Genomic DNA, 87094 nt, shown 5'->3' with positions numbered 1-87094 from the left:
ACGCCCTCGACGAGTAAATACAGGATGGCGTTGAGAATCTCCCATAAATCCACGCTTCGCGGACGGCCACCGGGCTTGGCGGCGGGCAGTAAATCACTCAGAAGTTCGTACTGGGCTCGGGTTAAGTTGCTGGGGTAGTCTTTACTCATAGCCTCACTCCGGCGTTGCTGACATTCATCTGCAACCTACACGGAGTGAGCTTTTTTACTCAAGCCCTAACTTTTCAAACACCCTCTTAGCCGGATTACAGAGGTGGCAAGGGAAGTAGTGAAGGGGAAAGCACTATCTGAGAGTGCAATCACGGCCATGCAGCGGAACCTGGAGTCCGTTGCAAATCCATTGACCTCAAAGAGCAAAATTCTCACTCCACCCCGAACACAACGAGCGTCTACCTTAGACTTAGACAGATAAGGTCTACAAGCTAGCCTTTAAGGTTGACTGCCAAGGCCACTAAATCATTCTGGTTATAGGAGCCTTCACGGAAAACGATATGCCAATTGGCGCTCGCCGAGTCCTTCCGTTGTAACGACTTTTCAACCCTGCTGTATTCAACTTCTCAAGGATGGCTTTGGAAGAGCTAATATAGTGAGTAGCAATGCTCTACTCATTTATCAGGTCAGATACTTCATCCATCGAGAACTACTGTAAAAGACTACAATTCTACACTCCTGATTACATTAATTTGGTGCTGCAACAGACATCAGCTTATAGCACGGGATACAGCCATTTACGAAATAGTTGAGTTAGGTGCGGCATGATGAAGTAAGTGAGCAGGACAACACTGAACCCAGTGCTGACCAGTTGCTTGAGCAATATGGGAAATTCGGACAGCAGTGGTACTAGCAAACGGTTTGGGATAGGAAGCATAAGAAATACGCCTAGCCATGTCACTAACACCATTTTGTAGCGAGGAGGTGGAACCATTAGCTTATTTGAAAGCGTAAACCATGTTTCCAGCCCCGTCAGAGTTTGAACATCTTCAGGTTTTTCAAGTAGTGGCTGCAATCGCCCAATCCATTCTTTCCGGATATCAGATTCCATCCAAATTTTAAGGTTGCTGTACTGATCAAATTTGACAATTGCTACATACTCAGGGTGGGCATGATCCCAAGGGCGAATCACACTGACTCCTAAATGTCCTTGAAATTTATGAGCATCTGTAGCAATACCGTGCAACCACTCTTCATACCCCTGCTCGCGTCCTGAGCGCACTGTATGAGAAATGATGGCAGTTACTTGATGAGTGTCTGCATCTGAACCATTCGCTATGGATTCCAACATAGAACGCAACTTCAGTAAGTGATTTTTGCTCTCAGAGCAGGTTGTACCTAAGCGTATTTTTTTTGAGGGTGCGAGAAATCGATCGCGCATCATACGGACTGTCTCAATGGTTTTTTCGACGCGAGTTCTCAGACTGCAGCAGCGAATGCGGTGGGAGCTTTCTGAGGCAGGTTATGTCCAATGCTTGGAACAACACGATGCTGGCGATCGCCGACGAACTCTGCTGCTACCGATTTCCCATCTGTTGCCGGGACAACACCATTTGCGTTTCCATCCAGGTAGTATGGGAGCGCCTACTTTCATCTCCTATGATGGTGTCATGCCATTGCTTCTACAACTTCGTTCGTAGACAGAACTGCATTGGCGATATACCCAAAAGTTGATCAGTGCTGCCTTGTAGTCGTCCCCTAACTCTGAATGCCGAGGCGCAGCCGTTGCATCTTTGACGACAAGCATCCCAAATCCTTGCTCGATTAAGCCGTGCAGGCGAGCTTCAACACAGATGTTGGCTAGCATTCCAATCAGAAGGACTTTGCTGATATTGCGTTTACGCAGTTGCAAAACGAGGTCGTTGCTTTGTGGCCCATAAGCTTTATAGGGACTGACCACGATCGTTTTGCCATCCTCAATGAAGGGCTTATAGAGATCGATCCAGTCAGCACCAGACCCTAAAATCCATCAAGGTTTAACGCACCGTTGCGCTCGAACTCTCTCGACGAAACACCTGTTTCGCTCAAAACATTATTCTGTGGAGCGATAACGACCACTGCGGTGTCAGCGTTGTTAATGTTCATCGTTTTTTCTTATCCGTTAATGTTTATACTTCGGACTGTTAAAAACCACCATCTGAGCGGCATTTCTCCAGTGATCCAGTTTTAGTTGGAGGACGCAAAGAAGATAGCCGCTCTCTAATGGAGTTCAAAACAGTTGCGAAAAGACGAGTTGCATACATCCGCAATGTGTTTATGCTTCTCTAGCTATCAGCCGCAGCGTGCTCAATAAGCTCGGCAACGGCATCTGGATGGGAAACCATCACCACATGGGACGCACCGCTCACAGCGACTGTCTCCTTTGAGTTAGCACGCTCTGCCATGAAAGCCTGCGCTGCTGCGGGAATATTTAAGTCGCGATCGCCGTAGATAAACCAGGACGGGATAGACTTCCATGCAGGCGCACCCGAGGCTTCGTTCAGTGCAGCTTCTGTGACTGGACGCTGGGTGCTAGCCATCAACTGCGCGTCACTGGCGGGCACATCGGCGGCAAACTGGGCGTGAAACTTGTCCTGCTGAATGTAGAGATCCTTGCCACCATCAGGCAACTCGACGGGAGGCGCGAGGGTTGGTCCGAGTGTGCCTCCGGGATAACGCCCTGAAAGTTCAGCGGCTGTCTCACCTGTATCAGGGGCAAAACCGGCAACGTAAACCAGTGCCTTCACGTTGCTGTTGCCATTGACCGCATTAGTAATCACCGCACCTCCATAGGAGTGCCCGACCAGCACAATGGAACCTTCGATACCCTTGAGGACGCTGGCAACATAATCTGCATCACTTCTGACTCCGCGAAGGGGATTCGCGACGGCAACCGTTGGATACCCTTTCGGAATCAGTTGAGATAATACACCGTTCCAACTGGAAGACTCAGCAAAGGCACCGTGGACGAGGACGATGGTGGGCTTGCTATCTTGTGCGCTTGCAGGATTCATGGTAGCTCCTAAAGAAGTGATAATAGTAGTTCCTAAAAAGAGTGTGACGAGCAGAAGCAGGCGTATCCCGTTTTTGAGGGTAAATTGGTTCATAAAGTACTCTCCTTGGTGTTTGTTGATTTCATTGAATATCGAAGAGATAGTTTTCTCACTGATGCGATCGAATACAATGCCCTTTGCAAAGCAATCCGTTAGTTTGTCAAGGGCTGTATAGCTCTAACTCCCTCGATTAAAAGCGAAAAAAGATCTCCCTACTTGAGGTGTAACTTGAAAAAATCAGCGGTTCTACCGTTAGCTAGGGTGGCTGCATCCTTGTCGTAGTTGATGCCACGGTGTCGAGTAAAAGCGTGCTTACAACCTGGATAGGTAAATACCTGAGCAGACGTATTGTCCTTCAGGGCTTCGATGATGTCTTTTTGAGCCTCTTTGGAGATGTATTCATCTTCTTCTCCTAAATGAACCAGCAGTGGATTTCTGATATTTTTGGCTTCGTCCAGGTGCTTTTCCATGCTGCCACCGTAGTACACAATAGAAGCATCGGCACCCTTGTGTGCTGTTGTGATAAAGGTCATCAAACCGCCAAGGCAGTAGCCCATTAATCCAACTTTTCCGTTGGCACCAGGCAGCGATCGCGCCAGCTCCATTGTTAAAGCAATGTCTGTGACACCAGCGTCATAATCAAAAGCTGTATAGAGAGCAAAGCCCTTTTTCCATTCAGCCTCGGATTGGTCTGTCATATCAACGCCAGGTTCCATTCGCCAGAACAAGTCTGGACTCACGGCGATATATCCTTGCGAAGCAAGTTCGTGACAGGTGTCTCGGATGTCAGCATTGACACCAAAGATCTCCTGAATGACAACAATCGCTGGTGCTGGCAGAACATCTGGGCGAACCATATAGGATTGAAAACTGCCGTCAGGGGTATCCAGGGTGACGTATTGGTTCATGGGTTTCTTCTGGAGAGCGTTATGTGATTAAAGACCATCCTCTACTCAGTTCTCGATTCATTAGCAAGAATTGAATGTGTTGGCTAGGTTTGAGCTACGCCATCGCTTTTACAGCTTCATTCGTAGACAAGACAGCATTGGCAAGATATCCAAAATTGATCAGTGCTGCCTTGTAGCCATCGCCCAGATCTGGATGTTGCGGGGCAGCCGTAGCATCCTTAACGATGAGCACTTCAAATCCCTGTTCGATTAAGTCACGCAGGTGAGCTTCCACACAAATATTGGCTAACATCCCCAGCAGAATAACTTTGCTGATGTTGCGCTTCCGCAGTTGCAAAACGAGGTCATTGCTTTGCGGTCCATACGCTTTATGGGGACTAACCACAATCGTCTTGCCGTCCTCAATGAAAGGCTTGTAGCGATCGAGCCAGTCTGCGCCCGATCCTAAGAAACCATCCAGGCTCAATGCACCCTTGCGATCGAACTCTCTGGACTCCAACATCATTTGCTCTACGGTTCCGGCAAAGTTCCAACCATAGTCGGTGGGGTAGTAATAGTGGGGGGAGATAAAAACCTCAAATCCATGCTGCTTTGCGGCTTTGAAGATATGCTCAATGTTCTCAACGGTTCTATTCTCCTTAACACTGTTACCCACTAAGTGCCACGAAACTCCCTTTTCATTCAGGACATCATTCTGCGGATCGATAATGACAACTGCGGTGTCATTCCTGTTGATATCCATGTCTCTCCTTGTTGATATTGATGTTTGTTTCGTTAAAAACCACCTGAAATGATCAGGGTTTCTCCCGTGATCCAGGCTGAATCTGAAGACGCAAAAAAGACAGCGGCAAGGGCAATATCCTGAGGTTGTCCAATTGCGAATCCTATGGTGGTTGGGTTTAAAGCAGTCAGCCGTAATAGGTGCGATTAGACGAAGATGACAATTTGGATCGCTAACAGCGGTGTTTTACCTCAACGCCTCAGCATCAGGACTTGAGAAATGCCAACAGGTCAGCATTGAGTTCATCCCTACTTGTGTCGCCGAGGCTATGTGAGCCACCGGGATAAATTTTCAAAGTCGAATCTTTGACGAGCTTTGCAGATAGGAGGGCAGAAGCACCGATCGGCACAATCTGATCATCATCGCCATGAAGAATCAGCGTCGGCACGTCAAACTTCATCAAATCCTCAGTGAAATCTGTTTCTGAAAACGCTTTGATGCAGTCATATCCATTCTTATGACCCGACATCATGCCCTGCATCCACCAAGCGTTGATCAGCCCTTGAGAGACTTTAGCACCTGGTCGATTGAAGCCGAAGAACGGACCACTCGCCACATCTAGAAAGAACTGCGATCGATCTGCCAAAAACGCCTCCCGAAAACCGTCAAAGACTTCAATGGATAGTCCACCTGGATTTGCCTCTGTTTTGAGCATAATCGGCGGCACTGCGCCCATCAGCACTGCTTTAGCGACACGCGCTGTCCCGTGCCGTCCAATGAAGCGCGCCACCTCGCCACCTCCCGTAGAGTGACCGATCATCACTGCATTCGTTAAGTCCAGTGCCTCAAAAAGCTCTACCAGATCGTCGGCGTAGGTGTCCATGTCGTTGCCATTCCATGGTTGGCTTGAGCGACCATGACCGCGGCGATCGTGCGCGATACAGCGGTAGCCGTGCGAGGCAAGAAAAAACATCTGTGATTCCCAAGCATCAGCACTGAGAGGCCAACCGTGACTGAAGACAACAGGTTGTCCTGTACCCCAGTCTTTGTAATAAATTTGCGTACCATCTTTGGTCGTTATTGTGCTCATGTGGCTCCTAAGCTAAATGGATTGAACGTTGACTTGATGACTTGCCTTGCTTGGGACGATTGATTCACTTATCGAACAACAGCCCGTTTGGAAAGTTGCCAACCACGTTCGGAACCGCTCTAAATTTGCGCCATACCGCCATCGACAAACAATTCAATGCCGTTCACAAAGCTGCTGTCGTCTGATGCGAGAAAAACAACGGCTTTGGCAATTTCATCCGGTGTGCCGACTCTTCCTAGAGGAATGTTGACAACTTGGCTGTCCACGAATTCCTGCACCTGTTCACCGCTCAACCCCAAGTGATTATAGGCAGGAGTCGGAACTACACCAGGACTAATAGCATTTACCCGAATCTTGCGATCCTTGAGGTCAAGTGTCCAATTGCGGGCAAACGATCGCACAGCGGCTTTAGTGGCACTGTAAACGCTAAAGGCTGAGGTGCCTACGGTAGAAGCCGTCGAGGCATTCAGAATAATAGAAGCACCCTCTGGCAATAGTGGCAGTGCCTTCTGCACGGTGAACAGCAGACCTTTAACATTGGTGTTGAAGGTTGTGTCAAAGTGTTCTTCGGTGATGGCTCCCAGTGGGGAGATTCCGCCACCACCCGCATTGGCGAAGAGCACATCCAGGTGTCCTTGCTCTTGCTCGATCGTGGCAAACAGGCGATCGAGGTCTGCCAGATTGGAGACATCACTCTGAATCCCTGTGACGTTTTTCTCAATCGCATTCACCGCAGCATCCAGTTCAGCCTGACGACGACCAGTGATAAAAACATGGGCACCTTCGGCAACAAAGCGTTTGGCAGTGGCAAGACCGATGCCACTGGTGCCGCCAGTGACAAGAGCGACTTTCCCTTCTAGTTTGTTCATGATGAATCCTGTAATTGTTTGTGATGTTTGCCAATTCACAACACCGTTTAAGCATGGGTATGGTGAGGGCGAGCCTTTGGATGTTGGGAATAGCTCATCCTTCTACTTGTCAGGCAGGAATGGGTTGCAGTCGCGATGTGAGAAATTGACTAATGTGGCTTGCGATCGCCTCTCCCTCTTCCTCTAGCGCGAAATGTCCGGTATCGAGTAAATGGAACTCAACGTCCTTCAGGTCGTGCTGGTAGGGATAAGCGCCCTCAGCAGGAAAGATATAGTCGTTCTTGCCCCACACAATCAGGGTTGGTGGTTGGTATTGGCGGAAATACTCCTGCCATTGGGGATAGAGCGGTGGATTAGTGCCATAGCTATAGAACAGCGCCAGTTGGATCTCTTCGTTGCCGGGGCGATCGAGGAAATGTTGATCGATCGTCCAAGTATCGGGACTGATCGCTTCCAGATTGCGAACGCCGTTGGTATATTGCCACTTCGTTGCTTCCAGGGTGACAAGGTATTTGAGCTTGTCAGCATTTTCAGGCGATTTGTCCTGCCAGTATGCCTTGATCGGCTCCCAGAATTCGCGCAGACCTTCCTCGTAGGCGTTTCCGTTTTGGACGATAAGCGATTGCACTCGCTCTGGATATTTCGCTGCAAGGCGATAGCCAATGGGCGCACCATAGTCCATCACGTAAAGGCTATATTTTTTGAGATCGATCGCGGTAATGAATTTCTCTACAATGTCAGCCAGATGATCAAAGGTATAGTCAAACTCATTCACCGTTGGCGCAGAACTGTTGCCATAGCCTGGGTAATCGGGAGCAACGAGATGGAATTTATCAGCAAGCGCTGGGATTAAATTGCGAAACATGTGGGATGAAGTCGGGAAGCCATGCAGCAGCAGGATTGTTGGATTGTCACGAGAACCTGCTTCACGGTAGAAGATGTCTAAACCATCGATAGAAACGGTGCGATAAGTAGTCATAGTTTTGCTCCTTGCCATTTAATAAAGGTGAAATGGTGACGTTTTTCGGCGGATTAATCTATTTCTTACCCTGATGACGGCTTTGCTCCTGGAAGTAGTCGCGCCAACTTTCGGGCAATGGTTCTAATTGAGCAGCCCGATGAAGTAGCTCTGGATCGGTCTTCTCACGGGTATAGAGTTGCGTAATGTCAGCAACCGTGATGTTGTTAGCATCTCGGCTGACCAACTCTAAAGTGTCTCCAGCTCCCACTTCGCCCTCTTGCAAAACGGAGAAGTAAAGGCCAGTGCGACGGCTGGCAAGAAAGCGTTTCACCATATCCGGTCGCCCAAACCGAATGCCTAGCTTGTAGCAGGGCATACGTGGCTGTGTCACCATCAGTTGAACCGTACCGATTTGGAAGCGATCGCCAATGTTTAAGTCCTCTTCTTTCAGCCCAGTAGTGGTGAAATTTTCACCAAAATTGCCCATTGTTAAGTCTGTGTCGGGTAATTCAGTGCGCCAGTAGTCGTAATGCTCAAACGGATAGACATATACGGCTTTTTCTAAACCACCATGAACGGTGAGATCTGCTTGTCCATCTCCATCCAAGTTGAGCGATCGCACCATGACTCGATCCATGACTGGCTCTTTGAAAATTCCAGTGCTAACGGTTCTCCCTTTCCAGTTCACTTCTCGTGGTAGGCCAACATTGACAGAAATTATTTTCATGTTCAGCTCCAAAGTTTTGGACAGCTTTAAATCTGTGCTAGATCTGCTTACTGCTGCTGCTTGAGACCTGCAACGAGGTCAGTCACTTGACATTGAGCTTCTGCGCTCAGTGAGTCAAAATCGTCTAAGAAGAATTGACGTTCTAGCGTTAACTTCCGGGTATTGAGTAACCCTTCGATCTGCCAGCCTTTGTCACCTTTCGTTAGGACGTAGAGCGGTAGCGAATCTCGTGACGGTGAAGTTTCAGTTTGTCCGGCTAGTATTACCCTGATCACGACGTGCATGAGCGCAAGTTGCGAGTTCACAAAGCGGACAAAATTCACCTCACCCTCCAGACGTGTTCCCTTAACGACCGTGTCGAAGGCCTGCTGATGAAAAGCAGCGATTTCTTTTCGACCTTTAAGGTGCGTACCCTCAAACGTGAGAAAATCGGCAGTTTCGCTGAACGGGGCAGCAAAGCCTTCGCCGCTACCTCGATTCCAAGCATCAATCATCTGGCGAAGGAAATCACGGATTGCCCACTCGTCAGCGGAAGTGATGGTTTGAGCTATTTGTGAGGTCATAATTTTGATTCCTTTTAAGTGATAGCCTCGGTTTCAAGGGGCGTTGTGAAATCTGAAAATATTTTCTGTGAGCCATCCCAGAGGCGATCGGCGTTGTCTGAATTCAAGGCGTAAGGGGCAACGCCACTCATATAGCCGCTCCCGCTGGTAACGATCACAGCTTCGTTGCAATCCTCGAAATAGCGTCCACCAATGCCCTCCAGTAGCGGAGAGGTTGCCAACAAAACAGACGTTGCCGCACCTTGCGCGGGTGTCTTTTGCTGCTCAGGCGGCATTTTAAGACTGCCTGTATGACGTTGGAGGTTCGTGGCGATCGCTCCAGGCATCAGAGCATTAGCCGTAATGCCATCCTGGAACCAACGGGCAGTAGCACCCACGGCAAAGAGAATATTTGCAGTTTTAGATTGTCCATACGCCAACCACGGATCATACGGACGGAACATAAAGTGAATATCATCGAACACAATGGGTGACATCAGATGCGCACTAGAACTCACCGACACGATACGGGCAGCACCATCGGCAGCGAGAGCGTCGTGGAGTCCGAGTGCCAGGGCAAAGTGCCCCAGATAGTTGGTGGCAAACTGCATCTCCCAACCTTCAGGTGTGCGCTGTTCGGGCAGTGCCATGACGCCTGCATTGTTAACGAGAATGTGCAGCGGCTCATTCCACTGGGTGACGAACTTGGCAATTGAGTCGCGATCGCTTAAATCAAGCAGAGCAACATGAATGTTCTGGTTTCCGGTGGTAGCCGTAATGTCAGCCGCGACTTGTGCTCCAGCATCGGTATTACGCACCGCTAGTATGACGATCGCTCCAGTTTGAGCCAGTGCCCGCACCGTTTCTATGCCGATACCTGATGCGGCTCCTGTGACGATCGCCCGCTTGCTGGAAAGATCAATTCCTTTTACTATCTCAGCAGCGGTGGAATGCCGTCCGAATGGTGTTGTAATGAGTGCCATTGTGTATTCCTTACAGAGGACGAGTGTTCTGTTTGGCTGATATCGACCGACACCCCTTCGATGGGCATGATGACCTGCGCTTGGTTAAAGACGATTGCCATTCTAAATAGCTGAATATGCCGGATTTTGGGCATTGCTGAGAACCGTTTGCGCTGTGCGACCTGCTTTAATGAAATCTGCTGCCTTCTCACCGATCATGATGGTCGGTGCGTTCGTATTTCCTGTAGTAATCGTTGGCATGATGGAGGCATCCACAACACGCAACCCCTCAATTCCATGCACCCGTAGTTCGGGGTCTACAACTGCCATTGGGTCAGTGCCCATTTTGCAAGTACCGACCGGATGCCACACGGTACTGCAAGTCTCCCGGACGTAAGCAATGAGTGCTGCATTACTCTGTTTGTCGGCACCCGGAGCGATTTCCTTGCCACGAAACTCATCTAAAGGCCTTGCACTGAACAAAGTACGGAGTAATTTAATCCCGACAACGAGCTTTTGCACATCCGCTTCACTTTGGAGAAAGTTCATTTGAATCATCGGTGTGTCTTTGGGGTCAGAGGAACGCAAACTGACACTGCCAATATTGTGGGGATGAGTCAAACAAACGAAACTTGTGAATCCTAAACCAGAGTGGATATAACCAGGCGGCACCAACACAACAGAGCCGAAGAGAAATTGTAAATCTGGTGCAGCATCCAGATTTCCTTCAGTATGCAAAAACAAGTTGGCTTCACCGATACTACTGGTACTTGCCATGTGTAAATCCTGAGTTGCCTCGTGTGCTACAGACACAACAGGGTGATCTTGGAGGTTTTGACCCACACCCGGCAAATCAGCCACGACCGGAATTCCCATCGCTTTCAGATGTTCTGCACTCCCAATACCAGAAAGCATAAGCAGTTTGGGCGAATCGAACGTGCCCGCACTTAAAATTACTTCCTGATTGACCCTAACCTGATGCAGCGTACCTTCGTGCAAGTATTCCACCCCAACAGTGCGAGTACCTTCAAACAACAAGCGAGTCACCAATGCTCCTGTCGTTACCGTTAAATTGGGGCGATCGAGAATTGGTACGAGAAAAGCGGCCGCAGCACTGTGTCGCTTACCATCCTTGACCGTCAACTGATAAAGTCCTGCCCCTTCCTGCTGCGCGCCATTGACATCAAGATTGTGGTCATATCCGAGTGCGATCGCTGCGTCTACGAAGCGTTGAGATACCATAGTAGGCGAGATTGGATCGGTGACACTTAACTCCCCATCAACTCCATGAAATTCAGATGCGCCGCGCTGCTGGTGTTCCGATTTCTTGAAGTAGGGCAACACATCTTGGTAACTCCAACCGGGATTTCCCAATGACTGCCAGTGGTCATAATCATGAAGATTTCCCCGCATATAAACCATGATATTAATCGAACTGCTGCCCCCCAAGACTTTGCCGCGTGGACAAAAGATTTTGCGGTTGTCCAGGTAGGGTTCTGGTTCAGAGAAATAACCCCAGTCCACCTCAGAGCCTAGTAGACTGAGGCATTCTGCTGGAATGTGAATCTCTGGCTTTGTATCGGGGCTACCGGCTTCGAGGAGTAAAACAGTTGTGTCATTACCTTCTGTCAGACGGTTGGCGACAACGCAGCCTGCCGAACCCGCACCAATCACAATGTAGTCATAGTGAGTCATAAAGTTTTCCTTCGTTATCTGCAATAGGTGAACGTAGCCAGGAGTGAAAGATAAAAGAATAATTCAAAAGCCGGTTTCTAAAATTCTGCTGTGTTATCTCTCTGGTTTAGATGAGAGTAGAGACACTATTTTGAACCCAATAAATGACTGAATGCTAGTAAGCACTAGACCTCAACACGTAGCCAACACTTCGCACTGTATGAATCAATTGTTTTGCATCTTGCATCTCTAACTTGATTCGCAAATACCGAATATAGACCTCGATTACATTTGATTTGCCATAGTTTTTGTAACCCCAGACATCATCTAGAATTTGATCACGGGTCAGCACCTGGTTAGGATGCCGCATTAAATATTCCAACAAATCGAACTCTTTAGCAGTCAGTTCAACTTCCTGATTGCCATAGTGGACCTGTCTCGATTTTCGGTTGAGAACAAGCTGCTCAAACTGTAAAAGATGAGTTTCTTGTGGTTCTTTTCTCAAGTGTGCTCGAACTCTGGCAAGCAATTCTTCTACAGCGAAGGGTTGGCCAAGACAATCACTCGCACCTGCATCCAAACCCATAATGCGTTCAGAAACTTGTCCCTCATGAGTTAAAACAATGATGGGCACATAATTGCAGGTTGAGCGCAGCCGACGACAGAACTCTAGGCAAGAAACGCCAGAAAGAGTCCAGCCTACAATAATCAACTGCGGATTAATTTGGCGAGCTGCTATTAATCCACTGACACCATTCTCCGCTAAGCTGACCTGATACCCTTCGCTACCCAGTTCCTGCGCGATTAGCTGGGTAAGTTGGTTGTCGTTCTCGACCAATAGAACGTGTGATGTGACTGCTTGCGCTACAGTTCTGTTAGCACTACCTTGAAGACCGAATTGAGGAATAGTTTGCAGCATCTTAAAGTCCTGCCTAAATTGCAGTGTGGCAATGGAGGTATTTGTGTGTGTACCTAAAAAATGAGATGAGGCAACGTTAAGTGCTTCTGTCGCAAACAGCGTTTTGACTATATAATTGAAAGTCAAGGCGCTGAGTTAGCAGCGGCAATAATAACTGCCATCAAATCTTCAAAATTCCACCGATCCTGATACCGAATCCCATTGACAAATAAAGCTGGGGCTGTCGTCACTCCACTTTCTAATCCACCTTCAATATCTTGATTAATGCGATCGACATGTACTTGTTGAGATAGATCTTGTAAAAACTGGCAAATGTCAAGTTCTAGGCGATTGGCATATTCAACAAGATAGCCATTGCCCAAGGCTTCCTGATGAGTGAACAACATATTGTGCATCTGCCAAAATTGGCCCTGTGCTGCTGCTGCTTCTACTGTCTCCGCTGCTTTTTGAGCTTGAGGATAGACTGAGTGCTCATCAATAAAGTGACGAAACACGAAACTGATCCAGTTCTCATCAGGAAACCTAGCACTAAAATTCTGATGAACTTCCTGAATTAGCTGATGGACTTCCTTACATTGAGGGCATTGGTAGTGTCCATACTCTACAAGGACAACTGATGCATTGAGAAATCCCTGGTAGTGGTCACGTTGTGAAGGTAAAATTAAGAGTCGATTAAAATGACTATTTTCATTCGTTAGATCATCGGACATACTGGCAAAAGGGGTTTTCACGCCATCGAAGGATTGCCATGATTTATATCTTTGGCTCTCGCCGCCTCCGCTATTGGTATGTCTTTAGCCTATGAGACTAATGCAGATTTGTCGCCAACTCAAAGTTGAGTGAACGAAGGCATAAAACAACAGTTGCTTACTATCTCTGCAACGAGCCCTCAACCGAACTTAAGTTCAGTGCTTATCCCTATCACAACTTAGCGAGTCCCCGTTTCAGTGCAGTAATCACCGCTTGTGTGCGATCGCCCACGCCCAACTTGCTCAGAATTCGGTTGATGTGGAACTTGACCGTGCTTTCGGTAATATTCAAAGCCGCACCGATATCATGGTTACTCAAGCCAAGCGCCATCTGACGAATAACCTGCTGCTCGCGATCGCTCAATTCTGGAACGTTCATCCGTTCCACTAACTTGGCAGCAACTTCAGAAGGGATATATTGTTGCCCGCTGTGAACAATTTGAATAGCGCTAAGCAGGGCATCTGGTTCGGCATCCTTGAGCAAATAGCCTTTAGCTCCGGCACGTAATGCTCGATAAATATCCTCGTCGCCATCATAGGTGGTCAGTATGATGATGTGAGCATGGGCAAATTCAGTGCAGAGTGCTAAAGTCGCATCAGCACCACTCATTTGCGGCATTTGCAAGTCCATTAAGGTGACGTCAGGGCTTAGTTGTTGATATAGGGCGATCGCTTCTATCCCATTGCCGGCCTGTCCCACTACGGTCATATCCGGCTCGTTTTCAATCATCGCGGCTAGCCCTTGCCGGACAATGGTGTGATCATCAACAATCAAAACGCGGATCGCCGTAGGCTGACTCATGCTGATACTTCCCGATGTACGGATATAATTACTTCGGTTCCCTGCCCTAGTCGGCTCTCGATCGAGAGTTGTGCCCCAATGCGCTCTGCTCGTTCGGTCATCCCCAGCAAACCAAACCCCCGATTTAGGATTGTAGAATTAAGCTCAAATCCTTGCCCGTTGTCCTTAATTTGCAGAAAGCATTGCGTCAACTCATAAACTAACTCAATCCGAATTTCGGTTGCGTTTGCGTACCTAACAGCATTTGTAAAAGCTTCCTGGGCAATTCTTAAAAGATTGTTTTCAGTTTCAGCAGATAGTTCATAGGGCGTGCCGACAGTCTCACAAATCAAGTCGGTTTCGGTTGAAGGCTGAAAAACAGCCACAAATCGTTCTAATGCTGTCCAGAGATTGCTATCTTCTAGTAATTGGGGACGTAGTGCCGCAACCGATCGGCGAGCTTCTGTCAGTCCACTACGAGCCAAATCTCGCACCGTATTGATATGAGTTTGAATTGCATCGGGGTTAGTGATCACCAATCTAGAAACGGTTCCCATATGAACCAAAATCCCCGTAAAGGCTTGCGCCAGAGTATCATGAATTTCTCGCGCCATACGGTTACGTTCCTCTAAAATTGAGGTTACTTCTGCACGTTTGCGATCAGTAATATCTCTTGCCAGCCAAATGACAGAATGTTCTGAGATGGGTGAAATGCGAGTTGCAAACCAGGTTTTCCGCTCTGCCATCATCAAACTATACTCAACTGTTAAAGGTTGTTGAGTACTCAATGCTTGCCGAATATAGCCAAGAAACGTATCGGCTTGCGATCGCTCAAAAATTTCGTGTAATGTTCGTCCCACCTGCTCATCAACCGGTTTATATAATTTCTCTGACTCGATCAGGTTTGCTCTCAAAACACGCCCTTCTGCATCTACCTCAAAGAGAGGATCGGGCATGGCTGAAAAGAGTGCACGAAGTTCTGCTTCAGAGGCTTGCAACGCTGCTTCTGCCTGTTTTCGTCTAATTCCCAACGCAATCTCGCGAGCCGCAAACTCCAAGGCCTCAAAGTTCGACAACGGGATAGGGTTTCGACTAAACATCGCTATCACTCCAACAAGCTGATCATCCAGGAGGATGGGATAGCCCGCAAAAGCTACCATACCTTCTCGTTCTGCCCATTCTTGATCAATGGATGACTCATCAAACACATTGTTGGTCAACAGAGGTCGGCGATCCTGAGCAATTCGTCCAACTTTGAAGCTACCGATGAGAACTCGACTGTAGGTACCGTCAAGACGGGTGTACATCCCCGCACTGGCTTGTAACTCCAAAACATTCTCGTCTTTATTTAGCGTCCAAATGCGAGTGAATGCAGCATTAAAGTGCTTAACAACGGCTTCCGCACAGCGATGCAGCATTAAGGACAAACTATCGCTTTGAGCAAGGGCGCTATCCACATCGGCGCGAAAAGCGGAGAGAATTGCCTGTTCCCGAAACTGAGCCTCGGACTGGCGCAACACTTCTTCTGCTTTTTTGTGATGGCTAATGTCCATATTTAGAGCATAGAATCCTCTGACTTGAGCGTTGCCATCTAAATCGGGGATCAAGGTAGCACTAATATATCTTTTGCCAGATTTCAAAGGCATTTCTATTTCCAAGGTTGCAGTTTTTCCTTCAAACACCTGATTGATATACGGTTCAACTACTTGATAAGCCCTTTCACCTAAGATCTCACGTACATGCCTACCTAGAATCTGATCTCGATTACGGCTAAACCAGTCCTCATAGGTGCGGTTAACAAAGCAATAGAGTTGATTAGCATCCACATGACTGATGCAAACGGGGAGAGCATCAGTGATCAAGCGTAACTCCTGCTCTCGGTGACGCAGTGCAGCTTCACTTTCCTGTAACGCTGCTGTTCGTTCTGCAACCTGTTGCTCTAGGGTGCGGTTGTAGTCAGCTAGTAGGTGCTCTGCTTGTCTACGCTCGGTGATGTCTTGAAAGGCTGCGATCGCATATATTACCTTACCCTGTTCGTCAAAGATAGGAGTTCCCCATACCTCAACTGGGATGGTTATGTTGTTTTGGCGGATGTCTATATCGTTAACCGAGGTGTGCTCGCCGCTCAATGCCCGCATAATCGGCATTTTCTCAGTTGGATATTTTTGATCCGATCCCGCCAGATAAGTTTGGTAAACTTCTGAAAGTTGATTGGGTGTCAGAGAAGGATCAATTCCTTTACCCAATAGCTGAGTTGCTCGCTGGTTGAAGTAGTAAGGGCAACCCGCCGCATCCACTATGCTAATCCCCACCGGAATTGCTTCGAGGAATTGAGCCATCCGACTTTCGCTAGCGCGGAGCTTTGAGTAGAGTTTGGCATTTTCGATCGCGATCGCTGCTTGAGTTGATAGCAGATGTAGAACATGCGATCTCTCTGGTGTAAATGCTCCAGTGGCTAATTGATTTTCTAGATATAACACACCAACGAGCTTACTCTGATTCAATAATGGCAAGCATAGGATAGATTGAGTTTGGTTGTGCTGAATATATGACTCATGGATGAAATTACCTTCACGAGTTGCATCATTGAGGATGACCGATTCATGAGATCGAATCACATACTGAATAATTGATTCGGGTAAGCGATTTGCCATTGGGAACGATCGCAGCACTCGTGTAGCACAAGAACTTTTACTATCATTGAGTCCACAAGCCGCTTCGATTGCCCATTCTCCTGAGCTTTCCAAAATCAAATATCCAGTTTGTGCGCCAGCATTCTCGATTAATATCTGCATCAAGGAATGGAGCAACCGATCCAGTTCAATTTCACTTGATATTGCTTGCGATGCCTTCATAACTGCCGTTAAATCGAAAGCAATAGGTGAGGGGCTAGAAGTAGGAGAAATTGACGTATAGGTTACATCTAATGATTGAGGAAAGAACTTTGGATAGCGAGTCTCCAAATCGTTGACCTTTGCTATTGCTCCCCATCGTTCATAACAATAGCGAGCTTCTTTCATGTAAACCTGAGCAAATTTTTCTCTGCCACGAGCTAAGTAATGTTTAGCAGCTAATTCATAGGCTAGAGCTTCCTCTTGAAGATATTCGTTATCTCTCGCTCCCCAGATTGCTTGTTCATACAATTCTTCTGCTTCAAACAACTGCCCCAAAACTCGTGCTTTTTCTGCCTCAACTAGATGATATTTATGCAAATAATTCATTGGCGCATAATACGCCCAGCGTTTCATTTCCTCTTGTTTAACTGTAACTGTTTTTAGGATTTCTGATTGTACTTTAGTGTTGCTTTCGGAGTATATTGCGAGTCTCGCTAGAGAGTCATAGAAATAGTACACAGCTTTAGCAAACGTGGCTGACATCTGAATCAAATAGTTTTCTGCCATGTTTGAGTTTTCAACCGCCTGATCATATTCACAAAATAAATAGCATAGGAAAAGCTTGTTAAAATAGGTGTTAAAGATTGCGAATCCATTATTTACTATTTTATGTTGCGGCAGCTCAATCTCCTCATCGTAGATCTCTCCAATTAAGCGAGATCTATTAGCTGAGCGTCCAATCAAATTCAAGACAGACTGCTGATATAACTGATTCCAGGTAAGTGGCAGTTCTTGTTTAATTTGACGAATTGCTTCACCATAGGTTGTCATCTGACGTTCAAGTTCTACGAGCTCTTTCCCGACAACATAGGAGTGATAGCAGTAACAATGAGCACAATAGCCAGCAAACTCTAAATCCCCAGTCTCAAGTCCACTTTGATATCCTTCCAAGAATTGCTGCAATGTTTCCTTTACATGTTCCTTCCAGGGGGTAATAAAGTTACTTATGATTGTTATAGTCCGAGCTTTAGTTGCATAGGTATGTGGATGTGACAAAAGTCTTAGAGCAAGCTGCCCATACTCGTAGCCAGACTCAATATCTCCAATCATCCCACACAGAATTAACCCAAAGTTGGCATAGACAACTGGAGACGTAGACGCATTTCCATGCTGAATTGACAAGCTGACTTGCTTGGATGCAAGTAGAGGCATCAAACTAGGATCCGCAATTTGAGCAACAGTCGTTATCCTTGATAAGATTCTCATCGCCTCCAGCTTGTCTGGTTCAACCATTTCCGGTAAATGACTTAAGCTCTCAATTGATCGCTCACCCAGAAGTGATGCGATCGCGTCTAGTTCAAGCTGAATGTCGGACTGGCTTGGCTGTTCGGGAAAAACGATTCCCAATTGCTGCAAAACTTGCAATGCTGTATTGATCGCTTCTAATAGCTGGTTCTGCGCGATGTCGGTTTGAATTTTGATATCATAAATTTTGACGCTATCGAGAACTGCTTTAACTTCTTGTAGAACGATCGCTGCCCATCTTTCTACATCTTCAAAATCACCACATAGATACGCGACTTCTGTCGTATGCACATACAACTCTAATGTCAAGTCGTAATCTATTTGCCAGCTAAACCTTTCCAACCATTTTCTGCCTGTCGCTAAATAGTTTTTTGCTGTACTGTAGGCGATCGCCCCTTTTGCTTTCTGACCTGCCAGCAAATTCAATCTGGCAATTTCATTTCGCTCAGATTGTTCAGGGACAAACTCAATTCCATGGTTGAGATGATCGACAATTTCAAATAATCGCTCTGATGCCCGCTTTGGCGAAGTGTTTTCAAGTAGATTTCGCCCAATTTGTAAGTGAACCATTTGTTTTTGAGACTCATCAATCAAGGCGTAGGCGGCTTGCTGTACGCGATCGTGCAAAAACTTATACTCTTGAACTAACAAGTTCTCATTTAATTCAGAGAGAGGCTGAATCAATTCAGCTTGAATCGCTGCCAGCAAATCCAAAGAAATTGCTTGAGGAGACTTCTCACAAGCGATCGCCAATGTCTCTAAATCAAATTCAGCCCCAACACAAGCGGCTAAGCGGAGCATTTGCTGAGTACCCTCTGGTAGTTTCTGCAACTTCAGCAGTAGCAACTCCACCACATTATCAGTCATATTCTGGGCCTGAATCTGCGTCATGCTCCACTGCCAGCTTGAGAGTGCCACATCAAAACTCAACAGATTTTCGCTATGCAGCATTCTCAAAAATTCGCCAACGAAGAAAGGATTCCCCTCCGTTTTACGCAACACTAACTCAGCTAAGGAACGCACAGTGTCAGTATTTTGATGCAACGTCTCGGCAATCAGCTGATTCAACGGCTCTAGCTTTAAGGGTGCCAGAGTGATCTCTTGCAGCACTGCTCCCTGTTTCCTCAATTGCTCCAGCGTGAATACCAGCGAATGCGTTGGATTCACTTCATTATCTCGATAAGCTCCAATCAGAAACAGGGATTGGGTTTGCTCGTCAAGCATCATCAGCTCAATTAACTTTAGCGTGGCTGAATCCGCCCACTGTAAGTCATCTAGAAAGATCACCAGCGGATGTTTTTCTGAGCAAAATACCCGAATGAATTGTCGAAAAACTCGATTAAAGCGGTTTTGCGCCTCCGTTGCTCCAACCTCTGCTACAGGCGACTGCTTGCCGATAATCAATTCTACTTCGGGAATCACATCAATGATGAGTTGTCCATTGCTTCCTAAAGTCTTGAGAAGATGCGATCGCCACTGTTGCAATTGCTCATCAGGTTCACCTAGCAATTGTTGTACTAATTGTTGCAGGGCGTAAGCGATTGCGCTGTAGGGAATATCGCGCTGAAACTGATCAAACTTGCCAGAAATAAAATAGCCACGTTTTGCTGTGATTGGTTTGTAGAGTTCCTGCACTAATGCTGACTTCCCAATTCCAGCGTAGCCAGACACCAACACCATTGCGGAAGACCTGGAGACAAGAGGACGTGGAGACGTGGAAATACTACTTCTCTCCGTGCCTCCCCTCGCTACTCTATCAAACGCTATCAATAAGGCTGCAATTTCTGCTTCTCGACCATACAGCTTTTGGGGAATTTGAAACTGAGCAGAAACGTCCTGAAGACCCAGTTGAATTCTATCAATCTGGCTACTTCGTTTTAATTGGTGAACACAGATTTCTAAATCTGCTTTGATTCCCCAAGCACTCTGATAGCGATCTTCCGCATTCTTGGCCATTAATTTCAGAATAATATCTGAGATTGGTTTGGGAATAGTTGCGCTTATCTCGTGAGGTGGAACAGGCTGCTTGGCAATATGACAATGGATTAGCTCCAGCAGATCCGTGGTAGGAAAAGGTAGGTGTCCCGTCAGAAGTTCGTAAAATGTTATGCCAAGTGAGTAAAAGTCGGTGCGGTAATCGAGCGAGCGATTCATCCGTCCGGTCTGTTCTGGAGACAGATAAGCTAATGTGCCTTCTAAAGTATGAGGGTTTTTGAACGTCGGATTCGTGCGATTGAATCGGGTAGCTATTCCAAAGTCAGTAATTTTAACAACGCCAGTACATGGGTTGAAAACGATGTTGCCAGGATTAATATCTTTGTGAATTATATTGTTGGCGTGAATGCTACCCAGAATATCGGCGAGTGCGATCGCCAGTCGCAGGAATGTAGGTAAGGACATTGGGCAGAAACTTGGTTGCTGCTGCATCCATTGCTCTAGAGACTCACCCCCAAAGTCTTCTAGAAGAATGACCAGCGTGCGTTGATAGTCCTGCTGGCTATATGCCTTGACCGCTCCTTCTAGGTTGAGGGAGTGAGTAATTTCATATTCTTGTCGGTAGCGCGTTAATTCTTGAGGAGAGGGATAATCTTGCTTAAGCAGTTTGACGATAATCGCCTGCTCATCTTGCGTTCTGATGCCCCGGTACACCAGAGAATTGGAGCTTTCGTAAATTTTGCTGTGGATGGCAATTCCAGATAAATCAATCATAGAATGCCCTCTCAAAAGATGTTACGTCATAAGCTATGTTGCTAATTATATCGGTTTCAACAATACTTCAATAGATTGAGATAATTCAACCCATTAACAAGGAACAGTTCTGTTAAGGAACTGGAGCGAATGTGTATTCTGGAATACCTTTCCTCTCGCTAAGCTTTTGACATGGGGATTACTAAATGGTGGAAAACCGCTGCAATACTTAACGAGAGAATCAATATTTCAGTTTCAACCTTGGCAAGAGAGGTCTTTCATCCGGTCATGCAAAGGCATGCCCAGGGTTATTCCTAAACTTTATTGTGGGTCAAACCTTACATAGAAGGTATTGTCTGTCAGTAGTGCAGAAAACTTTTTTGAGTCTCATGCTGGATGATCTAGACGGCCAAATTAGCGGCTGAAACCCATTGCCTTCGTTCAATCTCTTGAGAAATCTCAAATCTCCTGTCTCGGTGAGAATCCTCTATCCATAAGGGTTTCAGGAGTTTTCTGCACCACCAAGGCTAACACCATAAGTCGCCACCACAAGCTACCATCACTTAAACCATGTCTGTTTCAGCCCAGCAACATCCCACCGCGCCAGTTCAGCCGCTACCTCGTAGGTGCTGTGCAAAAAAGCAAGCAACGATTGGTCAGGGTCAGCCGCCTCGCGCACCGCTTCGTAGGGCAAGACAAACTCCCCTAAACCCCTCATGGAAAAACGCCGCCTTCGGCTGCACGATCGCATCTTTAAACCCCTTCGGCACCGGATAGGCGTAGGAATAAAACGCCGGGTAGCCCAGGCCAGTACCCGGCCAAAACCCAGCGCTGCTGACCTCCTGGCAGTAGGCCTCCTGAGCTACATCATCCGGTAGGTTGGGCACACCCCCCGGATGGGGCGGCGCAGACCGCCCCGAATACCGCGTCACTGCCAAGTCAAAACTGCCCCAGAAAAAATGCACCGGGCTGACCTTGTCGCAAAAGTGGGAGCGAAACTCGCGAAATACCCGGTCAGATTGCAACAGCACCCGCCAAAACCGCTGGGCGGCCTCGGCATCGTAGGCTCCATGAGTGTCATCCTGCTCGAAAGGTATTGCGTCTGGGATTTCGTTCGGCGTAGTTTGGATGCGCACGGCAATTCCCAACTACGCCAGTGCCGCCATCACCGCTCCGTAAAAGTCCGCCACGGTGCGCAGTCGCAGCGCCACTGTTCGCTCCTGCCCTGCACTGGTGACAATGCGCAGTTGGTGGTCAACAAAGTCGAAGTCTATTTGAAAAATCTGGTCGTCGTGGGGAATGGTGCCCGTCGTCAGCCCTCGCGCCGTCACTTACAGCGGCACATGCCACGAGTGATTGATCCAAGGCGTTTGCACCAGGCGGATCTTACCCACAATCTGCGTCCACAGATGCAACGTGGTGCAGGTTTCTTGCCAATCGTCTAGACTCAGCGGCGGCCAGAGATGCGACATAGCGGTTCCCCAATAGGTCAAGCCAACTCGGCAAAGCTCGCCAGGCAGCTCGATCGCTATGCTACTCCACCTCGGTGGTTCTAGAGGGCGATCGCCCCCTATCCACTCCCCCAGCGGCGAAAACGCCACGATATTTTCAGCCCAGCCATACCCTCGGCAGCTAAATTCGTTGGCTACTGCCTTCGGTGGTGAAAAAGAGAATCCCCTGAGGGATTGGCTTAGGTTGCTCTGGGTAGCTGAATGGTGAAACAGCTGCCTTTGCCGACTACACTTTTGACCTGAATATCGCCGCCGTGGGCCTGGGCAATCGCCCGCGCGATCGCCAGCCCCAGCCCAGAACCGCCCGTATGCCGAGAGCGATCGGGGTTGACGCGGTAGAACCGATCAAAAATCTTGGCTTGTTCTGGGGGGGCGATGCCAATACCGGTATCTTCGACGTTGATCAGGGCGTAGCGATCTCGTGGTGTTAGGCGAATCGTCACGTGGCCGCCTTTTGGGGTGTACTCCAACGCATTGCCGACAATGTTGAGCAACAGCCGATAGAGTTCAGACTCATGGCCGCGCACGGTCAGCGTTTTGGCATCGGGGGCAACCGTGGTCAAGTGAATGCCTTTTGTCAGGGCCAGAGCGGAAAATTCTTCTTCGATGTCTTTGACCAGGTCGGGCATGCAGACCTGGGTGGGGGCCGAGCGATCGTCGGCCTGCTCTAGGCGGGAGAGAATCAGCAGATCGTTGACCAGGGTGGTGAGGCGCTGGGTTTGGCGATTCACCACCTGTAGTACACCCTGGGCCTCGGTGGTCGCCATCGGCTTGTCGCGGCTGGCCGACTCGGTGGACAGGCGAATGGCCGCTAGGGGGGTGCGCAGCTCGTGGGCGGCATCGGCGGTGAACTGCTGGATTTGTCGGTAGGCCCGGTAGGCGGGGCGAATGGCGAGGCCCGCCACCCACCAGCTTACGGCCCACACCAGCCCCAGGGCGAGGGGCAACCCCAACAGCAAAGCCCACCGTACCCAGCTCAGGTGCTGGTCCAACATTTCTAGGGAACTGCCGACCTGAAGGTAACCCCAGGGTATGCCTTCAGCATTTTTCAGCGGCAGCGACATCTGCCGGTAGGTGGCCCCATCGGCCTTGTGCAGCGTGTGGAGGCCCGCACCGGTGGGATGGATGACCTGGTCGGGGGGATCCCCGGCGATCGCTACCCTCTGCCCCGACAAATCTAGCAGCCGCAGGTAGTAGCCCTGCTGGTGCAGCAGGCCCAGCACGTGGCGATCGGGCGGAGCGGAGCAGCCCGCCGAGGTCGTACAGAGGTCAGGCAAAATTTGCAAGACCAGGGGCGTGAGCTGGCCCGGCTGGTTGAGGGAGGGTTCGAGGCTGTCGTGGAGGGTGCTGGCGACGGTCTCTAGGCGGTGGTCGATCTCGCGGCGGTGGTCTTGGGCCATGGCCAGGTAGAAACCGATGGCGGTGGCGGTTAAGATGGCCCCCATGGTGCTGGCGTAGAGGGCGGTGAGCCGCCAGCGGGTGAGCCAGAAGGGGCGGGCGTAGGGGGCAGGTTTGGAGAGCACGAGTTTAGAGAGCCGCATTGAACCGATAGCCCATGCCGTAAACGGTTTCGATCAGCCCGTCGCAGCCATGGTCGGCCAGCTTTTTGCGCAACAGCCTAATCTGCGCCGCTACTACGTTGCTCATGGGGTCGGCTTGCAGCGACCAGACCCGGTTCATCAGCTGCTCTCGCGACAAAATTTGGTTGGGGTGCTGCATAAAGTATTCCAACAGCTGAAACTCTTTGGTGGTGAGAGGTAAGGGTTGCTGGGCCGAGTCGGCCAGGGCAGCGGTGGAGGTGCCGTAGTCGAGTAGTAGGCCCCCGACCTGGAGCTGGGTGGGCTGAAAGGCGGGCGATCGCCGTTGCAGCGCCCGCAGTCGAGCCAGCAGTTCTTCTAGGCCGAAGGGTTTGACCAGGTAGTCGTCGGCCCCGGCGTCTAACCCTTCTACCTTATCTTGCAGCCGATCTTTGGCGGTGAGCAGAAGAACCGGCAGAGGGGTGCCCTGCGATCGCAGCCTCTGGCACAGCTCCACGCCGCTCAGCCCCGGCAGCAGCCAATCAAAAACGCCGAGGGTGTAGGTCTGGGCCGCATCGCCCAGCAGGTGCCAGGCCTCGTCGCCATTCTGCACCCAATCGACTACGTACTTCTCGCGCCGCAGATCGCACTGGATGGCTGCCCCCAGGTCACGTTCGTCTTCGACTAGCAGGATACGCATGGTGGAGTGAATATGAGTTTTCCTATTTATTAAAATATGCTTCTTTAAGATATATCTTGGCCATATATGTCACAAACTCATATCCTTCATTAAGTAGCATTGATTTAGTGTTGTTTTGCTTTGTTATTTCTTTGAAGCCATGTCTTGAATCAAAACCTGACAGAGAGAAATTGTTTGCTGTGTTTGTGAATGCGATCTTAACTGCTCGCACTGTTCCGAGATAAATATGCTTTTGCGCAGCAAACGTTTCTACCGCCTCCATCAGCTTATAATATGTAGTCCAACTACCTTCCATATCCAAATACTTTAGGATGAAATAGACATCCTTCTTTTCTGTTGCGAGATGAATCAGTGGAAACTTTATGCTGGAACTAGCTCCATTTCTAAGACTCTCATCAATAAGGTGTTGATGTACAAGAGGCTTACCTAATAGAGCAGAAACACCTTCTCTAGGCACGAAATCAACCGAGTTTCCTTGATATAATAGTTTATATACTGATGCTTTCCTGTGGTTTTTGTCAAAAAGGATTGAGGCACCATTGAACAGGCTTATTAATTCATGCCCTATCTGCCAAACAACCCGCGAATCAGTTTCATTATCACAGTAAAACGTCGTCATCCTAAAATCATCATTTGGGCAATCTAACCAGTGGTCAACTCCACCATAAATATTGAAATAATAACTTCTAGGTTTAGTAGCTAGTTGCCTAAACTCCTGCGTATCGCCGTTAAGCATAAACTCCCAACCTGAAAACTTGTTCAAACTTTTTCCTTTGCTAATAACGATGAAATGCAGCGGTGGCAGATAACTTTGGATTCAACACAATCAACTGCCCGCTGCCGTGCAATGGTAGATCGCGTTAAAACTACAACTTAGAGGAATATTCTAGATTAGGCTTTGCATGTCAGATTCATACCTTAAGTAATCTTTCCAACCCAATTCTTGGATAACATTATGAGCTAAATTTTTGCCTGCATTCTCACTTAAAGAAAATTTACTGCCTAAAGAAGCCTCTAATTTAGAAAAACAATTAGTCACAGGCGATTGAAAGCTTCCTTCTTCATAATGCATTGATTGGTTTCGAGCCTGCCAAACCACATTTTTGAGTTTTTCTACTTCTGCCCCTTTCCCTATACTTCTTCCATCAGGACATCTATCTAAACCTCCATGCACGGTAGATATTCCTTGCTTGGCAATTTGAAAGATGGCACCGCACAAAGCGTCAATAGAAGCACCTTTTATACTGATTGAGTTTTGCAATTCTATAATCTGCTTTTGCAAATCAGCCAAATCTTCACTAGCCCTATGACTATCTATAGCTATAGCTTGTTCTCGTAAAGGGGCTACATCGTTAAATTGTGCATCTAAAAGTGACTGATGAAGATATTCTACCTTTCTACTTATTCCTTCATGCTGGCTTTGAAGTTGAGAAAGCTCCCTCTCCTCAGCAGTAATTAGCTCAATTAATCCATGAACCGCGTATTGTGTATCGGCTATATATTGATGCATCTTAGAATGAGGAGTCTCAAGCTTACAAAATATTTTTGATCGCTGTAGAAACTGGATATGATTTGAGCACATATTCTCAAAACTACTGATCCGCGACCAAAAGATAGACTGCTCCTCTCCGCTCAGAGGTTGGAGACAGCTAATTACTGTTTATGCTAGCTCTCCTCCTTCAATTCCGTCTAACACTCCGCAGCACGGTAGTTAGCATAAACGTTGTATATCACCGCCTCAAGGGAGATTTATGTAGATTGAAGTCTTGATGATTATCCTGTAGAAAGGTGTTATCCAGAACCTGCTTCATATGGCAGATCTCCTGGAGTGAGTGATGACGATCGCTTCAGCAGGTCTTCACCCAGAGTGTGGTGGGCTGGGATGTGATAATTAGCACATTGGCCCACCAGCCCCGATACCCGGCCTATCAGCGCGGGCAAATTCTTCCCTAGATATCCCCTAACGGGCGCGATCGCAGACCTAACCCATCGGCCCAGGCAAATTTCACGCTGATTTGATAATTGGTTGGTATTGTCCTGAACGACTGTGTAACTCTCCCCTGCGACACAATTCCTATGCGTTCTTGGCCTTACATTTCTACCGCTTGGGCAAGTTCTCTGCTGGTGCTGGCGCTGCCCATCGCGGCGATCGCCCACACCGGCCACGACCACGGAGCCGAGTTTCATCCGGGCACCAGTCAGCCCGCCAGCGGAGTCCGGGTTGATGGCGCAACGGCAGAGCGGCTCGGTCTTCAGATAGAGCCGGTGCAGCGGCGATCGCTCAGCATTGGTCTTCAGACCACAGCGGAGGTAGTGACCCAGCCCGACCAGACGGTGATGGTAAATGCGCCGATCAACGGCACGGTGGTGGAGCTGCTGGTGCAGCCGGGGGATGTGGTGCAGCAAGGGCAGGCCCTGGCCAGGGTGATTGCGCCGGATTTAATTGAACTGCGCGTCTCATCCCAGGAAGACCGGGTGGGGGCCGAGGCCGACTTGCGCGCCGCCCAGGCGAATCTAACGCTGGCGCGACGCAATTACGAACGGCAGGTGGCGATCGCCGCCACCGAAATCGCCGCCGCCCAGCAGCAGGTAGTGCTGGCCCAAGACCGCTTTGAGCAAGACCAGCGGCTGGTCGGAGCCGGGGCGATCGCCCGTCAGCAGCTTTTAGAATCTGAGTCGACCCTGGCGGCAGCCCGCAGCCAGCTCACCCGCGCCGAAAGTCGTCAGCCGGTCCTGGAAGCCCAGGCCGAGATGGAGCGATCTCAGGCGGCGCTGGCAGCGGCTCAATCGCACCTTCAGCTCAGCACCGCCACCTACCAGACTCGCCTGCAACAGCTCAACAGCCCTGCCACCGAGCAGGGGGTAGTCACCGTTGTAGCCCCGATCGCGGGCAAAGTGGCCGAGCGCCCCGTCACCTTGGGCGAAGCGGTGGAGGAAGCGGTGACGCCGATCTTGAGCATTGTGAACGGCGATCGCCTGCGAGTCACCGCCAACGTCTACGAAAAAGACCTAGGCCAGGTATCTGAGGGGCAAGCCGTGCGCGCTACGGTCGATAGCCTGCCCGATCAGATCTTTACCGGGCGTGTGGTCACCGTCGGGGCGGTGGTCGATGGGGCCACTCGCGTCATTCCCGTCACCGCCGAGTTAGACGAGGCTGGGGCTCTGAAGCCAGGTATGTTTGCCGAACTGGAGATTTTGACCAGTCGCACCCCCGAAGCAGTGCTGACCATTCCCGCCAGCGCCCTGGTCGATGCCGAGGGCCGCACCCTGGTATTTGTGCAAAATGGCGAGGCGTTTGAGCCGGTGGAGATCACCGTGGGCCGCCGCGCCGGGGATCAGGTGGAAATTCAGAGCGGTCTGTTTGAGGGCGATCAGGTGGTGGTGCAGGGGGCCTTGCAGCTCTACGCCCAGTCGCTGCGGGGCGGCGGTGAGGCAGCGGCGACCGAGGAAACAGACCTCGTCCGCTCAGGCTTTTCGGTGCCGAGCTGGGGCTGGGGATTGGGCGGGGTTGCGATCGCAGCCACCGCCTTCTATATCGGTCGCCGCTCTCGCCCGGCAGCGGCGGCAGCTATGAATGGCCATGTCCCCGCCCCAGCACCCGATCTGGTGCTCACCGCCAGCCGCCCCGATGCGGTAGCCACAGAAGCCGACCATCACCACTCCTAACCGCCCTACTCCGTCACTCCCCTCCATGCTCAACGCAATTCTCAAATGGTCGATCGCCCAGCGGTGGATTGTGGTCATCGCCACCATCCTCGTCACCCTCTACGGCCTGCGTACCCTGGGCGATATGTCCCTGGATGTGTTCCCCAGTTTTGCCCCGCCCCAAGTGGAAATTCAGGCAGAAGCACCGGGCCTCGCCCCTGAAGAAGTTGAGTCCCTGGTGACGCTACCAATTGAGAGCGCCGTCAACGGCACCCCCGGCGTGACTGCCGTGCGCTCCACCTCTGTTGCCGGGGCCTCGGCGGTGCGGGTGGTGTTTGGCTGGGGCATCGATATCTACCAGGCCCGCCAGCTGATTACCGAGCGGCTGCAACAGGCCCAAACCCGCCTACCCGAAGGCGTCGAAGCACCCCAGCTCGCCCCCCTCAACTCGCCCCTGGGCATCGTGCTGGAATACGCCTTCACCGCCGAAACCACTTCCCTGATGGAGGTGCGGCAGCTGGTTGATCGCCAGGTCACCAACCGCCTGCTGGCGGTGCCCGGTGTCACCCAGATCACCACCTTCGGCGGCGAAGAGCGCCAGTACCAGGTCTTGGTGGACCCAGCCAAGCTCAGCGCCTTTGGCGTCGCCTTGTCCGAGGTCAGTGAAGCAGCAGCGGCGGCGAACCAGAATGGGGCCGGGGGTTACCTGATCGATGCCGACCAAGAACTGCTGATTCGCGGCATCGGGCGCGTTGAAGCCATTGAAGACTTACAGCGATCGGTGGTAGCGGCGCGGCAGGGAACCCCGGTGCTGCTGCAAGACGTGGCCACTGTCACCATTGGCCCCGCCCTCAAGCGCGGCGACGGCAGCCTCAATGGCCAACCCGCCCTGGTGATGCTGATCAACAAGCAGCCCCTGGCCGACACGCTGACGGTGACGAAGCAGATCGAAGCGGCCCTAGAGGAAGTCGGCCCCAGTCTGCCGGGGGATGTCACCATTACCCGCACTTTTCGCCAGGCCGACTTTATCGAAGCCTCGATTCGCAACGTGCGCGACTCCATGCGCGACGGCATCATCATTGTGTCGGTGATTTTGCTGCTGTTTTTGATGAACTGGCGCACGGCGGCAATTACCCTCAGCGCCATCCCCATGTCGCTGCTGATCTGCCTGGTTTTGCTGCACTGGCTGGGCCTCAGCGTCAACACCATGACCCTGGGCGGTCTGGCAGTGGCGATCGGCTCGGTGGTCGATGACTCGATTGTAGATATGGAAAACTGCTACCGGGGGCTGCGGCGCAACCGAGAGTTGGGCAACCCCAAGCATCCGTTTCAGGTGGTCTACGACACCTCGGTGGAGGTGCGCACCAGCGTACTGTTTTCCACGGTGATTATCGCCGTGATTTTTGCGCCGATTTTCTCCCTGAGCGGAGTGGAGGGGCGTATTTTTGCACCCATGGGCATCGCCTACCTGGTGGCGATTTTTGCCTCCACCCTGGTGGCGCTCACTCTCTCCCCGGCCCTCTGTGCCTTTCTGCTGGCCTACGCTCCCTTGCCTGAGGAAGACACCTGGGTGTCGCGCCAGAGCCAGCGGCTCTACCAGCCCGGTCTACGACTGGCGCTGCGGAATCCCCGGCTGATTTTGCTGATCGCGGTCGGGGCACTGGTGGCGTCGCTGGCGATGTTGCCAGCGCTGGGGCGGGTGTTTTTGCCAGAGTTTCAGGAGCGCTCCATTGTGGCTTCGATGAACCTATTTCCCGGCAGTTCCCTGACGGCCACCAATCGGGCTGGTCTGGCGGTGCAGGATGCCCTGAAAGATGACCCCCGGTTTGAGACCCTCCAGATGCGATCGGGCCGATCGCCGGGTGACCCCCACGTAGTCGGCTCCAACTTTGCCGAGCTGGATATCGAACTCAGCGATGAGGGGATGCGCGATCGCGAAACCACCCTGGAGACCCTGCGGGCCGAGTTTGAGAAAATTCCTGGTGCCCCCGCCAGCGTGGGGGGCTTTATCTCCCACCGCATGGATGAGGTGCTGTCGGGGGTGAGAAGTGCGATCGCAGTTAAAATCTTTGGCCCCGACCTGGCCGAGCTGCGTCGCCTGGGCACCGAAGTTACCGAGGTCATGGCCAATGTCGAAGGCGTGGTCGATCTGCAACTTGCGCCCCAGCTACCTGTGCGTCAGGTGCAGGTGCGCTTTGACCGCGAGGCCGCCGCCCGCTACGGCCTGACCATGGGTGCCCTAGCCGACACCATTGAAACCGCGCTGAATGGCCGCGTGGTCTCCCAGGTGTTAGAAAATCAGCAGCTCTTTGACCTGGTGGTGTGGTTTACCCCCAGCGCCCGCCAAGACCTCGACACCCTGCGCAACCTGCTGATCGACACCCCCGACGGCCAGCGCATTCCCCTCACCCAGCTAGCCCAGGTTGACTACGGCACCGGGCCAAATTCCATCAGCCGGGAGAATGTGTCGCGATTGATCGTGGTGTCATCAAACGTGGCCGATCGCGACCTGGGCTCGGTGATCGCCGACATTCAGGCCCAGGTGAGTCAGCAGATCACCCTCCCATCGGGCTACTTCATTCAGTACGGCGGCCAGTTTGAGTCAGAGCAGCGGGCCACCCAAAACCTGCTGGTGTTTGGGGCCTTAGCCCTGGTGGTGATTTCGGTGCTGATGTATTTCACCGTCCAGTCATTCCCCGCCACGGTGATGATCATGCTGAATCTGCCCCTGGCGATCGTAGGGGGTGTCTTCTCCGTGGCCCTGAGCGGCGGTGTACTCTCGGTGGCGTCGTTGGTAGGGTTCATTACCCTGTTTGGGGTGGCGGTGCGCAATGGCCTGCTGCTGGTGGATAACTACAACCAAAAGCTGGCCACGGGGATGCCCCTGCCCCAGGTGCTCTACACCGGGTCAATGGAGCGGCTGAATGCCATTCTGATGACCGCCTTTACCTCGGCCCTGGGGATGCTGCCCCTAGTGATCAGCACTGGCCCCGGTCGCGAGATCTTACAGCCCCTGGCGGTGGTGGTGTTGGGGGGCCTGTTTACCTCAACGGCGCTGACGCTGCTGGTGCTGCCTGCTCTCTACGCCCAGTTCGGTCGCTACCTGGTGCCGACCTCTGGTCATACCGCTATCCCAGGGGATGCGGAGCTGGCCACCCCCATCGCCAAAAACCAGCCCGTCAGCCCCCTGAGATAGCTCGCTGCTCCCTTCCCCCCCTTCGGAGATTCACCCCATGCGTAACCAACTTATTCAATCCCTGCTGATTACTGGCGCGCTGGCCCTGACCGCCTGTGGGGGAACTGAAACCGCCACGGCCCCTGATGTCCCCGCTGAAACCGCCAACCCTGCCGCCCCTGAAACCGTTGCCCCTGAAACCACCGATGACCACAGCGCCGCTACCAAAGGCGGTCAGGTGGTCGAAACCGGAGCCTATCACCTGGAGCTGGTGCCCGTACCCGAGGCCGATGGCATTCACCTCGACCTGTACTTGCAAACCGGCGACACCCACGAGGCTGTGACCGATGCCACAGTGGTGGCCCAGGTGCAGCTCCCCGACGGTACCCAGGAGGCCTTACCGATGGAGTATGACGCGGCGGGCGAGCATTTCTTTGCGTTTTTGCCCAGCCAGGCAGCGGGGGAATATAAGGCGGTGCTTCAGACCGATATCAATGGGGAGAAGGTCAATGCTCGGTTTAGCTTTGCCAAGTAAGGCTTTCTAGAGCTGAGTCTCTGACCGCACTAAACCGAGGGGATGATGGGAGCGATCGCCCCCTTTGGCGCAGATGGTGAGATTGATGATTCCGTCCCAACGCTGACGGCATACTTTTCCCTACAGAGAGCTTAGGGAGGCGTGGGTGGGGGTTTTGCCATTGAGAGCACCCGTCCCAGGGCGCACCTCAATGGTGCCAAAGTTCATCTTCATGCCGCACATAAACTCGTACTTGCCTGGTTGAGTAGGGGTGAACTCCACCGGGATGGTTTTGCCTTCGGGTAGATCGACCGCGATACCAAATTCAGGAATCAACAGTTGGGCATAGCAGCTGCTGGGGGTCTCTCGCCGGAAGTTGAGCCGCACGGGCCGACCCGCTTCGACAGCAATGCGGTTGGGTTGATAGCCTTTCGCCGCCGTTACCATGGCCGTCTGAATGCCCTCAGGAGTGAGAGTCGCCTCAGTTGCCTCTAACGATGGCTCAGGAGCTGCCGTAGGTGCAACTGAAGGATAGTGCTGATGGTCGGTAGGCTCTGCTGTGGCTGTGGTTATAGGTGGAACTGAATCTCCGTCCTCAGCCACTACTTCGACGATGCCGCGAAACATATTCATGCCGCAGGCAAACTCGTAGCGACCGGGCTGAGTGGGGGTGAACTCGATCGCTGTGGTTTGGTTCACCGGCAGCGCCTGGGCAATGCGAAAGTCAGGAAAGCGCACCTCTTCGAGGCAGCTGCTGGGGTCTTTGCGGTAGAAGTTGAGCCGCACCGGCTGCCCGACCTGCACCACAATGTGGCTGGGGTCGTAGCCACCATAGACGGTGACAGCCACCTCTTGCACGCCGCCGGTAGTGGTAGCTTTGCGAGACTTGGGCTTGCTGAGTAAGAACCACCACAGCTCTAGTCCAATGAGGCTTAAGCCTGCCCCGGTAACGGCAGCTCTCGACCATAGCGGTTGCTCAATGCGCTGGAACTGCCCGGTTGGCTCGGCAGCGTGATCAGTCATGGTGTCATGGTTGACCTGGGCAGAGGCGCTGCTGGCGAGAGTAAGGGCGAGGCTCAGACTGGCAAAACTAGTAAGGGGAATGTGTATGAATTTCATGGGGATACTCCTAGGCAATGGCGTTAACAACAAGTCCTGACAGTGCGCCCAGTAAGAAACCGAATCCGGTGAGCAGGGCGAAGGAAGAAGAGTGGGTCATGGGAGGAGTCCTTTTTATGAGAAGTGAAGGACGGGAAGTAGAGGGAAGGAAAGTGAGGGAGTTGCGTGTTCTCGATGACTCAATCACCTCATCCCCCCGTTACTCCATCACCCTTGCAGCTTGGGGCGAAAGTTTCGTAGCCGCAGCGCATTCGTGACCACCGACACCGAGCTAAAGGCCATCGCCGCCCCGGCAATGATGGGGCTAAGTAGCCAGCCAAAGATGGGATAGAGAATGCCCGCCGCGATGGGGATGCCCGCGACGTTGTAGATAAACGCGAAGAAGAGGTTTTGGCGAATGTTGGCCATGGTGGCGCGGGAGAGCTGGATGGCGGTGACAATGCCATGCAGGTCGCCGGAGATCAGGGTGATGTCACTGGCTGCGATCGCCACATCTGTGCCCGTGCCAATTGCCATGCCCACGTCGGCTTGAGCGAGAGCAGGGGCATCGTTGATGCCGTCGCCCACCATCGCCACGACCTTGCCCTCCCGTTGCAGGCTTTCGACCTGGGCGGCTTTTTGGTCGGGGCGCACTTCAGCAAAGACGCGGGTAATGCCGACTTCGCGAGCGATCGCCTCAGCGGTGCGGCGGTTGTCGCCCGTCAGCATCACCACCTCCAGCCCCATGCGTTGCAGAGTGGCGATGGCGGCGGCAGAGGAGGGCTTAACCGCATCGGCAATACCGAGAATGGCTTCGACTTGGCCATCGACCGCCAACCATACCACCGTGCGACCCTGGGATTCGGTGTGTTCTCCCTTTTGTTGCAGGTGATCGGTGGCGATGCCGAGTTCGTTCATCCAGCGGTAGGTGCCAATCTGCACGCGCTGCCCGGCGACGACACCCTGAACGCCGCTGCCTGCAACGGCATCAAAGCCTTGGGCATCCTCTAAGGTCACCCCTTGGGCTTGGGCGTAGTTGACCACCGCTTCGGCCAGGGGGTGCTCAGAGTTGCGTTCCAGCGTTCCCGCCAATTTCAACAGGTGCAGTTCAGTCGCGGTGCCGTTGACGGTCAGGTAATCGGTCACCGTGGGCTTGCCCTGGGTAATCGTCCCCGTCTTATCGAGCACAATGGTCTGAATGTTGTGGGCCAGCTCTAGGCTGTCGGCCCCTTTAATCAAAATGCCGTTCTCCGCGCCTTTGCCGGTGCCCACCATGATCGAGGTCGGCGTTGCCAAGCCCAGGGCACAGGGGCAGGCAATAATCAGCACGCCCACGGTGGTAATCAGCGCCATCGTCACGTTGCCCATGACGTTGTACCAAACGATGAAGGTGAGAATAGCGATCGCAATCACCGCTGGCACAAACCAGGAGGTAACTTGGTCAGCCAATTTCTGAATCGGGGCCTTTGACCCCTGCGCCTGCTGCACCAGCTTGACGATCTGGGCCAAAAACGTGTCTTTGCCCACTCGGGTAGCGCGAAATTTGAAGCTGCCGGTTTTATTCAGCGTCGCCCCAATCACCTCGTCGCCCACGGTTTTCTGCACGGGCACACTTTCGCCCGTCACCATCGCCTCATCGAGGGTAGACGCGCCATCGACAATTTGGCCATCGACCGGAATTTTTTCCCCAGGCCGCACCAAAATCACGTCGCCCAGCACCACCTCAGCAATGGGAATGTCATACTCTCGTCCATCGCGAATCACCCGCGCGGTTTTGGCCTGCAAGCCCATCAGCTTCCGAATCGCTTCCGAAGTTTCCCCCTTAGCCCGGTTCTCTAGCAGGCGACCCAGCAAAATTAGCGCAACAATCACCGCAGCGGCTTCAAAATACACGTCAGGGTTCAGCCCTTGGTCAATAAACCACTGGGGATAGACGGTAGGAAACAGCGAGTAGAGAAAGGCGGTGCCGGTGCCCACCGCCACCAGCGTATCCATGCTGGCGGAGTGGCGTTTGAGGGCTTTCCAGGCGTTAATGAAAAAGGAATTCCCGGCCCAGAACAGCACGGGCGTAGTCAGCACCAGCTGAAACCAGGGATTGTGCAGCCACATGGGAATGAAGGGAATCGGCAAACCCGTCATCATCGGTAGCGAGCCAATCACTAAAATGCTGCCAACCACTAGGCTAAACACGGCTTTGCGGGTGAGTTTGCGGTTTTCGGCTTCTCGCTCTCTCCGTTCGGCATCGTCTTCAGGGGCCAACACATCGTCTTGCAACGGCTGGGCTCTGTAGCCCGCATCATCTACCGCCGCCTGAATGTAGGTGAGGTTGGTTTGGTGAGGGTCGTAGGTAACGGCGGCTTGCTCAGCGCTAAAGTTAACGCTGCACGCTTCCACTCCAGGCACCGCGCGAATGGCCTCTTCGATGTTGCTGGCGCAGGAGGCACAGCTCATACCCCGCAACTTAAGAATTTGATTTTCCATCGGTGTTGTCCTCAAAGGTAAATCGCTGGGGAGTCAAGCAACGGTGTAGCCAGCATCGACAATGGCCTGCTTGATGACAAACTCGGATGCATCAGTAGTGACCTCAACCTGTTTTGTGGTGGGGTCAGCCTTGATCTGGGCTGTGGTATCGATCGCCTGGATAGCTTGGGTCACGGTGCCTACACAGGCAGAACAGGCTAAATCTGGAACGGTGAATACAATGCTCATAGCAAACCTCTAAACTCTGTATGGGTCTATCTTGGAGCTTCCAGTACAGTGGAGAGTCAAGGGGGTAAGCCAAGCAATTTGTGAAGCGATTTATTGTTCTTTTTATTAAGTCTTGAAACAACGATTAGGGGCATAGTCTTTATGCCCCTAATCGCTTTACCCATTAGATTTTATGAGCTTGTGCCTGTGTTGACAAAACTCCAAGCCAGCATAGGTTAGGCCATCGCCATACTCATGCTGCGACAGGTTTCTGCACAGCGGCGGCACATCTCAGCGCAGGCCTGCATTTGGGTATCGTCGCCCATGCTGGCGCAGTCTTGGGCGCAGCGATCGCACACCTCCGCACAAGCCCCACAAAAATGAGCATGCAGGTCAGAGCCGCGCAGCATGAAATTAGCGCTGGTTTGGCAACTCTCTACGCAGTCCATCATCAGGCAAATGTGGGACGGCGCGGCGTGGTGACCGCCCTGCTCTAGGCAGTAGGTGATGGTGTTAAGGCAGATGCTGTGGCAATCGAGGCAGTTCTGAATGCACTGCTGCATTTCATCATTTGCGTTATGTAATTTGAGGGTTTGAATAGGCATAATTAACCTCTCTAGGCGTTCAAGATCCTGATTATTTCAGTCTTCTCTAGCTTAAGGAGAGACTGAAAATAACCAAATCTAGCTATTGAGAGAGATTGCAAAATTCGATATTTCATACCGTCAATAGCTTAAATTTCATCCTGATTTTATTTTTGCGTGGCACACTTCTACAGGGCTAGATACAAACTACGCATATGATTGAGGTATTGAGATGACGCTGAAATTGGCTGCGATCGCCCTACTCGGCCTCGCCAGCGCTGTTGGCCTGCCCGCCTGCGCTAACTCCCGAGACGCGGCAGTTGAGCCATCCACCGAAACCGCCCAGATGGATCGCGGCGGCATGGGTCAGATGGATGGCAGCATGATGGATCATGGCAGCATGGATCTTGGCCCCGCTGATGAGAGTTTTGACTTGCGCTTTATCGACGCCATGATCATTCACCACCAAGGTGCGGTGGTCATGGCAGAAGATGCTCAACAAGCCTCTGCCCGTCCCGAAATTCAAACTCTGGCTAGCGATATCATTGCTGCTCAGCAAACTGAAATTGCCGAAATGCAGGCGTGGCGGCAAGCCTGGTACCCCGATGCCCCGGCAGAACCAGTCATGTATCACGCTGAGATGGGCCACATGATGCCTATGAGTACAGATATGATGTCAGCCATGATGATGGACGTGGATCTAGGCACTGCCGACGATGAGTACGACCTGCGCTTTATCAACGCCATGATTCCCCACCATGAGGGGGCGCTGACTATGGCGCAAGAGGCGCTAGCCAAGAGTAATCGTCCTGAAATCCAGGAATTGGCGGAAGCCATCATCGCTAGCCAGCAGGTCGAGATCGACCAGATGACCCAGTGGCAGCAAGACTGGTACGGGCAGTAGGGCGATTGCCCATCCCGCAGTAGCGCTAAACCCCCGGTTTCTTCGTCGCTTCGCCCAGGGCGTGCCCTAGATTTTGGACGAGAAACCGGGTTTCTGAACCGGTGCCCTAAGCCGAAATTTGCAGGTTGCCCATCATGCCCAAGTCCTCGTGGTCGAGGATGTGGCAGTGGTAGACCGTCTTGCCCGCAAAGGTGCGGAAGGGAACGCGAATCCGTACTGTTTCGCCGCCCTTCACCAACACCGTATCCTTCCAGGCGCGGTAGGGTTCAGGCTGACCACTGCGGCTCACCACCTGGAACGGGTTGACGTGTAAATGGAAGGGGTGATCCATCAAGTCAGGATCAACGTTAGCAAGTTCCCACTCTTCCACGGTGCCGAGCTGGGCTTCAATGTCGATGCGCTTTTCGTCGTAGGGCTGGCCGTTAAACCAAAATTCCATGCCCATCCCCTGACCCATGCCGTGCCCCATGGTCATGGAAAGCTCGATTCGGCGGGTGACAGTCGGTTCCGGCAGCGTTTCCACTGTGCCTAGCTGACGGGGTAGCGGTAGCGCCGCAACGGAGCCACTATAGGTCAGGGTGGCGAGGGGTTGGGCGTCCCCGGAGGAGCCCCTGCCACCGTGCATCATACCGCCCATGCCATGGCCGCCGCCCATCATGCCGCCCATCATGCCGATGCCATTGCGGTTATAGGGTAGGTTGAGCAGGCGGTAGGTGCCCGATGTTTGGTTGCCCTGCACCAGCACGTCTGCCCGTTCGCCGGGGGCGAGGAGAAGTTCTTGGAGTTGGACGGGGGATGCGATCGCACCCCCATCCGTCGCTATCAACTGAAACGGATGCCCCTCTAGCTGCAACCGATAGAAGCGCGAAGCCGAGGCATTCAGCAACCGCAGCCGCAGCAACCCACCTTGGGGAATGCTCAAACTGGGATTAAGCTGACCATTTACCGTGACCAGCGACCCTTCGCGCCCCATCATCAGCGCCATGTGATCAGCTGGTGGAACGTTGCCTGCTCGATCAATCTCATAGTCTTTGAGGACAATAAATTCCTCCTGGGCGGCTTTCACCTCAGGAATCTCATCCAGGTCGCCCCGAATGACGAATAGCCCCGCCAGCCCGCCAAAGAGCTGCACAGCGGCGTGATGATGGTGGTGAGGATGGTACCAAAACGTTCCTGCTGGATGATCCGCCGGAATCGTGAATTCGTAGGTAAAGGTTTCGCCCGGTGCCGTGCTGACAAACACGTTATCGCCCGTACCCTGGGGGGTGATGTGCAGCCCGTGGTAGTGCAGGTTGGTGGGCTGATCGAGCTGGTTGCGCAGGCGAATGCGAACGGTATCGCCGGGGCGAGCCTCTAGCCGGGGGCCGGGGCTTTGGCCGTTGTAGCTGAGCAGTTTGGCGGTGCGATCGCCCACCTGTACTGGGCTGACCGCAGCGGTTAAATCGACCTCTAGCAGGGCGTTTTGGCTGGTGTAGAGGGGGGCGGCAGCGGTAGACGTGAGCTCTTGGGCTAGTGATCGGTGCCTGAACCAGTGGAGGGTGGCCGCACTGCCGATGCCAGCGGCTCCGAGGGCGATAAAGTGACGACGATCCATGGTCTTTTCCTTTTCCCTGGGAGAGGGTAATGATTGGTTGAAAGGCCCGTCAATGCAGCGTGACAGGGGGTAAAAAGCTTGATGACTCTATGCTAGAGATTCCAGTGTGCTGGAGTGTCAAGGGGGCATTGATAAGTTCACAAACAAAAACTCGTTTGCCTGTTTGAGGCAAGCTCAAGCAAGAAAAAGAGGCTGTGAGAGGGCGATAGGTGTCGGATAAGTTCGGCAGAGGGAATGTGTTCAGCGTTTTTAACGGATAACCCCCTGTATCTCCATAATTAAGCACTCAGTTAATGTATAAGACTCTAAACACGAGAGTTTAGACAGCAGAAATGCCTTCTAAGCCTTGGGGAATGGGATATTATGCAGCATATTTGACGGATAACTGCGGTGTGCGAGGGTGTTATCCGTCAGATCTGACGTTGAATACATAGTTAGCCTGCTCAGGCTATTGATTAGGACGTAGTTGAGAAGTTGTCTGTTGACGTGCGAAGTTGCACTAAGCTGCACCCTTAAAAACACCAGAGTTTTAGTTCATCCTATGAGTCAGCAAACTTACTTTAAAGTCCCTTTTGTTTGGGAAGAGCCTAAGTCGTTAATTGAGGTTCCTTCTCGATTAAAGTTCAAAGCCGCTAAAACACTGGGCTATGAGGGATTGCTTTCAGTAGTTGCTCAGGTTATGGAATCATCAATTGATGCCAGCGATCAAAAACAAGTTATGGAACGTGGTTCTCGCGAAGTTGCCAAACAGTTTCTAGCGGAGTCGAAAGATGGGTTCTCGCATCAAAATGAATGGTGGCAGATAGGGCTTAGTAGCGATGATAAAATCATTGGGTTTGTTTTCCCTGTGATTTATCAGGGTGGTGCTAAAAATGGCTTGGAGGAAGCAACTATTTATTACATCGGGGTTTTGCCAGAACATCGTGGGCAGGGCTTTGCAACCGATTTACTGTCAAAAGGAACAAGGGTACTGCAAGATATAGGAGTTTGGAGAGTTTTCTGCGATACAGATGTGAACAATATCCCGATGATTTCTACCTTTGAACGAGTTGGATATCAGCAGCATAGTGAGCCTTGGAAACGTCCTCTGTAGATACGCAATATACACAGCCTAACAACGCCCATGCACACCGACCGCTGGGAGGTTATCTGTGAGTATCAAAGGGTATCTGCGGCGGGTGATGGGCAGCGTTAGCTGGCTTCGGTCACAGGTGGTGACGTTATTTTGAAATCGTCTGTTGATGTTCAAGATTAGATCAGACCGCAGTTTCCTGATCAGTGCCATACCAGCGCACAGCCAGCTCATAAAGGTGATCGAGTGTCCCAGATAACTCTTTGCCGCGTTCGGTGAGAGTGTAAGAGACTTGTGGTGGAATTGTGGGTTCGTGGTGACGGTGAACAAGTTCAATCGACTCCAAAAGTCTCAATCGCTCGGTTAGAACTTTGGTAGAGATACCGTCCACCTTCCGTCTTAGTTCGCCAAAGCGAAGTGTGCCATCAGTGTCAAGAATCCAGATGATGTAGAGTGTCCATTGCCCTGAAATGTGTTTTAACAGGATCTCTAATGGACAGCATTTAGGCTCGGTCATAGTGGCTCAGAAGTTTCTTTTAGATTGCTAGTTACTTTTTCGTCGCTACTTTACTTTAGTAAGCTGACAGCTTACTGTCTAGATGGCAATTGAGATTTCTGATTGAGGCACTATGGCAAGCATTCTGCATGTTGATTCAAGCCCACGGGGCGATCGCTCCAAATCTCGCAGACTAGCCAAAGAGTTCATGGCTGCGTGGCAAAACCTACATCCTGATGATGCGATCACCTATCGCGACCTAAGACAAACGCCAGTTCCTCATGTCACTGAAGACTGGATCTCAGCTGACTTTACTCCACCAGAGATACTGACTCCAGAAATGGCTGAACTGCTGAAGTTTTCTGATGAATTAGTGGATGAGTTTCTGGCGGCTGAACGATGTGTTTTCAGTGTGCCGATGTACAACTTCAGCATTCCATCCAACTTCAAAGCTTACATTGACCAGGTGGTTCGTGTGGGTCGCACATTCACTATTGAGGATGGTCAGTTCAAAGGACTTGCGAACGGCAGAAAAGTGTTGTTCATTACATCACGAGGCGTTGAGTACGGAGCAGGTTCTCCTTACGAAGGGTGGGATTGCCAGGAACCTGCACTCCGTTATGCTTTTCAATTCATTGGTGTGACTGATATTCAGTTTATCCATGCTAATGGTCTAGATATGGGAGACGAGACGCGGAAACAAGGTCTAGACGAAGCACAATCTAAAATTCAAGAACTAGTTGGCAGTTGGTAGCGCCAGCCAGCTAATCGGGATAGGGAGAATCCTCACGAATCCCCCCTCCCACACCACCCTGCAAGCGGGTCCGCACAGGGCGGTTCCTCAGAAAGTTTTAGAAATCAAAATCCTCTCGGCTTTTGCCCCCCAGAGCTGGCTACACCATTAAGCGCCGTTCCTATAGCTCCCCCGATCGGGTTCAACACTCAGAACGAGCCCTGGTGGCTGCTCTCTGATTTCTATGGTTCAGCCCTTCACCGTGTCCGGCCCATTACAGACCGGCATTTGGCTACTATGGCCTCGGCTGACTTCTGCCCCCTTCGCCGGTTGTTGCCAACCGTCGGGCCGTCTCGATTGCCTTAGGGTTCTGTGGCTTCCTGGCCGTTTCCCGCCAGACCTCAGTCAGACTCCCATCGCGCTCTAGACTGTCAAAGGGGCAGATCTCCCCAGATAAGAACGTGAACTTTCCCTGCACAACCGCGTCATTAACCGTATCCCCTGAACCAAAAGGCTTCGTTGTGTTGTGCCAACTCGCCCCAGAGACTCGGCCTTCTATGACGTTTCTGTCCGTCGGCTCGCAGGTTTGCTGCTGGCTTCCTTCAGACCCTTCCTCGCGGAAACGTCCTTGCCTTAAGCTAGTGGTTATCCATCTCTCGGCTCCTATGACTTTCGAGCATTTGGATGGCTGGTTCTCCCACAGGGGACTTTCACCCCATTAGTTCACGCCCATGCTGGGCGTACACAAGTTGATGAAGCGGACGGTTAAGAGACCTTGGTAAAGTTGCCAAGATTGCTTGCCGCCCCTTATCTTGGTCGTTAGAAAAATTTCTAAGCTTCAATACATCATGGCCTTATTGGGGCAATTTTCGTCTCGACAGGGAAATTGGTTGTTAAAAAAACTTTTTCTGATAGGCAGCCTGTTTTTTAGGGCGAATGTTTTAGCGATATATTGCTTCAGTCAGTCATTGGTTTTTCATTACTGGGATTGCTCTAGCGAAAGGCCTTAATCACGCGCTGCTGCACCTGGCCGATCGCAATATAAAGCACCGGCACCACAAACAGCGTGAGCACCGTCGCCACCAACATGCCGCCAAAGATAGCCGTGCCCAACGATTGGCGACTGGCCGAGCCTGCCCCCGTAGCCACCATCAGCGGGTAAATGCCCAACAGGGTCGAAATTGCGGTCATCAGAATGGGGCGCAGCCGTTCTTGGGAGGCCTGCACCGCCGCTTGGGTGAGGGATAGCCCTTCGTCCCGTAGTTGGTTGGCAAACTCCACGATCAAAATGGCATTTTTGCTGGCCAGACCAATCAGCATTACCAGCCCCACCTGGCAGTACACATCGTTATACAACCCGCGCATCGACTGGGCCGCCAGCGCCCCCAACACCGCCAGGGGCACCGCCAGCATAATCGTCAGCGGATCGACAAAGCTGTTGTACTGCGCCGCCAGCACTAGAAAGACAAAGAAAATTCCCAGCCCAAAGATGATCGGCGCTTTGCCACCTGATTCCAGTTCTTCCAGGGAAATGCCCGACCACTCAAAGCCCATATTAGGGGGCAGCACTTCGGTCGCCAGCTTCGCCATCGCCTGCATGGCTTGCCCAGAGCTGGTGCCCGGAGCCGCCGCGCCGTTAATTTCGATCGCGCGGTGCAGGTTGTAGTGATTAATGATCTGCGGCCCGGTGGTGCGCGTCACCGTTACCAGGGCGCTGAGGGGAATCATCTCGCCCGATCGCGATCGCACATACAGTTGCCCAATGCTGTCGGGGTCGGCGCGGAAGGCGGCATCAGCCTGCACATAGACCCGATAGGTGCGGCCAAAGGCGTTGAAGTCGTTGACGTAGCGGGAGCCCAGGTAGGTTTGCAGGGTGCTGAAAATCTCTTCGACGGGGACTTGCAGAGCTTCGGCGCGATCGCGGTTGACCTCCACCTGAAGCTGGGGCGCGTTGGCCGTGTAGAGGCTAAACACCCCCTGCAAACCGGGGGTCTGGTTGGCCTTCGCCAAAATCGCCCCTTTCATCTGGTCCAGTTCGTTAATGTCTGAGGTGCTGCTGTCGCGATCCTGAAGCTGGAACACAAAGCCGCCGACGCTGCCCAGGCTGGGGATGGTAGGCGGGTTCACCGCAATCACCGGCGCTTGGGGAATGCCCATCAGCGGCATCCGCACCCGGTTGAGAATGCCCACCACCGATTGCTCCGGCTGCCGCCGCTCCTGCCAGGATTTGAGCGGCGCAAACAGAATGCCCCGGTTGGGGGTGTTGCCGTTGAAGCCCACCCCGCCCATGGCAAAGGTGCCCTCCAGTTCCGGCACCGCCAGCAACTGCTGCTCAGCCTGGGCCACCACCTGCTCGGTGTAGTTGAGGGAGGTGCCGTCTGGCCCTTGCAAAATGCTGATGAAATAGCCCTGGTCTTCTTCGGGCAAAAACGCCTGGGGCACCTGGGTGTAGAGCCACCCCGTCGCCACCAGCAGCCCCACGAACCCGGCCAAAACAAGGCTCTGCAAGTGCGTCAGCTGACCCAGGCTCCAGCCATAGCCGCGCTCCAGCCAGGTCAAAAAGCCGTTGATGCTCCGGAAACTCCAGCCCAGCCAGCCGGTTTGCCGCGGCTGTGCCCGCAGCAGCAGCGCCGAGAGCGCCGGGGTAAGGGTGAGGGCGTTGAGGGTAGAAAGTGCGATCGCAAAGGCGATCGTCAGCGCAAACTGCTGGTAGAGCTGCCCCGCCGTACCAGGGAAAAAGCCCACCGGCACAAACACCGCCATCAGCACCAGCGAGGTAGCAATCACCGCGCCAAAGAGCTGCCGCATGGAGGCGATCGCCGCCTGCACGGGCGACAGCCCTTCCTTCTGAACCAGGCGGCTGATGTCTTCCACAATCACAATCGCGTCATCCACCACCATGCCCGTCGCCAGCGTCAGGCCAAACAGCGTCAGACTGTTAAGGGAAAATCCAAAGAGTTTGACAAAGGCGAAGGTGCCCACCAGCGACACCGGAATCGTGATTGCGGGAATCACCGTGGTGCGCCAGTCTTGCAGAAACACAAAGATCACCAGCACCACCAGCCCCACCGCCTGCAACAGCGTGATAATCACCTCCCGAAACGACGCCTCCACAAACCGCGACGAGTCGTAGGGAATTTCGTAGATCAGCCCTGGGGGGAAGCGTTCCGCCAGCCTGGCCATCTCGGCTTTGACGGCTTTGGCGATCGCCAGAGAGTTGCTGCCGGGGGTTTGCAAAATCTGATACCCCACCGCCGGGTGGCCGCTATAGCGGGCAAAGGTGCTGTAGCGCTCGGCTCCCAGTTCTGCCCGGCCCACATCCTTGAGCTTGACTAGATCGCCTACCACTCCCGCTTTAAGCACCACCTCCTCAAACTCCGCTGGGCTGCTCAGCCGTCCCAGGGTTTGCAGATCGAGCTGGTAGAGCTGCCCGTCATCGTTCGGCGGTTGACCGATGCTGCCGACGCCCAACTGCACATTCTGCTGACGCAGGGCGGCAATCACATCCTGGGCGGTGAGCTGGCGGCTGGCGAGGCGATCGGGGTCAAGCCAGATACGCATGGCGTAGCGCCGTTCGCCAAAGGGAACGATGGTGCCCACGCCGGGAATTCGCCGCAGGGCATCGAGCACATAGAGGTCGGCGTAGTTGCTGATGAAGGTGTCGTCGTAGCGATCGTCCTCGCTATAGAGCGCCAGCGCCAGTACAATCGAGCTAGACTGCTTCGACACCTGCACCCCCGTTTGGCGCACCGCCTCCGGCAGTTGGGGTTCTGCCTGCAATACCCGGTTCTGCACATCCGAGGCCGCCACATCAATGTCGTACCCCTGGCGAAAGGTGACGACAATGGTGCTGGTGCCGTCGTTGCTGCTGGTGGAGCTGATGTAGCGCATTCCTTCCACGCCGTTGATCTGGCGCTCCAGCACGTTGGTCACCGTTTCTTCCACCACCTGGGCGTTGGCCCCGACGGCATTGGCGGTGACGGTAATCTGCACCGGGCTGATGTCGGGGTACTGCTCAATGGGCAGCAGCGGCAGGCTGATCAGCCCCACCACCAGGGTGACCAGGGCACAGACAATGGCAAACACGGGCTTTTTGATAAAGAAATCCGTAAACATGGGTCACCTCTGGATGTAGTGGGGGTGTGCCTGTAAGGTTTGGTTTTCCGAAGCAATGTGGATCAATGGTCGGGGAGCAGTGCCCACCCTACGGCTCGCTAATCTTTGGAAGATCAATCAATTCTCAATAGGGCTGACGGGCGCACCGTCGCGCAGCATCAGCACTCCGATGGTGATCACGGCTTCACTCGGTCGTAGCCCCTCGATCACCTGGTACTGGCTGTCTTCGATTTCGCCGAGCTGCACCGATCGCTGCCGCGCCACCGTACCCTCTGGCCCAGGCTCTGTCACAAACACAAATGATTCACTGCCCAAATGGGTCACGGCACTGGCTGGCACGCGGGTGCCCTGGCGCTGGCTCCAGGTAATGCGGGCCTGCACAAACTGATCGGCCCGCAGGTTGCCTTTTGGGTTGGGCAATAGCGCCTTCACCAGCACCAGCTGCGTCGCGGGGTCGGCATTGGGCGCAATGAAGGAAACCTGGCTGGTACCCAGGGTTTGCCCCTGGCTATCCACCAGTTCCACTGGGCTACCGGGTTGCAGCAGCGCCGCCCGCTCTGCCGGAACGGAGAAATTCACCTCTAGGCTGTCGTTTTTCGCCAAGCCGATCAGCGCTGTGCCTGGACTCACCACCTCGCCCACCTTGACGGGAATATCGCCCACCACCCCGGTAAAGGGGGCGGTAATTTGAAAATAGGCCAGTTGGGACTCCTGGGCCTGGGTTTGGGCCTGGGCGGCCTGCCACGATTGCTCGGCCTGGGCAACGGTGGCCTGCTGGGCGCGGATCTGCTCATCCATGGCGTTTAGTAGGGCGCGGGCCACTTCGAGCTGCTGGGCATACTGGTCGCGCATTTGGCGAGAAACCGCCCCGGCCTCGGCCAGGGTGGCAAAGCGGTCGTACTCCTGCTGGGCATACTGCACCTCAGTGAGCTTGGCTACGCGCTGAGCTTCTAAGGCTTGCAGGCCAGCTCTGGCATTGGCAATACTGGCCTGGGCCGATTCTGCCGCTGCGGCAGCGCCACTCACCAACGCCTGTTGTTGCTGCGGATTGATCTCAATCAGCACCGTGCCAGCGGTAACGCGATCGCCCGGCCGTACCCGAATCTGCGCCACCTGCCCCTGTACTTGAGGTCGGAGCAGGACGGATTGGTGCGATCGCAAACTGGCCACAAACTCCGTTGTTTCCGCCAGGCTCACGGCCTGCACCGTTAGGGTTTGCACGGGCATGGAGGGCTGCTGCGCCTGGGCGACAGGTACCACGTCCTGCTTTTGCCACCAGCGCCACAGTTCAAAGCTGCCGCCAGTGAGCCAGATTAGGGCAAAGATGAGCCAGAGGCGCTTCCATCGCGATCGTTTCGGGGAGCTTGTCGCTGGCTCTATCCGGGCTTCAGAAATGGGAAAATCAAAGGCATCCATAGCTAACTTGGAAATAATAGGTCTTCGTCAGGCCAGGCCACAAAACTGCCTAAACATCGTCGGGGCTGGCCAGATATTGCTGCTCCAACAAAATGCGAACGTCGTTAATGGAGAGCGATCGAAACGGCTCGTCGGCCAGAGAGTCTTGAATCATCCACCAGCTCTGACCAGTGCGATCGACGTACTCCCAAACTCGCGGCTCCATCTCCCCAAAAAGCGCGAAAGAGAGTTCCCTGGAGGTGCGTGAAAGCCAGCCAAACAATGCTCCAACCGGTGATTTTGGCCTATTGTCCAGGGATGACTCAATCCATTCCAGATCGCGATAAATATTAGGGCTATCAGGCGGAAAGTCATGCATATTGGACTCCTGTTTGCGGTAGAAATACTAGATAGGACAGCAGCAGCTTGTACTTAGAAAATCAGCCGATGGGCTCATTTAGCGGTAGTAGCGTTGCTCAAGCAAAATGCGCACCTCATCCTCAGAACCAAAGCGATGGGAATCATGGGTCAAAACCTCATAAACTCTGTAGTAGGTTTTGCCATGCTGGTCGCGGCCTGTGAAAATCTTCAGCTCGCTTGATGGAGTAAATAGCTCAATTACGCCATGCCAGATACGGTGAATAACCCAATTAAAACTCCATCTCTTAGGCCTTTCATCAACCAGCTCAAACCATTCTTGAGCAAAGCCAGAATCCGTGTTAAGTCCGTTGGTGTTAGTGCTCATTAAAAGTTCCTCAACAGCGGTCAAACCAAACATAGGTAAACCATACGGTTTCCAGTCAGCTGGAAAGTCAAGAGCTAATTTGAAGAAATTTTTGGCAATAAAAAAGGCCTGCAATCGCAGACCTTTGAACCCAGATAAAGCCAGTAAACAGACCCGTTCAAGAACCTTTCAGACTCAGGCTAGCTAAGATCTATAGTAAAAACGCTCGTGAACCACCTGGCCATTCTGCCATTGCTGTACGGAAACTTGGTGGTAGGTGCGTCCGTCCAGTTCAGCATTTATTACTTGTTGGGGGAAAGGCAAGTTTACCAGCTTTCGATGATCGGACAGATGATTTCGTCTGTTTTAGTTGCTGTGCTCTGCCACCCCATCAGGAGACCAGATAGCTCCTGCTTCAGCAGTTGAAGTTGCTGAATTTTGTCTTCGATCTCTATCAGCTTGTCCTCTAGCTTGACCTGAATATGGGAGCAGGGTAAATCTCCTTGATCATGCACTTCTAGAAACTCTTTGATTTCAGTCAGGGTGAGGCCAAGGGTCTGGGCACGCCGGATAAAGCCCAGCCGGGTAAAGACATCTTCCGCAAAAACCCGATAGCCGCCCTCGGTGCGTCCGGCGGTTTTGAGCAGGCCGATCTCGTCGTAGTAGCGGATGGTTTTAACGGGCAGGGCACTTTTCTTAGCGACAGCGCCAATGAGTTTGGGAGGAGCTTCAGTGAGCATGGCTGACCTCATCAAGGATTAAATCCATCCTAAACTCTCCAGACGACTGGAGAGTCAAGACAGAGTTCCTTGAACGAGATCGGTGCAGTGCAGCCCGTCGTTGGTGAGCATGGGGTAGAGCCCTAACTGACAGTCAATCGCTTGCGGAACACGACTTTATCATCCCCTGGGCATAGAAATCGCGAATGCGGGCCTCGGCCTCAAAGCCACATGCTTCGTAGAAAGCGCGCGTGCCCGCGAGTTCTGGCAGACCCGAGGTCTCAACTAGCAGTAGGCGGCACCCACGCTGCTTCAGGGCCTGCTCTACAGCGTGGAGAAGCTGAGTTCCCCGACCTTGCCCCTGGCAATCAGGGTGAACCGCAATTAATTGCAGATTCCAGGTGCTGTCTGCCAAGCGCTTTGGTTCACAGTAAGCAAAGCCTACGGGGCCATCATCATCCGTTAGCCAGAAGGGTTCTGTGGGGAGTGGCCGGGGCAATGGTTCAGTTCAGGTAGCGGCGAGCCAGGGGGGGAGAGAACTGAGGATAGCCGGGTCGAAGGTCGCTGCTGTGGGAACAGTGGGCGGAGGCTCCCAGAAGTCTCCCAGGGAAAAGGGTTTAGCGGTAGCCGACAACAGGGGCATGGCAGCCTCCTGAACGCAGGCTGTAGCGATCGCCTTGAGTAGAATTACTGATCATTGCAGGGCGATCGCCCCTTCAAAGTCCCGGCGATGATTCAAAACGTAAAGGCTCTACAGCCGCGTCAGTCACCTATCTCCAGTCCATGACTGTAGAGCTGCGTAACTATAGGTGAGGTGTGATGGGATCTAGCGACAGTAACTATGTGCTTGGCGAAAGCGATCGCATCCTTCCTGCCCTGGCGATCGTGAATCTGCCTCACCACCTCACTCCCCGCTACTAGCATCAGCGTCACCTCCTTAGCCGAGTACCCATCTCGCAACGCCCGATGCGCCACCCGCAACTCCAAGCTCGTTGACGGCAACCCTGCCGAGTAGTGCTCCCACCGCGCCAGAAGTTCCTCCCTTGTGTTTACCGCCTTCGGCTTAGGGACATCTACCTTTTGTTGCTCTCGTCTAACCGACCTTCCAACCGTTCTAGCGACGCGATCAACTGCTGCTGCAAGGCCAGCTCGGTCTTGAGCTGTCCGTTCCAACTGCTCAAGGCCGCAATTAACCGCCTCAACTGCTCCTGCAATGTCGCCTGCGCATCGGAGGAAGTCTCGTCGCTGACGATACGCTGCAATTGCGCGACCAAGAGCCCCAAGCTCTGGTTCCAGTGCTGCGGTAACGCCGCTAAATCCTTCCCCAAAGTCTGGACGTAATCTTCGAGGTGGAGCACCCGCTGAGTGTTGACGCAGATCTCGGCCCGCAGCGGTTCTAAGCTGCTCTGCAATACGGTTTCCAATACTTTCTCCCATTGCTCTGGGGTCAAAGCCGGGGATGGGTTCTGGTTTCCGTTCGTCCCGTTGTTCATGCTGTCCATAGGTCATCACCTGTTGAGTTAATGGCACATAATCACTCACGTTCTCCTTGGCCCTCGACACCTGGGCCAACTGCACCAAGTCGGCCTGGCTGGTGGTGTACAGGGTCACCGCCCGCTTTGCTCTGGAGATCGCCACATAAAACGCTTCTCGATTCGTCGTTTCCCCCAGCAGGGCCAGCACCCGCTCCGCCGTCTTGCCCTGGCTGCTGTAGGTGGTGCTTACCCAGGCGTAGTCCACGTACTGATTGCCACTGAGGTTGATGGTGGAGGTTTGTCCCACCCCATCTCGAATCGTGGCTGTCCCATCGGCCTCCAACCTCGTCACGACAAACCCCTGCCCATTGCGGATTCCGACTTTGGGGTTATTGCGTGTCCATTTGAGGCGATCGCCCACCGCCACGGAAATCGCTTGCGTCGTATAGACGGTTTTGCGTGGGCACGCTGCCGGATCGACCGACAATACTGACCCACTCGGCGTCTCCAGCACCACCTGCTGAGCTTCTGGACTCACCGCGATCACCCGGTACTGATCGCCTCTGATCAACCCCTGCTTCCGATAATCCTGAATCGGCACCAGCACATCGCCTGGTGCATAGGCCCTAAGGTAACTGGCCTGGGCTGTGGTCAAATCCTTGCGGCGTAGGCTCTGCATCACAAAGCTATCCGCACCCAAAGCCCTTTCATCCTGTAGCCCTGATCGCATCGCCTGGGTCAGAGCCAACCGCTCCTCATTAGTTCCCGCCAGCACCAGCGTGGACTCTCGCTCTGCTGCCGTCAGTGCCAAATAGTCTGTTGCTACTTGCTGAATTCGCTCCTGAGTTTGAGCCCCTTCCTTGACACACCCCGCCTGGGCCAGGATCTCAATGCCTTCGCTGACCTGCCCCTGAGCTACTAGTTCTACAGCGGATCGCAGCACCCCAGTCTGCTGCCGCCGATGGGTCTCCAGGTAAGCGGTTGTCATCCCGCCCGCCTGCAAACTCTTGAAGGGATTGCCTGCCTCCACTGCTGAGAGTTGCCGGGTATCCCCAACCAGCAATACCCTGGCCTGCTCCAAGGTTGCCCGCCGCAGCAGAGTATGAGCATCTTTCATGCTCAATAGCCCCGCCTCATCCACAATCCAGAGCGTCGGCTGAGGCGGTTCATCCAACGGTTGGGATACCAATAGTCCAGCGACCGTGGTAGTCTCAATCCCCAGCGACTCTCCCAAAACATGGGCGGCTTCAGCACTGGGCGCTAATCCTCGAATGTCATAGCCCTGAGTTCGAGCCAACTCTTTCAGCACACTCAAAGCATAGGTTTTTCCTGCTCCCGCTACTCCCTGCCACGCCATCACCGCATCTGGTGTGGTCGCCGCCATCTCTACCGCGTTTTGCTGCTCGGGGTTCAAGGTGTGGCTCACCAGACTGCCCGACTGGGTGCCGTTGGGGACAATCGCGCCCACCTGCCCCCGTCCCTGCTGCATCAGACGAATAGTGTTGAGTTCCAGATTCAGAGCCGTTTGGGTCGTGAACTTGCCGTCAGCGACGCGGATCAGTTTGGGGCTGCCGGCAATGGCTCTCTCAATTGCCTCAAACCCCTGCACCCCCAGTTCATGCCCGAAGACAAACCGCTCCAGCATCGTCCACCGAAACACCGACTCCCGCTCTCCACAGTGCTGGATCGCCGCGTCAATTATTGAGGTAGCCGATGAAGATGATTCAGCTAGCAGTGCGACGCCTTCAGGTAACTTCGGCAGATCCAACCCCTTCAACTGAATCAGCGCATTCCACCCCCGCTGCAACAGCCCCTCGTCTACTTCTTTGGGTTTGCGCTTCCGGGACACCAGGGTCGCCGTTTCCCGCATTGCTCGGTTATTCTCAGAGCCCGTCGCCTCCCATTCCTTGATCAGCTTCAGAATCTGCTGCCGCCGAGTTGAAAACGCTTTCAGGAGTTCTGGAGAATATCCCACCAATTCAAACTGTCCGTGGGCCTTCGCTTCAATCTGAAATCCCTGCTGCTTTAGCGCTACGGCCAGCTCATTCTGGTAGATCTGTCCCAGGAGCTTTTGGTTGGCGATCGCGGCCTCATTGCTCAAACTAAACCACCGCCCATCCGCCAACTGCGTCGCATTCATCACCACACAATGGCTGTGCAACTGCGGCTCTGCCTCCCGACTGGTGGAATGGGTAAACACCGCTGCGGCAATATTGCCGGTTGTAACCTTCGTTCGGCCCGCTTCTGTCGAGACTCGTGTCTGGGCATAGCGCTCTTCCAACACCGACAGCGCTTTCGCCACCGCTTGATGATGGGCCTCCAACACTCGTTCGTCCTGCTGCACCAGCGCCGCAATGCTGACACTCTTCGGGGCGCTGAAGGTAAAGTCGGTCGCTGCCCGCCGCTTTTCTGGATCGATAACCTTACCCGTCAGCGATCGCCCGTCCGGAGCCAGCCCTGAGAGCATCTGGCTGAACTCCTGCTGATTAACGACCCCAGCCAACCCCAAGGACGCAGCCCCTTTACCCACCCACTTCGTCGGGTGAGCCGCTTCCTCTGAGGAGTAATAATCCTCTTTTGTGTAATAGGTCTCCGCTTGAGCCGCAGAGAGGTTGCTCGTGGAAAGCATGGAGAAGCGGGGTTAAAAATACGACGCCACCCTGAGGCGAAAGCGATAGCGTCTTCAAAAACGGTAGAAATCCTGGAGGAAGGACCGTTGCCCGGTTTTTGCCAAAACCCTGGCGTACTGTGTGGCCTCTCCGCGAAGCCCCCGAGAAGGGGCGTAGCATCGATGACCGACCTGATTTAGCTAACATGATATAACCATTTTTCGAGTATTTCCAGTTCTTAGGTTAATTTAATTAACCTTTTATATCCTCTTGGGTTAGATCGCCCTATGGTGAAGGGGTCGCGTTCTTGGTAGTGATATGAAACTGGCTTCTGTGGCGCTGCCCACCGTTTACTTGGCAGCAGACTTAGGTTCATCGGCCTCAAAGGTCTTCTATCGGGTTCATCCAACCCAGGCTCAACCTCTCTGGATGGGGGCTGAAGTCGCTGAAGGACTGTCTCGCGTCATGTTGTCGGGTCTGGGCACCGGCGGACGCCCCCAAGACAATGCTTGGTTAGAAATCGGGGATGACGTGGTGATGGTGGGAGAATCGGCCAAGGCGATTCTGGAGGCCAATAGTCTATCTGCCAACAAATCAGAGAAGGCCGTGTATAAGCTGTCCGCCGCTCTGGGTGTGGTGGCAGAACTGGAAAAGCTGCCCAGCCGCTACCGGGCTGTGGTGTGGTTAGCCTTGCCCTTAGCCGAGGTGCCGACACGCCATCAGATCACGACCCGTCTAACCGAACTCTGCCAGCAAGGATTCACCTGCCGAGGCCGGGCTCAGCAGGTAGATGTGACGCTGAAGTGCTATCCCGAAGGGTTTGGCGTGTACCTGAGGCGCAAACAACAGCTCGACGACCTGGGCCAATCGATTAACCACCGCCATACCTCTATCGTCATGATGGGCCACCGCAATCTATCCACCCTGGCCTTTGAGCACGGGTCATTGAACCTCGGTGGCGCGGCCTCCGATGGCCCTGGCTTCTGGCCCAACTTTGAGAAGGCGGCTCGTTCTGCCGGGATCACGGCACCGGATTACCCGGCGTTGATGCGAGCCTTGAGTTCAGGGGAGCCTCACCAGATTTCTCCGGCTAAGGCGGGTCTGGTCGATTTCTCTGAGGCGGTCGCGTCGGTGCAGGGGCTCTACAGCCAGGCAGTGATGGTCTACCTGCGCGACAACCTGGTGAAGCGGGTAGTGGAGCAGTCGGTGGATGTGGTCGTCAGCGGCGGGGCATCTCAGATCATCCAAACTCAACTGGATGACTTCTTTGCCGATCTGCACTGCACCGATCGCGTCATCTTTGTCGATGGCTCTGATGATAGACTAACCAGAGTGGTTAATCAGTTGCCTGAGGTTAGCCAGAATTCAACCCTGGCCCGGCGGATGGCCGATGGCTATGGGTTATTTCTGGGGCTACTCGGGTCACTGACGACCGTTGCTGTTTAGGGAGTTAGGTATGCCTCGCAAAGCCGGGACGGGCACGAAGAGCGATCGCCAGCGGATTCAGTTTGCCTACAATGCCGACCGAGAGATGCCGATTGGGGTGGTGTTTCGCTACTTAATCGACAATCCGCTGATGTCGAGTCGTGAGGGAAAGCACAAGGGCTTAGACGCTATCTCGGCCTTTTGGAAGCCTTTTGCCTACCAGGACTGTACTGAGGCCAGCGAGGCAGAACTCCAGAATTTGGCGCGAGAGGCGATTGAGGCCTTGAGCCATCAGATTGAGTTGATCAGCAGCACGTTTGGGGTGAAGGCGCAGGCGGTGGAGGCCTTGCCGCCAGAAGCACAGTTGCAGGCAATGATTCAGAGGGCGGTGGCGGCAGCGATGGTGAATCTGTCGTTATCGGGTGCGGCGACCGCCCCTCCAAGCCCTGAAACCGTTCCACCCGAGGATGACGTAACGGGCATCTCCTTTGATGAGGACTCCACCCTGGGGACGCTCCTCGACCAAGTTGGGAAGGAGGGGTAACCAGCGATGGCACTGACACCCAAAACACCGGAGACAGCGGCAGGGATTGAGGCTCGCCAGCAGTATTTAGCCCTGGCGCGGGAGATCATTGGCGATCCCGCAATGGACTACACCATGCTCTACCAGCGGTTTGCCGAGAATGACTGGGCGGCAATCAAGCTCGATGACGAGGTGGCGCAGCGGGCCTTAAAGGGGGGACAGGCCCCTAAAACCGTAGTTGGGATTCTGTACCAAAGTCCGTACATGCAGCATCAGGTTCATCACAACCGGGTGCCGATTCCGCCGATGCATCAGTATGCCCGCTCCACAGTGTGGATGGCCATGCAGAAGACGGGTATCGGCATTAAAGGTCAGGCGAAAGGACAAGCCAGGCCGCGACAGGTTGATTTAGAAATGGAGTAAACCCATGACATCCAACACAGCGGCTCGTTCAGAACGGGTCAAGTTTATCTACAATGCCCAGTTTCCAGCGGATACAGCGGTGGTGCTGAATTACCTGCTGAACAATCCCCATTTCACCGGTCGCCAGGGGCGACAGAAGGGAATGGATGCAATGATGGCGTTCTACCGCCCGCTAGCGGAGGAGGCCAGGGGCGAGTTGCCCGAGGCCGACCTTCAAGATATGGCTCGCCACTGCGTAGCGCAACTGGCCCAGCAGATTGACACCCTCTGTACCCGCTACCAGATCGAGCCACCGGGGCAACCCGTCGCATTGAGCGGCACCCAGGGGTTAGAGGCCGTTGTGAAGCAAGGGTTTCAACAATTGACGGAGGCTTTAGCGGCTAACGTTTCAGTGCCAACTAACTCCAAGGATGAAGAGCCGATCAGGGAACGTATTGAAATTTGGGATCTTGAGCTTGCAAACCTGGCAGTTGAGTCAAGCGATACTCAGGCCGACCAGGCAAATCAACAGGCCTATCTAGCCTTGGCTCAGCAGGTGATGAATGAGCCAGGGCTCGACTATGAAACGCTGTGCCAGCGCTTTGCAGGGAATGCGTGGGCAGCGATTCGACTGGATGAAGCGGTGGTGCTGCGAATGCTAGAGGCAAAGCGATCGCCCTTAGCTGCCGCTCGGCTCATCTTGCATGGGCCGCTCGTCTACGATCTGTTGCACCAGAAGCAATTTCCTCAGCTCGCCCTGGAGCGCTACGCTGCATTCACGGTGCGCCGGGCCATCTATGCCGGACAGCCAACCTGCCTTTATCTCGATAGTGACGAGAGTGCATCAACTCCCTAATGCTGATTAGAAAAGAGAATTCATTAAGTTGAATTAATCTTATCAGCATAAGGCCAGCTACGGGCTGTTCAATGGCCTAGAATCAAACCAATCAGGTGTCATGTCATCCTTTGAACCCGCCAATGGTGAGGATGCATGGGTGCAATCTACCCACTCTTTACGAACTCGGATCGGGTTGTTTACCCAGGGAGTTGGGTATTATGTTCCTCTTTGTCAGCAAGAAAACAGCATCAGAATGCCTCAATCTCAGTGACTCAACGCTGAAGAAGTATCGGCTGAAGGGCGATTGGATTGAGGGCATCCACTGGGTGCGGCTCAACAGCCGCTGCATTCGCTACAACCTGGTGCTGATTCAAGATTGGTTGCACAACCGGGGCAACCCAACGGCTCACCTGCAAGCGATTGAAACCTATCAAAAAAGTCTGCTCAGCAACCAGCGGAAGTCTCGCCGTTAGAGGTGGGCTTTCCTTTACTGTAAACCCTACGTTTCAGAGGATTTGACCCATGCCCCAGCCGATGGATTTCACGCCCAAGGAACCCCAAAAAGAGGTGGGACGCCAGGCCCGGCAGCAGTACTTGCAGTTTGCCCAACGCATCATCGATGAACCGACCATGGACTACACAACGCTCTACAAGCGATTTGCCCCTAATGACTGGGCGGCTATCCAGCTCAACGATGCCGTCGCCGAGGTGGCGTTGAGAGATGGCATGACACCCCAGGGAGTCACCGACCTGTTATACCAGGGGCCGTTTGCGCAATGTCAGTACCACCAGCGGGGGGTAACGATCCATGCGCTTCAAAGGTGTCTGCGCGAAAGCCTGATCGTAGCCAAGCAAAAGATTGACGCGGACAAGCATGACTACCCGGTGGAGTTCCTGCTCGGTCGTACACTGGGTTAAGGCTAATGGATTCAACGCCTTATGATTCACATCATTCGCCAGAAAGCGGAGCCTAAGCAGATGCGTCAGATGCTGGAGGCGCTGGGAATTTACATTAAACTAGCGGTAGATGTTGAGCGCCGTATCCTGGCTGGAGGAGGCGAGTTGCACGCCGACTGCGAGCTAGTTCTGCTGGACGATGGCAGCCAGCAGCGTCATGTTTGGGGTGCCGATTGGTATCCACTCAGCCAAACAGTGGGTTATGAGTCGCTGATCAACATTCGCCCCAGCGCCAACAACCGTTCGATGATGATTCAAGATCCAGCGATGCGGGACGATATCCGCCAGCTTGTGCAGTCTCTGTTGGGCGACGTTCAATGGCAATAAACTGGGACATTCTCAAGGCGCAGTACCTCCAGGCCAACCAGGCGACACAGCTCGACAGTCTGGCGCTGAACTTGACGCGCATTCAGGTGCTGGCTCGCAGTGGCACCGATGAGTCGGTGGCCCAGCACCTGGTCAGGGAAAGTCAGTTTTTCATTGAATGGGCAGTGCTGGGTATAAATCTGGAGACAGACATAGCGTTTGCCAGTGACTTAGTTGACCTGCAACGGTTGCTGAGCCGGTGGAAGCTGGGATGGTCTGAGCTATGGGCCAATGAAGCTAAGCGTCAGGAAATGGCGACGCTGGCTCAGCAGTGGTGCGACCGCATTCACGGGCAGGGGGAGTTGTTGGCGAGTTGAGGGCGATCGCTAGAGTACTAGTTCTGTTTGGTTATTTCTAATTCCTCAGTGCGAATCCTACCTGTTCCCACCGAGATGCTTTCTATTGAATTCGGAATCTGGTATTAGTTCATACCTGCAACTTCCCTTGCGAACTGCGCTCTTTCAAATCCCGAAAATCCTGATCAGACATAGCCATGGGGATGATAGCTAGAGGAGGTGTTGAGAAAGTCGCTTAATATGGCTCGTAGCGTACTGAAAATGTGAGGCCATTCTCTTGCCAGGAACTGCCGGTGGATGGGGTAGAGACAAGAGGAATGCCGTAGTCGAGTCGAGCGCTAAAACCACCGACCATAACCCAACTGAGGCCTAGACCGGTGGAGAGCAGTGTGTTGCTGTCAACGCTGGTGTCGATCGCATTCCAGCCGATGCCGAGATCGATAAAGGGAATAACCTGGAGCAAACCATCGATCGCCGGAGCCCGGAAAATTGGCACATGCACCTCTGAAGAAGCGGTAAACCCGTTATCAGTCAGCCGTTGATCCTGGCGGTAGCCGCGCACGCTGTCAGGGCCGCCGAGGCCAATTTGCTCTAGCGGCAGCAGGGGGCGATCGGCCAGCTGTAGTTCACTGCGCAAAAAGAAGGGCGTATCTGGCCCCAGCAGGTACACCCACTGCCCCTGGCCGCGCCAGCTAAAGAAATTGCCGTCGGGCGGAATGGGGTTCTGCGTTGCCCCTAGGGCATTGAGGCCGAGACTGAACTGCGATCGCAGCGCCAGTACCTGCCGACTGTCGCGGCGAGTCCAATCTTGGCTAAAGCGCAGGGCGGTGAGGCGAGTATTGCCCTGGTCATTGGCCCCACGAGAGGGAAAGGGGAGTTCGCCAAAGCCGCCGGGGTTAAACTGCGAGGCGCTGGACTGGCGAGAGCCGGTGAAACTCAAAGCCAGCTCCTGGGTGGGGGTTTGGTAGAGGGGCTGGCGATAGGTGATCTCGGTATAGCGCGACTGGGACGCGATGTTGAGAATTTGAAAGGTTTCGTCGATTACCCGACTATTGGCTCTGCCGTGGCTGAGGCTGAGGGTGCCGTTGCGGGCGTTGAGGGGGTAGATATAGGCCAGGTTCAAGCTGTTGCTGCCGCTGGTGTTGGCGTAGTTGACGACCAGGCGATCGCCCTGGCCCAGCAGATTCAGGTGGCCGCCGCTGACCCGCCGCTGCACACTGCCAACCAGAGGCGTGCGGCTGTTGTCGAGGGTAAACTGTAGGCGGTAAGGATCGGCTTCGGTAAGGTAGGCCACCAGCTGATTAGTGCCGGGGCGTAGACCTTCTAGCAGTTCGACCTCAATAGTGGCAATCAGCGGGTCGGTCTGCAATAGCTGTAGCCCCTGGAGCAGGCGCTCAACATTGAGCGGGGGCTGCGCTGCCAGGGCAATCCGATTTTGCACGTAGGTGGGGTTCAGCCGGGTTAGCCCCTGTACCTCGATCGCATCCACCTGACCCTCCAGCACCTGAATCTGCACGATGCCTGCGTCCAGGCGTTGCTCTGGAATCAGCGCGCCTGAGGTAATGTAGCCGTTGTCGACGTAGTACCGGGTGACGGCATCCCGCGCCTGCTGGAGCTGGGGGAAGGTCAACTGGTAGCCGGGCCGGGGCGTAGGGTCATCCACCATACAATCTGATGCGGCAGGGAAGACCGCTGCGCCCGCCAGGTCTGCCAGGGCGGTAGGGCTGGCGATGGTGCTACCTACGACCTCAAACTGAGCAATGCAGAGGCGATCGCTCTCCCCCTGAGCAGGCCCTGGCTCAGGCCCTGGCGGTACCTGTAGTAGATCCTCCGGTGACGGCAGACCGGGGGAAAGCTCGGGAAGAGGCTGCCGGGAGGGAGGTAGCTCGTCAAGCCTGGGGCTGGGGCGATCGCTCGGCAACACCTCGCTCTGAGCCAGGATGATCTCTGGCGTCTGGGCTGGCTGGAAGGCGATCGCAGCAGAACCTGGCAACAGTGCGATCGCCCCGGTTAACCCTAGCCAGCCCTTCCACATCCCCATACGGACTCTCCCCACCTCCACGGCTTAAGGGAGACAGCAGGGGCTAAACGGTTCTGAGGCTAAATCCTCGAACCCCGCCTGCTGGAGCAAATCGACCCAGGCTGAGGTCGCTTGGGCACTAGCGGGCTGAGCCTGCTGGTGGGTGGCCAGGGTATTGAGGGCATCGTGCCAAATGCCATTGGCGGCATAGAGCCTGGCCTGCTCTAGCTTACTGGCTACCGCCATCTGAGCCTGGAGCCCCGGAGCGAGGGGAACCGGCTGAAGGGTGCCGTTGACAAAAACCGACTCAGTTGGCTGGGCCGGGTCGCAGGAGATCACCAGTGTCCAGGTGTAGAGCTGGTCGGGCTGCAAGGGGGTTTCAGGCGCTATTTCAAACTGAATCAATCCAGGAGAGGTATCCGCTTCTAGGCTGGTGGCATATAGATAGTTGTCGTTGGCATCTTGCAAAGTCAGCTCTAGAGGGGTGTTAGCGCTGAGGGGATGGGGCAGGTAAACCCACAGGGAAGGAGCCGCTTGGGTAGTTTGGCCCCAGACCACGCCGTCGGTGGTGGGCACCAGCGCCGTCAAACCGGCAAAGTCTTGGCAGGGGCCGCGACTGGCTCCCCCCTGCGATCGCCCACCGGGGGTGCCCTGGCGGGGCGGCGGCGGCGCGTTGAAGAGAATTTGACTACGGGATAGAGCTTCGGCGGGGGCGGCGGGGGCAGAAATTGGGGGTTCCTGGGCCTGCCCTGGCGGAGCACAGGTCACTGCACCCCAGGCAAGGGCGCTGACAAGAACCAGGGGGCGAAGGGCGGCGTAGTTCATGGCCTTTAGTTGAGGAGTAGTAATCAGTATCGGTGCTACAGGTGGGAACTACACCCTGACGCTACAAAATTTCGGCATTCATATCGGCATTCACAAACGTTCAAAGGTTTAAACGTTTGAAATAGACAAGCGGGGCAAGGCCACCCGCCAGCAGACCCACCAGCGCTGCCGGTACGAGGGGCACCCAGCCACCCCCAAACAAGAGGATAAAGCTGCTGCCAGTCAAGATTCCCAGAGCCAAAACCCCGGCCAGGCTGCGATCGCGCCCTCGCCGCCGGAGCCCAATGCTGGAACCCACCAGGCCCCACCCCATCAGCCACAGCGCCTCACCCGCCAGCGGCCACACCCACAGCATCGGTCGCCCGTCGAGCACGGCGCTGAGCAGTTGGCTGGTCATGTGGGCCTGCACAAAGACCCCCGCCACCCGGTCGGCCCGGCTAGAGCCAAAGGGGGTAAACCAGTAGTCGCCTGCGCTGGGGGCGGTAATGCCCAGCAGCACAATGCGATCGCGAATCGCATCGGGGGCTACATGCCCCGCCAGCAGCTGGCTGAGGGAAACCTGGGCCGCAATAGCGTGGGGCACGGCCAGCGATCGGTAGTTCAGCATTAGCTGGTTGCCTGCCGCATCAATGCCCTGGTAACCGCCCCAGCGGGGCCGAACCCGTCGAAAAATCGTCTCTCCTAGCTGGAGATGGCCGTCGGGGGTAAAGCTAGGGTCGATGCCGTCGTCTTCTAAATAGCGAAAGGCCAGACGGGCACTAAAGGAGTAGGGCGCGGTGCAGGGGGAGGCCGGGTCGGGGTCGAGGGCCACCAACTGCCGCCGCAGCACGCCATCGCTGTCTTCGATAAAGTCGCTAAACCCCACTCGGTTGGCGGGCACCTCCGGCGGTGGGGCAATGCCCACTGGGTCAAAGAGGGTGTCTCGGCTTTTGCACACTACTAGCAGGCGATCGTTTTGCTGTAGCGCCTGAGTCACTGGTTGCAGCTGCGGATCGGTGGGGCGATCGCGGTAAATATCCAGGCCAATTACCCGAGGCTGGTGGGGTTCGAGGGCCTGTAGCACCTGTTCCAGGGCCTCGTCAGACAGGGAACCCACCCGTTCCGACTGGGGCTGGGCCTGAATGTCGGCTTCGGTCAGGGTGACGACCAGAAAGCGATCGTCCACGCCTTCGTTGGGGCGGAGGGACTGTAGGCGATCGAAGGCCCACAGCTCTAGGGGCTGAAGCATTCCAACCGATCGCACACCCAGCACCAAGCTGCTAACCGCCAGGCTAGTGAGCAGTCCAACCATCAACAGAGCAGCCGGGTGGGGAGCGCGCGCGGCAGGGGTTGAGACGGTTAGGGGGGTAGGAAAAGTGGAAAGATCGGCAGGAGGGACGGTTGGCGATCGCCAGCCCTGCCAGGGCGTAAGAGCCTCAGCTGGGTTTTGGTAAATTATCGGTAGCCAGCTGGCACAGGGAAATTCTCCCTCCAGGCCCTGGAGCTGTTCGCGGGCCAGCCGCACCGATTGGTACAGCGACTGCTGGTTGGCAAAAGCGGTTAAAAACGGCTGCAAAAAGGACTGGGCGACGCGATCGGGCACCGGTTCCCGCATCACAATCACCTGGGATATGTGGAGATCGGCCAAGTCCCAGGCCAGGCCCAGGCCGTCGCAGGAATTAAAGATTGCCAGCTTGAGCCCGTGGCTAATGGCCCGCCGCAGGCCGTAACGCAGGTCGTCGAGGGTAAGGCTTTCGGCGCGGTTGATCTGGAGGCAGCCCTGGGGGGCCGGATTTTCACCCTGGCTGGCCCCCACCTGACTGGAGCTGTGACCGGCAAAAAACAGCACTTCCCAGTCGGCCTCCCACAGGTGGCGGTGCAGGGTGGCGCGGTCGGGTTCGACCAGCACGGTGACGCTGGCCTGGGGCAGCCGTTCGAGCAGGGTGCGATCGCGCTCGACATCAATGCCCTCGGCGTTGCCCAGCACCACTAAAATGCGCACCATGGCTGCACTGGGTGAATCGCTAGCCGTCTTCACCGCCCGGCCATAGCTGGGCAGGCTCAAGGCAGGCTCGGCCCAAGGATAGTCGTCAAAAAAGCGCCACAGGTGCCAGGGCAACCGCAGCAAATTGCGCGCCTGAGCGGTGATGATCAGGCGCACCTCATCGGTGGGGGCCAGGTGGGTGCGCAGGGCCTGATCGATGCCGCGAAAGCCCTCCGATTGCAGCCACCGATTCAGGCTGTGGCGCACCTGGCGGCAGAGCTGCTCAAACTCTGCTGGGGAGAAGTGGGTGATGTCGTCCTCGTCGATTTCAAAAACGGGGAATGACCGCTGCCAGCCCCGGTGGGCGTACAGGGCGGTGTAGCTGCGTCGCCAATCACCCCAGTGCTGCCCCAGCTCGGGCCAGGGGGGCAGTGACCCAGTCCACTGCATGGGCGCGGCCTGGGCTTCGGTCCAGAGCTGCGCCACCACGCTGGGGCAGCCGCTGTCCCAGTCTCCGTTGCCCAGGTTGAGAACGACCAGTGGCTGCATGTCAGGTTAAGAATGACTCGGTGACGACGGCGTCTGCGATCGCCACTTCCACCGCAAAGGCCGTCCCCGGCGGGCAGCGAAACCGCTTGAGCTGAATGGCGGCATCCTGCTGGTGGGCTGTGACGGTCTGCACGACTTCACCATTGTCCGCATACAGCGTCAGGCGGGTGGCCGTGGGCAGGGACGTATCGATCGCCATTGGCAACAGGCGTACGCGAATGCCGTAGCGACCATTCTCCTCGGGTTCCAGCCGCACGAACAGCCACAGGGGCAGCTGATCACTCCCCAGGTGAATGGCCTTGGCGCGTCGCACCTCAGTTTCGGTGGCGTTGCCCCGTAGCCCCAGGGCCAGGTTGGGGCCAGGGCCAAAGAGGTTTTCCAGAGTTCGCCAACCGGCGTCTACTGCGTTATCGAATACGTTGTCGAACCACTGGCTGAGGCGGGTGATGGGGGTGGATGGGTGGATGGGTGGATGGCAGAGTTGAGCAAAGGCGTCGGGCTGCTCCAGCAAGGCACCCCACTCGGCAAAGGGAATCTGCAACCGGGGAATGAGTGTCTGGGGTTGGTGCAGGTGGTTGATCAGGGCGGCGCAGCGCTCGGGGGCGAGGGGGGGCAGAGGGGCGATCGCGCTGCGAGTCGGCTCGGTGCCCACTTGCAGCATCACCCCCAGGGCTCCCAGATCGGGAAACATCTCGGTGCCCTCCAGGCTGTAGGTGCGATCGCAGCTATCATAAGCACCCTGGGTTTTGAGCTGGGCATGGGTGGCGTAGCCCCATACCTCAAGGATCTGCTGGTCGGGGTCTACCTCCGCCGCCAGATAGTAGTCTCCAGCCCAGCGGGGCAGGTCAACCCATTCTTGGGGGACGCGAAACTCGCTGCGATCCATGGTTTCACTGGGCAGGCACACCAGCCGCACCGGGGGCTGCCCTACCCGCGCTAGCGCCAGGCTAAACCCGCTTACCCAGGCCCATTGCTGGGGGGCGGGGGCAGAGCACTCCACGGTCATCCCTGAATCCAAGAGGGTTTTCTGAAGCCAGGGTACCAGGGTTTCTAACCCCACCTGATTGAGGTAGATCTGCAAGCGCAGCCCCAGTTGAGGGGCCGTTTGACTCATCTCCCAGGCGCGGTGGTGAGTCGCGTCCGGAATCTTTAGCCGACAGATTGATTGTTCTAGTAGCATCTTGGGAACCTAAGCTTTTAGCAGGCGATCCTGCGGAGTAGTTTCTGTGGGTTTGCTAAACGTTTGCTGGAGCCATTCCTCCAGCACCAAACCCATTTGCTTTAGTACGGGCGATGTAATCGAAATATGTAGGGTTGCCTGGCTCCACTGGGCCAGGTCGAGCAGCAGTGCGTCTCGAACCCGGCTCAGCCGCCGCGATACGGTGTATTGCTTAATCTGCAACTGCTCGGCGATCTGCTGCTGGGTGCTGTGCCGATCGTAGTAGAGCCTGAGCAACTGCTGGTCGGCGTCGGGCAGGGATGCGATCGCCCCCCGCAGCCGCTCGCCCACTTGTTCCCGCTGCCGCCGCCGTTCCTGCACCTCTTCCTGACGAATCAGCTGTCCCCAGGGGGTTTCGCCCACAGCGGGCAGGTCGTCTTGCCATTCGCCGCCATCGTCAAATTTGGGTACATTCAGCGACACCACCGCCGGGTGCAGCAGTCGCCGCAGGGCCTGGGCTGTGGCCCGCAGCCATTGTTCAGCAGTAGCGGCGGTCACAGGTGGCACATCCTCTCCGCACTGGCGGTTGCAGAAGGTGGCGATCGCCTCCCAGGTCGCCCCATCGGGGGCCGATAGCTGGCGGGTGGCGGCGGTAGGCCCGGCCCAGCAGGTTTTGTAGGCCATCCAGGCCAGGCGGTGGGCCGTGACCTGCTCAGGGTTTAGCCCCGCCCCCTGGAGCGCTTCGATAATTTGTTTTTGGCTGGCCTTGCGCAGCAGGCCCCAGTCGCTGCGGCTGGTGACTTCCTGCTGCTGCCGCAGGCGATCGCGAAGAGCATTGCCAAAGCAGAGTCCGGCGTAGGTGGCGAGGCTGGCCCCGTGGGTGGGGCTGTAGCTTTTGAGCAGGGACGGTATAGTGGCGATCGCCAGCTGAAAACAATCCGCTACCCCGTACTGCACCCCCTTCAGCTGGCGAGCGGTGCGCTGGGCCACCCAATACCCCGTTTCCTGCAAAAAGGCGATTAAATGGCCGAGGGCCAATGACTGGGCCAGAGCCGGTTCATTGTCCCTCCAAATGCGGTGCCAGTACAGCACCCAGAAGTCTGGGCTTGGGTCTACCCCCATTGCAGAAGAGTCGTGTCGCTGCAAATTGCGCCGCAGGGCCGGTTCAATTAACCACTGCTGAAAGCGATCGTGCTCAAACCCAATCAAGGTTGAGAACATCTCTAAAACGGTGTGCCGTGGTTGCATTCAAACCAGAGGTAATCGAACTTGGGATGGATCATAACAGCAAATCTCAAAGCCCTGGCGTTTCATCGATTCAACCCATTTGGGGGGATAAAAAAAATTAGAACATTCTCCCAGACCCTGCATAAACCTGAAACCTGTCCCGCATAGGTGTGTAACGCCTGAATGGCGCTGCAAACTCTATTCCACACAATGATTAAAGGGACATCATCATGACTTCTCTCACTCAGAAATTCGTCAAGACCTATGGTGCCGCTAACGCAACCACCTTTAAATACACCACGATGGTGACCCACAAGGGCACTGTGATCGCCTTTGCTATGGATGATAAACGCCGGATTTACTACTCCGTGCTAGATATGGAACGTTCGGATATCGAAAGTCAGCTCGATGTTGACCATTGGGATCGTGAACCCGTAGAACTCCAGTTTCCCAAAGAATTGTCTGCCGTTGGCTACAGTGCCGCCGGGGTCCGCCAGATGCCCACCGTCATTCTTAGTGGCACCGAAGGGCTAGGTGAAGAAATAGATCAGTTCCTCTCTACGACCGCTCGGCTGACAGCAGATAGCCCTTTTCAGGTTGTGTCTGACAATCAGCACATTTACGTGTTTCGGCAGGCAAAGGCCCATGATGCCGAGGGCAAGGTTGCAAAGGATAGTAACCAGGCGACTCTCGAATTTGTCGATCAAACCCTGCTGCTCGACCGCTTTGTCTACGTGAGCGGCGAATTGAAGAACAAGTTGGAGGTGCGCTATCAGCGCAGCCGCCACAAAGATTTACCGGCTAGCCGCAAAGATGCCCTGGGCCACGCAGACCTGGAGAAAAAAGAATTCTATGAGCCCACCCAGCAGCTCAGCTTTATCCGCAACATGCAGGAGGGGCGCTTCAGCGTGCTGCTGATTCCCACCGCGATTCCCGATGTGCAGCGCTGGCAAATCTTTGCCTACAACGCTAAGACCCAGCGCATGGACTCCTTCAATATTGAGCGCGCTGCCGATGGCCTGTTTAATACCCGGGGCACCCGCTACTACACCAGCCCTGAACCCGCCTATCAGAACGATGTGTTTGAGCGGCAACCCGGCACCTGTCCGTTTACGGGCCAAGACCTAATTCCTATTGTTAGCCGGGAGGGCTATGCCGAATCGGCGCTGGCCCTCAACGGGGTGAGTGAGTACGTCAAAGTTGAATACTCTGGCCAGGGCAACGGTGATCCAGACTTTTCTCTTACTCAAAGCAAAGACCTGACCCTCGAAGCTTGGATTCAAGCCAATTCAGCAGAATCAAACCCGGTACAAACTCTGATTGCCCACAGCCAGTACCAGGTGCAGTATTTGACCGCCATCGGTACCCTCAAACTGTCCTACGTTTTGGGCGATCGAGAAACCAACGTCGCTTACCAAGTTGCGATCGAAGACGGGCAGTTTCATCATTTGGCAATAACGGTGAAGGCTACTGAGCTAACGCTTTATGTAGACGGCCAACTCGTTAAACCTGAAGGGACAACGACCGCTCAAGTAACGGCTCAATCAACCGTTCAAGCTTCAACCCTCTATTTTGGCTGCGATAACCAGCAAGCCAACCTTTTCAAAGGCGTCATCGATGAGGTGAGAGTCTGGAACCGGGCAATCGCGTCCCAGAACCTGATCGAAGACATGAACCACCGCCTGGTAGGCAACGAACCCGACCTGATCGGCTACTGGCGGTTTGACGAAGGCGCTGGCACTACCCTCTATGACCAGACCGACTACGCCCGCCACGGTCAATTTATTACCGGCAACACAGCGTCAGCAGATATTGCCAAGAGCTGGGTCAAGTCGCAAGCCCCGGTGGGTGAACATCCCGGTGTGCGACGGTCTAGCTTTAGCTTTGAAGGTCGCACCATCACCGCTGGCTGTGCCGCCTTGCTCTACCACCAGCAGGAAAAGGCCGCCACTGGCTACAACCCTGAAGAAGAAAAGCCCCTCAAGCGCAGCGCTCGCATCATGTTTGCGGTGCCAACCCAAGATGCGTCAATTCCTAGTATTAGTGTTCAAATCCCTGAAGTTAGACATAGCTTGAATTCCCTCGGTCTGCTTATCCCGCAAGTATTCAATCGAACTGAAACGATTGAATCGCCATTGCCTCATCACATCACTGTGCTTGATTTTGCTATCAATCGAGAAGGCAATTTAGCTCAGGTACCCGACACTATAAACCTCGAGGAATTAAAGATCGAATCTATCAATGACGCGTTGGATGACATCAGTCAGGCTGAAAGCGAAGTCGATAGACTAAACAGCACTATTCAGTCTCACCAAAACCGTATCGAACAAATTGAGGAAACAATCCAAAATGGCTCTCTTTGTACTGCCATTACTCAGGCTGGGTATAATTGGGTATTCTTTGTCGGAAAGCAATCTGGCGAGATTGAGATAAATTCAAATGCAGCGACTGTACATTTAAGCTCTGTTGTAGGCACCCTACCCGGAATTGACAGCACAAAAGTGTTTGGAACAGATCCGGCCATTGAGGCGATCGCACACTTCGGAGAACGTGAGTACTACATATTTAGCGGCTTAAAATGTCACAAGTATCGCATTAACGATGGTAGGGATCGATATCCTATTCAACCTCTTGGTGCGTCCCCTATTACAGAGGTCTTTAAGCCTTCGACCGGAACCTGGTCTACCCTCCCTGACAGTGTCAATGAAGCTTATTGGCAAGCATGGCAAAATCAGGTCGAATCTTCTGGTATCGACGCAGCAACAAATCGGCAAGGTGATTGGGATCAAGCCAGTAAAAGATCCTTTTTTGACACCTATCTTTTCAAAGGAAAATTGTGTGCGGTGGTTCGGAAGAACAGAAACTTTGTTACTGGAGTGATTAACACAACAATTGCCTCAGTTAATCTCATTTCCGAGCTATTTCCAGATTTTCCAGAGACATGGCTGGATAATGGCAATTTAGATGCCGCCTACACTTCTGAAACACTCGACACTATTCTTTTCTTCAAGGGTGGAGAATTCGTCAAATATCCAATAAGTTACAGCGCCAGAAATAGCATTAAGGCTGCTACTGGAAAGGATAGAATGGAGCCTCAAGTTTATGAGTCCGGCCTTGAATTAGAGGATTGGGAGCACGATTTGCTCTCTAAATTAAGCCTGTTTCGGCGGGAACTTAATCTGGAAATAGATAAGGAGAGCCGCAGGCTAACAGCTGAGTTTCCCAGCCTTAACAATCAGCTCAGCGAGGCTCAACAAAGGCTTGAGAGCGCCAAACAGGTGAGCCAAATTGACCCTAAAATTGCCATGCCGTCGGTGTTGACCGACCCCACCGGATTGACGGTTTCTGGAGGTATCTTAGGGTTTGCCAACACCACCCACGCTCCTCACCTATTTGAAACCGTCAACGGGCGCATCAGTCTCTACTTTAAAGGCGAGACAACCAGTGCCCAGGAAAACCACTTTCTGGCGGCCTACTACAACGTCTTGGCAGGTCGGGCGACCTATGGGTTGCCCAAGGAGCAACCCCAGGCTGAGTTTATCGCCCGTTCTACCGGGGCCGCCTTTGACAACTGCGAAATTGAGGTGAGCGGTGAGAGTGAGGCTACCTGCACCGTCACCCTAAAAAGCCCCAGCCTGGATATTGAAGAGATCTGGCATCAGGTGCCCCGCCAGCCTCAGCAGTTTGCTGACGTATTAAATGGGGCAGCCCAACCCACCTATGTCGGGCAGGTCACTCACCATTCCACCACCGAAACTGCCACCAAATTATCCCTAGAAGGGCGAGGGCAGCAGACGGTGGCGATCGGCGATGTGCTGCTGGTCGGCAGCCAGAAAACTCAGGCGAGAGTCGCAAGAGTGTTTCCGCCATTTCGCGGAGCCGCCCTGGTTTTAGATGGCAAAGATGACTACATCCAGTTAGGAGCGATCGAAACGATTCTGCCTCAGGGAACACCTTCAGGTTCGTCCCTTTCTGTAGCCGAGAGCTTTACCGCTGAAGCCTGGGTCTGGGTAGATGAAGCCGCCCTCAACCAGGACAGCCCGGTTCTAGGCATGGACGAGCGGGCCGAGACTAAGTCTCTCCATCTGACCATTCGCCAGGGCAAACCCCATTTTGGCTTTTTTGGTGGAATGAATGATTTAACCAGTGACTATCAGCTTTTGCCCAAAACCTGGTACCACATTGCCTGGCGCTATACTCGCGAAACCGGTGAACAGGCCATCTTTATCAATGGTCGGCTTGACAAGACGGCGATGGGGCGCGCCCCATTCATGGGTCGGGGACCGCTTTATATCGGTCGCTGGAGCAGTAACCCCCAGCGCTATTTCAAGGGCATGATTGGGGAAGTCAGAATCTGGAGTGAAGCCCGCCCTGAAGCGGATATTCAAGCCAACCTGTCGCGCTACCTAACTGGGCAAGATAGCGGCACGAATACCCTGGTTGGCTGCTGGCGGTTTGGTCAATCTCCCCAGGGAGACACTACGGCCAGAGATTATTCTGCTCGGAACCGGCCATGCACGGTCCAGGGACAGCCCCGCCTGGAGCAAGTGCAGGAAAAGGCGACTCAGGTTGAAGTCGTAGCCCCTGAGATCGGCCCTGGGGCCAGCTTTGAAGTCGGCGACTCGGTCTACCGCCTGACCTACGACTACGACGCTAATGCCAGCACCAACCGGGTAATGCGATCGCTCAGCCAGGGGTCGTTGCTGTTTAATGTCAACCCGGTGACCAGTCAGGGAGCAATTTTCAACGGCACCGCTAGCGATATTCAAAAGGGCCTGAGTGGTCAATGGTTTACCGATACCTACGGCAGTGCCCTCAATTTTGATAAACCAGCAGCAGGGTCTGGTTTACAGGCGACCAACGTCGTGGGCTTGCTCCACGATCCGAACGACCCCAAGGACGAGGTGGGTAAATTTTCCACTGACGCTGACCTCACCCTTGAAGCCTGGGTCAAGCATGTGGCGTTTCCCAAGGGCACAACTCGCCTGATCCATCACAGTTCGGTCGATCCTAGTGATCCAAAGGCGGTGCCCTACACCATGGGGTTGCGCTCCTACGGGTTGCACCAGGGTCATGCCGGAGACCTTGGCTCTCTGTATCACCTGTTTGTGGGGGTAGGCGACACCTTTGTGCAAACCGCTCCCATGATTCAATCCGTCCAGTGGCACCATTTGGCGGCCTCGTTTAATCAGTCCTACGGGTTGGAGTTTAAGCGCGATCGCGATCAGGTCAACTGCGGCAGCGACATCACCCTTGACCTGACCGATGACCTCACCATTGAAGCCACTATTCGCCTGGCCGACCTGGATGCCCCCCGAGGCATTCTCACCAAGGGCCAAATTGATGACGGTACCGATCAAGACTGCCCCTACGCCCTCTATATCGATACCGAGGGTCGTCTGGTGCTGGCGTTCGAAGACAAGAATCACCACAACGTTTTTCTAACCTCACCGGAAGAATTCGGCACTATCGAGGCAGGGAAAACCTATCGCATTGGCGTAACCCGCAAAAAGACAACAGAAAAAAGCGGCAGCGGGGCAGATTTCACCATCCAAGAGCTGACCGATGTGTATTTCTTCAAGCAAGTACCGGGAAGCAACCCCACCTACACCAAATTGAATCAGTCCTATACCGGCACCATTGGCAGCAGCAACGGCAACCTGCTGATCGGTAAGGCTTTCGCCAAACCAGAAGGTGCTAATTGGCCAGGTGGCACCTGCTACTTCCAAGGCGAAATTTCTGAAGTCCGCCTGTGGAATACAGCACTGGGTCAGCAGGATCTGGGGCAACCCATCAAAGGGCGAGAAAAAGGGCTGGTAGCCTGGTGGCAGTTTGAAGAAAACGACGGAGCATTTACCGAAGATGCCAAAGGTCAAAACCACGGCACCATTACCGGAGCCAGCTGGATTAAGAGCACTGACCCCGCTGCTTCTCGCATCCAGGTGTATGTCAACGGCAATCCTGTGGTGACCACTCCCTGGGAAAATGATCCATTGCAGCCCAGACCCAAGTACGGCCCGGCCCAGTTTCACCTGGGCATGAGCAACAAGGGGGACGGATCTCCAGTCGATGCGCAGGAAAAGCCTTTTGTAGGAGAAATGGATGAAATCCGCATCTGGCGCGTCGCCCGCACCGAAGAGCAGATTCAAGACAACCTGTTTCGCCGACTAATCGGTGACTATCAGCACCTGATCGCCTACTACAGGTTTGACGAAGAATCTCAGATTAACCCGGCCCCATCCGCCGTAAAAGATAGCTCTGGCCGAGGGCTCGATCTAGCTATCAGTACGGCTCTGGGCAGCAAACCCTTCACCATTTCTACCGCTCCCATTAGCGAAGAAACGGCCCAGGTGCGCAGTGCGCTGGCCCAGGCCCGATCTAGCTTCCATGCCAAGCACCTGTCGAGCACGCCTACCGTGCAAGAGTATGGTGACATGCAGTACGACGGTGACGGCAACCAGATTGGGGTGATGAAACGCTGCTACAGCTACATTGAAAGCGGCCAGTGGCACCTGGTGACCGGCTACAAAGTCGGTGACCTAGAACTGGAATGGATTGGCCAGGCTCAGTACGATCCGCAGATCATCGGCTTTATTGAGGGGGCACCCCCAGTACCCAGCGAGAATCTCACCATCCGGATACCTGATCTAGGGCAAGGTTACGAAAACGTTAGCGTCATTGACCTAACCGAAGCGGACAATACCACCTACACTTACTCTCAAACCAAGGAGGGTGGTTACGATACGGCAATCAGATTCAAAGCCGGTGTTGGTATTAAATCAGAGACATCAGCAGGCATTGGTATTTCAGACCAGATCGCCAACATCGAAAGCGCCATTGGTATTCAGGGTAGCTTAGATATCTCTGAGAGCTGGATCAATGAGCAGCAGGTGGCCATTGGTAAGACCACCAATAAACTCAGTCGGTTAGGGGTACAGGGCGACTGGGAAGACCAAAAGCGGGTGCAATACCCCGAAATGGGGCGGCGCTACGTGCCTAAAAATGTAGGGTTTGCTCTGGTGCAGTCGGAAACCGCGGATGTCTTCGCCATGCGCCTGAAGCATCCTGACCCAGCGCGGCGAGTGACCGTGGCGCTGCGCATGCAGCCCAATCCCGATATTCCCAAAGACTGGAATATCATCATCTTCCCGATGAACAACCGCTACTGCAAACAGGGCACTCTGGATGGCCGCATTGGCTTAAAGCCCGACCAGAAAGACTACCCCAATGCCAAAGACTACAGCCCAGACCGCAGCTACTTCAAGCCGATTGAAGCCTATGCCCTAAAGAACCGAATTGAGAAGGAGCAGAAAGAGCTGGAAGCTCACTATCTGAGCTTTAACCCTACCCCAACCCGCAGCGGCGGCAACGGCGGCCTGGCGGTCTTGAAGAAAACCGAGACCTCTCCCACCGCAACAACCAACCTGGCGAATGATTTACCGGGGCTGACCAGCCGCAACATGTTCAATACCTATGTATGGACGGCGGATGGCGGTCTATTTGCTGAGACCCAGCAGTTTATGGAGACTCGCCAGGAAGTGACTGCAGGAGAATTTTCTGTGTCAGGTATGGGCGGACTGTTTGCTGAACTCAAGTTTGCAGTAGGGAAAGCGGCAGTGGTTTTTGAAATGGAAGCCATGGCGGGTGGGCACCTCAACCTCACTAAAACTAAGAGCATAGAGTCTGAAAAAAGCTTTGGCGTTGAGGTCAATCTGGAGGTGGAGCGCGACATCTTGATCGCCAATGAGGCGCAGGCCAAACTGGTGGGGCGATCGGCGCTAGATGCGGAGGGCAACCGCGCCCGCTGCCCTGGCAAGGTCGATGGCTACCGCTTTATGACCTTCTACCTGGAGCCTAACGAAGAACACTTTAAGGACTTTGCCAATAAAGTGGTCGATAGGGTCTGGCTGGAGCAAAGCTCTGACCCCAATGCGGCTGCCCTGCGGCAGGCGCTTGACAAAACAAGTGGTACTCCCTGGCGGGTGCTGCACCGGGTTACCTACGTGAGTCGGGTGCTGCCTGAAATTGGTACACCCAATGCCAGCAGCATCGACGAACAGCTCCGCGTAGCCAACATCGACAGCAACTGGGAACTGATCAAACGGTTAGAACCCTATGTCAAGACTAAGACCAGTGACTACGGCGAGTTCAAGGCCGCCGTAGAAGAGGCCATTCAGCAGGTGCTGCCAGAGTTGGAGCCCGCCAAGGCGGACATTCTGAGCTACATGAGCCTGTACTACCAGGTGTTTCCTGTACCACCAAGTGTTTAGCGCCGGGGAGGTGTAATAGCGAGCCCTAACGCTCTCACCGGGCGCGATCGCCTAGAATTGGCAGCAATCCCCCGTCGGCATTGCTGCCAATTTTTTGCCCTCACGCCATTCTGTGACCCGTGCCCCCGTTCAAAGGATGCGACCGTGCCCAATCCTTACGCCCACCCTGGCTGGCCCGCTGTAGCCCTCAGCCTGCTCAGCCTCGTGATGCCCGGCTCCAACGCCCAGGCCCAGATCACCCCCGACGCCAGTCTGGGGAGCGAAGCCTCTACTATTAACACCACCACAGTCAACGGCAGCCCCGCCGAGTTGATCGAGGCCGGTGCCCAGCGGGGTGGCAGCCTGTTTCACAGCTTCTCCGATTTCAATGTGCTAGACGGGCAGCAGGTGTATTTTGCCAACCCTGGCGGGGTCGATCGCATCTTTAGCCGGGTCACCGGGGCCAACCCCTCCGAGATTCTCGGTACTCTGGGGGTACTGGGAGCTGCGGACTTGTTTTTGCTCAACCCGAATGGTGTAGTGTTTGGCCCCAATGCGGCGCTGGATCTGAGTGGTTCGCTGGTAGTGAGTAGCGCCGATAGCGTGCTGTTTGAGAACAACCTGCGGTTTAGCGCCAGCAACCCCCAGGCCCCGCCGCTGCTGACGATTGGTGTGCCCCTGGGGCTGCAAATGGGGGCGCAGCCGGGGCCGCTGATCAATACATCCTTCGGGGGACTGGCGGTGCCCGGTCAAAAGACCCTGGCCTTTGTGGGCGGCGAGGTGGTTTTAGACAACAGCCTGTTGCTGGCCCCAGGGGGCAGAGTTGAACTCGCTGGGCTGGGGGAAAATGCCGTTCTTGGGCTTGAGGCCACTGGTTCAAACTACGCCCTGGCGGCGGTTTCAGATCAGAGCCTACGCCCGGTGCGGTTGATCAACGGCGCAGTGGTGGAGATAACCGGCGAGGGGGCGAGCAATCTACAGATTCAAGGGAGCCGCATTAGTATCACCGAAGGCGCTGCCCTGCTGGCCTTTAACGTGGGCGACATTGACGGGGGGCAAGTGGTGTTGACGGCTCCAGAAAACATTCTTCTATCGGGCACTCTGCCCAATGGCCTAGCCGGGGGCATTTTGCTGCGCCCCTTTGGGGGCACGGGGGCTGGCCTAGACCTAACGATCAACACGGGCACGCTGACCATTGAATCGGGGGCTATTATCTCAGCTTCAACCTTTGGGGCGGGCCAGGCTGGGGATGTAACCATCAACGCTACCGAGGCCGTCAATGTGATCGGTACCCTGGGCAGCGGCGTTTTTCCGAGCGGCATCTTTGCCAGTTCGCAGGCGACGGGTGACGGCGGCAACATTGCAATTAACACCGCTCAGCTGCGCGTGCTCCAGGGAGCCTACATCGGCGTTGACAACCAGAGCCAGGGGGCCAGCGGCAATGTTGTTATCGACGCTGCCGAGTTTGTGGAAATCGAGGGTGCGATCGCAACGCCTCAGTTTCCTACGGGTGAAAGCTGGAGCAGCATCAGCGCGTTTACCGTCGGTGAAACAGCTGCAGGTCAAATTAGTCTGACCACGGGCCGTCTCTCGTTGACCAATGGTGGGCAAATCGTCGCGGGAACGGTGGGCGATGGCGAAAGTGGCAACATTTTTATTGAGGCTACAGATCTGATCGAGATTGCTGGAATTTCGCCAGGCCGAACAGCTACAAGTGTCATCAGCAGCCAAACCCAGGGACGTGGCAATGCCGGAAACATTGCCCTTTCTACCCCTCGATTACTGTTGCAACGGGATGGACAAATCAACAACGACACCATCGGCCAGGGGAATGGTGGCACCATCGACATCAACGCCATCGACATTGAAATCGATGGCCGACAGTCGTCGGGCCAGGGGTTTTCTACGGCTATTTCTGCTGAAACCCGCGCAGCAGACGGGGGCAATGGAGGACAACTGTTGCTGCGCGGCAACCGCCTAGTGGTTCGTGATGGTGGGGTTATTTCTGCCACCACCCAGGGCACTGGCAATAGTGGCAACCTTGATTTGCAAATTCAAGACTCTATAGTGGTCATGGGGCGCAATGCAGCCGAGCAGCTGTCGCGGATTGAAAGTCAAGTCACTCAACCGGCTGCGGGCAATGGCGGCAATGTGGTGATTGAAACCGGGCGGCTAACGGTGCAAGACGATGGGCAAATTGTGGCTTCTACCCTAGGGGCGGGCGATGCGGGTAGCGTTATTATTCGCGCGCGGGACTGGATTGAGGTGCAGGGACATGGCTCGACGGCGATCGCCCCAGCTTCTGGAGGCAGCCCAACGGGGAGAGGCACGTTTACAGCGATCGCCGTTGACTCCTCTAGTAGCGCCACGGGCAACGCAGGCAGCCTCGATCTGGTGGCCCCCAGTCTTACCGTGCGGGATGGGGCGGGACTCTTTGTGGGTAGCGCCAACACCACTGCCGGAGATTTGCGCATTTCGGCCAGGGTACTAGCGCTACTGAATGGTGGGCGTCTCTCGGCGGAAACCCTGGGCATTGCCGGGGGCAACATTGCCCTCAACGACTTGGCCCTGTTGGTGCTGCGTAACGGCAGCAGCATTTCAGCTCGGGCGGGCAACGCCGCCAACGGGGGCAATATTGCCATTAACGCCCCCAACGGCTTTGTGGTGGCGGTGTCTGTAGAAAACAGCGACATCCTCGCCAGCGCCGAGTTGGGCAACGGGGGCAACATCGGCATCACCGCCCAGGGGGTGTTTGGCCTGGTGGTCAACTCCTCCCCCGATCGCCTGGCCATCAGCGAAATCAACGCCAGTTCTGAGGCGGGCATTGCGGGCACCGTCGCAATCAGCAATCCTGATGTGACCCTACAGCCGGGGACGACGCTGCCCGCCGACTTCAGCCCCCCGCCTCTGGCCCAGGGCTGCGGCGTCAGCGCCAGCGCAAGTCGGTTTACTAACGTTGGCCGGGGCGGGGTGCCCACTAACCCCACCGATCCGCTCACGCCCAATGCCCTGTGGCACGACTTTTTGGATCTGGAAGGGCAGGCGGAAGCACCAGCGGCGATCGCCCAGCCCCAACCTACCAGCGCTGCCACAAACCCAAGCGATCGCGATTCAAACACCTCCACCGCCGCCTCACCCCTTCGCGAGGCCCAGGGTTGGCAGCGTGATGCCAATGGCACCGTGTATCTGGTGGCTCAGGGAACGGGTACCCCCGCCCGCCTCGGCTCTGTAGCCTGCGCCCCAACGCCCTAGATCTACAGCCAATTCCCCAACAGCACGTAGGGAGCCCAATATCGAGGATGCCGGTAATTTGAGTCTTGCAGCAGCGCCAGCTGAGCCTCTTGCAGAGCGGCGGCCTTCGAGTTACCGGGCTGCACCAGGGCCTGGTAAAACTGACCCATAAATTCGGCCCCCGACTGATCGTCCAGGTTCCACAGCGAGGCCAGCGTGCTGCGGGATCCAGCCTCCACGGCAATGCCCGCCAAACCCAGGGTGGCGCGGCTGTCGCCCGCCGCCGTTTCGCAGGCGCTTAGCACCAGTAGCTCGATCGCCCCGGTAGTAATGTCATCGCGCGATCGCAGCAGCTCTCGCAGCTCGTTGAGCAAAATGGGCCGATCCCAGGCCAGCACAAAGGTCTCGTCTAGGTTAGAGCTGAACTGACCGTGGGTGGCTAGGTGCACCACCGGAAACGGGGTCTGCTCCAGCTCGGTTTGCAAAGTTTGGGTGGTAAAACCCTGGTCGAGTAGCACCTGTCCGGTTGCCTTAGCCCGAATGGTTTCGATCTCTGCGCCGACATTGCTCAGAGCGCTGAAGCCGTGGCGGGCCTCTGTCAGCCCTGCGGCCAGCACCGCCAGAGACTCCGATCGCAGCGGCTGCGGGTTTAGCAGCTGTAGCCCAGGAGCCAGGGCCACCTGGTAGGTCTCGATCAGGTAGCGATCGCCGTCATACAGCGCCGCCATAGGAATGTTGCGCAGCGCCCCATCCAGCACAAACACCAGCGTCTGCACCTGCTGCTGGGCCAGCTCCGCTGCCAAGGGGGCAATCAGCCAACCGTAGAGTTCGGCCCCCAGCGCCTTCCCCTGGGGCGAGGTCAAGGGTTTGCCCAGCTCCCGCAGCCAGCGGGTGGTTTGGGCTTCAACCTGCTGCCGCCCCACTGGTACTGTATGTTGGGCCAGGGGCCGATTTGGCAGACTGAGAATGATCTCTAGTCGATCCTCCAGCACGATCGGGTGAATTACCGCTGTCGCTGTTTGGTCCACCGCATCTAGGGCCACGCTCTGGCCCTCCAGACAGGCGGTGCGAAAGAAATTGTCCAGCTCCGCCAGTCGCAGCGCTTCGATTACCTGGCGTGCCAGGGCCAGCTGCTCAGGGCCAGCCCCCTCAGAAGAGACCAGCAGCAGGTCTAAAAATTCTCGATAGAGCGGCTCAACTCCCTCTCGAAATGAGAACTGGAGGTCGGGGCCGGTGGCTACTAGGTCACGGCGCAGCGACTGAAGGGTGACAAAAGCGGCATTGTAGGTCGCGATCGCCTGCTCCGTCTGGTTTTGCGCCTTGAGAATGCGCCCCAGCTGCCACTGCCATCGATAAGTCACGTCAGCGGCCTGAAGTGATTGGGCCAGCCGTAACGCCTGCTCGGTTAGCGATTGAGCCTCGGGCCAGCGATCGCGCTTTTCGTAGAGGTTTGCCAGGTAACCCAGGGCGTAGGCCTCGGCCCGCTGGTCTTGCAGGCGCTGGGCCTGCTGCACCGCATTCGCCAACTGCTGGGCTGCCGCCCCGTCGTTAGCGGGATTAGCACTCAGTAGATCGGCATAGTTGATCTGGGCGTAGATGGCCGATCGCCCCTCGGGCAGCTCCGATATTGTTGCTGCGATCGCCGACCCCTGGGCCGCCGCTAGCCCCTCATCTTGCAACCGCTGCAACCGCAGCTGATTGAGCTGGGCCTGCACCCGCAGCAGCGGGTCGGTCGCCGTCGTCGCCGCTTGGGCGTATAACTCAGCCGCGTCCTCCAGATTTTGCTGGACCTGGGCGGTGTTGCCCAAGCTCAGCCACAGGCCAGCCAGGATGTCGGCCTGCTCAGCAGTGGGGAGCTGAGCCACCAGCGCCACGGCCTCTGCCAAGACCTGCTGCGACTGGTCAACCTGACCGATCGCCCGCCACACATTCCCCAGACTTTGCAGACCTAAAACTTTGGCGCTGGAGACCGGCTGCTGCGCCAGGCCAATGGCCACAGCCTCTAAGGTGCGCCGGGCCTGGAGGTACAGCCCCAGAGATTGCTCCGCCTGGGCACGGTTGATCAGGCTGCCCTGGCGGCGGGGCTCATCGCCAGCGGCGGCAAAGGCATCGGCAGCCCCTTGCCAGGCGGCGATCGCCCTCTCAATCTGCCCCAGGGAAAATTGCAGATTGCCCTGGGTGTTGAGCACCTGGCCCAAAATTTGCTGCTGGAAAGTGGTTTGGGGTGGGCTATTTTGCCAGAGTTGCAGGCTGGTGGCGATCGCCGCCTCAGCCGCCTCGCCCTGCCCTAGCTGGTGGTGGGCCAGGGCCAGATAGCTCAGCACCAGCGATCGCTGGGCAACATCCCCCCGCTGAGCCAGATCAGTGGCGGCCCGCTGCCACACCTGCTCCGCCTGGGTGTACTGCCCCGCCTGGTAGAACCCTTGGCCCTGCTGAATCAGCGGCAGACTGGCGACGGCGAGCGATCTGCCCGTGCCTACCAGCGTCAAAGGCACCGAGTGTAGGGGGGCGATCGCCAGACTCAGGGCCAGCAGCAAACCGGCGATCGCCCAACCCAGCCGCCGCAGATGCCCGTTGCACAGCCAATTTTTCATGGCCTTATTCTACGGCAGTCGCCTTGGCTGACACCACGGCTACTTAAACCAGCAGGTTCTGGCCCAGCACGAGTTGATCTGGTGCTATGCCGTTAAGGGTAACCAGGGGAGTAAACTCAGCGGTGCCATCGGGGCTGACCTGCACCTCAGTTCTGCCGCCGCTAAACACAAACTGTAGGTAGTTGTCGGCAATGGGATCGGTGCCTGAATAGTTCAGCTGACCAAACAGATCGCGCAGATCTAAGACATCATTGCCATTCATGAAGTCTTGAATGGTGTCGCCTGCATCGTCGAGGGCAGTGTAGACATAGCGATCGTCCCCGGTACCGCCAATCAGCAGATCGCGACCGGGGCCACCTACCAACACATCATTTTGGGAGCCGCCGTTGAGCCAGTCATCGCCTGCACCACCGTAAAGCATGTCGTCTTCGGCATCACCATACAGCCGGTCATTGCCCTCCCCGCCAAAAACCTGGTCGTCCCCCGCGCCGCCGCGCAGGATATCGTTGCCGCCCTGGCCATAGAGCCAGTCATTACCGGCTCTGCCATTGATTGAGTTATCGGTGTCGGTACCTATCAAGGTATCGGCCTCGCGGGTACCATCCAGGGCCAGCGGGCTGACCAAAATCGTCACGGTAGCGGGGTGGCTGGTGCCTTCTACACCGTCACTCACCTGGTAGGTAAAGGTGTCAGGGCCGCTAAAGTTGAGGGCAGCGGTGTAGGTCAAAGTACCATTGAGGTTCTGTTGCAGAGTCCCGTGGGTAGGCTGGGTGAACGCTGCGATAGTGAGGGCGTCGCCATCGCCATCGGTGTCGTTACTGAGCACCGCCAGTTCTACAGAGGCTCCTTCCATCACGGTGGCAGCGTCGTCTTGGGCGACGGGCCGGTGGCCATACTCCACCGCGCCGATGTCGGCATAGCCACGCTTGCGGGCGATCCCTCGCTGGTCGGTAGCCGGGAAGAAGGGCGATCGCACCGCATCTATGGCAGAGCTACCGGGCAGCAGAGCCATAGTTTGAGTAGGGCCACCGTTGTCTTGCAGCGGCCCCAGCTTGGGGTCAAGGGGGCTAAACCAGGTGCCTACCTGATCGCCTTTGAGGCCGTGAACAAAGCCAGGCTTGTCCTGACCAATGCCAATCAGGTTGTGGCCTCGGGTGAAAAACTCCCCATCCAGGTCGGCCGCAACTGATGGTATCGACTCTGTCCCATTGGTAGCAATAATGCTGTGGCCAACCTCGGCCTGATAGGTGGTGCTGATACCGCCGCCTCGAATCGCCCCATTGTTGGCGATAGTGCTATTGGTGACGGTTAGTTTGCTGGTGTTAAAAATACCGCCGCCCTCCAAGGCAGAATTTTGGGTAAAAGTGGCGTTGGTCAGCTTAGTGTTGCTTTTATCTAGAAAAATGCCGCCGCCCTTCTCCCCTGCTTCGTTGGCGTTGAAAGTAGTGTTTTGAATCACAACAGCGTTGAGATCTCTTTGAAAATCTGGCACATCTAGATATAGATACAAAGTGCCAATGCCACCGCCCCAGCGCTCGGCTCTGTTGCCGCTAAAGGTGCTGTTGTTGACCGTGAAAGTTTTAGAGCCTGTCCCCATAAAGGATTGGGTAATGCCGCCTCCGTAAATTGCTTCATTGTTGTAAAACTGGCTGTTTTCGATGGTGCCAGCCCGCCCAAGAATGGCCTCGATCGCGCCACCGCCTACCCGTGCAACATTGCTCTCAAACGTGCTGTTGGTGACGGCGGCTTCTATAGCCCGTGCCCAAATGCCGCCCCCGTGGGACGCCTGATTATGTTTGAAGGTGCTGTCGCTGACTTTTAGGGTGCCTGGGGTATCGCTATAGACTGCACCACCGACCCGCTGACCCACATTGCCGATAAAAACGCAGTGGTTTAGCGTTAAATCGCTATTGGTTAGAATAGCGCCGCCATCGAGGGCAAATCCCTGGGTTAGGGTGAGATGATTCAAGGTGACTGGGGCCTGCCTGGCAATCGTAAAAATTCTAGAGGCCTGGTTACCGCTGAGGGCGATCGCCCCACCCTCGGCTCCATGAATCGTCAGGGCATCAGTAATGGTAATCTGGGTGCCCGACAGCGTCAGGGTGCCGCTCAGCCCTGGGGCAAAGGAAATCTCATCGGCTCCCTGCTGGGCATTGGCTGCCAGCACCGCCTCCCGCAGGGTCAGCACCCCGTCGTTGGCATCTACAGTATCGGCCAGGCTGGTGACAATAAAGGGTAGGGGTGCCCCATTTTTACCTGCTAGCAGCGCCGCTGCCCCCTGGTTAATGGTGCTGCCCACGATCGCCTTCACCACAGTGTCAGGCACCAGGCCCGGCTGGGTTAGAGAGGGTGTGTCTGGTCTGCCGCCCGTCGCCCCGGCTGGGTGCTCCCAAGTAGAAAGATCAAGACTGTTGAGGCTTGGGGGCAGGATGGTACCATTCCCTGGCAAAGATAGGTCGAGAACGCTCGAAAGATCGTCGTTCTCGACACACTCCAGTTCTGGCTCGTGGGTCAGATCAAGCTGAAAAGGGCGATCGCCTAATGCTTGAATCAGACTATTAAGTTTGAGGCCAAAGGGTCTGGGATTGCTTGCGCTGTTAGCATTGTCAGCCATGTCTAAATCTCCTGGGTGGGTTTACCCGCGTTAAGAATTTCATGTCTCTCTCCCAGGGTTTTACGGGCAACCCATGGGAGGTATGCAGGGCTAACTTTTTCGTCCCAGCGCCTCTAACCAAAATGAAAAACCGGCTTGGGATCTGTGGTTTTTTAGATCCCAAACTGGTCTTGCTTTGAAAATTGCCCCCAAAAGGGGTACATCGCTTTATGGATGCGCTCTATGGTTTTCGTCGTTGGGGTTTCGCCGGGCGGCATAGACGATTGGTTTACCAAGCTTCAGGCAATAAAGTCCTAGGAGATGATCTGAGTGATGTCGGTATCGACCAGCATCGTGGCCCCGTTGGAGGTGTATTCCACAAACAAATTGTTGTTCAAACTGGCAATGCCGCTGGCTACCCAACCCTGCCCGCCAGACACTACCGTATCGCCAGCGTTGCCCTGCACAATCAGCTGATTGGTCTCATCCGACAGCGCCAGCACGTCGAACCGGGTCAGGGCTAGCCCATTGTTGCCCGAGCCGGTGAGGTCGATCTCTTCGATGCCTAAAATCTTAGGGTTGCCCACCTTAGTCAAATCGAGGGCTACATTACTACCGTCAATGCGCAGGGTATCCATCCCCGTCCCGCCGTTGATCCGCATAAAGTTGGCATCTCGAATAGCAATTACGTCGTCTCCAGCCCCGCCGTAAAGCACATCGCGGCCACCGTTACCGATCAGAGTATCGTTGCCGGTTCCACCGACAAAAGTGTCGGCCAAGGCGCTGCCGGTCAGAGTGTCGTCTCCCGCCTGTCCCTGCTGCGTCACCGACTGGGTGAAGTCGCCACCGTAGATCACGTAGGATTTGCCAGAAAATGATCCATTGGGGTCAGCACCTTGGGCTCCCACAATCAGATCATCGAAGCCATCGCCATTTACGTCCCCAGCATTGCTGACGGAATAGCCGGAAGAATCCCTAGCGGTTTCACCATGGATAGCAAACCCGCCAATGCCTGCGGCCACCTGGCTTAAATTCACCACACTGCCATCGGCTTTGCCAAAGACCACGTAGGATTTGCCAGAGTTCTCCCCATTGGGATCAGCCCAAACAGCTCCCACAATCAGATCATCGAAACTATCGCCATTCACATCCCCGGCATTACTGACGGAAATGCCGGAAAAATCACTAGCCGCTTCGCCCTGGATAGCAAACCCGCCAATGCCTGCGGCCACCTGGCTTAAATTCACGGCACTACCATCCGCTTTGCCAAAAACCACGTAGGATTTGCCAGAGGAATGTCCATTGGGGTCGGCACCATAGGCTCCCACAATTAGGTCATCGAAGCCATCGCCGTTCACATCCCCAGCATTGCTGACAGAATAGCCAGAATTATCATAAATAGCTTCGCCTTGGATGACAAACCCGCTAATGCCTGCGGCCACCTGGCTTAAATTCACGGCACTGCCATCCGCTTTGCCAAAAACCACGTAGGATTTGCCAGAGGCCTCTCCATTGGGATCAGCCCCAAAAGCTCCTAAAATCACATCGTCAAAGCTATCACCGTTCACATCCCCGGCACTGCTGACAGACTGGCCGGAATGATCATAAGCGGCTTCGCCCTGGATGGCATAGCCGCCAACCCCTTTTGCGATTTGGGTTAACTCAACTGTGGGCAAGTTTTGAAAGCGAAAGTAGGAAGCGTCTAAGTCTAGGGCATAGGCATTAAACGCTAGAACAGCAATCAATTCATCGGCTTCGTCACCGGGTTTGTTCAGGTAAATGGCTGTGCCATCCGCAGTCGATAAAAGCAGGTAGTCGCTCTTTTGACCAGCCAGCTGAATGACATCCTGATTGGGGTCGAAATCATGGATGAAGGCGTGGTCTGGGGTACCTGAATTAGTGCTGTTTTGGTCGTCGTAGAGCACGCCGAAGTAGCTGCCCAGCACAAAGGTGTCGGCCCCTGCGCCGCCGGTCAATTGATCAACTTCGCCGGGGGTAGAGGCACTGCTGCCCTGGAGCCAGTCGTTGCCATCGCCGCCCAAGAGGCTGTCATTGCCGGGGCCACCCAAGAGGCTGTCGTTGCCCGCCCCGCCATCCAAGGTGTCGTCGCCGGGGCCACCCAGTAGTTGGTCGTTGCCGGGGCCGCCAGAGAGGCTGTCGTTACCCAGGCCACCGTCGAGATAGTCATTGTTGTTGCCGCCAGAGAGGCTGTCGTCGCCGCCCAGACCAAAGAGATGATCGTTGCCGTCTAACCCCTGGAGGGTGTCGTTGAATTGGGTGCCCAAGAGGGTATCGTTACCCGCGCTGCCGGTAATGCGTGCCATGTCAAAGTCTCCTAGGGGGAATGCTGTTACAACGGAGGTGTCCGCTGGTGAAGTTTTGCGGGCGACGGTTTGGGGTTATGCAGGGCCACGCCCAAACGGGTTGACCGATCGCCCACTACCCCGGTGCAACCCCATTTAGCATGGTCAGTGTGACAAAGCCAGCGCTATCTCAGACCATTGATCTGTACTGTGGCGGTGCTGGTGTTGCCCTTGGCGTCGCGCACGGTGTAGGTAAAGCGATCGCTTGAGGACAACCCCAAACCAGTTGCTGTATAAGTGAAGGTGCTCTGGCTGCTGCGCACCAGCAAGCCGTGCTGAGGCCGGGAGAAATTTACCAGCTCCAGGCGATCGCCCTCGGGGTCAGCGTCATTGTCCAGGGGGCTAAACATCAGCCGCCGACCGGTCAGCGTCAAGGTATCGTTGCGGGCGATGGGGGCCAGGTTGAGGTGCTCGTAGGCACCAATGTCGGCCAGGGGGCTGCGCGGCACGTCCCGCTGATCGGTAGTTAGGGTGCGATCGCCTGGGTCGGCCATGGCAATGGCCGGGCTGCCAGGCCGTAGGGCGTGGGTCCAGGTCGGCCCACCATTATCGGCCAGGGGCAAGATCTGGGGGTCGAGCGGTTGCTGGGGAGTGCCGATGCGATCGCCTCTGACCCCCGGCATAAACCCACTGCTGCCATCCGGCGCGGCGGTGGCAATCAGGTTGTGCCCCAGGCTGATCACCCGCCCCCATACGCTCCCCCCCCGATGCTCGGTAATGATAGTGTGCTTTACAGTAGTGATTGCATTATTGCCGGCTGAGACCGGGCTGTAGAGACCCACTATGGTCCACCCCGGTTTCTGGGAGTCGGTGAAAATAGTGCTAGCGCGCAGATCCAGAATGTTGAAGTTGTCGATTTGGCCAGTGGTAGCGCTGTTGCTGCTAAAGGTGCTGTTGGCGATGGTAGTGGTGCCAATATTAATCAGCGCTCCACCCAACAATCCGCCGTTGTTGCTGTAGAGTGTGCTGCTGCGAATTGTCAGTGTCCCCCGGTTGTGAATACCGCCACCGGTTTCATCAGCGCTGTTGTGCTCTAGGGTGCTGTTAATTAGCTCTAGGGTCGCGCCGTTGCCATTGGCGATGCCGCCTCCGAATCGGCCCTGGTTGTTGCGTACAACGCTGTGGCTGAGGCGCAGTCGGCCCCGATTACGCAGGCCGCCGCCACCCATGTCGCCATCCGATGAAAAGTAGCTATTGCCGCCTGCGATCGTAAGCCCTGACAGGTCGGCGACCCCGCTGGGAGCGATATCCAGCCCTCGGGATCGGTTGCTGCGCCCGTTGATGATTAACTGGTCGGCTCCCGGCCCCTGAACGGTTAGGGTCTTGTTGATTTCGAGCTGACCCAGCTGCAGCGCAATGGTACCGCTGAGTCCTGGCGCAAAGGTTACCGTGCCGCCGTCGTCAATGTAGCGCAGTGCCTCCCGCAGAGAGACATTGCCCGCGGCAAAATTGCGGTTGTCCTCATCTACCAGGGTATCGACAGTAATGGCGCTAAAAGCCACCTCGTAGGCTCCAATATCCGCCGTTTCGCCTCGGGCCATACCCCGTTGGTCAAGGGCCGAGGCCGAGGCCACATCCCCCGAGCCCCGAGCCACGCTATTGACCAGCAGGCCGTGGGTCCAGGTCAATCCGCCGTTGTCTTGCAGCGGCCCCAGCCGTGGGTCAATGGGGCTAGTCGCGGTGCCCACCAAGTGGCTACGGCTAAAGCCGCTGCTGCCGGTGTAGTCGCCAATCAGGTTTGCCCCACCATCGACTACAGGGCCAGAGATATTGGCATGGATGGCTCCGGTCTCGCGATCGCCTGAACGATCCACATTGCGCGCCACAATGGTGTTTTGCAGTTCCACTCGACTGGTGCCCACATAGATACCGCCGCCGTTACCCACCCCGGTTTCCTGGCTGTCGGCCGTGTTGAAGGCGATCGTGCTGCTTTTGGCCACCAAATTGCCGCTGCTGTTGTCAATACCGCCCCCTAGCAAGTAGGCCGTATTGCCACTGAGGGTGCTGTTTACAAGCGAAAGACTACCGTGGTTGGCAATGCCGCCACCGCCAAAACGCGATATATTGCCCGCCACGGTGCTGTTTACCAAATTCAATCGGCCTCGGTTAAAAATGCCGCCGCCCAACTGCTGGGCCTTGCTGTTTTGCACCGTGCTATCGGTCAGCGTCAGCGTACCGTCGTTGAGAATGCCGCCTCCATGAGCAGCCTGTCCTTGGGCGAGTGTCAGCCGGTTGAGTTTAACAGTGGCCCCAGGGGCGATCGCAAACACACGAGATTTCTCGCCGCCGCTAATCACAAGATTGGCGTTGCTGCCATCAATGGTGACCTCGTGCCGCAGCTCTAGCTGACTCGACAGCTGAATTGTTGTTGGCATCCATGCAGGTTCGTAAGGCAGCACAGGAAGATCAAAAATGATGCGGTTGACGTCAGCATTGCTGTTAGCCATGGCGATGGCCTCCCGCAGCGTCAACACCTCATCGTTAGCATCTACCCCATCAGCGGTACTCGTAACCGTGAGAACCGTTGCCACCGCCGCCGGGCTAGGAAGCCCTACCTCCGCCTCAGCAATCAACGGGCTGGCCAGCGAAGATAACTGAGGACGAGGTGCCAGGTGATCTGAGAAGTTGAGAGGAGCAGCAAAAATTAATAAGTCCAGCAGCATCACAGGCCTCCCTTTGAGAACGGTTGTTAGGCTGCTATACGGGTAAGAGCATCGGCTTATGCAACAACATCTGCTCTGGTTGACTGACAAGACTAATCGGCAACATAGCAGTACGTGTGTATTTTGAACTCAATTCGATAGGTGCGCTGCTCGTGCTGTTTGCGAGATGCCCGAGCGGGTTCAGGATCGTGGTTATGGGTGAAACGGACGTGACGGATTAGTGACCACCCGTTCTCTAAGGCCGCTTTCACCCAATCCCAACCAATGCGAAAGTAGCTATTACCGCGAAACCAATGGGGGTCAACCCAAAGCTCGCAAAGCTAAGAAAGTCAACGTCTAGGTTAACCAGGCAACACAGCTTGATAGTCTGGCGCTTAATCTGACACGTATTCATCTACTGGCCCGCAGTGGCAGTAATGAGTCGGTGGCCCAGCACCTGGTGAGAGAAAGCCAGGTCTTCGTTGAGTGAGCGGTGCTCGGGATTGACTTGAAAACAGACATAGCCTTTGCCGATAACCTGGCTGACCTACAACGGTTGCTCGGTCAATGGAAGTTGGGGATGGTCGAATCTGTGGGTCAATGAGGCTAAGCGCCAGGAGATGGCAACTCTGGCTCAGCCGTGGTGCGATCGCCTTGAGCGGGTCGAATGGCCATCGCGTTTACGGGCAGGGGGAGTTGCTAGCAAGTTGAGGGCGATCTTCTTAGAGGGTGTTTGAAAAGTCGGATGGGGTCAAAAATCATGCTAATCGCCTGACCATGATACGGATCATGGCGAGGTAAATGAGGGTTTCCGATGTTTCCGGCAACCGTTCGTAGTCTCGCACCAAGCG

62 protein-coding genes and 2 pseudogenes are annotated in these 87094 nt (G+C 54.8%); 16 read left to right on the top strand and 48 right to left on the bottom strand.

Features of this window, described 5'->3' with window-relative positions:
- From VB780_RS11910 to VB780_RS11800, 24 genes and pseudogenes are all read right to left on the bottom strand, one after another.
- Window positions 1-149, bottom strand: a 149-nt coding sequence (locus VB780_RS11910; protein WP_323351373.1) for a transposase, incomplete at its 3' end; no start/stop codon positions are given.
- A 556-nt stretch (window positions 150-705) separates the two neighbouring features.
- Window positions 706-1374: an antibiotic biosynthesis monooxygenase gene (locus tag VB780_RS11905; protein WP_323351371.1), complete on the bottom strand. Its 669-nt coding sequence runs from the start codon at window positions 1372-1374 to the stop codon at window positions 706-708.
- Window positions 1375-1587: 213 nt separating this feature from the next.
- Window positions 1588-1890, bottom strand: coding sequence for an isochorismatase family protein (locus tag VB780_RS11900; RefSeq protein ID WP_416349226.1), 303 nt, complete (start codon window positions 1888-1890; stop codon window positions 1588-1590).
- A gap of 364 nt (window positions 1891-2254) precedes the next feature.
- Window positions 2255-3076, bottom strand: coding sequence for an alpha/beta hydrolase (locus tag VB780_RS11895; protein ID WP_323351370.1), 822 nt, complete (start codon window positions 3074-3076; stop codon window positions 2255-2257).
- Window positions 3077-3234: 158 nt separating this feature from the next.
- A complete protein-coding gene (locus VB780_RS11890) occupies window positions 3235-3930 on the bottom strand; it encodes a dienelactone hydrolase family protein (protein WP_323351369.1) in 696 nt (231 codons plus the stop codon).
- A gap of 94 nt (window positions 3931-4024) precedes the next feature.
- Entirely contained in the window at window positions 4025-4672 is a 648-nt protein-coding gene (locus tag VB780_RS11885; RefSeq protein ID WP_323351368.1) for a cysteine hydrolase, read from the bottom strand.
- Between the two features lie 32 nt (window positions 4673-4704).
- Complete coding sequence (locus tag VB780_RS31410) at window positions 4705-4806, bottom strand: SDR family oxidoreductase (protein WP_416349227.1); 102 nt, start codon at window positions 4804-4806, stop codon at window positions 4705-4707.
- A gap of 110 nt (window positions 4807-4916) precedes the next feature.
- Complete coding sequence (locus tag VB780_RS11880) at window positions 4917-5741, bottom strand: alpha/beta hydrolase (RefSeq protein WP_323351367.1); 825 nt, start codon at window positions 5739-5741, stop codon at window positions 4917-4919.
- Between the two features lie 119 nt (window positions 5742-5860).
- Window positions 5861-6610, bottom strand: coding sequence for an SDR family oxidoreductase (locus VB780_RS11875; protein ID WP_323351366.1), 750 nt, complete (start codon window positions 6608-6610; stop codon window positions 5861-5863).
- 109 nt (window positions 6611-6719) lie between these two features.
- Window positions 6720-7589: an alpha/beta hydrolase gene (locus VB780_RS11870; protein ID WP_323351365.1), complete on the bottom strand. Its 870-nt coding sequence runs from the start codon at window positions 7587-7589 to the stop codon at window positions 6720-6722.
- 58 nt (window positions 7590-7647) lie between these two features.
- Window positions 7648-8298: an MOSC domain-containing protein gene (locus VB780_RS11865; protein WP_323351364.1), complete on the bottom strand. Its 651-nt coding sequence runs from the start codon at window positions 8296-8298 to the stop codon at window positions 7648-7650.
- Window positions 8299-8345: 47 nt separating this feature from the next.
- On the bottom strand, window positions 8346-8861 hold the full coding sequence (locus VB780_RS11860; RefSeq protein WP_323351363.1) for an SgcJ/EcaC family oxidoreductase: 516 nt from the start codon (window positions 8859-8861) through the stop codon (window positions 8346-8348).
- Window positions 8862-8875: 14 nt separating this feature from the next.
- A complete protein-coding gene (locus VB780_RS11855) occupies window positions 8876-9823 on the bottom strand; it encodes an SDR family NAD(P)-dependent oxidoreductase (RefSeq protein WP_323351362.1) in 948 nt (315 codons plus the stop codon).
- A 102-nt stretch (window positions 9824-9925) separates the two neighbouring features.
- Complete coding sequence (locus tag VB780_RS11850; RefSeq protein WP_323351361.1) at window positions 9926-11497, bottom strand: GMC family oxidoreductase; 1572 nt, start codon at window positions 11495-11497, stop codon at window positions 9926-9928.
- Between the two features lie 154 nt (window positions 11498-11651).
- Window positions 11652-12395: a response regulator transcription factor gene (locus VB780_RS11845; RefSeq protein WP_323351360.1), complete on the bottom strand. Its 744-nt coding sequence runs from the start codon at window positions 12393-12395 to the stop codon at window positions 11652-11654.
- A gap of 122 nt (window positions 12396-12517) precedes the next feature.
- Window positions 12518-13126, bottom strand: coding sequence for a DsbA family protein (locus VB780_RS11840; protein ID WP_323351359.1), 609 nt, complete (start codon window positions 13124-13126; stop codon window positions 12518-12520).
- Between the two features lie 190 nt (window positions 13127-13316).
- Entirely contained in the window at window positions 13317-13946 is a 630-nt protein-coding gene (locus tag VB780_RS11835) for a response regulator transcription factor (RefSeq protein ID WP_323351358.1), read from the bottom strand.
- Window positions 13943-20773, bottom strand: a complete 6831-nt coding sequence (locus tag VB780_RS11830) for an AAA family ATPase (protein ID WP_323351357.1) — start codon at window positions 20771-20773, stop codon at window positions 13943-13945. The genes VB780_RS11835 and VB780_RS11830 overlap by 4 nt, the downstream gene beginning before the upstream one ends.
- A 538-nt stretch (window positions 20774-21311) precedes the next feature.
- On the bottom strand, window positions 21312-21446 hold the full coding sequence (locus VB780_RS11825) for a DUF5996 family protein (RefSeq protein ID WP_323351356.1): 135 nt from the start codon (window positions 21444-21446) through the stop codon (window positions 21312-21314).
- Window positions 21415-22224 (bottom strand): annotated as a pseudogene (locus tag VB780_RS11820) (DUF5996 family protein). The gene VB780_RS11825 and the pseudogene VB780_RS11820 overlap by 32 nt, the downstream one beginning before the upstream one ends.
- Before the next feature lie 218 nt (window positions 22225-22442).
- Complete coding sequence (gene rppB / locus VB780_RS11815) at window positions 22443-23786, bottom strand: two-component system sensor histidine kinase RppB (RefSeq protein ID WP_323351355.1); 1344 nt, start codon at window positions 23784-23786, stop codon at window positions 22443-22445.
- 4 nt (window positions 23787-23790) lie between these two features.
- On the bottom strand, window positions 23791-24480 hold the full coding sequence (gene rppA, locus VB780_RS11810; RefSeq protein ID WP_323351354.1) for a two-component system response regulator RppA: 690 nt from the start codon (window positions 24478-24480) through the stop codon (window positions 23791-23793).
- Between the two features lie 22 nt (window positions 24481-24502).
- A complete protein-coding gene (locus VB780_RS11805) occupies window positions 24503-25243 on the bottom strand; it encodes a hypothetical protein (protein WP_323351353.1) in 741 nt (246 codons plus the stop codon).
- A 123-nt stretch (window positions 25244-25366) separates the two neighbouring features.
- Complete coding sequence (locus tag VB780_RS11800; protein ID WP_323351352.1) at window positions 25367-25990, bottom strand: hypothetical protein; 624 nt, start codon at window positions 25988-25990, stop codon at window positions 25367-25369.
- Between the two features lie 566 nt (window positions 25991-26556).
- Here VB780_RS11800 and VB780_RS11795 point away from each other — a divergent pair.
- Genes VB780_RS11795 through VB780_RS11785 form a run of 3 tightly spaced genes read left to right on the top strand, consistent with a single transcriptional unit; the run spans window position 26557 to window position 31835 of the window.
- A complete protein-coding gene (locus tag VB780_RS11795) occupies window positions 26557-28146 on the top strand; it encodes an efflux RND transporter periplasmic adaptor subunit (RefSeq protein ID WP_323351351.1) in 1590 nt (529 codons plus the stop codon).
- A 25-nt stretch (window positions 28147-28171) separates the two neighbouring features.
- On the top strand, window positions 28172-31321 hold the full coding sequence (locus VB780_RS11790) for an efflux RND transporter permease subunit (protein ID WP_323351350.1): 3150 nt from the start codon (window positions 28172-28174) through the stop codon (window positions 31319-31321).
- A gap of 37 nt (window positions 31322-31358) precedes the next feature.
- Window positions 31359-31835 (top strand): hypothetical protein, encoded by a 477-nt coding sequence (locus tag VB780_RS11785; RefSeq protein ID WP_323351349.1) that lies wholly within the window; start codon window positions 31359-31361, stop codon window positions 31833-31835.
- A 120-nt stretch (window positions 31836-31955) separates the two neighbouring features.
- On the opposite strand, the gene VB780_RS11780 is transcribed toward VB780_RS11785, so the two are convergent.
- The 4 genes from VB780_RS11780 to VB780_RS11765 form a co-directional block, all read right to left on the bottom strand.
- Window positions 31956-32933, bottom strand: coding sequence for a cupredoxin domain-containing protein (locus VB780_RS11780; RefSeq protein ID WP_323351348.1), 978 nt, complete (start codon window positions 32931-32933; stop codon window positions 31956-31958).
- Window positions 32934-33140: 207 nt separating this feature from the next.
- Entirely contained in the window at window positions 33141-35393 is a 2253-nt protein-coding gene (locus VB780_RS11775; protein ID WP_323351347.1) for a heavy metal translocating P-type ATPase, read from the bottom strand.
- Between the two features lie 33 nt (window positions 35394-35426).
- A complete protein-coding gene (locus VB780_RS11770) occupies window positions 35427-35621 on the bottom strand; it encodes a heavy-metal-associated domain-containing protein (RefSeq protein WP_323351346.1) in 195 nt (64 codons plus the stop codon).
- A 215-nt stretch (window positions 35622-35836) separates the two neighbouring features.
- Window positions 35837-36205 carry a four-helix bundle copper-binding protein gene (locus VB780_RS11765; RefSeq protein ID WP_323351345.1) on the bottom strand — a complete coding sequence of 123 codons (369 nt, stop codon included), beginning with the start codon at window positions 36203-36205 and terminating at the stop codon, window positions 35837-35839.
- 211 nt (window positions 36206-36416) lie between these two features.
- On the opposite strand from VB780_RS11765, the gene VB780_RS11760 reads away from it, so the two are divergent.
- The gene (locus VB780_RS11760; RefSeq protein ID WP_323351344.1) at window positions 36417-37088 is read left to right on the top strand and encodes a DUF305 domain-containing protein; all 672 of its coding nucleotides are present in this window, start codon (window positions 36417-36419) and stop codon (window positions 37086-37088) included.
- 106 nt (window positions 37089-37194) lie between these two features.
- On the opposite strand, the gene VB780_RS11755 is transcribed toward VB780_RS11760, so the two are convergent.
- Window positions 37195-38682 carry a multicopper oxidase family protein gene (locus VB780_RS11755; RefSeq protein ID WP_323351343.1) on the bottom strand — a complete coding sequence of 496 codons (1488 nt, stop codon included), beginning with the start codon at window positions 38680-38682 and terminating at the stop codon, window positions 37195-37197.
- A gap of 541 nt (window positions 38683-39223) precedes the next feature.
- On the opposite strand from VB780_RS11755, the gene VB780_RS11750 reads away from it, so the two are divergent.
- A complete protein-coding gene (locus VB780_RS11750; RefSeq protein ID WP_323351342.1) occupies window positions 39224-39775 on the top strand; it encodes a GNAT family N-acetyltransferase in 552 nt (183 codons plus the stop codon).
- A gap of 163 nt (window positions 39776-39938) precedes the next feature.
- On the opposite strand, the gene VB780_RS11745 is transcribed toward VB780_RS11750, so the two are convergent.
- Window positions 39939-40271 (bottom strand): helix-turn-helix domain-containing protein, encoded by a 333-nt coding sequence (locus tag VB780_RS11745; protein WP_323351341.1) that lies wholly within the window; start codon window positions 40269-40271, stop codon window positions 39939-39941.
- 112 nt (window positions 40272-40383) lie between these two features.
- Between VB780_RS11745 and VB780_RS11740 the strand changes: the two genes are divergently transcribed.
- Window positions 40384-41004, top strand: coding sequence for an FMN-dependent NADH-azoreductase (locus VB780_RS11740; protein WP_323351340.1), 621 nt, complete (start codon window positions 40384-40386; stop codon window positions 41002-41004).
- A gap of 972 nt (window positions 41005-41976) precedes the next feature.
- Here VB780_RS11740 and VB780_RS11735 read toward each other — a convergent pair.
- The 8 genes from VB780_RS11735 to mobF form a co-directional block, all read right to left on the bottom strand.
- Window positions 41977-45099, bottom strand: a complete 3123-nt coding sequence (locus VB780_RS11735; protein ID WP_323351339.1) for an efflux RND transporter permease subunit — start codon at window positions 45097-45099, stop codon at window positions 41977-41979.
- Between the two features lie 117 nt (window positions 45100-45216).
- Window positions 45217-46515, bottom strand: coding sequence for an efflux RND transporter periplasmic adaptor subunit (locus VB780_RS11730; RefSeq protein WP_323351338.1), 1299 nt, complete (start codon window positions 46513-46515; stop codon window positions 45217-45219).
- 49 nt (window positions 46516-46564) lie between these two features.
- Complete coding sequence (locus tag VB780_RS11725) at window positions 46565-46720, bottom strand: hypothetical protein (RefSeq protein ID WP_323351337.1); 156 nt, start codon at window positions 46718-46720, stop codon at window positions 46565-46567.
- 231 nt (window positions 46721-46951) lie between these two features.
- Window positions 46952-47353, bottom strand: coding sequence for a hypothetical protein (locus VB780_RS11720; RefSeq protein WP_323351336.1), 402 nt, complete (start codon window positions 47351-47353; stop codon window positions 46952-46954).
- Window positions 47354-47544: 191 nt separating this feature from the next.
- Window positions 47545-47958, bottom strand: a complete 414-nt coding sequence (locus VB780_RS11715; protein ID WP_323351335.1) for a heavy metal-responsive transcriptional regulator — start codon at window positions 47956-47958, stop codon at window positions 47545-47547.
- Between the two features lie 133 nt (window positions 47959-48091).
- Window positions 48092-48436 carry a GNAT family N-acetyltransferase gene (locus tag VB780_RS31405; protein WP_416349225.1) on the bottom strand — a complete coding sequence of 115 codons (345 nt, stop codon included), beginning with the start codon at window positions 48434-48436 and terminating at the stop codon, window positions 48092-48094.
- A gap of 9 nt (window positions 48437-48445) precedes the next feature.
- Window positions 48446-48580, bottom strand: coding sequence for a hypothetical protein (locus tag VB780_RS11710; protein ID WP_323351334.1), 135 nt, complete (start codon window positions 48578-48580; stop codon window positions 48446-48448).
- A gap of 119 nt (window positions 48581-48699) precedes the next feature.
- Window positions 48700-52041 (bottom strand): MobF family relaxase, encoded by a 3342-nt coding sequence (gene mobF, locus VB780_RS11705; RefSeq protein ID WP_323351333.1) that lies wholly within the window; start codon window positions 52039-52041, stop codon window positions 48700-48702.
- A gap of 298 nt (window positions 52042-52339) precedes the next feature.
- Here mobF and VB780_RS11700 point away from each other — a divergent pair, with 298 nt between their 5' ends.
- The 8 genes from VB780_RS11700 to VB780_RS11665 all read left to right on the top strand — a co-directional run bounded on the left by VB780_RS11700 (window position 52340) and on the right by VB780_RS11665 (window position 56849).
- Entirely contained in the window at window positions 52340-53467 is a 1128-nt protein-coding gene (locus VB780_RS11700) for a hypothetical protein (RefSeq protein WP_323351332.1), read from the top strand.
- A gap of 10 nt (window positions 53468-53477) precedes the next feature.
- On the top strand, window positions 53478-53990 hold the full coding sequence (locus tag VB780_RS11695) for a hypothetical protein (protein ID WP_323351331.1): 513 nt from the start codon (window positions 53478-53480) through the stop codon (window positions 53988-53990).
- 6 nt (window positions 53991-53996) lie between these two features.
- A complete protein-coding gene (locus VB780_RS11690; protein ID WP_323351330.1) occupies window positions 53997-54392 on the top strand; it encodes a hypothetical protein in 396 nt (131 codons plus the stop codon).
- Window positions 54393-54396: 4 nt separating this feature from the next.
- On the top strand, window positions 54397-55227 hold the full coding sequence (locus VB780_RS11685; RefSeq protein ID WP_323351329.1) for a hypothetical protein: 831 nt from the start codon (window positions 54397-54399) through the stop codon (window positions 55225-55227).
- Window positions 55228-55427: 200 nt separating this feature from the next.
- Entirely contained in the window at window positions 55428-55682 is a 255-nt protein-coding gene (locus tag VB780_RS11680; RefSeq protein ID WP_323351328.1) for a hypothetical protein, read from the top strand.
- A 49-nt stretch (window positions 55683-55731) separates the two neighbouring features.
- A complete protein-coding gene (locus tag VB780_RS11675; protein ID WP_323351327.1) occupies window positions 55732-56127 on the top strand; it encodes a hypothetical protein in 396 nt (131 codons plus the stop codon).
- A 21-nt stretch (window positions 56128-56148) separates the two neighbouring features.
- Entirely contained in the window at window positions 56149-56493 is a 345-nt protein-coding gene (locus tag VB780_RS11670) for a DUF5674 family protein (RefSeq protein ID WP_323351326.1), read from the top strand.
- A complete protein-coding gene (locus tag VB780_RS11665; protein WP_323351325.1) occupies window positions 56484-56849 on the top strand; it encodes a hypothetical protein in 366 nt (121 codons plus the stop codon). The genes VB780_RS11670 and VB780_RS11665 overlap by 10 nt, the downstream gene beginning before the upstream one ends.
- A gap of 214 nt (window positions 56850-57063) precedes the next feature.
- Here VB780_RS11665 and VB780_RS11660 read toward each other — a convergent pair whose 3' ends face one another.
- The 5 genes from VB780_RS11660 to VB780_RS11640 form a co-directional block, all read right to left on the bottom strand.
- Complete coding sequence (locus VB780_RS11660; RefSeq protein ID WP_323351324.1) at window positions 57064-58869, bottom strand: ShlB/FhaC/HecB family hemolysin secretion/activation protein; 1806 nt, start codon at window positions 58867-58869, stop codon at window positions 57064-57066.
- A 24-nt stretch (window positions 58870-58893) separates the two neighbouring features.
- Window positions 58894-59673 carry a DUF928 domain-containing protein gene (locus VB780_RS11655; RefSeq protein ID WP_323351323.1) on the bottom strand — a complete coding sequence of 260 codons (780 nt, stop codon included), beginning with the start codon at window positions 59671-59673 and terminating at the stop codon, window positions 58894-58896.
- A gap of 100 nt (window positions 59674-59773) precedes the next feature.
- Complete coding sequence (locus VB780_RS11650; RefSeq protein WP_323351322.1) at window positions 59774-62185, bottom strand: CHASE2 domain-containing protein; 2412 nt, start codon at window positions 62183-62185, stop codon at window positions 59774-59776.
- A 1-nt stretch (window position 62186) separates the two neighbouring features.
- Window positions 62187-63365: a DUF1822 family protein gene (locus VB780_RS11645; protein ID WP_323351321.1), complete on the bottom strand. Its 1179-nt coding sequence runs from the start codon at window positions 63363-63365 to the stop codon at window positions 62187-62189.
- 9 nt (window positions 63366-63374) lie between these two features.
- Window positions 63375-64592, bottom strand: coding sequence for a sigma-70 family RNA polymerase sigma factor (locus tag VB780_RS11640; RefSeq protein ID WP_323351320.1), 1218 nt, complete (start codon window positions 64590-64592; stop codon window positions 63375-63377).
- Window positions 64593-64801: 209 nt separating this feature from the next.
- On the opposite strand from VB780_RS11640, the gene VB780_RS11635 reads away from it, so the two are divergent.
- Complete coding sequence (locus tag VB780_RS11635; protein ID WP_323351319.1) at window positions 64802-72841, top strand: LamG-like jellyroll fold domain-containing protein; 8040 nt, start codon at window positions 64802-64804, stop codon at window positions 72839-72841.
- 144 nt (window positions 72842-72985) lie between these two features.
- Window positions 72986-76072 carry a filamentous hemagglutinin N-terminal domain-containing protein gene (locus VB780_RS11630; protein WP_323351318.1) on the top strand — a complete coding sequence of 1029 codons (3087 nt, stop codon included), beginning with the start codon at window positions 72986-72988 and terminating at the stop codon, window positions 76070-76072.
- A gap of 2 nt (window positions 76073-76074) precedes the next feature.
- On the opposite strand, the gene VB780_RS11625 is transcribed toward VB780_RS11630, so the two are convergent.
- The 5 genes and pseudogenes from VB780_RS11625 to VB780_RS11605 all read right to left on the bottom strand — a co-directional run.
- The gene (locus tag VB780_RS11625; RefSeq protein ID WP_323351317.1) at window positions 76075-78645 is read right to left on the bottom strand and encodes a CHAT domain-containing protein; all 2571 of its coding nucleotides are present in this window, start codon (window positions 78643-78645) and stop codon (window positions 76075-76077) included.
- Window positions 78646-78688: 43 nt separating this feature from the next.
- Window positions 78689-81259, bottom strand: coding sequence for an Ig-like domain-containing protein (locus VB780_RS11620; RefSeq protein ID WP_323351316.1), 2571 nt, complete (start codon window positions 81257-81259; stop codon window positions 78689-78691).
- A 293-nt stretch (window positions 81260-81552) separates the two neighbouring features.
- On the bottom strand, window positions 81553-83562 hold the full coding sequence (locus tag VB780_RS11615) for a hypothetical protein (RefSeq protein WP_323351315.1): 2010 nt from the start codon (window positions 83560-83562) through the stop codon (window positions 81553-81555).
- A 164-nt stretch (window positions 83563-83726) separates the two neighbouring features.
- A complete protein-coding gene (locus VB780_RS11610) occupies window positions 83727-86264 on the bottom strand; it encodes a choice-of-anchor Q domain-containing protein (RefSeq protein WP_323351314.1) in 2538 nt (845 codons plus the stop codon).
- Between the two features lie 743 nt (window positions 86265-87007).
- Window positions 87008-87094 (bottom strand): annotated as a pseudogene (locus VB780_RS11605) (IS5/IS1182 family transposase); the annotation flags it as partial.

The organism is Leptolyngbya sp. CCNP1308 (genome assembly GCF_034932455.1).
Taxonomy (GTDB): domain Bacteria; phylum Cyanobacteriota; class Cyanobacteriia; order Phormidesmidales; family Phormidesmidaceae; genus Nodosilinea.
Note: the sequence above shows the minus strand (reverse complement) of the source record. Positions and strands in the feature narration are given on the sequence as shown.

Excerpts from the sequence above, each read along its gene's own strand:
- VB780_RS11670 (WP_323351326.1), top strand. The coding sequence starts at position 56,149 with ATGATTCACATCATTCGCCAGAAAGCGGAGCCTAAGCAGATGCGTCAG.
- VB780_RS11885 (WP_323351368.1), bottom strand. The coding sequence starts at position 4,672 with ATGGATATCAACAGGAATGACACCGCAGTTGTCATTATCGATCCGCAG.
- VB780_RS11760 (WP_323351344.1), top strand. The coding sequence starts at position 36,417 with ATGACGCTGAAATTGGCTGCGATCGCCCTACTCGGCCTCGCCAGCGCT.
- VB780_RS11865 (WP_323351364.1), bottom strand. The coding sequence starts at position 8,298 with ATGAAAATAATTTCTGTCAATGTTGGCCTACCACGAGAAGTGAACTGG.
- VB780_RS11740 (WP_323351340.1), top strand. The coding sequence starts at position 40,384 with ATGGCAAGCATTCTGCATGTTGATTCAAGCCCACGGGGCGATCGCTCC.
- VB780_RS11690 (WP_323351330.1), top strand. The coding sequence starts at position 53,997 with ATGGCACTGACACCCAAAACACCGGAGACAGCGGCAGGGATTGAGGCT.
- VB780_RS11850 (WP_323351361.1), bottom strand. The coding sequence starts at position 11,497 with ATGACTCACTATGACTACATTGTGATTGGTGCGGGTTCGGCAGGCTGC.
- VB780_RS11645 (WP_323351321.1), bottom strand. The coding sequence starts at position 63,365 with ATGCTACTAGAACAATCAATCTGTCGGCTAAAGATTCCGGACGCGACT.
- VB780_RS11635 (WP_323351319.1), top strand. The coding sequence starts at position 64,802 with ATGACTTCTCTCACTCAGAAATTCGTCAAGACCTATGGTGCCGCTAAC.
- VB780_RS11880 (WP_323351367.1), bottom strand. The coding sequence starts at position 5,741 with ATGAGCACAATAACGACCAAAGATGGTACGCAAATTTATTACAAAGAC.
- VB780_RS11770 (WP_323351346.1), bottom strand. The coding sequence starts at position 35,621 with ATGAGCATTGTATTCACCGTTCCAGATTTAGCCTGTTCTGCCTGTGTA.
- VB780_RS11845 (WP_323351360.1), bottom strand. The coding sequence starts at position 12,395 with ATGCTGCAAACTATTCCTCAATTCGGTCTTCAAGGTAGTGCTAACAGA.
- VB780_RS11745 (WP_323351341.1), bottom strand. The coding sequence starts at position 40,271 with ATGACCGAGCCTAAATGCTGTCCATTAGAGATCCTGTTAAAACACATT.
- VB780_RS11660 (WP_323351324.1), bottom strand. The coding sequence starts at position 58,869 with ATGGGGATGTGGAAGGGCTGGCTAGGGTTAACCGGGGCGATCGCACTG.
- VB780_RS11680 (WP_323351328.1), top strand. The coding sequence starts at position 55,428 with ATGTTCCTCTTTGTCAGCAAGAAAACAGCATCAGAATGCCTCAATCTC.
- VB780_RS11675 (WP_323351327.1), top strand. The coding sequence starts at position 55,732 with ATGCCCCAGCCGATGGATTTCACGCCCAAGGAACCCCAAAAAGAGGTG.
- VB780_RS11710 (WP_323351334.1), bottom strand. The coding sequence starts at position 48,580 with ATGCCCCTGTTGTCGGCTACCGCTAAACCCTTTTCCCTGGGAGACTTC.
- VB780_RS11905 (WP_323351371.1), bottom strand. The coding sequence starts at position 1,374 with ATGATGCGCGATCGATTTCTCGCACCCTCAAAAAAAATACGCTTAGGT.
- VB780_RS11695 (WP_323351331.1), top strand. The coding sequence starts at position 53,478 with ATGCCTCGCAAAGCCGGGACGGGCACGAAGAGCGATCGCCAGCGGATT.
- VB780_RS11790 (WP_323351350.1), top strand. The coding sequence starts at position 28,172 with ATGCTCAACGCAATTCTCAAATGGTCGATCGCCCAGCGGTGGATTGTG.
- VB780_RS11640 (WP_323351320.1), bottom strand. The coding sequence starts at position 64,592 with ATGCAACCACGGCACACCGTTTTAGAGATGTTCTCAACCTTGATTGGG.
- VB780_RS11700 (WP_323351332.1), top strand. The coding sequence starts at position 52,340 with ATGAAACTGGCTTCTGTGGCGCTGCCCACCGTTTACTTGGCAGCAGAC.
- VB780_RS11895 (WP_323351370.1), bottom strand. The coding sequence starts at position 3,076 with ATGAACCAATTTACCCTCAAAAACGGGATACGCCTGCTTCTGCTCGTC.
- VB780_RS11725 (WP_323351337.1), bottom strand. The coding sequence starts at position 46,720 with ATGGAGCCGCGAGTTTGGGAGTACGTCGATCGCACTGGTCAGAGCTGG.
- VB780_RS11730 (WP_323351338.1), bottom strand. The coding sequence starts at position 46,515 with ATGGATGCCTTTGATTTTCCCATTTCTGAAGCCCGGATAGAGCCAGCG.
- VB780_RS11795 (WP_323351351.1), top strand. The coding sequence starts at position 26,557 with ATGCGTTCTTGGCCTTACATTTCTACCGCTTGGGCAAGTTCTCTGCTG.
- VB780_RS11765 (WP_323351345.1), bottom strand. The coding sequence starts at position 36,205 with ATGCCTATTCAAACCCTCAAATTACATAACGCAAATGATGAAATGCAG.
- mobF (WP_323351333.1), bottom strand. The coding sequence starts at position 52,041 with ATGCTTTCCACGAGCAACCTCTCTGCGGCTCAAGCGGAGACCTATTAC.
- VB780_RS11620 (WP_323351316.1), bottom strand. The coding sequence starts at position 81,259 with ATGGCTGACAATGCTAACAGCGCAAGCAATCCCAGACCCTTTGGCCTC.
- VB780_RS11750 (WP_323351342.1), top strand. The coding sequence starts at position 39,224 with ATGAGTCAGCAAACTTACTTTAAAGTCCCTTTTGTTTGGGAAGAGCCT.
- VB780_RS11625 (WP_323351317.1), bottom strand. The coding sequence starts at position 78,645 with ATGAAAAATTGGCTGTGCAACGGGCATCTGCGGCGGCTGGGTTGGGCG.
- VB780_RS11655 (WP_323351323.1), bottom strand. The coding sequence starts at position 59,673 with ATGAACTACGCCGCCCTTCGCCCCCTGGTTCTTGTCAGCGCCCTTGCC.
- VB780_RS11685 (WP_323351329.1), top strand. The coding sequence starts at position 54,397 with ATGACATCCAACACAGCGGCTCGTTCAGAACGGGTCAAGTTTATCTAC.
- VB780_RS11650 (WP_323351322.1), bottom strand. The coding sequence starts at position 62,185 with ATGCAGCCACTGGTCGTTCTCAACCTGGGCAACGGAGACTGGGACAGC.
- VB780_RS11735 (WP_323351339.1), bottom strand. The coding sequence starts at position 45,099 with ATGTTTACGGATTTCTTTATCAAAAAGCCCGTGTTTGCCATTGTCTGT.
- VB780_RS11800 (WP_323351352.1), bottom strand. The coding sequence starts at position 25,990 with ATGCATCAATATATAGCCGATACACAATACGCGGTTCATGGATTAATT.
- VB780_RS11855 (WP_323351362.1), bottom strand. The coding sequence starts at position 9,823 with ATGGCACTCATTACAACACCATTCGGACGGCATTCCACCGCTGCTGAG.
- VB780_RS11860 (WP_323351363.1), bottom strand. The coding sequence starts at position 8,861 with ATGACCTCACAAATAGCTCAAACCATCACTTCCGCTGACGAGTGGGCA.
- VB780_RS11870 (WP_323351365.1), bottom strand. The coding sequence starts at position 7,589 with ATGACTACTTATCGCACCGTTTCTATCGATGGTTTAGACATCTTCTAC.
- VB780_RS11615 (WP_323351315.1), bottom strand. The coding sequence starts at position 83,562 with ATGGCACGCATTACCGGCAGCGCGGGTAACGATACCCTCTTGGGCACC.
- VB780_RS11665 (WP_323351325.1), top strand. The coding sequence starts at position 56,484 with ATGGCAATAAACTGGGACATTCTCAAGGCGCAGTACCTCCAGGCCAAC.
- VB780_RS11890 (WP_323351369.1), bottom strand. The coding sequence starts at position 3,930 with ATGAACCAATACGTCACCCTGGATACCCCTGACGGCAGTTTTCAATCC.
- VB780_RS11610 (WP_323351314.1), bottom strand. The coding sequence starts at position 86,264 with ATGCTGCTGGACTTATTAATTTTTGCTGCTCCTCTCAACTTCTCAGAT.
- VB780_RS11835 (WP_323351358.1), bottom strand. The coding sequence starts at position 13,946 with ATGAGTCAGCCTACGGCGATCCGCGTTTTGATTGTTGATGATCACACC.
- VB780_RS11785 (WP_323351349.1), top strand. The coding sequence starts at position 31,359 with ATGCGTAACCAACTTATTCAATCCCTGCTGATTACTGGCGCGCTGGCC.
- VB780_RS11775 (WP_323351347.1), bottom strand. The coding sequence starts at position 35,393 with ATGGAAAATCAAATTCTTAAGTTGCGGGGTATGAGCTGTGCCTCCTGC.
- VB780_RS11780 (WP_323351348.1), bottom strand. The coding sequence starts at position 32,933 with ATGAAATTCATACACATTCCCCTTACTAGTTTTGCCAGTCTGAGCCTC.
- VB780_RS11715 (WP_323351335.1), bottom strand. The coding sequence starts at position 47,958 with ATGCTCACTGAAGCTCCTCCCAAACTCATTGGCGCTGTCGCTAAGAAA.
- VB780_RS11830 (WP_323351357.1), bottom strand. The coding sequence starts at position 20,773 with ATGATTGATTTATCTGGAATTGCCATCCACAGCAAAATTTACGAAAGC.
- rppA (WP_323351354.1), bottom strand. The coding sequence starts at position 24,480 with ATGCGTATCCTGCTAGTCGAAGACGAACGTGACCTGGGGGCAGCCATC.
- VB780_RS11755 (WP_323351343.1), bottom strand. The coding sequence starts at position 38,682 with ATGGATCGTCGTCACTTTATCGCCCTCGGAGCCGCTGGCATCGGCAGT.
- VB780_RS11875 (WP_323351366.1), bottom strand. The coding sequence starts at position 6,610 with ATGAACAAACTAGAAGGGAAAGTCGCTCTTGTCACTGGCGGCACCAGT.